A 115,343-nucleotide genomic window follows, 5' to 3' on the forward strand; every position below is an offset into this window, starting at 1 on the left:
GCTCCACTCCACGCCGGGAGGTCTTCACCTATCAAGAACATTCACTTCGTGTCGTCGCACGATCTCGACCAACGTGCCTGGTCAGTACAGCTAGCGGTGGCTGTTTTTTACTGTGGTGGTTAGTTTTTCGTGGTCGGGGCCGTAGGTGGCGCAGATGACGAGGCGGTCGTGGTCGGCCCAGAGGTATCTGTCGGGGGTCCAGTAGGAGAGGTCCAGCTCGGAGTCGTCGGGGGATTTGCCGACGTAGCTGGTGAACTCGGGGCTGCAGGCGCGGTCGGCGGCTTTGTCTACGCCGTTGTCGCCGGGGTACGGGCCCTCGGGGAGGGTGACGTCGGCGATGACTTCGCCGTCGTGGGCGACCGTGCACGGCTGGCGGACGACCTCGTCCTCTTCGCTGCCGTCGTCGAAGCATTCACCGACGGCCAGGTCGTTGACGGTGGTCGTCGGGCCGGTGGAGTACGACGAGACCGGCTCAGGCGATCCGGAATAGTCGTTGTACGACGAGCCGATCGCGATCAGGACCCCGATCAGGACGACGTACCCGATCGTCACGAGCGAACCGATCACCAGCCCGGCGATCGCCATGCCCTTGCCGGCCTGGTGGCGGCGGTTGATCTGGACGAGCGCGGCGATGCCGAGCCCGATCGCGACCGGCGCGGACAGACCGATGAAGATCCCGCCGATCCCGGTCGCCAGCGATGCGGCCGCGAGCCCGTTCGTCCCGCCCGACCCCGTGTAGCCGTACCCATATCCGTACGGCACCGGCGCCTGCCCGTACTGCGCCGGATACTGCCCCGGCCCATACCCCTGCCCGTACGCCGATTGCGGCGGCTGCGGCCCCTGAGCCGGCTGCCCATAAGCCCCCGGCTGACCGTACTGCGCCTGCCCCGGCCCAAAAGACGCCTGCCCGAAAGGGGCCTGCCCATAAGGCACCTGCCCATAAGACGGCCGCCCAGGAACCGGCTGCGGCTGCCCAGGAGCCGCCCAAGGCGACCCCGCCTGGGCCGACCCAGTCTGCTGCGCATGACCCGGCTCCGGCCGCCCGTACGTCGGAAACGCCCGCGTCGGCTCCGGCCCCGGCAGCGCCTGCGTCGGGAACCTCTGCGCCACGCCACCCTGCGCCACGCCACCCTGCGAAGGAAACGCCCGCGTCGGGTCCTGGGTTGGGAAGACCTGGGTCGGATCCTCAGCCGGGAAGGACTGGGTGGCGTCCTGGGTGGCGTCGTGCGGCCTGTCCTGCGGACGTTCTGGTTCGTACGGTGGCTGAGTCACGCTATCCCCACTGCTCCCCCGCGGGCATTACCGCTGTGATCCGCGCATCGTACCCGTCAGCTTGGTTCCCGGCATTCCGACCAGACACAGGACGTTGCCGTCAGCAACGTCACGATTTTCCAGTACGACGTAGTACATGTCCAGCTCGGACCGCTCGTACGGCTTGCCGACGAACTCGACGAAGGCCCCCGCGCACTGCTGCGTCGCCACCGTCCCGGTATCTGCGGCCGACAACCCGGCCAGCGTCGCGCTCACCTTCGCGTACGCCTCACCGGTGTGCGGCGCCGCGCAGTCCGCGATCCGCACCAGCTTCAGCGCATCGGCGTCCAGGTCTGCGTCGAAGCACCGGCCGACGGCGACCTGCGAGATCGACACCGTCCGGCCGATCCCGGCCCGGTGCTCGCCGATCAGGTTGAGCGTCACTGCCACCGCGGTCGCGATCACCCAGCACAGCGAGACCAGCAACGCGCCGTACGCGAGCCGTTTCCCGCGGCCACCGGTCCGTTTGATCCGCCGCAACGCGATCCCGGCGAGCACGACGGCGATCGGCACCATGCCGGGCAGGCTGGTCGCAAGCGCCGCGACGGCGTACCCGTCCTGCTTCTGCTGCGCCGGGGTCGGGACGCCCTCGAGCCATGACTCAGCCGACGGCAACGGCGGCCGCACAGGCTGGATGTCGGACGGCGGATGGTTCATCGGTGTCCGTTTCGGCCAAAAGGGTGCCGAGCGGTCTGCTTCACCCGGACACCCAGTCATCGGACCCGCCGGTCTCGGTGTTACACCAGCTGCCCACTTATCGGACGTGCGTCCCGGAACGTGACGAAGGCCTCAGCGCAGCACGCGGCGCGGAATCGTGAACCCGTCACTGCGGCCCTCGAACAACGAGACCGTCATCGCCTCCAGCGCGACCAGCGGCGCGACGTTCGCCTCGATCGCTTCGCGGCACATGCCGATCGCGTCGATGCGCCGCACCGTCTGCTCCGGTGTCGTGCGTGCCGCGAGCTGCTCGATGTTCCGGTGCAACTCTGCGTTGATCAGCTCGCTACCCGATCGCGTCTGAACGACGAGCACATCCCGGTACAGCGCCATCAGATCCACGAGTGAGCGGTCGAGCACATCGCGTTCCCAGCGTTTGGCGCGCGCCTTCTGCTGGTCCTCGAGCTCCTTCAGGGCGGCGTTCGCCTCGCGCGGTTTGGCGCCCTTCGTCCCAACGCCGAGTGCCTGCTCGAGCGCGGCCCGCTCCTTCTCGTCGACCTTCTCGGCGCTGGCCTTCGCCTCGACCTTGGCCGCGTCGAGCAGTTGCTGCGCCGCCTTCAAGCAGGCTCCGAGGTCACGCAACGCGAATGGCACCTCGAGCACCTTGTTCCGCCGCTCGCGGACCTCTTCGTCACGCGCCAACGCCCGCGCCCGACCGATGTGCCCCTGCGCAGCCCGCGCGGCGAACCAGGCCAGATCCTGATCGACGTCGAGCTTCCGCCTCAGCATCTCCGCGACCGCGGCGACCGGCGGCGTCCGCAGCACCAGTAGCCGGCAGCGCGAACGAATCGTCGGTACGACGTCCTCGACCGTCGGCGCGCACAGCACCCAGACGGTCCGCGGTGACGGCTCCTCGATGCTCTTCAGCAACGCGTCCGCGGCCTGCTCGGTCAGGCGATCCGCGTCCTCGATCACCATCACCTGCCACCGGCCCTGCGTCGGGCTCATCGCGGCCCGGCGGACCAGTTCGCGGACCTCGCTGACCCGGATCGACAACAGCTCGGTCCGGATCAACGACACGTCGGGGTGCGCGCCGCTCAGCGCCGTACGGCATTCGTTGCATTCGCCGCAGCCCTGGTTCGCGCACTGCAAGGCGGCCGCGAACGCTCGGCCCGCGTTCGACCGGCCCGATCCGGGCGGACCGGTGATCAGCCAGGCGTGCGTCATCCCCGCAACCGCGGCGCCCTTCTCTCCGCGTAGTACGGCGGCGGCGCCGGCGACAGCCTTTCGGAGTACCGCGACTGCCGGGTCCTGTCCGACCAGGTCGTCCCACACGCTCATAGACCCACCTTCGGGAGCATCGGCTGGAGACGGGCGCGGATCTGTTTGGCGATCTCCTCGCGGTCCTGGGACGCGTCGATGACCAGGTAGTACTGCGGCTCCGCCGCGGCCAGCTCGAGGAACGCGTGCCGCACCCGCTCGTGGAACTCGTCGGACTGGGCCTCGATCCGGTCCCGCTCCTCGAACCGGCCAAGCCCGCGCTTCGGCGGCAGATCGAGCAGGATCGTGAGGTTCGGCCTGAGGTCGTCGGTGGCCCAGCGGTTCACCCGCTCGACGTCGGACACGTCCAGATCACGCCCGGAGCCCTGGTAGGCCAGCGCAGAGTCGACGTACCGGTCGGTGATCACGACGGCCCCGGACTTGAGCGCCGGCTTGATCACCGAGTCGACGTGCTCGGCCTTGTCGGCGGCGTACAGCAGCGCCTCCGTGCGGTGCGAGATGTCGCCGGTCGCCGGGTCGAGGACGATCTGCCGCAGCGTCTTGCCGAGCTCGGTCGCGCCGGGCTCGCGAGTCAGCACGACCTGGTGCCCCTGCTCCTCGAGCCATTTCACGAGCAGCGCGGACTGTGTCGACTTCCCGGCCCCGTCGCCGCCCTCGATGGCGATGAACAGCCCCGTCGTCGGGTAGTCACCACGTGTCTTCCCGAAACTCCGCCGTACGTCGCGCCAGAACGGCACGCCCGGACGGTCGTCCATCTGCCGCCAGGCGAGCAGACCGATCACCCCGGCCACGATCGCGGCCACGAGCATCGTCATCGAAGCACCGTTGTACGTCGCCGAGTGGCCGCCGATCGTCCAGGTGTGCCGGCCGATCGCACCGGCGGCGAACGGCGCGATCGCCAGCGTGATCGCGAGCACCGTGCGGACGGCGGACTGCACGAACGCGAACGTCCGCCCGCGAACGGCATCCGGTACTTCGAGACCGAGCAGCGTGTACCCGGAAACCCACGATCCGCCGGCGCAGAACCCGAGCAGGACCGCGATCATCGTGGCGATCTCGATCTGCTGGATCAACGCCAGCCCCGCCAGGCAGATGCCCGACCCGACCAGCCCGGCCGCGAACAACCGCCGCCGGGACAGACCGGAGAAGATCCGCGGCGCGAACCCCATGCCCAGCGCGAGTCCACCGAAGACAGCGCCGAACAACACGCCGTACCCCGGGTCGCCGGCGCCGAGATCCTCGACGTACGTGCGGCCCAGTCCGACCACGACCGCGCCGGCCGCGAACGCGCCGGAGATGCCGACCACGAGGCCGCGGACCACCGGCGTACCGGTGACATAGGACCAGCCCTCGACCATGGTCCGCCACAGCGTCGGGTGGTCCTCATGATCGTGGACCGCGCGGCCGATCTCGGCGACCGACACGATCGCGAACGCGGAGACGACGAACGTCGCGGCGTTCACGTACACAGCGAGATCGATGGAGAAATCGCCCGCCCAGCGCGTGACCAGAGTGATCGCGGTGAAGATGACCGCGGCCGGAAGAGCCGTGCCGTACGTCGTGATCAGGCTGATCTGGTTGGCCGCCTCGAGCCGGTGACGTGGAATCAGGTTCGGCACCGAGGCGTCCTTGGCCGGTCCCCAGATCAGGCTGACGATCTCGATCAGCACGGTCGCGACCAGCAGCCAGGTCAGCGTGCCGACGATCGGGATCGTGACGAAGAACGCCGCCCGGATCAGGTCGCCGAGGATCATCGTCCAGCGCCGGTCCAGCCGGTCCGCGACCCAGCCGGCCACCGGACCCATCACCAGCGCGGGCAGCACGCGGAGGAACAGCACGCCGCCGATCGCGAAGTTCGCCGCCTGGTAGTTGTCGCCGGCGAACGCCTTCGCCATCGCGGTCAGCGCCAGCAAGCCGATCCAGTCGCCGAGACTGGACAGCCCGAACGCGATCCACAGCCGCCGGAACGCGCGGATCCGCAACACCGCGCGCACATCATGCGCCGGTGCAGGATCGGTCAGCGGGTCGTAAGCCTCCGGCACGCCTAAAGACTAGTGGGCCGCACGGACAGCCTCACGCAGCGCATCCAGCCCCGCCTTCAGCTCACCCGCCGCCGGGTACCCGAACCCCAGCCGGAACACCCGCGACTCATCCCCGAACCAGCCCCCGTCCGCCAGCCGCACGCCCCGCTCGGCGGCCTCCTGCTTGAATCGCACGGGGTCGACCTTCAACCGCAGCACGCACAAGGCCCCAGCATCCGGCCGGACCCACTCGACCACATCGCTGTTCTCCTTGACCCAGTTCTCGGCGATCTGAAGGTTCTCCGCCAGCCACGACCTTCGCACGCCGAGGATCTGCTCCTCCTGCTCGAGCACTCGCACCGCGAGGGCCTCGGACACCGGCGCCGCAGACACAACCGTGTTGAACTTCGCCGTAGACAGCTGCTCCACCAGCTCGGCATCCGTGCTCACGACCCAGCCGATCCGCAACCCGGCCGCCCCATGGCACTTCGACAACGACGCGACCGACACGACCTTCGGCCCGAGGTGTACGGCGGTTCCCGCGATCGCGTCATCGCCGTACGCCGCCACCCGGTACGTCTCGTCGACCATCAGATAGGCGTCCGGGCACACCTCGTCCATCGCGATCACTATGTCCTGCAGGGTTTCCAGCGAGATCGCCACCCCGGACGGGTTCTGCGGAGTCGTCAGGCTGACCAGCTTGGTCTCCGGTGTCAGCTGCGCCCGCACAGCGTCCGTGGTCACGCGGTATCCCTCGTCGAAGCTCACTGGAACGAGCCGCACGTCAGCGCCCAGCGACGCATAGATGTTGCGTGTGTTCGGAAACAGCGGATTGGTCGTCACGACCTGCCCGCCACGCTCGAGCAGCAGGTACGACAGCAGGAAGATCCCGTGCATCCCGCCGACCGTGATGACGACCTCATCGGGCCGTACGCCGTGCCGCTCGGCGATCGCGCTCCGCAGCCGAGGGTCGCCGGCCGCCGTACCGTAGCCGAGCTCGAGGTCCGTCAGCTCCGGCGTCAGCACATCGGCCAGCCGGAGGTCCGGTCCGTAGCTCTCGCCCAGATCGTGCACAGGCTGCTCGGCGGTCAGGGACATGATCTCGTTGCGCGGAAAGGTGGCCATAACGCCATCGTTCTGGGCTTGGTCTGGCGACCCCAGAGCCAATCCGGCAGAATTGGTTCGCAGATGAGACCAATCGAGGTGATCGAGCGGTTGGGCCGCTGGTCGTCCGGCCGCGGCCCGCTGTACGTGCTGCTCGCGGCCCGCCTCCGCCACCTGATCGACGACGGCGAGCTCCCTCCGGGCGTGCTCCTGCCACCGGACCGGGCACTCGCCGGTGCGCTCGCAGTCGGCCGTACGACGGTGGTCGCGGCGTACGAACTGCTCCGCGCCGAGGGCCGGATCACTCGACGACAGGGCAGCGGCACACGCGTGGCCGGCGTGCCGTCGGGAGGTCCTGTCGAGGACGCTCCGGTCGACCCGATCTTCCTGGACTCGCTCGAGGCGCGCGACGACGACGTACTGCTTGCCATCTGCGCCGCCCCCGGCGATCCGCCGCCGCAGCTTGCCGAGGCGTTCGTGGAGATCGCGCCGCAGCTCAGCCGGATCAGCGACGACATCGGCTACTACCCGTACGGTCACCCGGCGCTGCGGAAGGCGTTGGCGGCGCGCTACACGGCTCGCGGCGTACGGACGTCCTTCGAGCAGATCCTGGTCACGAACGGCGGCCAACAGGCCCTCTCGTTGCTGGCGCATGCTCTGGTGTCGCCCGGCGACCAGGTGCTCGTCGAGGCGCCGACGTACCCCGGCGCGTTGGAAGTGTTCCGCGAGGAGGGCGCAGTACTGCGTGGTCTGCCGGTCGGACTGGACGGGTTCGAGGCCGCTGTGCGGGAGCGGCGTCCTGCGCTCGCCTACGTGATCCCGACGTACCAGAACCCGACGGGCTCGGTGATGTCTGCGCTCACCCGTCAGCGGTTGGCCAGTGCCGGCATCCCGCTGATCGAGGACGAGGTTCCGGCGGACCTTGGCTTCCCTGGTGAGGTGCTGCCCGTGCCGTTGGCGGCGTACTCCGAGTCGGTCATCTCGATCGGCTCACTGAGCAAGAGCATCTGGGGTGGTCTGCGCATCGGCTGGATCCGCGCGTCCACACCCCTGATCAACCGCCTGGCCCGCCTCCGCGCCGTCCACGACCTTGGCGGCAATGTCCCCACCCAACTGGCCGCCGTACACCTGCTGCCGCTCCTGGACGGTCCTGACCTGCACGACACCCTGAAGTGCCGCCACGACCACCTGCACCAGCTCCTCACGCAGGCCTTCCCCACGTGGGACATCCCAACGGTCACCGGCGGCCAGTGCCTCTGGGTCGGCCTCCCGTACGGCGACGGCACGTCCTTCGCCCAGACCGCCCTACGCCACGGCCTAGCCATCCTTCCCGGCGCCGGCCTCGACATCACCGGCGCCAGCGACTCCCACATCCGCCTCCACTTCAGAGCCCCCGAACCCGCCCTCACCGAAGCAGTCCACCGCCTGACCACAGCCTGGTCCACCTACCACCCACCAACCACCCGCGTACGCGGCCGACCCTCGATGGCTATCTAGAGATCCGTTCAGGCCTATCCTCGCGGCATGGAGGATGCCAACATCCGTGCCGATCTGGTCCGCTGTGGTCGCCTGATCCCGGCGGACGATCCCATACCGCTAGAGCTGCCGCCAGGCGACGTGGATACTTCCACCGACTCGACGGAAGTGATCGCGGATCTCCGCGAAGACCGACTGTGACCACGCGTGGAAGTCTGGCGGCCACCTCCACCGGCCCAGCACTCGCGCGCCAGAACGCTCGTCGGAGGAGGCGGATCCCCAGGCCATCACAAAGCACGCGTTCAGCTGCGACGCACGCAGGCGACGCCCGCTGTCGCGGGATTGTGATGGCCTGGGGATCCGGTATCAGCGGGTGAAGCGGAGGGTCAGGCCGGCCGGCCCGGTCTTTAGCTTGTCGCAGTCGGGGAGGGCTGGGCCGCAGGCGGCTGTTCCTACGCCGGTTTGGGCGATGTCGAGGGTGACGTAGGTGGTGTCGCCGGGGACCAGGTCCGCGGTGTGCTTGGCCGTCTCCAACGCGTGGCTGGTCCAGTCGCGGACGGTCAGGCCGAAGAGTTCGTCGACTGCTTCGATGCGTAGACCGTCCAGCTGGGTCCAGCGGGTGTCGATGCGGTGGCCGTTTTCCTGCGGGCGGACGTACGGCGTTTGCAGTTCGGCGACCGTGGCGGAGTACTTGCCGACCGCGGCTGCTTCGCGCGTGTCGACGTACGCCTCGTTGGGGCCGGTGCCGAACCACTCGACCCGCTCCACCTTCGGCAGTTCGAACGTGATGCCGAGCCGCGGCAACACCTCCGGGAACAGACCTTCCGGTACGACGCTGAGCGCGAGCACCACCCCGTTGTCGACGGCCGTCCAGCGCCACGTACTCCGCAGACCCCACTGGAGCGCGGGCGGCGCGGTCCGGGTGACAACCTCCCAGGCACCATCACGCTCGCCTTGCGAAACGATCCGGTGCTGGACCCGATGCAGCCCTTGCTCACGCCAGGCCGCCGCAACGCCAGGAATCGCGTCGTTGTCGATCGGCGCCCGCCAAACATCCAACCGAATGTTCTGCAGACCAGCGATGTCGATGCCCTGGGCACCAGCGGTTCCTTCGGCCGGCGAACCGGCCGGAACTGCAGCAGCCGGAGCCGGCTCGTCCAGCCGGATCTGGCCCCAGGCGACGCGGTGGCCGGCATCGGCCCAGGACGCCGCGTCCTTCAGTTCGGCCGTAACGGTGAGCCAACTCTCAGAGCGCTCGCGCTGCTTCAGCACACCCGGCGGGAGCTCGATCGAGACAGTCTCACCCGGGGCGATCGCCGGGACGGGCAAGTTGCCGCCGGCGACCAGCTCACCGCCGGCCTCGACCTTGATCGTGAACGACAGGTGGCTGGTGTCCAGCACCTCGTAGCGGTTGGTGATCGACACACGGTTGCCGTCAGCAACGATACGCAACGGCTCGATCACCTTGATGTATTCATGCATGCCCGGCGACGGCGTACGGTCCGGGAACAGCAGTCCGTCGCAGACGAAGTTGCCGTCGTGGATCGTCTCGCCGAAGTCCCCGCCGTACGCGTAGACCTCGCGCCCGTCGATCGTCGTCCGCAGACCGTGGTCGATGAACTCCCAGATGAATCCGCCCTGACAGCGCGGGTACTTCTCGAACACCTCGCGGTAGTCGATCAGCCCACCCGGCCCGTTGCCCATCGCGTGCCCGTACTCGCACAGGATGAACGGCAGGTTCCGATACAGAGAGGTGTCCGCCCCGATCTCAGCGCATCCCTCCGGCGAGGTGTACATCCGCGAGTAGATGTCGACGAACTCCGCCTCGGTGTCACGCTCGTAGTGCACCGGCCGCGACGGGTCGAGCTCCTTCACCAGGTCGTACATCGCCTTGAGGTTCTCGCCCATCCCGCACTCGTTGCCGAGCGACCAGATCACGATCGACGGGTGGTTCTTGTCGCGATGCACGGTACGCCGCATCCGATCGACCAGGTCGTCGCGGAAGCGCGGATCCATCACCGGGTTCGGCAGCTTCGGCGGCTGCGGCTCGTAGCCGAAGCCGTGCGTCTCCAGATCGCACTCGTCGATCACGTACAACCCGTACTCGTCGCACAGCGACAGGAAGTGCGGGTGCGGCGGATAGTGACTCGTGCGGACCGCGTTGATCCCGGCCCGCTTCATGATCAGTACGTCGTCCAGCATGTCCTGCTCGGTGAGCGCGCGACCCCGGTCCGGGTGGACCTCGTGCCGGTTGACGCCGTTGAACAGCACACGATTGCCGTTGACCGTGAAGATCCCGTCGACGACCGCGACAGTCCGGAAGCCGATCCGCAGCCGCACCTCCCCGCCGGCGGTCCGCAGTACGGCGTCGTACAACCGCGGCACCTCGGCGCTCCACGGCTGCACGCCCTCGACGCGCACGTGCTCACCGGTCGCCACCGAGAGACCCAGCTCGGGCACCGAAACAGTGCCGGGTACGTCGGACTCGACGAGCAGCGTGCCGTTGCCGTCGGTGTGATCCCACGCGGCCTTGACGAAGACGTCGGTCGGCGCGTCCGGGCGGAGTGCGAGCAGGTTGACCTCGCGGAAGATCCCGGACAGCCACCACATGTCCTGGTCCTCGACGTAGCTGCCGAGCGACCACTGGTGCACGCGGACCGCAATCCGCGCTTCATTGCCTGGGGCAACCAACGAGGTAATGTCGAACTCCGACGGTAGCCGCGACCCCGACGACCAACCAACCTGGGAGCCGTTCACGAACACCGCGAACCGCGAGTCGACGCCCTCGAACCGCAGCACGATCCGCGCGCCGTCCCAGTCCGCCGGCACCGTCACGGTCCGGACATAGTCGCCGGTCGGGTTGTCGGTCGGCACGTACGGCGGCTCGAGCGGGAACGGGTAGTCGATGTTCGTGTACGCCGGAGCGCCGTACCCGCTCAGCTGCCAGTGACCGGGGACCGTGATCGTGTCCCAGCCGGACGTGTCGGGGTCCTTCAGATCGTCCGGCGCGTCCGCCACCGTCGGCGACAGGCGGAAACTCCAGTCCCCGTTGAGCGCCAACCGCCCGAAGTCGTCGTCCAGCCAGGCGCGCGGCGCCAGCACGTTCTCACCGGAGGCAAAGTCCTCGACATAGGTCACAGCCCCAGACCCTAAGCCAACTCTGTTCATGAATCCACACCGATGAACAGATATGGACAGCGGACCTCAGCGTCGGCAGTTCTGGCACACTCCGACGAGGGCCACCTGCTCGGGCGCGAGATGGAAGCCGAGCTCGCGGGCGAGCTTCTTCCGGGCCGATTCGAGGACGTCTCCCGGCGCGTCGTACACCGTGCCGCACTCCGAGCAACGCAGGTGCAGGTGGCGCGGGGCCAGATCGCCGGCCAGGTGGTACGTCGTACCCGCGCGTCCGAGGTGGACGTGCGTGACGAGACCGAACTCGCCGAGCGCGTCGAGCGCCCGGTACACGGTCGCGCGGTGGATCCCCGGGCGCAACTGCTCGGCCCGCTCGCCGATCTGCTCCGCGCTCAGGTGCTCCTCGGTCCCCGCCAGGACCTCGACCACCGCGAGCCGCGCGGGCGTCACCCGCTCGCCCCGCTCACGCAACCGCTGCGCGCTGACTTCCACCGCGCTCGTCATCCGCGCTCCTTTGCGATTGCGTCTCGTCCTACCTTGCGGCCACCTGACGGCACCAACCCAATGTACTTTCCGGGTACTACGTCTCACACCTGGGGGAACTGCGATGAGTGACCAGTCGAATGCCGTCGCGCGCCGGGGCGCCGCCGAGCTGAGTGGGGTCGTGCGGAACGTCCAGTTCCGCTCCGAGCTTCATGGCGAGCAGGGCTCCGTCCAGGTGCTGACCTTCCACCTGGAGCAGCACGACGCGGTCGGCAAGCAGCTGCAGCCCACGCTCGTCGAGCTGCGCGGGGTGTCGCTGGAGGGTCAGGTCGCCGACGGCGAGGAGGTGACCGTCGCCGGGAAATGGCGCCGGGGTCGCGTCGTCGCGAAGCAGGTGACCAGCCGGACCACCGGCGCCACTGTCGGCGCCAGGCGACCTTCGGTCTGGCTGATCATCCCGTTCGTGATCATGGTGCTGGTCGTGCTGGCGTTCATCGCGTTCGTCATCCACGGGATGGTCACCAGCGACTTCTAGCTCTTCTTGGCGGCTGTTTTCTTCGTCGCCGTTTTCTTCGTCGCGGTCTTCTTGGCGGCGGTCTTCTTGACCGCCGTCTTCTTCGCGGCGGTCTTCTTCGCTGTCGTCTTCTTCGTCGTGGACTTCTTCGCGGTCTTCTTCACCGGGCCGCGGGCTCGCTTGTCGGCCAGCAGCTCGGCTGCGCGGAGCAGCGAGATCGTCTCGACCGCGTCGTCCTTGCGGAGCGTCGCGTTCGTCTCCCCGTCGGTGACGTACGGGCCGAAGCGGCCCTCCTTCACCACCACGGGCTTGCCGGATTCCGGGTCCTCGCCGAGCTCCTTCAGCGGCGGTGCAGCGGCGCGGCGGCCACGCTGCTTCGGCTCGGAGTAGATCTTCAGCGCCTCTTCGAGCGTGATGTCGAACATCTGCTCCTCGGTCGCCAGCGACCGCGAGTCCGTGCCCTTCTTCAGGTACGGCCCGTAGCGCCCGTTCTGCGCCGTGATCTCGTCGCCCGACTCAGGGTCCTTGCCGACCACGCGCGGCAGCGACAGCAGCTTCATCGCGTCGTCGAGGCTGACGTTCTCCAGCGTCATCGACTTCAGCAGCGACCCAGTCCGCGGCTTGGCGCCCTTCGGCGCATCCTCCGGCAGTACTTCGGTCACGTACGGCCCGAAACGCCCCGCCTTGGCGACGACGCGCAGGCCGGTGTCCGGCGCAGTACCGAGGTCGAGCTCGACACCCGACGGCTGGGCCAGCAGCTCCTGTGCCTTGTCGACGGTCAGCTCGTCCGGCGGCAGGTCTTCCGGCACGTTCGCGCGCCGCTCGTCCTTGTCCTCGACGTACGGCCCGTACCGCCCGACGCGGACGACGATCCCGCTGTCGTCCCCGCCGACCGGGAACGTCGACATCTCGCGGGCGTCGATATCACCGAGGTCGTTGACCATCGAGTGCAGACCCTCGAGGTCGTTGTCACCGAAGTAGAACCGCTCCAGCACACCTTCGCGCTGCAGATCACCGGCCGCGACCTCGTCGAGCACGTCCTCCATCGTCGCGGTGAACGCGTAGTCCACCAGCCGGGTGAAGTGCTCCTCGAGCAACCGGACCACCGCGAACGCCAGCCAGGCCGGAACCAGTGCCTGGCCCTTCTTGTAGATGTACCCGCGGGCCTGGATCGTGCCGATGATCGAGGCGTAGGTCGACGGCCGCCCGATCTCGCGCTCTTCCAGCCCGCCGACCAGCGTGGCTTCCGTGTACCGCGCCGGCGGCTTCGTCTCGTGCCCCGACGCCAGCACCTCGACCGCGGGCAGTACGTCGCCCTCGGCCACGTCCGGCAGCCGGGTCTCCTGGTCGTCCGACCCCGTGGACGGGTCGTCCTGGCCCTCGACGTACGCCTTGAGGAACCCGTGGAACGTAATCACCCGGCCGGACGAGGTGAACTCGCACTTCTCGCCGGTGGTGGCGGTCGCGTCGATCCGGATCGACACGCTGTTCCCGGCGGCGTCCTTCATCTGGGACGCGATCGTCCGCATCCAGATCAGCTCGTACAGCCGGAACTCCGCACCGGACAGACCGGTCTGGGCCGGAGTCTGGAAGGTCTCGCCGGCCGGCCGGATCGCCTCGTGGGCCTCCTGCGCGTTCTTCACCTTGGAGGTGTAGACCCGCGGCTTGTCCGGCAGGTACGACGCGCCGTACAACTCGCGGACCTGGGCCCGGGCCGCGGTGATCGCGGTGTCCGACAGCGTGACGCTGTCGGTACGCATATAGGTGATGTTGCCGTTCTCGTAGAGCCGCTGGGCGACCTGCATCGTCTGCGAAGCGGACATGCCGAGCTTGCGGCCGGCCTCCTGTTGCAGCGTGGTCGTCCGGAACGGCGCGTACGGCCGGCGGGTGTACGGCTTGGACTCGATCGACCGGACGGTGAACTGCGAGTCGCGCAACGCACCGGCCAGCGCGGTCGCGGTCTCCTCGTTCAGATGGACGGTGTTGGCGCCCTTGAGCTCACCGGTCGAACTGAAGTCGCGGCCCTGCGCCACCCGCCTGCTGTCCACCGAGACCAGGCGGGAACCGAACTGCCGCGGCGTCCGGCTCTCACCGGCGTCAAGCGTCGCGTCGAGGTCCCAGTACGAGGCGCTGCGGAACGCGATCCGCTCGCGCTCGCGGTCGACCACCATCCGGATCGCGACCGACTGCACCCGGCCCGCCGACAGCTTCGGCATGACCTTCTTCCACAGCACCGGGGAGACCTCGTACCCGTACAACCGGTCGAGGATCCGGCGCGCCTCCTGGGCGTCGACCAGGGCCTCGTCGATGTCGCGGGCGTTGCCGACCGCGTCCTGGATCGCCTTCGGGGTGATCTCGTGGAACACCATCCGGCGGACCGGGACCTTCGGCTTCAGCTCCTCGAGCAGGTGCCAGGCGATCGCCTCGCCCTCGCGGTCCTCATCTGTCGCGAGGAAGAGCTCGTCGGCGCCCTTGAGCAGGTCCTTCAGCTTGCGGATCTGCGCCCGCTTGTCGGCCGGTACGACGTACAGCGGGTCGAAGTGGTCCTCGACGTTGACGCCGAGGCGTGCCCAGGGCAGGCCCTTGTACTTCGCCGGGATCTCGTCCGCCCCGCTCGGGAGGTCGCGGATGTGGCCGAAGCTGGACTCCACCACGTACCCGGACCCCAGGAAGCCGGCGATCATCCGCGCCTTCTTCGGCGACTCGACGATCACCAAACGGGTCCCTGCCGTTGTCTTCGTCCCTGCTGCTGCCCCTGCCACTGCGCTCCCTACTCTCGCGACTCTCGTCCTGCGACCAACGCCCCAATCCCAACGGCACCGGCTTCGGGTCTGTTCCCCCGGACACGGACCGACCCTGCCCGAGGACAGAGTACGGCCGACGGCAACGCATTTCTCAACGCACCGTAACCGCTACCACCCCCGGTCCGCCTCCCAGGATTTCAGAAAGTGGCGAACACCCCACCAGTCACCGCGCGTCGCGACGCCGCCACGGTGGGCGTGGCGAATCTCTGTCGAGGGTACGCCGTCTCAGCGGACGAAACGCACTTCCGGGAACTTCGGGGAGTCACCGCGGAGCAGAAGTGACGGCCGGCGACGCAGCGTCTGGTCGAAGAACGCAGCGATGTACTCGCGCTGCGCCAGCACGCTCCGGGCCGGTTTCGCGCTGCCGACGAGGGCCTTCATCACCGAGGTGATGATCGGATCCTCGCCGTAGATGTCGTGGAAGAGCTGGGAGAAGATGAACTGGTAGTCGGTGAATGCCTTCTGCTTGGTGTTCACCAGCGTCAGGTTGAGTCTGCCGCCGCGTTGCGCTTTCCAGAAGCTCGCCCAGGACGCGTCGTAGGTGTCCCCGGCCGGATCGGTCCGCTGCGTCTCACCCGATCCGAACAGCAGGAACGGCCGGTCCAGCCCCCGCTCCGCGACGTCGCCGAGCGGTCCGTTCTTCCGGTCGTCCTGGAGTGTGCCGTCCAGGTCGATCCCGGCCGAGATCCGCTGGTCCCGCAGCATCGCGTTCGCGGCCGTGTACCCGCCGAGGCCGATACCGAACATGCCGACCTTGCGCAGGTCGAGCCCGTCCGCGAGGTCATTCGGCAGATCCTTGCCATCGGCATCGACCTTGCGGCCGTCGGCCATCCGCTCGAGCTGGTCCAGCACGAATCGCGCGTCCGCCGTCCGGGTCTCGACCGCTGCCCGGATCTGGTCCGGACCGGGCGGTTCCGACTCCGGCGCACCCGGCAGGAACCGCCCGCCGGGGAACTCCACCGGCGTCTCGTGCGAGTGGTCGATCGTCACCACGACGTACCCACGGCTGGCGAGGTCCTCGACCTGTGCGGTGTTCACGAACCGGCTGTACTGAAAACCGGGCGAGAACAGTACGACGGGATGCCGCATCGGCTGCGCCGGTACGTCGACCCGCGCGTGCGTCACGGTGGCGGCGAAGTCGAACGACCCGCTCGGCAGTGCCAGCCCGTACTCACCCGTCCACGCGTCGTCGACCTCCACTGCGGTCCGCGGCGGCATGTACTTCGCGAACGGCGCCGACCCGAACATCCCCGCCGGGTACCAGAGGCTGATCATCAACTCGCGCTGCCCGCTGGGCATGGTGGGATCCGGCCGTGACCGGTCGACCAGGTGGACCGCGGTCGTCCCGAGCGCCTTCCGCCCGGTCGGCGCCGGCAGCCGGAACTTCACCGGATGGAAGTTCGGGTCGTCCTGCGCGCGGATCGGGTCCGGAGCGAGGCCGGCCGACGTGTCGGGATCGATCGGGGAGGCTTGCGCCAACCCGGGCCAGGCTGCGGCAACACCTGCCGCGAGGCCGGCGGTCAGGCCGGCGCCCAGGACGTGACGCCTGGTGAAGACGTGACTGCTGGGGCTGCTGGGACGCCGGTTGCTCATGCGACTCATCGTCATCGCCTTGTTTCACCCCGTGATGGCGACATGGTTTCAACTTCGTCACGGTGACCTGGTGACAACGGGTCTCCGGTGCGCTTCACTGTGCACATCTTGTTCATTGATGCGTGAAGTGAGGCACTCGTGAGCATCTTTGTCCGCATGAAACGTTCAGTAGTCGCCCTAGCTCTGTTCGCAGGCGCACTTGTGTACACCGCGGCTCCCGCGCAGGCCGCTGCCAACACGCTCGGTGACATCACCGGGTTCGCGGCCGGCAAGGCGACGTACACCCTCAGCGCCGGCGCGGCGAAGGTGCGGGTGGTGTTCCTGAAGGACGACGTCTTCCGGCTGTGGATGGCGCCGGACGGGAACTTCACCGACCCGGCGAACACCCCGCCCACCGATCCGGGCGCCCCGGCGTCCACCATCGTCACCAAGACGGACTACGGCACGCCGCCGACCTCCTGGCGCGACCGTGGCACCTATTACTCGCTCACGACCGGCAAGATCGAGGTCCGTGCGCAGAAGAGCCCGCTCAAGTTCTCGGTGTACCGGTCGAACGGACAGCTGGTCTGGTCCGAGGCCGCGCCGCTGTCCTGGACGGACACGTCCACCACCCAGACGCTGGCGCGGGGCGCGAACGAGCAGTTCTTCGGCGGCGGCATGCAGAACGGCCGCTTCTCGCACCGGGACCAGACGATCAAGATCTCCAAGGACTTCAACTGGGAGGACGGCGGCAACCCGAACGCGTCGCCGTACTACATGAGCACCGCGGGCTACGGCGTACTCCGGAACACCTTCGACCCGGGTAGTTACAGCTTTACTAGTCCGGTCGTAACTACTCACGACGAGAAGCGGTTCGACGCGTACTACTTCATCGGCGATCTGAAGACCTCGCTGGACCGCTACACCGAGCTCACCGGCCGGCCGTTCATGCCGCCGATCTACGGACTCGAGTACGGCGACTCCGACTGCTACAACCGCGGTCACTACGCGACGGACCCGGACCCCAGCAACGACTGGAAGGTCAACCCCGACAAGGTCACCACGCTGGACGCGGTCAAGGTCGCGCAGCGCTTCAAGGACGAGGACATGCCGGGCGGCTGGATGCTCGTCAACGACGACTACGGCTGCGGGTACTCCGCCAACACCGACTCCGAGCAGGTCGACGGCACGTGGTGGGGCAAGCGCGACATCCCGGCGCTGAAGCAGACCGGCGACGAGCTGCGGGCACGGAACATCCAGATGGGCCTGTGGACGCAGTCCAACCTGGACCGCCAGCCGGCCGAGGTCGGTGACGCCGGGGTGCGCGTACGGAAGCTGGACGTGGCGTGGGTCGGTCCGGGCTACCGCTACGCGCTGAGTGCCTGCGACACCGCGCATGACGGCATCGAGCAGTACAGCAACGCTCGCGGGTTCGCCTGGATGGTCGAGGGCTGGGCCGGCGCGCAGCGGTGCGCGGTGCAGTGGACCGGCGACCACAGTGGCTCGCTGGACGCGATCAAGTGGCAGATCCCGGCGATCACCGGCTCCGGCAACTCGGGCATCGCCTACAGCGCGGGTGACGTCGACGGCATCTTCGGTGGCAGTGCCACGTCGTACGTGCGTGATCTGCAGTGGAAGGTGTTCAACCCGGCGTTCATGAGCATGTCCGGCTGGTCGACCCCGGCGTACAAGCAGCCCTGGGCGTACGGCGACCCGTACACCTCGATCAACCGCAAGTACCTGAAGCTCCGCGAGCGTCTGCTTCCGTACTTCTATACGTACGCCGCTGAGGCGCACCGGACCGGCGCTCCGCTGAACCGGTCGCTGGTGCTGGAGTACCCGAACGACCCTCGCACGTGGGACGACACGACCAAGTACGAGTTCCTGGCGGGCAAGGAGTTCCTGGTCGCGCCGATGTACGGCGCGGACGAGGTGAAGAACGGGATCTACCTGCCGGCCGGACGCTGGGTCGACTACTGGACAGGTCGGGTGTACCAAGGCCCGACGACGGTCAACGGCTACCACGCCGCGCTCGACACGCTGCCGCTGTTCGTGAAGGCGGGTGCCGTCGTACCGATGTGGAAATCCGGAATCAACAACGCCGCCGAGCAGAAGCCGAGCGACCCGGTCACCGTCGACATCTACCCGTCGGGCAAGTCATCGTTCAACCTCTACGAGGACGACCGCGTGACCCGATCCACGAAGTCCGCCACGCAGACCTTCGCGGTCGACGCACCGACCGACGGTCGCGGCGACATCACCGTGAACATCGGCCGCAGCAACGGTTCGTACGACGGCAAGCCGGCGGCGCGCCCCTACGAACTGACCGTCCACACCGGCACCGCCCCACACAACGTCACCATCGACGGGCGCCCCGCCAAGTGGAGCTTCGCGAACGGCGTCGTCACCGTGCAGACCACGTCGATCGCCACCTCGCGGTCCGCTGTGGTCGTCCTCGCCGGCACTTCTTCGGTCGGCGGCGCGGACGTCGCCAACACCTTCGGCACTCCGGAACTCACGACACCGTCGCTCTGGAACGCTCCCGGCCAGGCGACCGAGGTGACTGCGACGTTCCGCAATGGCACCCCGGGCCCGGTCCGCAACGTCGACCTGGCCATACAGGTTCCGGCCGGCTGGACTGTCACTGGTGCCGGCCAGTTCGCGTCGGTCCGCTCCGGCCAGACCGTCACCACCAAGCTGCAGGTGACACCCGGTGCGGACGTCAAGCCGGCGAGCTTCACCCTGCAGCTGAAGGCGAGCTATGTTGCCCAAGGCAAGAGTTACTCCAATTCCGCTTCGGCGACAGCCGAGCTGCCATACGCATCGTTGTCCCAGGCAGCCAATCTGGTCGGCATCACCGACGCAAACACTTATAAACAAGGCAACTTCGACGGATCGGGCGACAGCTTCAACGGCGAAGCACTCGCGGCCGCCGGCTACTCGCCGGGCGCGAAGGTCACGGTCCAGGACGCCGAGTTCACCTGGCCGACCGGAGCGCCGGGAACGCCGAACGTGGTGAAGAACCAGTCCGCGCCGATCCTGGTCTCGGGCACCGGTTCGCACCTCGCGCTGCTCGGCTCCGGCGCCAGTCTCAACGCTCGTGGAGCCGTCACGATCATCTACACCGACGGCACCACCTCCGAAGGCACCTTCCAGTTGCCGAACTGGTGTTGCCAGGACCCGACCACCGGCGGCGCCAAGCTCGCCGTCTCGGTCAAGGGGCGCTACACACCGGCCGGTCTGGGCAATACGACGACGGACTATCGCGTCTTCTACACCGCCGTACCGCTCGATCCCGGCAAGACCGTGAAGGCGATCCAGCTACCGGGCGGCGGGCTCGGGTTCTTCGCCGCCACGATCGCCGACAAACCGTTGCCCCCGGCACCTACCGGGGAGAACTGGGTCAGTGACCTGGAGTTCCTGGACTCCACCAACGGCTGGGGCCCGGTCGAACGCGACCACAGCAACGGCGAGGACGGCGCCGGCGACGGCGGGCCGATCACGCTGGACGGCGTCACCTATGCCAAGGGCCTGGGCGCGCACGCGCCGTCGTCGGTGAGCGTCCGGCTCGGTGGTAACTGCACGACGTTCACCAGCAAGCTGGGCATCGACGACGAGATGGAGGACCGCGGCAAAGTCACCTTCAAGGTCCTCACCGACGGCACCGCGAAGTACACCTCGGATCAACTGACCGGCACGTCCCCCACCGCCAGTACGACGGTCGACGTCACCGGCGCCCAGACCCTCACCCTCCAGGTCACCGACGGAGGCGACGGCAACACCAGCGATCACGCCGACTGGGCCGACGCCAAACTCACCTGCAACCCGTAGCAAACAAGGATGCCCGGCCGGCCGCAGCTGCGGTCGGCCGGGCATCCTCCCATCGCCGTAGTTGGAAGGTGGGAGGATGTGGGGATGCAGGAGTTGACGGGGAGTGTGGTGGAGGGGTTGCGGGCGGCGTTCACGGCCGCGGGGTACACCGTGGACGGGGTTGCCGAGCGGCTCGGGGAGCAGGCGAACGCGGCCCTGGGGCGGAACGAGACGGCGCCGGCGGCTCGGCGTACGGACTCGGGGGACGCACTTGACACGATGATCCGGCTGTTCCTGTTGCAGCGGCCCGTGCCGGAACCGCTTGTGAACAAGGCATTCCCGGGCATCGATCTAGTTGCTCTAGGCATCATTGCGATGTCGGGTGGCGAGGCGAGGGCCGTGCTCGACATCCGCCCCTTCGCGGAGGACGAGCGGGAGTGGTGGGTGGTTGCCGACCCCACCCCGGGGCTCGACGGGCGCCGGGAGCAGATGCGCTCCGACTATGTGCTCGGGATCGCCCCGGCCAGTCTGAGCCTGATCCACCTCACTGTGCCGATCAAGGCAGATCGTGCGCTCGACATCGGCACGGGCTGCGGCATTCAGTCGCTCCACCTCGCCGACCGGGTCAACCAGCTCGTCGCGACCGACGTCAACCCGCGAGCGCTGCAGTTGGCCCGTTGGACGGCGGCGCTCAACCACATCGACCTCGACGTACGTGATGGCAGCCTGTACGAGCCGGTCCGCGGTGAGCGGTTCGACCTGATCGTCAGCAATCCGCCGTACGTCATCTCCCCACCCGGCGGCGACCTGACCTATCGCGAGACCGGGTACGCCGGTGACGCTGTCGTCGAGCAACTCATCAGGCAGGCGCCGGACCACCTCACCGACGGCGGCTGGTGCCAACTGCTCGCCAACTGGACCTGCGTCCGCGGCGAGGACTGGCAGGACCGCATCGCCAGCTGGACGGTAGACCGCTCCGCCTGGGCCGTCCAGCGCGAGCAGCTCGACCCGTCCGAGTACGTCGAACTCTGGCTGCGCGACGCCGGCCTGCACGGCTCACCGCAGTACACCAGCCGGTACGACGAGTGGATGCGCTACCTGGACGAACACAGCGTCGAAGCGATCGGCATGGGCTGGATCACCCTGCACAACGTCGAAGGCACGCTCGATGCCGAGTCCTGGCCGTACGAGATCGAGCGCCCTGTCGGTCCGCACGTGCTGCACCGCTTCGAACGTCTGGAGGGCCTTCCCGCCGACCTGACCGCTCTGCACCTCCGCGTCGCGGACGACGTCATCCAGGAGACCACTGGTCAACCAGGCGCCGAGGACCCAGCCACGATCGTCCTGCGGCGCCAGCGTGGCATGCGCCGTGCGGAGCAGGTCGACACCGTCCTGGCTGGCTTCGTCGGTGCGTGTGACGGTGACCTGAGCGTGGGCCAGATCCTTGCGGCCCTTGCGGACCTGATGGACCGCCCAGTGGTCGACGTCCTCTCCGACTACCTCCCGCAGATCAGAAACCTCGTCATAGAAGGCTTCCTGAACTACTGAGCAGCCCGGCGGCGTCGGCGCTTCTCGGCGTACATGCGCCGGTCTGCCTCGGTCAGCAAATCACTGACCGACGTACCGTCCGTGCTGCTCGCCTGCCCCACGCTCAGCCGCAGCATGGCGAACCATGGCGCCAGCGCGTGCGCCGCCTCTCGATCAGCTGCGGCCTTGATCCGCTCGACGAGCTCGGGCGCGCCACGCTCGTCCGGGTTGTCGAGTACCACGACGAACTCGTCCCCGCCCGCCCGCGCCACCACATCCTCCGCGCGGCACTGCTCCGTCAGCAGCTGCCCGACGCGCCGCAGTACCTCGTCACCGCAGGCATGTCCGTAGCTGTCGTTGATCACCTTGAGGTTGTCCACGTCGATCGCGATCACCGCGACCGATCGACCCGAGTCCCGCGCCACAGACATCCGCTCGTCGAGCGCGCGCCGATTGCCGACACCGGTCAGCGGGTCCTCCCGAGCGGCCCGCCACTCGGCGTCGTGCCGGATCGACAGCTCATGGTTGGCCAGCGCAGTCCGTACGGCGTACAGCCCGCGCAACCGCTCCGCCCACCACCCGCGACTGATCGCCCGCGCGTACTGCAACCCGGTCGCCGCCCCCACGTCACCGGACTCGGCCACGATCTGTACGGCGGTGTGCCGGATCAGCGCCTCGACCGGCGGATCCGACGTCGGCGGCAGCTCACTCGCCGACCGTCCCGCGGCCTCCATCGCGTCGTCGACCCGGCCGAGCCGCAGGTACGCCCTGGCCAGGTACGCGCCCGCGATCGCGGCCAGCTCGAGATCGCCGAGCTTCGCCAGCTGGTCACGGCAGTCCTTCAGGATCACCGCCGCCTCGGCCGCGTCCCCGGCGTCGTTGCTCGCCGCGAGCCACATCCGCCCGACCATCGGCCAGTACCCGAGCAGGTCGGCCGCGAGGATCGCGTCGACCGCCTCGCCCGCCCACCGATGCGCTGCCCGCCGCCGCTCCTTGATCTCCTCGTCGTACGACGGGTCGCCTAGCCGCTCGAGCTCGTGGGCCCAGCGCAGGTTCGACTCGGCCAGGTTGAGCCGGTTGATCGCCGGCGCCTCGGGCAGACCGAGCGGATCATGATCGCCCTCAGCGGCGAGCTCGAAGTGCGGGATGCACAGCTCGTACAGCCGGAGCAGGTCGTAGGCGTAGCCGAGACCGGTGTGTGCCCAGCCGGCCAGCCCGAGATCGCGGGTCCGCGACAGGGCGTTCTCCGCGGCGACGAGGTCCGCGACCGAGTCACCGCCCTCGCCGGTGCGGATCAGCGTGACGATGCGCAGCGCGATCGCGTTCGCCTCCCAGCCCGGCTCGTCGATCGCGCGGGCGACCCGGATACAGCCGTCGACGGCGTCCAGCGCCTCGACCGAGTCGGTGGCGTGATGCGCCGCGACGGCCCGCACGTACTCGGCCGCCGCCCGCTCGTGACTCGGCTCCGGATCCAGCTCGGCCAGCAGCTCGTTCAGCTCGAGCGCAGCCTCGGCCGGACTGCCCGACTGCGCCCGCGTCATCGCCGCTGCGATCCGTGCCGTCACCCCCGACGTCTCGCGCACCACACCTCCCTACCCTGACTCACCCTCTTGCAGTGCCCATCACCTATTGCGGCGCTTGTCCTCGTACAGGCGCACATCCGCCCGCGCGATCAGTTGGTCGACACCGAGTCCCTCGGCGGTCGCGGCGTACCCGAGGCTCAGCCCGAGCCGGCGCAACCACGGCTTGTCCGTCGACACCGCGATCGCATCGACGGCGGTCCGGATCCGCTCGGCCAGCTGAGCGCCGCCCTTGGCGTCGGGCTGGTCGAGGACCACGAAGAACTCGTCGCCTCCCGATCGAACCACGGCATCAGTGGCTCGCGCCTGTTCTACCAGGAGATTTGCCACAACCTGCAGCAATTCGTCCCCGCAGGCGTGCCCGAAGGTGTCGTTGACGATCTTCAGGTTGTCCACATCGATCGCCAGCAAGGTGACCGCACGCCCGGAGTCACGGGCCGCGGTCAGCCGCTCGTCCAGCGCGCGGCGATTCCCCACGCCGGTCAGCGGATCCTGCCGCGCCGCATGCCACTCGGCGTCGTGCCGGGCCGGGAGATCGTGCACAGCAAGCGCATGCCGTACGGCGTTCAGCGCGCGCTGCCGCTCTTTCCACCACCCGCGCGCGACCGAACGCGCGTACTCCAAGCCAGCGGCGGCTCCCGGAGTACCGTCGAGCGCATCGATCTCCGAACGGATCTGCAGGACCAGGACATGGGTCGATGGGTCGGCCAACGGAATCAGATCGTCGGCCGCCCTGTCCGCCGCGGCTTTGGCCGGTTCGAGCTTTCCCTGCGCCTTCAGGGCCCTGGCCAGGTACGCGCCGGCGATCGCGAGCCGCTCGGTCTCGCCGACCTTGCTCATCTCGTCGCGGATCTCGGTCAGCTCGTCGACGGCATGGTCCGGATCCTCGTCAGTTGTGGCCGCAGCAAGCCACAGACGGGCGCTCAGACGCCAGAACTCCTGGCTCTGGTCGTCGACTATCACCCGCTCGGCCTCGCGCGCCCAGTACGCCGCTGAGGCCAGGCGCTCCTCGATCTCCCTTGTATACAAAGGATCGCCGAGCCGCTCGAGCTCATGCGCCCAACGCAGGTACGTCTCGGCGAGGTTCAAACGATCGATGGCCTCGGACTCGGCCAGCTCGAACACGTCCTCGTCGAGCCCGGTGGCGAGCTCGTAATGCGGGATGCAGAGCTCGAACAGCCGGAGGACGTCGTACGCGTAGCCGAGCCCGGTGTGGGCCCAGGCGGTCAGTCCCAGGTCCTTGGTCCGGCTCAAGGCGGCTTCGGCTGCGACCAGGTCGTTAACGGTATCGCCGCCGCGGCCGCTGCGGGCGAGGTTGATGATGCGGATCGGCAGGGCGTTCGCTTCCCAGCCGGGTTCGTCGATCGCCCGGGCGACCTCGATACAGGCGTCTACGGCCCGCAGCGCCTCGTCGGCGTCGCTCGCATGGTGAGCTGACACGCCGCGCACGTACTCGACGGCGGCCAGCCGGTAGCTCGGCTCGTCACCCAGCTCGGCCCGGATCGCCTCGAGCTCGGCGGCCGCGATCACATGGCCACCCGACTGGGCGGCGGTCATCGCGGCGGCGATCCGGGCGGTCAACTCATCGCCCGTCGCCATCTCGCCAATGCCCATACCGCCGACGGCCCTTCCCCTGTTCCGTCACCCGCACTTCGGGCCGGACCGCCCATTGTGACCACCCACCCCGCATCCTGTCACGACCCGATCCGGCCAACGGCCACCTAGTGCCACAAAGACACTACTCACGAGAACCGGCAGTGCAGCAATTTGCGTTGCCACCAAGGGCAGGGTTCCAGGGTTTTGGCAGTCTGCCCGGTGAGGCCCGCGCTGTCGGCGTCAACTTCGCCGCGCGTGGACGACGTACGGACGAGGCCATCGACGTACTGCGCCGTCCCGCGCCGCCGCCCGCCGAGCCGCCCTCCGCGGCGACGGCTACTTCCCACAATCCCTCGACGACCTCGCCCAGTTCGCCCAGCACATCAACCTGCCCTGACCGGCTTCCCGTTCATACAGAACCAGGTCGAGCCGTCGCTCGCGGCGGTCAGCGCCACCTCGATGCGATCAGCCAGCAGGGGCTTCACCAACTGCCGAGTCTCCGTAGGGTCATAGAACCCGGCCGACACGATCTCGCCGTCGGGGAACCTCAACGTGTCGACCTCGGCGTCGCTCAGTACGCCGCCGTCGAAGAGGAACACAATCCCCTCCGGCCGATGCTGCTGCGTGCGCACATGATCCACGACCAGCAACCGCCCCACGGGCTGCTCCCAGCACAACTCCTCCTGCAACTCGCGGGCTGCCCCGTCCCAGGGCGACTCGTCCGCTTCGACGGACCCGCCCGGGATCTCCCAGTTCACCTTGTACGACGGCTCTACCAGAAGCACTCGCCCGTCAGCCGCCCTGAACACCACCCCGGCCACGACCCGCTTCCGCGCCAACCCAGCTACATACTCCGCATCCGTCACATCCGAAATTGACGCTCCGCCCCTCATCGAGGTTCGGCGTGGCTCTGGACACCTTGTCGGGGCTGTGAACAGGGCACGACGTGTCCGCGGCCCCCAGCGCCTGTCCAAGGTCACGCCAAGCGGCCTGCGCTGAGGCCCGCCGGCGGATACCCCACCAAACACCTCTGCCTCGCCCGAGCGAGGGCAAGGCAGAGTGCGACCACAGCTGCGGTGGTGTCAGACGGCGGCTTGGTTAGTGGACGCTGCGTGGAGATGTACGGGGAGGGATTCGACGCCGTAGACGATGGAGAAGTCGCGGAAGCGGAGTTGTTCTTCGGGTACGGCGAGGGACAGGTCCGGGAAGCGGTGCGCCAGCGCGGTGAACGCGGCGCGCAGCTCCATCCGCGCGAGCTCCGCGCCGACGCAACGGTGCATCCCGTGGCCGAAGGCGAGGTGGGCGGCGGACACCGTGCGGCGGGGGTAGAAGTCCTCGGCGTCCGCGCCGAAGATCTGCTTGTCGCGGTCCGCGCCCGACAGCGACACCGCGACCAGGTCGCCCTTCTTCACCTGCTGGCCGAACAGCTCCTGGTCGTGCCGCGCGAACCGCGGGAACGCGACCTGGACAACCGTCAAGTAACGCAGCAGCTCCTCGACGATCACGTCGACCGCACCCGGCTCATTCCGGATCATCTCGAAGTTCGCCGGGTCGCGCAGCAGCACCAGGGTGCCGAGCGCGAGCATGCTCGCCGACGTCTCGTACCCACCCAGGAACACCCCGTCGGCAAGCCCGCCCAGCTCGATGTCGTCGAGGTCGTCGCCCTGCGCGCGGATGATCGACCCGATCAGCCCGTCACCCGGGTTCGTCCGCTGCTTACGAACGATCTCGAACAGGAAGTCCCGAGACTCCGACGCCGACCCGAACACCCCGATCCCGCCACCGGAGAGGTCGAAGCGCGCCGGCCCGAGCGCGCGGAAGCGATCGCGGTCCTGCTCCTCGACGCCGAGCAGGTCGGCGATTAGCAGGAACGGCACGTTGAAGGCGAAGTCCGACACGATGTCGACGACCGGCCCCTTGGCCTCCATCTGGTCCAGCTGGTCGTTGACGATCTTCTCGATCGCCGGCTCGAGCCGGGCCAGCTTGCGCTTGGTGAACTCGGGGGTGAGCAGCTTGCGCAGCCGCGTGTGGTCCGGCGGATCGGTGAACCCGAGCCCGCCGATACCCTCCGACGGCTTGTTGGGGTCCGAGCCGACCAGCGGCCGGATGTCGTTGCTGAAGTTCGTCGTGTCGGCGAGCACGGCCTTCGCCTCGGCATGCCCGCTGACCACCCAGACATTCAGCCCGAACAGGTGGGCCAGCTTGTGCACCGGCTCGGTCTCCCGCACCTCCGCGAGCTCCGGCACCGGGTCGAGACCCTGCCGGCGCAGCGGCATCGATACCGAGCTGGGGAACATCCGCATCTTCGACAAGTCGAGACCACCCTTGCGGGTGGTCCTACTGAGAATGCGGTTGCCGACCCATCTCTTCAGGTATGTCGCAACCATGACTTCCACGCGCCCTCTCTAGAACCCGCTGCCCCCGACGGCTTTGTACCTCAAAGCTAACCTCGCCGGGGACCAGATCTGATGGTGTTGGCACTACTCGGGTAGTGGCGTTGGCACCACCATGGGAGGGGGCCATGGCCTGCCAGCAGAGACCTTGTCACGGACGAGCCCTCCACTGCCACCTGACTTCACCTGTACTCCGCCCTGGACCTCGACATGCCGTTGCTCGGGGAGGATTCAGGGAAAAACAAGACGAAAGTCGGATGCGTCGTACTCCACCAGGTAGTTGCCCCGAGCCCTGCATTACCTGAGAGCGCTCAGAGATAGTACGGCGTGACGATCCGGAACACGTCCGCCAGCTTCGTCTTGACCTGTTCGCGGTGCGGGACCGGAGTGAGCTTTTTCTCATCACCGACCCGCAGACCGTGATCGGCGAGCACGTATACAACCCGCAAAGTCCGGACGGTGTTCGTCACCTCGGGCGTGATCCCTTCCGCCGGCGGGTTCGAGAGCGCGCGGATCGCCGGGTCGAGCCAGTCGACGGCGTCGGACTCGGTCAGGTCGTCGCGCGTGAGCGTCGCGGCCAGCGCGTACCCGAGCCGATCGTCCTCCATGTCCCGCAGCACGTACGACGTGGGCGTCAGCAACCGCCCGATCCCGAGCCGGAGCATCTGCATCGGCTCGACCGCCGCGTGCAGCCCGAGCGTCCCGAGCAGGTCGGCCCCATGGGCTACCGCGTGCAGCCAGCCGAGCTTCTCGTCGTACCCGCGCAGGTCCTCCTCGGCGACGTACCAGCGCTCGAACGGTGGGACCCAGTGCGGCTCGAAGACTCCCGCGGTCACGATCGAGTCGAGGATCAACGGCACGAACGTCCGCACCTGGATCTCCGGATCGCCGAACCGTGGAACCAGCTCGTCGCCGAGCGCCCGCAACTCCTCGGCCGTCAGGACGCCGCGGTCGATCCAGGTCGCGAGGACGGAGTACCCGTACCTGTCCCGTACGACGGGATCCGGTGATCGCAGCATGCCCACCAGCTCGGCCACCAACTCGCCCGTGGAGCGGCCCTCAGGGACCGCGTAGCCCGCCTCGCGCACCTGCGCCCAATCGGTCATGCGCGGCACCGTAGACGCTCGCCGGGCCAGCCGCCAACCGTTGATCAACAGGAGAAACGGCCCGCGGTCCATCCGGTCTCCCGGATGTACCACGGGCCGTCGCGGCCAGGACCCCTCAGCCCGACCGGGCTCCCTGCCCCGGCCAGGGCCCCTCAACCTCGACCGGGGTGGCTTCTACGCGTCGCGCTTGCTCGCCGAGAACAGGGCGATCGCCATCAGCGCGGCCGCCCAGCCGGCGAAGTACAGCAGTGCCCACCACGGGCTGAGAGCGAAGTCGCTGCCCCCGGCGCCCGGGCCGGCCAGACCGAAGTCCTGGCCCTGGTTCAGGAACGAGCTGCCGTTCGCGAACGGCGCCCACTTGGCCAGGTCGTCGCCGACCTTGGGGATCAGGTTGACCAGGTTCTCGACCAGCAGCGGCCAGAGGATCAGGATCGCGATCGCACCGGCGCTCTGCCGGATCAGGATGCCGACCGCCACCGCGATCACCGCGGAGATCGCGAAGACCAGACCCTGACCGGCCAGCAGCCGCCACTCGGCCCCGGTGTTGATCGACAGGTCGGCGTTGCTCGCGAACAGGCTGCCGACGCCCCATGCGCCGAAGGACGCGATCAGGCCGATGACACCGGACAGGAACGCGACCACCGCGGTCTTGCCGAGCAGCAGCGCCGCGCGCTGCGGAACGGCCTGGAAGCTGGTCCGGATGGTGCCGAAGCGGTACTCCGTCGTGACGGCCAGCGCGGCCATCACCATCATCACCATCTGGCTGAGCTGTGCGCCCGGCTGGGTGATGAAGATCGTTGCGTGCTGCTCGTCGGCGCCCTTGAGGAAGCCGGTCGTCAGCGCCGCGAACCCGACGGTCAGCACGGCGGCGACGATCATGCACCACCACGGCGAGCGGGTGGAGAAGAGCTTGATCCGCTCGACAGTGATCACCGACATGTCAGTTGTCCTCCTTCGGACCCGCAGCGACCTCGGCGCCCGACGGCGCCTCGAGCTGGGTCACAGCAGCGATCTCGTCGTGCGCGTGGTACTCGACCGAGTCACCGGTCATCTGCATGAATGCCTGCTCCAGCGAACCGCGCTGCAGGGTCAGCTCGTGCAGCACGATGCCGTGCGCGGCCGCGGCCTCACCGATCTGGTCGGTGGTCAGGTCGCCCTCGACGAACAGGACCTTGCCCTGGTTCTCCACGTCCTCGATCCGGGTCACCATCTGCTGCTGGTGCAGTACGCCGGCCAGCTGGTCGAGCTGCGGCGTACGGACCTTGACCGTCGTACCGCTGGCGCGGTCGACGAACTCCTGCGTCGTGCTCTGCGCGATCAGCTTGCCGCGGCCGATGACGACCAGGTCCTCGGCGGTCAGCGCCATCTCGGACAGCAGGTGGCTGGAGACCAACACGGTCCGGCCCTCGTCGGCCAGCCGGTGCATGAAGGTACGGATCCAGACGATGCCCTCGGGGTCGAGGCCGTTGACCGGCTCGTCGAACAGCAGCACCTCCGGGTCGCCGAGCAGGGCGCCGGCGATACCGAGCCGCTGCGACATACCCAGCGAGAAGGCACCGGCCCGCTTGTTCGCGACGGCGGACAGGCCGACCATCTCCAGCGCCTTGTCGACGGAGTCCTTCGGCAGCTTGTTGGACGCTGCCATCCAGGTCAGGTGCGCACGCGCCGAGCGGTTCGGGTGCACCCACTTGGCGTCCAGCAGCGCGCCGACCTTGGTCAGCGGCTTGTGCAGATCCCGGTAGCGCTGCCCGTCGATCGTGACCTCGCCGGACGTCGGGGTATCGAGTCCGAGGATCATCCGCATGGTGGTCGACTTGCCGGCCCCGTTCGGGCCGAGGAAGCCGGTCACCCGCCCGGGTTTCACCTCGAAAGACAGGTTGTCAACGGCAACTGTTGCGCCGTATCGCTTGGTGAGGCCCTTTGCCTCGATCATCGCCGTACTCCTCTTTCGGTGGCGCACCTGGTAGTGGACTGTGTAGCACTCAGTATCGAGGTCTCCGGGGTCGGGATCATCGGACCCCGGGCGGATCCGGTGTGTCCACCCGTGGGTTGATTCTGCCGTCCGCCGGACTCCGCCTGCTATCGGTTAAAGCCCTGACCACGACCCCGACGATCCCCTATGCACGGGTCTCCCACATCAGCCGAAAGTCGACGGACGGCCGTACTTCGGTCGGTCGCGGGTGGGAGTGACTCCCAAACGGCTCAGACCACCGGGACGCCGTACAGCACGAGGTTGTGGCTGTAGCGATGAGCTTTGTGGTCGTACGAACCGGTGCAGGTGACCAGCACCAGTCGCGGCTTTCCGGCGCCCTGGAAGAGGTCGCGCGGCAACGCAGTCTGCAGGTAGGTGCGCCGGGCCACGATCTTGTACCGGTGTACGTGCCCATCCCCGCCTGTCACGGAGACCTTGGCACCGACCGGTACTTCGGACAGCCCCGCGAACACCGCGCGCCCGGACCGGGCCGTGTCTACATGGCCGGCGAGCAGCACAGTGCCACCGTCCGAGCCAGGCGCGGCACCGGCCGCCCACCAGCCGACAGCATTGGGCGATGTGGGCATCTGCAGCTGACCATCGCTGTCGGTCGCGACCGCTTGCACCGGTGCGTTCTCGACGCCTTGCAGCTTCAGCCGGACCGGTGGAATGGCAGCTTCCCGTTCTTCCGGGGAATTTCCGGCCTTCGGGACCTGTCCGGCATTACCTGGTTGACCTCCGAACACCATCAGGAGCCCCGCGCCGATCAATGCAAAACCAATGAGCCGCCGCTTCATCGAGATCGCCTTGCCGAGCAGCAGCAGCACTCCGATGCCGAGCAGGATCAATGCCGCGCGCGAGCGGGCCTTCTGGGCGTCGGCCACTTGGCCGCCGTCTCCGGTCGGCACTACTGGCTTGCTCGTCACCAGGTGGCAGGACGGCGTCACCATGTCCAGGTGCATCTGCACCACCGGCTTGGCGCCGTCGGCCAGTGACTCGACGGCAGGCGATGCGCTCTTCGGCACGTCGCCTTCGATCAACGCCAGGTACTCCTGGTGCAGCTTCCGCTGCAACGCGAGCCAGGCCGCGTCGTACGCCGCGGTGTCGGCCTTGGCTCCGAGCGCGTCGAGTTCCTGACGCTGTGCCGGTGAAGGCAAGGTCGCGAGCTTGATGCCGAACCGCCCGGCGAGCTCGGTCTCCTGTGCGGCGAGCCTGCGGTGATCGCGTTCCATCAACGTGCCGACGCCTCGCACGCACGAGCTCTGGCCGTCCGCATTCGCCGCGTGGGCCGCCTGGATGATCGTCAGGTTCAGCTTGTGGGCGGTGTTGAGGTAGGTGGCATCGGGCGTCGCCGCGTTCGCCGACTGCGCCGTACCCACCAGGCACGCCACGACGAGAAGCAGGAGGGCGATCGCCGAGCGACGGGGAGACATGGGTCGTGCCACCTCCCCCCAACGGACGTTTCGTCGTACTGACAGTAAAACGGCGACCGCTCCGGGTCCAGACATGCGAAACGGCCCGCCGATCGGATCGGCGGGCCGTCTCATCAGGTACTGCGTACTACGCGGCCGCGTTCACCTCGGCCGGAGTGTCGGAGATGACCGACTCCCGGCGCTTGGAGACGTAGACCGCGGCGGCCAGGATGACCACCGCGACGACCGCGATGATGATCCGGAGCGCCTTGTTCGGGTTGTCGCCGATCGCGGACATCCCGACGACGGCCGGAGCGATCAGCACCGAGACCAGGTTCATCACCTTGATCAGCGGGTTGATGGCCGGACCGGCGGTGTCCTTGAACGGGTCGCCGACGGTGTCACCGATGACGGTGGCCTCGTGAGCCGGCGAACCCTTGCCGCCCCAGTTGCCGTCCTCGACCAGCTTCTTGGCGTTGTCCCAGGCACCACCGGAGTTGGCCAGGAAGACCGCCATCAGCGTGCCGGCGCCGATCGCACCGGCCAGGTAGCCGGCCAGCGCCGCGGCGCCGAGGCCGAAGCCGACGGCGATCGGGGCGGTCAGCGCGAGCAGACCAGGCGTGGCCAGCTCCCGCAGCGAGTCGCGGGTGCAGATGTCGACGACCTTGCCGTACTCCGGCTTGCCCGTCCCCTCCATGATCCCAGGGATGTCGCGGAACTGGCGACGTACCTCGTAGACGACCGCACCGGCGGCGCGGCCGACGGCGTTGATGGCCAGACCGGAGAACATGAACACCACGGCCGCACCGAGGATGATGCCGACCAGCGTGCCCGGGTTGAAGACCAGCGCGTCGGCCTCGAACTTCGGGTAGTTGTCGGCCAGCGAGGTCCGGATCGCGTCGGTGAACGACCCGAACAGCGCGGTCGCTGCCAGTACGGCGGTCGCGATCGCGATGCCCTTGGTGATGGCCTTGGTGGTGTTGCCCACGGCGTCCAGCTCGGTCAGGATCTGGGCCGCCTCGCCGTCGACGTCACCGGACATCTCGGCGATGCCCTGCGCGTTGTCGGAGACCGGACCGAAGGTGTCCATCGCGACGATGACGCCGACGGTGGTGAGCAGACCGCAACCGGCCAGCGCGATCGCGAACAGCGCGACCACACCGGACCCGCCGACCAGGAAGGCGCCGTACACGGCCGCCGCGATCACCACGGCGGTGTAGACGGCCGACTCGAAGCCGACCGAGATACCGGACAGGATCACGGTCGCGGCGCCGGTCAGCGAGGTCTTGCCGACATCCCTGACGGGCTTGTCCTCGGTGCCGGTGTAGTAGCCGGTGAGCGCCAGGATGACGGCCGCCAGCACGATGCCGATGATCACCGAAACGGTCGCGATCAGCCGCGGGTCACCGTCGTACGCCGCGATCGTCGCGGTGGCGCCGGTGAGGTCCTTGAAGTTGCTCGGCAGGTAGACGAACGCCGCCACCGCACAGAGCACGGCGGAGATGATCGCGGAGATGTAGAAGGCCCGGTTGATCGTGCGCAGGCCGTTCTCGCCGGTCCGCGGGCGGGTCAGGAAGACACCGATGATCGCGGTGATGGCGCCGATCGTCGGAACGATCAGCGGGAAGATCAGGCCCTGCTCGCCGAACGCGGCCTTGCCCAGGATCAGCGAGGCCACCAGCATCACGGCGTACGACTCGAACAGGTCGGCCGCCATACCGGCGCAGTCACCGACGTTGTCGCCCACGTTGTCGGCGATGGTCGCCGCGTTGCGGGGGTCGTCCTCGGGGATGTTCTGCTCGACCTTGCCGACGAGGTCGGCGCCGACGTCGGCGGCCTTGGTGAAGATACCGCCGCCGACACGCATGAACATGGCGAGCATCGCGGCGCCGAAGCCGAAGCCCTCGAGCACCGTCGGGGCGTCACCCTTGAAGATCAGCACGACCAGCGCGGCGCCGAACAGGCCGAGGCCCACGGTCGCCATGCCGACGGTTCCACCGGTGCGGAACGCGACCCGCATCGCCGGGTTGCGGCCCTCGTCGCGGGCAGCCGCGGCGACCCGGACGTTGGCGCGCGTGGCGAGCCACATGCCCAGGTATCCGATCGCGGCGGAGAAGCCCGCACCGACCAGGAAGAACACGGAGCGGAAGATCTTCAGCGTGGTCTCGTTGCCGCCGTCGGTGTGCGCCGGCAGCAGGAACAGCAACAGGAACGCGACAACGGCGAAGATCGACAATGTCCGGAACTGCCGGTTCAGGTACGCGGACGCGCCTTCCTGAACCGCCGCGGCGATCGTCTTCATGTTCTCGGTGCCATCGTTCGCGGCAAGCACCTGGCCCCGGAAGACCATCGCGATGACGACCGCGAGGATCGCGATCACCCCGACGACGATCACCAGTGTGGTGTTGCTCGACGAAAGATCCACCGCTTGTGGCACAAGCCGTGCGGACATCCGTCCTCCTTGTAGGCAACCCATCCGGGCTTGACGGCCCCCGTCTGCCGCACCGAAGGGTTGGAGAAATACGACACAACGCCAAGGGACTGGCGCGGTGGGCTACTCTAACGGGTTCCCGACCAGACCTGACGACAGGGTGGTCTACGCCATACCCGGGTGTCTGAGCAAGCAGCTCACTCTTCGTAGCCCTGCGGACACCTTTTCGCTTCGAATCGCCCAGGTCAGATCGCCGAGGCGACGTCCGGGTGGATGTCGAACACCTTGGTCAGGCCGGTGATCCGGAAGATCTTCAGCAGCCGTTCCTGGGTGCAGACCAGGGACAGTGATCCGTCGTGGGTGCGCACCCGTTTGAGCCCGCCGACGAGAACGCCGAGGCCGGTGGAGTCCAGGAACTCCACGCGTTCCAGGTCGATGACCAGGTCGTAGATCCCGTCATCGACGAGCGCGGCGATCTTCTCGCGGAGCTTCGGTGCGGTGTAGACGTCGATCTCCCCCGCTACCTCGATGACGGTCCGCCCGCCCTCGGCGCGCGCGGTCAGCGACAGATCCACTTCGGCCTCCGATCCCGTGAACTGCTGCATTCAACCATGTACGGACCGTGAGTAAGACCCGCTACCGAAAACTCTTTCATCTCGCCAGACCGAAGTCGATTCCCCTCCCCAAAAAGCCGTGTGCATCCGACCGTGTGCATCCGACCGTGCACAGCGCACGTGCATTCTCAGCTCGTCCTCAGCAGATTGCTGTCCGTGCAGCGCACTAGGCTCACGGTATGCGTGCAGGTGGTGAGGCCGAGGCTGTCCTGAAACGGCTGGCCGCCGGTCGTGAGGACCGGTTGACGCATGTCGAGTCGGTGCCGGCGCGATTGGGGCAAACGTGTGATTGGCCGCGCTGGGTCCCCGACGAGGTGCTCGGCCAGCTGCGCGACGCCGGCATCACGTCTCCGTGGACCCACCAGGTCGCCACGGCCGAAGCGGCGTACGCCGGGAAGCATGTCGTCGTCGCGACCGGGACGGCATCGGGCAAGTCACTCGGCTATCTGCTGCCCGCCTTCGCAACGCTGAGCATCGCGCAGGCAGCGTCACCACATCGCCGGACGGCGTCCGTGTTGTACCTGTCGCCGACGAAGGCCTTGGCTCACGACCAGCTGCGCGCGGTCTCGTCGTACACCGTGCCTGGTCTGCGTGCGACCACGCTGGACGGCGACTCCGAGCGCAGCGAGCGCGACTGGGCTCGCGACCACGCGACGTACGTGCTGAGCAACCCGGACATGCTGCATCGGTCGGTGCTGCCGAATCACCAACGCTGGGCGCGTTTTCTGGGCTGCCTGCAGTACGTCGTGGTCGATGAGTGCCACCACTACCGCGGCGTCTTCGGTGCGCACGTCGCCGGAGTGCTGCGGCGACTGCGCCGGGTCTGCGCGCAGTACGGCGCTCATCCGATCTTCATCTGCGCATCCGCGACGGTTGCCGAGCCTTCGGTGTCAGGCGAACGCTTGACCGGTCTGCCGATGGTGGAGGTCGTCGAGGACGGCTCTCCGCGCGGCGGCATCGCCTTTGGTCTCTGGGAGCCGCCACTGACCGCGATGCGCGGCGAGAACGGCGCACCGGTACGCCGTTCCGCCACGGCAGAGGTGGCCGACCTGTTGAGCGATCTGGTCGTCACTGGTGTCCGGACGGTTGCCTTCGTCCGTTCGCGCCGTGGTGCGGAGTCGGTCGCGCTGACAGCCCGCGAGAACCTCGCCGAGGTCGACCCCACCCTCGTCGACCAGGTGTCTGCGTATCGAGCCGGCTATCTGCCGGAGGAACGTCGACGGCTCGAGGGGATGTTGCAGAGCGGCGAGCTGACAGGGGTTGCGGCAACCAATGCGCTCGAGCTGGGCATCGACATCGCCGGGCTGGACGCCGTACTCCTCTCTGGCTGGCCTGGCACGCGTGCATCGCTGTGGCAGCAGGCCGGACGGGCCGGCCGAGCCGGTGGCGATGCACTGGCGTTGCTGATCGCGCGCGACGACCCACTCGACACCTATCTGGTGCGCCATCCGCGCGCCATCTTCGGTCGACCGGTCGAGGCGACGGTGTTCAACCCGGAGAACCCTTATGTCCTCGGGCCGCAGCTGTGCGCGGCCGCGCAGGAGGTGCCGCTGACCGCAGACGACTTCGAGGTCTTCGGCAGTACGACGGAGTCCGTCATCGCCCAGCTGGTCCGGCAGGGGCTGCTCCGCGAGCGACCGCACGGCTGGTTCTGGACGCGCCGCGAGCGGGCAGTCGACGCCATCGACATCCGGTCGGCCGGCGGGAAGACCGTGCAGATCGTCGAGGACCAGACCGGTCGCCTGCTCGGCACAGTCGACGGCGGCTCGGCGCACTCCTCGGTCCATGAGGGCGCGGTCTACGTCCACGCCGGCGAGTCGTACCTGGTCCGGTCGCTCGACCTCGAGGAGCACGCCGCTGTCGTCGAGCCGGCGTCTCCGGACTACACGACGTTCGCGCGGGATACGACGGAGATCAGCATCCTGGCGACCGAGGAGACCTGCAACTGGGGGACGGCACAGCTGTCGCGCGGCTGGGTCCAGGTGAAGAGTCAGGTCATCTCGTACCAGCGCAAGCTGATCGCGACCGGCGACGTACTCGACGAACAGCCGCTGGACCTGCCCGAACGCACACTGCGGACCAAAGCGGTCTGGTGGACGATGCCAGACACCACCGTCGCCGGCCTGGGCCTGTCCGACGTACCAGGAGCGGCGCACGCGGCCGAGCACGCGTCGATCGGCCTGCTCCCACTGTTCGCCACTTGCGACCGCTGGGACATCGGCGGCGTCTCCACTGCCCGCCACGCCGACACCGGCTGCCTCACCGTCTTCGTGTACGACGGCCACCCCGGCGGGGCCGGATTCGCCGAACACGGGTACGCCGCGGCGCGCGAGTGGTTGACCGCGACACGTGAGGCGATCGCACACTGTGATTGCACGGATGGATGCCCGTCGTGCGTACAGTCGCCCAAGTGTGGGAACCAGAACAACCCACTCGATAAGAGCGGCGCGGTGGCGCTGCTCTCCGCATTGCTCAGCAGTGAGGCCTGAAGGGCCGGCTCGAAGGGCCGGCAGAAAGGCAGCTTGCCATGGCCGTCCTCGGAATTGTTCTGATCGCCCTCGCGGTGCTGTTCGGTCTGGGCGTCTCGGTGTCCTCGACCGCGTCCACCAAGCTCGAGGTCTTCGGCGTCGACTTCGGCGTCTCGGTGCCGACCGTGTTCTTCCTCGGCGCCCTGGCCGGTGCCGCGCTCATCGTCGGACTCTGGCTGCTGAAGAAGGGTCTCGGCCGCGGCTACCGCCGGCGCAAGGAGATGCGTGAGCTGCGCGCTCAGGCGACAAGTACGCCGAGTGACACGGTCGGCGGAGGGATCACAGAGGGTGACACCGCTGCGCCCGCCCTCGAGACCACCGCGGATACGCCCGCGGACGACCGTCTGGCCACCGAGCAGGAGCTCGCACCAGACCCCAGTGAGACCAAACAACCGCACTGACCACTCTGTTGCCTATGGCATCAACTGTCCCGCGGAGCTATCGCAATATCGCCGGATTGCCGTAAGATCTCGATCACCTCACAGCGGTCGCACGGCGACCCGGCAGCCCGATTTCGATGCCTTGCGCAACGAGATTCGGGTGGCAGTTAGTTGCCATTGGCATCAAGTTTCACAAGATCGCCATAACCTCCTCCGCCACACCTGTGCCTTACTTGTTGTGGCGTCAACGTCGCGCTGAGTCACTGCCGGCATACCGGCTGCGCACGGGGTCCCGACGACCTGACGCCTGCGAGATAGCACGACCTCTGGAGGTTGTCTTGATCATCCGTAAGCTGTTCAGCCGCACCGGCGTGGCAGTCCTCGCGGTCAGCGTCGCACTCGCCACCGCCGTACCGGCCCAGGCGGCGAACCCCGTCTCCGGCGGCTCGAAGACACCAGGCGTCTCGGTGGGCGTGGCACAACAGATCGCCACCCGTTCCGACACGCGCTACTGCCTGACGTTCGTCGCGGCCGACAAGGTCCCGATGGCCGTCATGATGGCGTGTGCTCCGGGCAAGGAGGGCAAGACCCAGGAGTGGATCTACACCGAGTCCGGCCAGCTGCAGGTCGCGATGAGCAAGAGCGTCGGTGGCGCCCTTGCCCAGACCGGAGCCTGCCTGGACAGCGGTGCGGACCTGGCGAAGGTTCCTGCCGCCGCGCCACTGCTGGTGCTGCCCTGCCGTGACGGCTCCGGGCAGAAGTGGAGCTACGACGAGAGCGCGGGCACATTCGTGAACGCCGCCAGCGGTCTCGCCCTGACATCGCTGCTTGGCAAGGGGAAGGCCAAGCAAGCACAACCGACCGGCAGCATGAGTGCGGCCGGCACGCCGATCCAGGCCTGGTCCGGACTCCCCGTGCCGAGCCTGGACATCCTGGGTGCCGTCCTGGCGCTCGTGAACGCGCTGCTGGCGTCGCTGGGCCTGGCCCTGCCGCTGCCGATCGCGGGCGCGGCAGCCAGTCTGCTGTCGCTGCTACGGCCGCAGCTGCCGATCCCGGCCCAGATGACGGTGCTGCCGAAGCAGATGATGCAGCTGGCCCAGAGCTGACCTGAGGAGGTTCCAGCCAGACGAACGGTCGGCCCCGACATCATGTCGGGGCCGGCCGTTTTCTCTCCTTCGAATCGACGTGAATCTTCAGTTGTGTCTGGTGAAGCGAACGACGGCCACTCGATGCTCGGGGATGACTTCGGGAATCCCCGCTGCTTGCGCGTCAGCGGGAGCCCGGCGTCGTCGTCACCGCTCGACCGTCAGGTCCGCAGCCGTCACCAGGCGGCCACGGTCACCACCAACACCAGTGATGGCAGTGATCAAGCAGGTCGTCGAGAAGGCAAGCAACTCCGTGGAGCAGTCCCATGTCTGTCACCTCCGATCCACTGAACCGGTCGGCAAGACAGTAGCTCCGCATCTCACGCTCTGTATCTAGTCAACTACCTGTTGCCACAGAACCTTGAGCATCCTTTAACTCTTCCGCAATGCGTACCGCGGAATCCCGGCTTGACAGGAAGCGCTTGGTTGCCTACAGCACCCGTCAACGTTCACCCGGGGTTGGGAAAAAGTCTTCACATAGTCGTTCGAGAGTGACAATCTTTGACCGGCATGCCACTGGCACTGTCGCCGGACCACTTTCGCTAGGAGCCTTGATGCGATCTCTCTCGCGGTTGACCACCGCCGGCGTCCTCGGCGCCGCCGCCCTTGCGCTGCTCACCGGATGCCTCGGCTCGTCCGACAAGGGCAGTAGCAGCGGCCAGGACGCGAACCGGAACGCGGACGCCAAGAAGGTCGAGCTGACCATCGGCTCGAACTCGGTCAAGGGCGGCAAGAGCAGCGCCGGGGCGACGTTCCTGTCCGACGTGCTGATCCCGAAGTTCGTCGCCGATCAGAAGGGCAAGGGCGTCGACGTCACGGTCAAGTTCCAGGGCGACGGCTCCGACGACGAAGTCTACAAGCAGAAGCTGTCGCTCGACCTGTCGAACAAGTCCGGACCGGATCTGTTCCAGATCGACGGCATCTGGGTCGGCGAGTTCGCGCAGGCCGGCTACATCAAGCCGCTCACCGACACCGTCGGCGACGCCGCCAAGGTGAACGACTGGGACGGCTGGAAGCAGATCCCCGAGTCGGTCCAGGCGCTCGGCAGCTACAACGGCCAGCGGTACGGCGTACCGGGCGGCACCGACGGCCGGGTGCTCTACTTCAACAAGAAGCTGTTCCAGCAGGCCGGACTGCCGGCCGACTGGCAGCCGAAGTCGTGGGACGACATCATCTCGGCCGGTCAGGCGCTGAAGAAGCTGCCCGGCGTGACGCCGATCCAGATCAACGCCGGTACGGCGATGGGCGAGGCGACCACCATGCAGGGCGTACTACCGCTGCTGGTCGGCACCGGCGCGACCGTCAACACCGACGGCAAGTGGCTGGGCAACACCCCGCAGCTGCGGCAGGTGCTGGACTTCTACCACCAGATCTACAGCACCGGCCTCGGCGACCCCGTGCTGCAGAAGGAGGCCAAGGGCCGGGACAAGTCGTTCGCCGAGTTCGCGGCCAACAAGATCGGCATCCTGGGCGAGAGCGACTACTTCTGGCGCAGCGTGGTCGAGCCCAAGGAGGGCGTCGCCAAGATGGCCGACCGCGACACCGCGGTGGGCTGGGCGCTGATCCCGGCGATGAAGCCCGGTGCCGGTGTGAAGGGCCAGGACTTCGTCTCGATGTCCGGTGGCGGCGCGACCGTGATCAACCCCAACACGAAGTTCCCGCAGCAGGCCTGGGAACTGCTGCAGTTCATGAACTCCGCCGACATGGTGAAGGCATCGCTCGACGGAGCCGCCAAGATCACGCAGCGGTCCGACGTGAACAGCGAAGTACTGGCGAGCGACCCGATGCTGAGCTTCATCGCCGACAAGGTCCTGCCGATCACGCAGTTCCGTCCGGGGCTCGCGGAGTACCCGAAGATCTCGGCGGCGCTGCAGCAGGCGACCGCGGACGTGGTGGCCGGCAAGAGCACAGACGCCGCGGCATCGGCGTACCAGAAGGCGGTCGAGACCGCGGCCGGCGGCAAGGACAAGGTCACCAGTAACTGATGGCTTCCGCATCTGCTCCCGTGCGGGGGCGTGCTCCCGCACGGGATGTCGCGGGGCTCGGCGTCGGCCGGGCCCTCGGCTTCATCGCGCCCGCGTTCCTGCTGATCGGGGCGTTCCTGATCTTCCCCGCGCTCTGGACGATCTACATCGGCATCACGAACTACCGGCTGACCGGCGTCGAGGCCGTGTCGCCGTCGATCGTCGGGCTGTCGAACTACACGAAGGCCTTGAACGACGCGCTGTTCCACAACGCGTTGTGGCTGACGATGGTGTTCGTCCTCGGTTCGGCGATCATCGGGCAGAACATCCTCGGCTTCACGCTGGCCTGGATCATGCGGCGTACGCGTCCCGCCGTACGCCGCACCGTCGAGGCCTTCGTCCTGCTCGCGTGGATCCTGCCGTCGACGGTGGTCGCGTACCTGTGGGTGGCGTTCTTCGACCGGGACGGCGGGACTTTGAATGGTCTGCTGGGCACACAGGGGACCGCCTGGCTGATCGACTACCCGATGGCCTGCCTCATCGTGTTCAACACGTGGCGCGGTACGGCGTTCTCGATGATGCTCTACTCGTCCGCGCTGCAGGCCGTCCCGCCGTCGCAGCTCGAGTCGGCGCGGATGGCCGGCGCCTCGGGCTGGCAGACGCTGCGGGACGTGGTGTTCCCGCACATCCGCGGACACGTGCTGACGAACACGCTGCTGATCTCGCTGTGGACGGCGAACGACTTCTCGCCGTTCCTGCTCACCAAGGGCGGGCCGAACCACGAGTCCGAGACGGTGCCGGTCTACATCTACAACGTGGCGTTGCAGGGCGGTGAGCTCGGGTACTCGTCGGCGATCTCGTTCCTGCTCCTGATCGCGAACCTGCTGGTCTCGCTGGTCTATCTGCGACTACTGCGGAGGCGCTCATGAGGCTGCCGGCGACCCCCGCCTATGTGCTGCGGCGGATCGGGTTCTACGTGCTGATCTGCGCGATCACGCTGTTCTTCGCCGTACCGATGCTGTGGATCGCGTCGGCGCCGTTCGACGCTTCGCCGGGTCTCGGCGTGCACTGGCCGGACTGGACGCTGGAGAACTTCCGGAAGACGCTCGAGCATCCGTATGCGATGCACTCGATGGTCAACTCGCTGCTGATCTGCGTGACGACCGCTGTTGCTGTGACGGCGTTTGCCGCGCTGGCGTCGTACGCCTTGTCACGCGTGCGCATCCCTGGGCGGGACGCGTTGCTCTACGGGTTGCTGCTGTTGTCGTCGGTGGTCACCGGTACGGCGGCGATGGTGCCGATCTTCGTGATGATGTTCCAGCTCGGGCTGATCGACTCACGGTTCGGGGTCGCGCTGGTGATGACCGGCGGGTTGTTGCCAGCAGCAATCTTCATCCTGAAGGACTTCGTCGACGCGGTGCCGAAATCCTACGAGGAGTCGGCGCGGGTCTTCGGCGCGTCGACCGGCCAGATCCTGCGCGACGTCGTACTCCCGGTCGCACGGCCCGGGCTCGCGACGATCATGGTCTGGGCGTTCGTCAACTCCTGGGGCAACTTCCTGGTGCCCTTCCTGCTGATCCGGTCGATCGAGAAGCAGCCCGGTGCGGTGCTGATGCAGACCCTCACCGACGAAGGCGGCAGTGTGAACCTGCAGGTGCTGCCGGTGTTCTCGCTGCTGTTCTCGATCCCGGTCGTCGTGCTGTACCTGTTGGTGAACTCGCGATACGGGTTCCGCTTCCATGGAGGGATCAAGAGCTGATGGCGGGCATCGACATCGAAGGCCTCGCAACCGTCTACCCGAACGGCGTCCGCGCCGTCGACGGGCTGGACCTGCACGTGGCCGACGGCGAGTTCTTCGCCCTCCTCGGCCCGTCCGGTTGCGGCAAGACAACGCTGCTCCGCACCATCGCCGGTCTGGAGGCGGCGACCGAGGGCACCGTCCGCATCGACTCAGCCGATGTGACGCGGCTGGAGCCGGGCAAACGTGGCGTCGCGATGGTCTTCCAGGACTACGCGCTCTTCCCCCACATGAACGTCTCCGAGAACATCACCTACCCCTTGAAGGTACGCCGGGTCGCCCCGGCCACCCGCTCTGACGTTGCTACGCGCACCGCGGGCGAGCTCTCCTTGCAGGGCTTGCTGGAGCGCAAGCCGGCGCAACTCTCCGGCGGCCAGCAGCAGCGTGTCGCGCTGGCCCGCGCTATCGCCTCCGAGGGCAAGGTGCTGCTGCTGGACGAGCCGCTGTCGAACCTCGACGCCCGGCTCCGCCTCGAGGCCCGCACCTTCCTGAAGAAGCTCCAACGCGACCTCGGCATCACCACGGTCTTCGTCACCCACGACCAGGCCGAGGCCCTAGCCCTCGCCGACCGCATCGCCGTCATGGACTCCGGCAAGCTCCGCCAACTGGGCTCGCCCCGCGAGGTCTTCGCCCGCCCCACCAACACCTTCGTAGCCAACTTCATCGGCTCCACCCCGATGAACCTCCTGCCCGGCAAAGTCGCCGCATCCTCCGGCGTCGATGCCACCACTCGCCTGACCGACATCGCCTCGAGCCAGAACGGCTCGACCGCCTCCGTCGGCATGGTCTCGGTAGCGGGCGGCTCGTTGCCTGCAGCCACCTTCTCGGCCCCGGTCGGCGCCGAGGTCACGGTCGGCATCCGCCCTGAGTACCTCACTGTCGCGTCGGGCGACGTCACCGGACCTGCTCTCCGAGGCGTTGTCGTCGTCGCCGAGAACCTGGGCACCCAATCCCTGGTCACCGTCGACTGCGACGGCACACTCGTCGGCGTCACAGTCCCCGAAGAGACCGAACCATCCCCGGGCAGCACGGTCGTCCTAACCGCCCCCGCCACGCGAGTCCTCCTCTACGACCGCGAATCCGGCGAACTACTGGCCCGCCAACCAGCCCCCGTCGCCTGATGCCCACCCAAGTCCCACCATCACTCGTCACCGGATCGTCGGAAGTCCGACTGATGGCTGTCACGTCGCACTGCCCGGCACGCGGCACACCCCAGCGCGACGAAGACTGGCCGGTGATCTAGTGCCCAGTACATCGCAACCACACCGCAGCGCGCCGAAGATGTGGGAGTGCACTTGATGGCTGTGACGTCGCGCTGCCTGGCACGCAGCACACACCCCGGCGCGTCGAAGAACCGGCCGGTGATCAGTGCCCGGCACATCGCACCCACACCGCAGCGCGCCGAAAATCCGGGAGACCATCTGATGGCCCTCACGTCACACCGACCCCGCCGACCGGACAGCCGGCAGACCAACTGATGGCCGTGACGTCGCACTGCCTGGCACGCAGCACACGCCCCGGAGCGCCGATGAACCAGCCGGTGATCAGCGCCCGGCAAATCGCACCCACACCGCAACGCGCCGAAAATCTGGGAGAGCACCTGATGGCCGTCACGTCACACCGACCCCGCCGACCGAACAGCCGGGAGATCGTCTGATGGCCGTGACGTCCTACCGTCGGCGCTGGACGTTGGACGACCGGGCTGAGTCGGTGTGGCACTCGCTCCCTGTCGACATCCCGGCAGACTGCCCCGGCCTCCTCGTCACGCTCACCATCCCGCCGGTCGAAGGCGCCGTCATCGACATCGGCTGCGAAGGCGCCGCCGGCTGGCGCGGTTGGTCCGGCGGCGCCCGCCAAACCTTCGCCATCACCCCCGAGGCCGCCACCCCCGGCTACGTCCCCGGCGAACTCGAACCAGGCACGTGGTGGGTCGTACTAGGCCTCCACCGCATCCCGCTCGAAGGCGTCGAACTCCTCGTCGAAGCCACCACCGGCCCCGTCGACAACATCCCCGGCCTGAACGAGTACGCCGACACGACCGCCGCCATCGCAGTACCGCAGCGACCACCACGCCGTACGCTCCCCGCATCCTCCGGCCTGAAATGGATCGCAGGCGACTTCCACGCGCACTCGCTCCACTCCGACGGCTCCACCCCAGTCGCCAACCTCGCCGCGTTGGGAGTGTCGGCCGGCCTTGACGTACTCGCCGTCACCGACCACAACACCGTCGCCCACCATGCCGAACTCCCCTCACTCAGCAACCGCTTCGGCATCGGCCTCATCCCCGGCCAGGAAGTCACCACCGACGCCGGCCACGCCAACGCGTTCGGCGAAATCGGCGTGATCGACTTCCGCAAACCGGCCGCCACCTGGGTCTCCGAAGTCGCCCGCCGCGGCGGTCTCCTCTCAATCAACCACCCCCTCGGCGGCGACTGCGCCTGGCGCCAGCCGCTCCCCGAACACCCACCCTTGGCCGAAATCTGGCACTCCTCCTGGCTGGACCACACCTGGGGCGGCCCCATCGCCTGGTGGCAGGCCTGGGGCCTCGAAGGCACAACCCCCATCGGTGGCAGCGACTGGCACAACCCCACCTCGTTCACACCACCAGGCACCCCGACAACCTGGATCGCCGTAGACGCCGATGCCGAAGGCCCCAACGAACTCCCCGTCGCCACCCTAGAAGCCCTATCCGCCGGCCGAACCGCCCTCTCCTGGTCCTACACCTCCCCCGTCCTACTCCGAGCCGACGACGAGTTAATCGCCCTGGATGCCGCCAACACCCTCGTAATAACCCCCGACGGCACCCGCGACCCCATCCACACCTCCCAAGCCCGCCTCCCCGCCACCCCCGGCCCCCACCTCCTCGTAACCCACACCGGCAACTTCCTCGCCGCCTGCACCTAACCCTCACCCACCAACGTCACCGCAGGCGCTGAGCACTCACCCGCTACACATACCTCGACGACGCGGCCCCCAACACGCCAACTGCTCCACAGAAACAAGCCGAGCAAGCCAACACAGAACCAGGCCCCCTCACGAGCCGGCCCACGCACGAGCGACCTGACGCAGAAGCAGTACGCCGCACGAACTCGCCCGTTCGGAGCTGCCACCGACGGACCCTCAGGCGCCCAACCACGGAGCACGCGAAGAAGCTGTACGGCGGCCTTGGGCGAACACAGGGGACCCGCAGCAGCGCCCCAGCGCCTCGACACAGAAGCAGTCCGGCGCACCAGCGACCCGACGCGGAAGCAGGCCGCCGCACGAGCTCGCCAGCACACGAACTCGCCCGTTGGGCGCTGCCACCCCGACGGACACCCAGGCGCGCGACCACGGAGTACGCGAAGAACCTGCACGGCGTGCTCGCACGGGCGAACACCGGCTGACCCGCAGCAGCGCACCCAGTGCTCAGCCCGACCAGCGTCAGCGCGCGGACGAGGCACGAGCAGCTCGGCCCGCACGAACTCGCCGACGGACACCGCGTTGATAGCGTCCACCGAGAGCAACTCAAACGGCCAACCACAGAGCAGGCGAATTACCCGTACGGCGGCCACGGGCGAACACATGCCGTCTCGGCGCGGCGCACCACAGCGCTCAGCCCGACCAGCGCCGGCGCGTGGACTGGCGTGGTTACTTCGGTAGATCGTCGAGTTGGTCGAGGAGCCAGCGTGGGCCGGTTGTCGCGGCCCCGGGTTCGACTCGCTCGCGCAGGCCGCGGTCTGCTGTAACGACTGTGACTTCAGGGCGGTCGGCCTGCCCCACAAGCTCAGCAGTCACGCGAACGATCTCGTCATCCCCAGACCCCGGCGCCAGCACGACCCGAACATCCCCGGTATCCGGCGCATCCTTCCCAGCAACCGCCCGACAAGCAACACCCTCGAGCACGACGACCAGATCGGTATCCGGCAACCGCTCCTGCAATGCAGCCAGCCGAACAAGCAACCGCCGAGCAGCCCCCACCCGATCCCGCCACCAGCCGTCAGGCCGAGACCCCACCACGTTGGCCGCATCAACGACCACCACTCGCCTCCGCCCACCATCCATCGCCCAAGTCTCCTCCTAACCCGCCCACCCCACGCGGCACCACACCACATGCAACGCAAGCCCACCGCCGTACGCAGCGACACGTACCGCACCACCTGCACGACCACCGACCCTCGGATCACCCGCGCACAGCACAGCACAAGGCGCGACACGACGACACCGGCGCGGCGCAGTACACGGCACAGGCACACGCGGCCGTACGCGGGCACCATCACGCGTCCCCCACCCCACGAGCCGCATGCCGTCATCACCTACGCGGCACCACGCCACATGCAGGACGAGTAACGGCCGCGCATCCCCCAGGTACGACGGCACCGGCACGCGACACCCCGCACCTGCGCCCGCACGCACGGGGCTGTGCCGTCCGCGCGGACGGGCTGGTCTCTTGGGGTTTGGGTACGGCGCGACTTGGGTTGGGTTAGTCGAGCAGCCAGCCGTTTTGTTCGGCTACTTCGATGGCGTCGGAGCGGGTGCGGGCTCCGGTCTTGCCTATTGCGGACCAGAGGCGTGTTCGGACTACGCGCTCGGAGACCTCGAGTTTGCGGGCCATGAGGGCTACGGAACCGCCTTCGCGGGCGGCGCGAAGAGTATCGGTCTCGTTCTGGTCGAGTGGGGTTTCGGAGTACTGGAGGGTCTCGGCGGCCAGGTTGGCGTCGACTACGCGGAGGCCAAGGTGCACGCGGCGTACTGCGTCTGCGAGTTGGGGCGCCGGGCAGTCCTTCAGCGCGAAGCCTTTCGCTCCGGCGTCCAGGCCGCGGCGGAGGTGTACTGGCCGGCCGTAGGTGGTGAGCATGACGACGCGGCATTCCGGCATCGACGTACGGAGCTTGGTGGTGACGGTGATGCTGTGGTTCCCCGGTCCGGCCGCGTCGAGCAGGGCGACGTTGGCGCGGTGCCGTTTCGCTGCGCCTACGACGTCGTCGGTTCTGTTGAGCTCGGCAACGATCTCCAGATCGCGCTCGCGCTCCAGACGGCTGCGGAGCAAGCCTCGGCTGAGGATCTGGTCGTCGACCAGCAACAGCCGAATCCGGTCGGGCAAGCGTGCCTCCGAGGTATCCGTCCGGGCGTCGGGGAAGTACGTCCGGGAAGATGAGTTGGACTCGGTTCCAGATCATGGAGCGCAGCAACGCGAGTAGTCCACATCAACGCGGCATCTCTACCAGATTGCGACCAGATCGCGACCACACCAGAACCAGGCTCAAGTTTGCCGGATGGGTTGGCGTCAGAGCGGACCGGCCCGGGCAGTCGCTGTGAGGGTTGGATGGCCGAGCGGAAGATCGAGCTTGAGCGATACCTCCACGGTTACGGCGTCGGTGGTCACGTTGCAGTTGGTGAGGTGGACCTTGTTGAGGATCGCGATGCGGGCTGCGGTTTCGCACGGCGTGGCGGGTGCGGTGGCCGTCGGGGGTTGATCGGCGGTTGACGTGTGCGGCGCGTGAAGTCGTTGCGTGGTCAGGGAAGTCGCGGTGTGCGAGGAGGACGTCCCCAGTGCAGAGCCCGGAGCGCGTACCCCGTCTGTCGGCGGTGCGGGCTCCGTTGTGAGTTCCGTTATGGCTTCCTCGCCCGCGGACGGAACTCGCTTGTGGGTCGGTGCGAGGGCCGCGGCCGGGGCGGTGGGGTTTGTGAGCTGATTGGCTGCCGTGGCGAGGGATTGGGCGGCGCTTAGAACGGTTAGGTCCGCGGCGGTGGCGAGTTTGTGGCGCGCCGTGGAGATGGTGGACCAGAGGGTTGCTCCGGCTAGGGCTGTGGTGAGGAGTAATGCGGCCAGGAGGGTGTGGATTGTGGCGCTGCCTCGTTCGGAGTGAGTCATGAGGCCGTCTCTGGTTCGGCTTGCAGGGTGACGGTTGCCGTTAGGTGGGTGGGTGTTAGGAGGGTGAGGAGTGGAGGGGTGTGGGTTGGGGTTGCTGTGACGGTTACGTGGAAGTCTGAGGACTCGCGGGTGATGGTGATCGTGCCGTTGGGGATGGTGCGGTGGCCGATTGCCTTTGCTTGATCCTGCGCTTCGCCGCGGGCAACTGCGCGGGCTACGTCTCGGGCTGCGTCGATGCATCGGATGTTGAGTACGACTAGGCCGATGGACCAGATGCCTAGTAGGAGCAGGGAAAACAGGATGGGAAGTGCGATGGCCAGCTCGGCCGTCACCGCGCCCCGGTCGGTGCGGTGGCACTCGTCGGTGCGGTGAGAGCTGGCGGTGGAGTGGCACTCGCTGGTGCGGTGAGAGCTGGTGGTGGGGTGAGGGTCGCTGGTGGGGTGAACGTCGGTAGTGGGCCGTGAGCCGGTGGCGGGGTGAACGTCGCTAGCGGGCCGTGAGCCGGTGGGGTGGGGGTCGCTGGTCAGGCGAGAGCAGGTGATGCGGCGAGGGTCGGTAATGGGCCGTGCGCCGGTGGTGGGCTGCGACCCGGTCGTGGGCTGGGACCCGGTCGTGGGCTGAGGGTCGGTTGTAGGCCCTGGGCCGGCGGGGCGAGGGTCGGCGGTGGGATGAGCGCCAGTGGTGGGCTGGGAGCCGGTCGTGGGCTGAGGGTCGGTCGTGGGCCCTGGGCCGGCGGGGCGAGGGTCGGCGGTGGGATGAGCGCCAGTGGTGGGCTGGGAGCCGGTCGTGGGGTGAAGGTCGGTAGTGGGCCGTGCGGCGGTGAGGGGGTGAGGGCCCGCAGTGTGGCGGGAGACCGCAGCGTGGTTGGAGAGGGCAGTGGGGCGGGAGAACGTGGGTCGGATTTTGGGGTTGGGGTGAGGGGCGGGGAGGTGGGGCATTGGGGCTCCCTTGGGGGCGACCGGTCGGGGAGGGGTGGGCCGACCGGTCGCCTGATTGTGGGGATGGGTTAGAGGTGGACGCCTTCTACGCCGGCGATTTTCAGGGCGTAGTTGATGAGGGCTTTGAGCGCGTTCTGCATCAGGGGAGATTTGAGGAGGGCTACCAAGATGCCGCCTAGGCCGCAGGCGGCGACGATCGTGACGGCGTACTCGGCGGTTGCGGCGCCGCGTTCTGTGCGGGTGCGGAGGCCCCGGAGGGTGCGTGAGCGGACGCGTCGGAGTGTGTGGGCGCGGCGATGCTCGGGGGTGTGGGGCAGCAGGTGCTCAGAGGGTTGGGGCACGAGGTGCTCGGGGATGTGAGTCGGGAGCTGCTCTGAGATGGACGAGTAGAAGGGCTCGGGGGTGTGAGTCGGGAGCTGCACTGAGACGGAGGAGTCGAAAGGCTCGGGGGTGGGAGTCGGGAACTGCGCTGAGATGGACGAGTAGAAGAGCTCGGGGGTGTGGGTGGGAGCGACTTTGGGATCGCCGGGGGTGGGGGTGTCGAGCGGGCGGGCCTGGGTGGGGTCGAGATGGTTGCTGGGGGCCACTACTGGGGTGGACATTTGTTGTCTCCTGAGGATTTGGTCGGATGCTTCGTTGAGAACATGCCGTTGTTGGGTGGGGTTTTTGGCGGGGAGTTTGGGGTTGTGGATTGCTGGGGTTAGGGGTTTAGGACGTACGGGATTAGGGAGTCCGCGACGGTGGGGACTATGGAGAGGAGGACGAAGGCTGGGAGGAAGCAGAGGCCTAGGGGGAGGGCGGCTCGGGATTCGGTGGCTCTTGCTTGTTGGTCGGCGGCGTGGTGGTGGGAGCGACGGGTTTCGTCGGCTAGGTGTTCGAGGGTTTTGGAGAGTGGGGCGCCGGAGCGGAGGGAGCGGGTGATGGCTCGGGCCACGGGGGCGCAGGTGGGTTCGGCTCGTAGGTGAGCCCAGGCGGTGGTTGGGTCTGCGCCGAGGGCCAGGTGGTGGGCGATCTTTGTGAAGAGGTCGGCCAGGGGGCCGGGAAGGGCCTCGGCTACGAGGGTTAGTGCGTGTTGGGGTGGGCGGCCGGCTCGGAGGCAGGCGGTCAGTAGGTCGATGGCTAGGGGGAGGTCGCGGGCTAGCTGGGTGTTGCGTTGTTTGGTGGCGGCTGGTTCTAAGCGGGAGAGGGCTCGCGGGACGGCGTACAGGGCTATGGCGGCTGGGATCGCGCCCCAGGGGAGGCCGATGAGGAGTAGGGCGCCTAGGGCTGTGGTGGCTGCGGCTAGGCGGTGGTGGGGTGGGGTTCGCGGGCTGGTGCGGGGTTGGGGCCGGGTTAGGCGGCGGATGTTGGGGTGCGGGGGGACTGCGAGATAGATGCCTAGGGCAACTGCTGTTGCGGCGGTGAAGGCTTCAGACATGGGGAGCTCGTATGGGGGCTTCGGTTTGGGAGAGGCGGGTGGTCCAGTGGAGGCCTGTGGTGGTGAGGGCTAGGCCTGCTGCTAGGCAGAGCCAGCCGGGTGGGGTGGCGGTGAGGAAGGTGAGGGGGTGGGCGCCTAGTGCGTAGCCGAGGGCTATGCCGAAGGCGGGGAGGATGGCGAGGATTCGGGCGGTGGAGCGGGCGCCGGCGAGGCTGGACTCGGTTTGGCGGTGGATGGCTTCATCGGCTCGAAGAGAGTTGGCCAATCGTTCGGTAAGGGCGGCGAAGGCGGCGCCGGATTCCTCGGTGACTCGCCAGGCGGCGGCTAGAGCTCGGAGGCTGGTGGCGCCTGGCTTGTTTGATGCTCGGATCAGGGCGGTGGGGACGTCGGCGCCGAGTTTGGCGGCGGCGTGGGCTACTTCCAGGTCTGGGCTGATGGAGGCTGCGCCTTCGAGGGCAGCGATGGGTGGGCGGCCGGCCGAGAGATCGGCGGCTAGTACGTCGAGGGCTTCGATGATGTTGGCGCGGCGGGCGGCGGTGGATTTCTGCTGCTGGTGTTGGGCTCGCTGGTTGGCGACCAGGGTTAGCACTGCAGCGATTGCGAGGGTTGAGACGAGGGCCTGAGAGCCGAGGATCGCGGTGGCCAAGGCGGTTGGAGGGGCCAGGAGAGCCGCCCGGGCTAGTCGGGTTCGCAGCGGGCCGCGGGTTCGCAGCAGGCCGGCGGTTGGCTGCAGGCTGGCGGTTGGCTGCAGGCCGGAGGCTGCCAGCGGGTCGCGGGTTGGCTGTTGGTGGGTGAGGTTTGGTTGGGATCGCAGGCGGTGGAGGGCTGCGGCTGGCGGTAAAGGCGCGAGCGCGCAGGTCAGGAGTGTCAGGGCGGCGGCGAGGAAGGCTGGGGTCATGCTGCGTTCACCGCAGTTGTGGGGAGGTTGGTGAAGAGGTGGGCGGGTGGGTGGAGGGTGAGGGTGTTGTCGGGGTGGAAGGTGACGGCGGGGTGGGTGGTTGGGGCGCCGTTGGGGTGAGGGGTGAAGGTGTGGATCTCGGCGATTCGGCGGCGGCCGGTGGGGGTTCGGGTCAGGTGAATCACGGCATGGAGAGCTGAGGCGATCTGGCTGTGGATGGCTTCTCGGGTGACACCGGCCAGGGCACCTAGGGCTTCTAGGCGAGCGGGTACGTCGGCGGCCGAATTGGCGTGGATGGTGCCGCAGCCGCCTTCGTGGCCTGTGTTCAACGCGATCAGGAGGTCCACGACTTCGGGACCGCGAACCTCGCCTACTACCAAACGATCCGGGCGCATCCGGAGGGCTTGGCGGACCAGGTCTCGAAGGGAGATTTCGCCGGTGCCTTCCACGTTGGGCGGGCGGGCTTCGAGGCGGACTACGTGTGGGTGGTTGGGGCGTAGTTCGCTCGCGTCTTCCACCAGCACCAGGCGTTCGGACGGGTCTGCCAGGGACAGCAGGGAGTTGAGGAGGGTGGTCTTGCCGGTGCCGGTGCCGCCGCTGATGAGGAACGCCAGGCGGGAGTCGAGTAGGTCGCGGAGGATTGTCACGCCGGCTTGCGGCAAAGCGCCCGCGGCTACGAGGTCGTCGAGGGTGAAGACCTTGCGAGACGGGACGCGGAGGGACAGGCACGTCCCTGGCGCGGCTATCGGGGCGAGTACGGCGTGGAAGCGGGTGCCGTCGGCCAGGCGGACGTCGACGTACGGCGTGGAGTCGTCGAGGCGACGGCCGGCTGCGGCGGCGAGTCTGGTGGCTAGGCGGCGGATGGCGGGTTCGTCGCCGGTGCGGATGGCTACGAACTCGAGGCCGCGGCCGCGGTCGATGTAGACCTCGTCGGGGCCGTTCACCAGGATGTCGGTCACGCCCGGCTCGGCCAGGAGGCTGTCGAGTGGGCCGGCACCCAAGGCTTCGCGGCGGAGGGCTGTGACGACGGCGAGGACCATGGCGTCGCCGCAGATGGTGCCGTCGGCGCGGAGGGCCGCCGCAACGTGGACGGGAGTGGGCTCGGCGCCGGTGACCGCCAGCGTGCCGCGGACGCGGTCGAGCAGGTCGGCGGGGACAACTGCGGTGGTCACAGAATCACCAACTCGGATAGGTAGGACAGGGACGGTCATGCCGCGGCTGGGTCGGCCAGGTCGAAGAGGTTCAGGAGGGTGGTCGCGGCTCGGGTCAGAGGGCTTCGGGGACCGGGGGTGAAGTGGCCCTGATCCATGGCAGTGGGGAGGGTGCGGTCGAGGCCGAGTTTTGTTGCCAATGGCAATGAGAGATGAGTGGACACGTCAGCGGGTGACAGAGCGGGACGGGTGCTGCGGGCCACTACGCGGAGGTCACCGGCGACGGAGCGGAGAGGCCCGGAGAGGCGTTTGGCGGCCGCGACAGAGCGGACGTCGCAAGGGACGACCAGGAGGGTCGCGTTGGCGCGGATGAAGCCTTCCTCGACGGTCGGGTCAGCGCGGCGAGGTAGGTCCAGCACGACGAGGTCGTTGCTGCGTTGGGCAGCGCCGATGACCGAGCTCATGGTGTCCGGCGGCAGCACGGTGACATCGGACTGATCCCAGGAGAGGACGGCGAGTCCGTCGACGGACGGCAGCGCAGACCGCAGGGCCGCCGCGCTGACGCGACCCGAAGCATTGAGGAGCTTGGGCCAGCGGTCGCCGGGATCTCGTTCGATGCCTAGGGCAAGCTCTATGCCCCCGCCGAGTGGATCGCCGTCGATGAGCATCGTCCGGAATCCGCGCCGATTGCCGAGGACCGCGACCGCAGCGGCGAGCGTGGTGGCTCCCGCTCCCCCGCAGCCGCCGACGAAGGCGAGCGTGACGGCCTTGCGATTCACGCCGTCCAGGGCGTCGGCCAGTTTTCCGGCGAGCAAGGACTCGTCGTCGGGTAGACGACAGACGACATCAGCGCCTACGTCGAAGGCGCAGCGGTAGACATCGTCGCCGTCACGCGCCGATCCGACCACGACGACTCCCGGTCGTTGGGCGGGCTGGAGGCGGGCCAGCGGCTCGGCCAGGTCGCGGCCGATCACAACCAGCGAGCAGGTCTGCCAGTTGCGCCGGAGGCCGTGCAGGTCCGGCTCGACCAGCGGTGTCACGGAAGCGGCCGCGGCCAGCCGCAGGAGATCGTCGAGCAGAGCGTCGTTGGTAGTTGCCATGAGCACCGAGGTGGATGGTGAGTTGTCCATGCCAAGAAGATGCCGTCGTCAGGCCTGCTCCGGGCACGCGAGCGGAATCCCTGTGGACAAAGCGTTGTCGGGTTTCCGTCAGCAGCGGGAACCCGCCACGACGAGCCGGCGACCAACCCGCCGGGAACAGTTACGGTTCCTTTCGAAGCGTCTTTAACTAAATTTCACCGGACCGCTTCCGTCCCATCGCTCCGGAGGATCTCTGATGAGTCGATTACGCATGCTCGCCGCCACCTCAGCCGTCGCGGCCACCGCCCTGCTCACCGCCGCCGGCGTCTCGCTCGCCGGCCAGGACGCCACCACCGCCAACGCTGCGACCACGGCGCAGGCGTCCAGCGGCGGCGTCAAGACGGCGTACTTCACCCAGTGGGGTATTTACGCCAACGCCTTCTACCCGAAGAACCTGATCACCACCGGCGCAGCCGCCAAGCTGAACTTCCTGAACTACGCGTTCGCCAACATCGATCCGACCAACCACACCTGCTTCATGGCCAACAAGGCCGCTTCGCAGGACGAGAACAACCCGAGCGCCGGCGACGGAGCAGGTGATGCGTTCGCGGACTACGGCAAGTCGTACGGCGCGGACATCAGCGTCGACGGAGTCGGCGACGTGTGGAACCAGCCGATCCAGGGGAACTTCAACCAGCTCAAGAAGCTCAAGGCGAAGTACCCGAATCTGAAGATCCTGATCTCGATCGGCGGCTGGACGTACTCGAAGTACTTCTCCGACGCCGCCTCCACCGACGCCAAGCGCAAGGCGTTCGTGAGCTCCTGCGTGAACATGTTCCTCAAGGGCAACCTGCCGGTCATCGACGGGTTCGGCGGCGCTGGTTCGGCAGCAGGCATCTTCGACGGCGTCGACATCGACTGGGAGTACCCCGGCTCGCCGAACGGTCACGTCGGCAACCACTACAGCGCCGCGGACAAGCAGAACTTCACGTCGTTGCTGGCCGAGTTCCGCAGCCAGCTCGATGCGTACGGCAGCCAGACCGGCAAGCGGTATTACCTGACCGCCGCCACTCCGGCCGGCCAGGACAAGATCGCCACGATCGAGACCAACAAGATCGGGCAGTACCTCGACTACAACAACGTGATGACGTACGACATGCACGGCGGCTGGGAAGCCACCGGGCCGACCAACTTCCAGGACCCGCTCTACACAGCGCCGAACGACCCGAGCAACCCGATCCCACCGGGCCAGGGCAAGTACTCCGTCGACGCCGCGGTGAAGGCGTGGACGACCGGCGACCCGGCGTACGGCATCCCCGGCGGGTTCCCGGCGAACAAGCTGAGCATCGGATACCCCTTCTATTACAGGGGATGGAAGGGCGTGCCGGCCACAGCCAACGGCAAGTACCAGAGCGCGACCGGACCGGCCGACGGACACGCCCTGAGCGGCAACGTGCCAGGAGTCTCCTTCTACAAGGAGCTCACCGGCTTCGTCGACAACCCGTCATCGACGTTCTTCGACGACGCGACGAAGTCCTCCTGGTTCTACAGCAACGGCACGTTCTGGTCCGGTGACAACGCCCAGTCCATCAAGGCCAAGGCCGACTACCAGCACTGCAACGGTCTGGCCGGCGCGATGATGTACTCCCTCGAGGCGCTCGACCCCGGCGTGACCCTCTTCAACAACGTGGTCGACTCGGTCAACGCCGACACCGCCGGCTGCAGCGGCCCTCCGACGACGCCGCCCACCACACCTCCCACAACACCGCCGACCACTCCGCCCACAACGCCGCCCACGACTCCCCCGACCACGCCTCCCACCACGCCGCCGACGACGCCGCCAACCTCGGCCACTCCGTGGGCGCCGAACACGACGTACGCAACCGGTGCGCTGGTGACCTACAACGGCGTCACCTACAAGTGCATCCAGGGGCACACTTCCCTGACCGGCTGGGAGCCACCGAACGTCCCCGCACTCTGGGGCCGGGTCTGATCACGTACCGCCCACTGATCGGAGCATCATGAAACGACGTATCACTCTGGCGATAGCGGCCATCTCGGCCGTAATCATCGCTCTACTGACCGCACAAGCGGCCAGCGCCGCAGGAGTCTCTGCCACCTTCACCAAAGTGTCCGACTGGGGTAGCGGCTTCGAGGGCAAGGTGACTGTCACGAACGGCACCACCAGCTCGCTCAGCACCTGGTCGGTCGCCCTGGACTTCCCGTCCGGCTACACCGTCACCAGCACCTGGGACGCCAACCACACCAGCAGCGGACAGACCCACACATTCACCCCACCGAGCTGGGCCGGACCGCTCGCGCCCGGCGCAAGCGTCAGCTTCGGCTTCAACGGCAGCCCTGGCAACTTCGCCGGCATCGCCGCCTGCCGGTTGAACGGCGGATCCTGCTCGGGCGGCGGTGGCGGCACCGTCCCCGGCGCACCCACAGGCCTCTCCGGTACGGCGTCAGGCACATCCGTGAACCTGTCCTGGTCCGCTGCCTCCGGCGCCACGAGCTACAACGTCTACCGCAACGGCTCGAAGGTCGGCTCGCCCAGCGGCACGTCCTACACGGACTCCGGCCTCAGCGCGAACACGTCGTACTCGTACCAGGTGAGCGCATCGAACAGCGTCGGTGAAGGACCGAAGAGCAACACCGTCTCGGTGACCACAGGCACCGGTGGCGGCAACACCGGCACCAAGCAGGCCGCGCCGTACCTGTACATGGGCTGGGGCAACCCGCCGAGCCCGTCGACCGTCATGAACGCCACGGGGATCAAGTGGTTCACGATGGCGTTCGTCCTGTCGGGCGGCGGCTGCAGTCCGGCCTGGGACAGCACTCGGCCACTCCAAGGCGGTGCCGACGCGAGCGCGATCGCGGCGATCCGGGCCGGCGGCGGTGACGTCGTACCGTCGTTCGGGGGCTGGAGCGGCAACAAGCTCGGCCCGAACTGCAGCACCCCCGAGGCGTTGGCCGGTGCGTACCAGCAGGTGATCAGCGCCTACAACCTGAAGGCGATCGACATCGACATCGAGAACTCCGACGAGTTCGAGAACGAGGCCGTGCAGGACCGCATCCTGACCGCGCTGAAGATCGTCAAGCAGAACAACCCGGGTATCCGGACCATCGTCACGTTCGGTACGTCGACGACCGGTCCGACGTACTACGGCAACCGGCTGATCGACCAGTCGAAGGCACTCGGCGCGAACATCGACATCTTCACGCTGATGCCGTTCGACTTCGGCAGCTCGAACATCTACAACGACACGGTCGGCGCGTCCCAGGGATTGAACAACAAGCTGAAGGCCACCTTCGGCTGGTCCACCGCGGAGGCGTATGCACACCAGGGCATCTCCGGTATGAACGGTCTGTCCGACCAGCAGGAGATGACGACGACCGCGACCTGGCAGAACATCACCAACTGGGCCAAGAGCAACGGGCTCGGCCGGCTGGCGTTCTGGTCGGTCAACCGTGACCGCGGTTGCGCCGGCGGTGGCGTGGTCTCGAACTGCAGCGGCATCGCCCAGGGCGACTGGGACTTCACCCGCATCACCGCAGGATTCTGACCCAGAGGTACGGCGGGATGCGCATCCGGCATCCCGCCGTACTCCGGAAGACTCAGCCGGCCTTGATCGCTTCGATGATCAGGCCGTTGCGGGCGTTCCGCCCGAGCGGGATCGACGGGTGCAGGCCGTCGCGGAGATAGCGGGCCAGCCGGTTCGGGCTGGACGCCAGGTGCTCGGCCCAGTGAATGATCCGCAGGTTGTCGTAGCGGCGCGCGGCCTCGGCGAGCTGCAGGTTGATCCAGGCGCTGTTGCGCTGGTCGGCGACCTTGATCTCCGGGATGAACGCGGTGCGGGCAGCCTGCACGTTGACCCAGTAGACGGTCCGCTCCGGGCCGACGATCTGCATGGTCCGATCGACCTGCGCGGCGACCGCGGGCGGCGTGAAGATGTCGTTGGAACCGACCGACATCAGGATCCGGTGCGGCAGGCCGTAGTCCTGGGCCCAGGTGTCCAGCGCGTCGACGGCCGGGGTCACCGGGCGCCCGGCCCAGTTGTGGACGGCGGTCAGGATGCCGAGCTGGGCCAGCTGCCGGGCCAGCGCCGGTCCGTCCTGGACGCCGATGCTGTCGCCGAACATGAAGACGCCGTCGTTCTCACGCGTCCGACGGATCTGCGCCTCGTTCGAGATCGCGCGGGCCTGACGCTCCCAGGCGCCGAGTACACCGGAGCCGTAGTTGCCCAGATAGGCCAGACCGGTCGTGCCATCGGTCGCCGACTGCGGGGAGACCGGAGCCGCCTCGGCCGCGGACGCCGCCGCAACCGTCGACGCAGCCGCCGCCGTCCCGGCCGCGAACAGCAGCCGGCGACTCGGCCGGAAAGAACCCAGGCGCTTCCTCACGCAGGAAAGAGTGCGGTGGAAAGGCCTCTCACTGCAAGTCGACACCTGGAAAATTGGACGAACGCTACGGAAGTCGTTGTCATCGCAGTCAGCTGGACGTGGCCGGCCGGGACCGGACGAACGTCCGGAACCGCTCCGCTGCCGGCGTCAGCGGCGTACTCAGTCGCCACGACATCCCGATCTCCCGACGGGCCTGTACGCCGGCCAGCGGGATCGACACCGCGCCACTGTCGTTCCCGCGAACCGCACCGGCAGGCAGGATCGCCACACCGAGGCCCGCACCGACCAGACTGTCGATCGTGGCGAGGTCGGTCGCCTGGAACGCGAATCGCGGAGTGAAGCCCGCAGCCTGGCACAACCGGTCCGTCACCCGCTGGAAGCCGAAGCCGGGCTGCAGAGCGACGAACGGCTCGTCCCGGACCTCCTCCAGCTCGACCCGATGCCGAGAAGCCAGAGCGTGCCCGGGCGGCACGTGCAGGCACAGCCGCTGCCGCTCCAGCAGATGCCAGCCGAAGTGCGCGGGGTCCGGCCGCGGCGCGATGATCGCGATCTCGGCCTCGCCGGTCTCGAGGTCCTGGACGATGTCGTGCGCCGGTTCCTGCCGCAGCTCGAAGCCGATACTCGGCGCGTCCGCGCGGAACGCCTTCAGCAGGTCCGGCATCAGGCTCGTCGCGACCGAGTGCAGGAACGCCAGCCGCACAGTGCCGGACTCCGGGTCGACCAGCGCGTCGATCCGGCGTTTGGCCGTGTCGACCGCGGCCGTCCCGGCCCGCGCGGCCTCGAGCACGAGCCGACCGTACGGATTCAGTCGCACACCGCGGCGTTCCCGCTCGAACAACGCCACCCCGAACGCTCGCTCGACCCGCTGCAGCGAGCGGGACAGATTCGGCTGGCTGGTCCCCAGCGCGGCGGCCGCATCGGTCAGGTGTTCGGTCTCCGCGAGTACGGCGAACCACCGCAGATCCTCGACATGCATACTGAAAGCGTATCGATTTCTGCTGAGATGGACATTTTACGTATCACTCCAGGCGTGCGACCGTCGAAGACATGCACCAGTCCGTTGCTCGCCAGACCGGGTACCTGCCCGGAGACCCGGAGTACCGCAAGCTCTCCGTCGCGCTGTTCGCGGCCGGACTGGCCACGTTCGCTCTGCTCTACAGCACGCAACCGCTGCTGCCGCAGCTCGTCGACGCCTTCCACGTCTCCCCCAGCCAGAGCGCGTTCAGCGTGTCGTTCGCCACGTTCGGACTCGGTCTCGCGCTGCTGGTCGCAGGTCCGGCGTCAGAGGTTCTCGGCCGGACCAATCTGATGCGCTGGTCGGTCGCTGCGACCGCCGGGTTCGCACTGCTCAGCGCGTTCGCTCCGACGTGGCACACGTTGCTGGCCCTGCGAGGTCTGCAGGGAATCGCGATGGCCGGTCTGCCCGCGGTCGCGATGGCCTATCTGCGCGAGGAGGTGCACCAGGACAGCCACGCGCGGGCCAGCGGCCTCTACATCGCCGGTACTGCGGTCGGCGGCATGGCTGGACGCTTGATCGCGGGAGGTTTGGCGGACCTCGGCGGTTGGCGGTTCGCGACCGGTGGAATCGCCGCGGTCGGCGTACTGTGCGCCGCTGTCGTCTGGCTGCTCCTTCCCGCGTCACGCAACTTCCGACCAAACCCGGCCCGTCGCCGACGCGACCTGTTCTCGGTCCAGGTGCTGAAAGATCCAGCCCTACTAGCCCTCTACGGGATCGCCGCGACAGCAGTCGGTGCGTTCGTGGCCGTCTACAACGGAGCGGTCTTCCGACTGTCCAGCTCGCCGTACCAACTGAGCGCTGGAGCAGCAGGGCTGGTCTTCGGTGTCTACCTGCTCGGCTCGGCCGGCTCCGCGACAGCTGGATCCCTCGCCGACCGCTACGGACGACGGGCAGTCGTGCCGATCGGGTGTCTGGTCACCCTGGCCGGAGTGGCCATCACGCTCGCCGCTCCCCTGCCGCTGATCGTGCTGGGCCTGGCCGTGATGACTGCCGGGTTCTTCGCAGTGCACGGAGTAGCCAGCGGCTGGGTGCCGGCTCGAGCGCACGCGAGCGGAGTCGGGACCGGGCAGGCGTCCAGCATGTACCTCTTCTCCTTCTACCTCGGATCCTCGGTCTTCGGAGGCCTCGCAGGTACGGCGTGGAGCCGCGCGGAGTGGACCGGGGTGGCCGCGGAGGCAGGGGCACTGTTCGTCGTGACGTTCATCCTGGCCGTCCTGCTCAAGAACGTTCCGAGCAAGGTGCAAAACTAGCCAGGTGACGAAGGCGACGGATGCGGCTGACCAGTTGGGCCTTTCCTACGAGGTGACCAGGCACGGCCGGGTGAAATCGTTGGAGGAGGCCGCGGCGGCGCGGGGTATCGAGCCGGCCCGGTTGATCAAGACGATCGTCGTCCGGCTGGCGGACGACGACTACCGGTTCGTCCTGGTGCCAGGTGACCGCGAGATCGCGTGGCCGAAGCTGCGGTCGTTGCTCGGCGTCAATCGGATCTCGATGCCCGACAAGGACACTGCGTTCGACGTCACCGGCTACGTCCGCGGGACGATCACGCCGCTCGGTAGCACGCACGCCTGGCCGGTGATCGCGGACGAGCGGATCACCGGCACTATCTCCATCGGCGGTGGGGACCACGGTGTTGGCATCACCGTGGACGCCCAGGCGCTCAACAAGGCTCTGAACGCAACAGTGGCTGACGTCACCGACTAGACGAGCAGCCCGCGCTGCCCGGCGCGAAGTCCGGCCTGGAAGCGAGTCGTGGCGTCCAGTGCCTTGAGAATGCGTTGCATTCGCCGTTCTACGGTTCGTTGAGCCACTCCTAGGCGGCGGGCTATGGCCTGGTCTGTCAGGCCTGCTGCAGCCAGCGACAGGAGCTGCTGGTCGTCTGGCGTCAGCGGACCTTCGGAGACCGCCGGCGTCAATGGACTCGCCTGCTGCCACAAGAGGTCGAAGAGGCGGAGCAGAGCGTCCAGGAGGCTGGACGGACCTAGCTCGACGACCACATCGGATGCCGTCGGCAGCAGAGCAGTCCGGCGGTCGATGACGATCAGCTTGAGTGGTACGTCGCGCAGCATCCGGCAGCAGCCCGAGGATCGGGCCGCGATCAGATCTCCAGGCTCCGACAACGACGCCATGTCGTAGATCGTCCGGTACCTCACACCGTGCGCCCGACGCGGCTCCACGGCGTACGGCATGCGGTCCAGCACCAGTACTTCGTCCTGCGCGCACTGCTGCGCTTGGTAGAACCGCTGCGCGATCGCCTCGGCGCCCCGGATCACTGTGAACGCGTCCGGCTGCCGGAACTCGGCAGTCAGCACCGAAGCACCCAGCCTGGCCTCCACGATCGCAGCCTGCTTCCGCAGTGCGAGTAGCTCGACGGCAGCCTCCGGTACTGCGGGCACGTAGCGGGCCGGACGGCCTGGCGTACGGGACGCCAGGCCGAGCGACAGCAGGGACCGTAGATGCCGCCCGACCCGGTTGGCGGGCCAGTCGACGAACGTGGTCAGGTCAGTTGCCGTGGACTCCGGCCGGGCCAGAAGTGCCCGGTAGAGCTGCTCGTCCTCCGAGCAGACACCGAGCGCCTCCAGCACCGGAGCCGGTCGATAACTGTGCATGATCAGGGCAGCGCGTGCACGTGGCTGCCGACCTGGTTCGCGAACTGATTGCCGTTCGACGCGTCCCAGTTGGTCGACCAGGTCATCGCTCCACGCAGCGAGGGCCACGGGGAGCTCGGCCTGTAGTTGCCGCAGCCGGTGCCCTTGGTCAGGCAGTCCAGAGCGTTGTTGACGACGGTGGGCGAGACGTACCCGCTGCCCGCCGCCCGCGACGACGCCGGCAGGCCGAGGCCGACCTGGTCGGGACGCAGGCCGCCCTGCAGCATGATGCAGGCCTGGGCGGTGATGAAGTCGACCGAGCCCTGCGAGTAGACCTGTCCGTCGCAGCCGTTCATCGAGCCGGAGTTGTAATACTGCACGTTGACGATGGTCAGGATGTCCTTGATCGCCAGCGCCAGCTTGAAGTACTCGAACGATGTGCTCTGCATGTCGATCGTCTGCGGCGCCATGGTGATCACGAGTCCGCTACCGAATTGACTCTGCAGGCTGCGCAGCGCCTGACCCATGTACTGCGCGTTGACCCCGTTCTCCAGGTCGATGTCGATCCCGTCGAATCCGTAGGTCCGCAGCACCGACAGCGCACTGGATGCGAAGTTGGAGGCCGCTGTGGGATCAGCAACGGAGATGGTGCCGTTCTGGCCGCCGACGGACAGGATGACCTTCTTACCGGCCGCCTGCTTTGCCGCGATGTCGGCCTTGAACTGCGCGACCGTGTAACCACCGAGCCCAGCACTGTCCAGGTTGAACGTGATGGCACCCGGCCGGGACGAGTCCGCGTCAGCGAAGGCCACTGCGATCAGGTCGTACGCCGCAGGGACGTCGGAGATCTTCTGCACCGTCGCGCCGTTGTTGAAGTTCTGCCAGTACCCGGTGAGCACATGCGCGGGCAGATTGCCGGCGGGCGGGTTGGTGCCGCCGTCCGACGTCGTGCCCGACACGGTTGCGCCGTACGGCGAGCAGTTGCCGCTCGGATCGCAGGCCCGCACCTTGAAGGAGTACGTCGTACTAGCGGCAAGGCCCGTGGCGGTCCAGCTGGTGACGTTGCCGACGCTCTGGGCGGCGCCGGTCCCGCGGACCACGTCGTAGTGGTCGATCCCGTTCGCGTCGGAGGCAGCGGACCAGTTGAGCTTCAGCGAGTTCGAGGTCGGGCTGCCGACCGTCAGACCACCTGGCGTCGACGGCGGCGTGGTGTCCTGCGTACCACCAGGACCATCCAGTACGACGTCGTCGGCCTGGTACGCCGGGAGCGCGTACCAGCTGTGGACGTAGATCGTCACCGAGGTCGCCGAGGCGCCCGTGGTGAACGGAACCGTCAACTGGCTCCAGGTGGACGACGTTGTCCACGTACTGGCACCACCGTCCACGCCCAGGTAGACATTCGATCCCTTGACCCACGCCGAGAGCGTGTACGCCGTATTGGGCTGTACCGCTATGGACTGCGAGCACCGGGCGATGTCGCTGCCGCTCGGTGTCGCCTGGAGGGCGTACGAGCCGGAGTGCGGAGCGGTCGTGGTGACGCCGCCGGCGGGACACGACCAGCCGGAGAGCGTGCCGGACTCGAAGCCGGCGTTCGTGACGAGATTGGTAGCCGCGGAGGCGGAACCGGGGGCCAGGAAGGCCATGAGTACGGCGAGCAGGCTGATGACGACCGCTGCCTGGGGGCGGTACGCAGGCGGTTTCATGTTCTACAACCTGTGACCAAGCAATTACATTGTCAAGACCCTACATAAAGTGGGAACGCTCTCACACACGGAAAAGCGAGAATCTTTACGCTTACTTGGCTGAAGGGAGAAAGGCGACGGCCCCCGGCGGGGGGGGTGACCGGGGGCCGTCTTCGGCCACGGGCTCGGGGGGAGGAGCCGGGGGCCGTTCAGGAGGCGACAGTCTGCCACTGTCAGGAGGTATGTACCCCCCGAGACCGGGCTTCACACATCTCAGTTCAATTTCGACTGAACGTCTGTTGCCCGAGCGCTGGTCGCGCCCGAACGGGCGCTTCCGGCCAGTGTCACTGTCACACTGCCCACCAGTCTAACGGGATACCGGCCCACACAAAAGCCCGGGTCCCTCGGCGTTTCGCTCAGCTGCCTATGCTCGGTCCCATGGCGCACCCCGGGACGGCTCGATCGGCGGCCTTCTTCGATCTGGACAAGACCATTCTGGCGCGCTCGAGCACGCTCGCGTTCTCCCGGCCGTTCTACGCCGGTGGACTGATCAACCGCCGGACCGTGCTGCGCAGTGCGTACGCCCAGTTCGTCTACCTGCTCGGCGGCGCCGACCACGACCAGATGGAGCGGATGCGCGAGTACATCTCCGCGATGTGCACCGGCTGGGACGTCGCGACGGTCAAGGCGATCGTCGCCGACACCCTGGACCACATCGTCCGGCCGATGATCCACACCGAGGCCGTCGAGCTGATCGCGCAGCACCACGCGGCCGGCCGGGACGTGGTGATCGTGTCGTCGTCCGGCGCCGAGGTGGTCGAACCGATCGGTGCGATGCTCGGCGCCGACAAGGTGATCGCGACCCGGATGGTGGTTGCCGATGGCAAGTACACCGGCGAGATCGCCGACTATGCGTACGGTCCGAACAAGGTGACCGCGATCGAGGCCCTGGCCGCTGCCGAGGGTTACGACCTCGCAACCTCCTACGGTTACTCGGATTCGATCACCGACGAGCCGCTGCTGGCCGCGGTCGGGCACCCGTTCGCGGTCAACCCGGACAAGGCGTTGCGCCGCGTCGCGGTCCAGCGCGGGTGGCCGGTGCTGGAGTTCGCCGAGCCCGCCGAACGCGTGGGTTTCCCCGGCGTACGGCGGCCTGCCGTAGCCGCCGGCGTGGTCGCGGCCGTTGCCGCGGGGGCGCTGTTGCTGGCCTCCCGACGGCGTTCGCGGAGTGCTTGAAAGCTGAAGAGAGCTTCATTGTTCTCAACTCCATGAAGGCACCGCATCCCCTTCCCAGAAAGGGGTTTCAGGAGTACAAAGGAAGCACAAAGGACTTTCGGGTCCGGTAGAGATTGCACGGCAACCAGGCACCCACGCGGCGACCAGCCCATCCCAAACGGGCAGCGCGACCCAGGCCAGTCCTGTGGCGGCAAACCGGTGCACGCATGGTAACCAGGGTGTTGTGCCAGCGACGGCGTTCTCAATGCGAGAACGCCGTCCGCATGTGCGCTCAGGACACGAGCGGGGACAGCTCGGCACCTTTTGTCACGACTTCGCAGGACCGCAGCAACCAATCACGAACTCCGGTCAATCCTTGCACTGCGTAGTCGGTCAGCCCGCTCGCATACGATGCCTGCAACACATAGTGACCACCTTCGGGGACCGTGACCGCGACCGGGTCGATGCCTCGGGCAACCAATAGGCAGTGTTCGGCGGCCCGGGCAACCAGTCCGTTCGCGCTCGGGAACGGGCGGAGGACGGCGAGCTCGGCGTGCACGATCGCGGCCACGACCAGCCCGGGCGCCTTGGTCGGGCGGGTCAGGTTCTGCGCGAGAGCGCTCAACCGCTCCCACATCTCGTCCGCTCCCGGTGCCGGCGGCAGCCCGGGGATGTCGTCGGGCAACGGCTCCCGACTGGTCCGGAGATGGCCCAACTGGTCCTCGTCGCTCAGATCGGCCGCGGCCAACTGGTGCAGTCTGGTCCAGACCTGCACTGGCGCCTTGTCCAGCTGCGGCGCGAGCGCCATCAGTTCACCGGTCAGCCGGACCGCGCCGGAGGCCAGTCCGTCGGCAGCGCCCCGGCGTACCTCGTCCGGTGTCGACGTACTGCCGGCGAGGGCGGCGGACGCATGGGCGCCGCGCAGCAAAGCCTCGGCTGTCATGTCCGAACCGACCCGGCGCAGCCCCCGGTCCCGGAGCAGCACGTCGACCGCATCCCGGGCCGCAGCCGCCGCCGACCCGACCCCCTCCAGCCCGCCCAACGGCTCGAACACGTCAGTACTCATGCGTGCAGCCTAGGATGACGTCGTATGGCGCTCGGCACCGTCCCCAGGTTCAGCATTGTGGTCCCCTGCCATGGCTCGCGGGCGTGGTTGCGGCCGTGCTTGGACTCTGTGTTGAGCCAGTCGTTCACCGACTTCGAGGTGATCGGGGTCGACGACGCGGACCCGGACGGCTCGGGCCGGATCCTGGATGAGTATGCCGCTGCGGACCCGCGGGTCCGGGCGCTGCATCTGGACGAGAACATCGGGCTCGGGCTGACGCGGAACGCCGGGCTGAAGGAGTGCCGCGGCGAGTATGTGCTGTTCCTGGACGCGGATGACACCTACACGCCGGGCTCGCTGGACGCGATCGCCGCCCGGATCGACAACACGAACCAGCCGGACATCGTGATGTTCGGCTACGAGCGGATCTTCTGGGACGGCCGGGTCGTCGCGAGCCAGCGCCAGGAGGCGTTCGCGAGGGAGGGGGCCGGGGTGTTCACCGCGGCCGAGCGGCCGATCTTCCTGACCTTCCTCGAGGTGGTCTGGAACAAGGCGTACCGGCGGGAGTTCCTCACCCGGCACAGCTTCGCGTTCACCTCCGGGTTCTACGAGGACGCGCCCTGGACGTACTCGACGATGCTGACCGCCGAGCGGATCGCCACCCTGGACCGGGTCGTCGTGCATTACCGGCAGCACCGGACCGGCGGCAACATCCACGCCACCGGCGGACGCCGCCAGTGGGACATCTTCGACCAGTACGACCGCGTGCACGCGTTCATCCAGTCCGACCCGGAGCTGGCCGGCTGGCGACGGTTCGCGTTCGACCGGTCGCTGGACCACATCGTCGCCGTACTCGCGAAGCCGGAGCGGATCGCCCCCGACGACCGGGCCGAGTTCTTCCACGCCGCCCACGCGTTCGCCAAGCGCTGGAAGCCCGAGGGCTACACCACGGATCGGACGGCGCGTGGATTCAAGCGCTGGTTGCTGATCCACGACGACTACGCGACCTACTCGACGCTCAAGCTCAGCTCGAGGATGCTGCACGGCCCGAGCCCGCGAAAGACAGTCCGCAAGATGCTGCGCCGGAGCAAGCTCGACCCGAACCTGGCCGCGTACACGGCGTACTGGTTCAAGCAGTACGCCTGCAACCCGCGGGCGATCTACGAGAAGGCAGCCGAGCTCGCGCCGCACATCCGCGGGGTCTGGGTGGTCGACAACGATCACCTGAGCGCGATCCCGGAGGGCATCGAGTACGTCGTCGCGGGCTCCCCGGCGTACGAGAAGCTGCTCGGCAAGGCGACGTACTTCGTCAGCAACATGAACTGGCCGAAGGAGCTCGAGAAGCGCGAAGGCCAGATCCACCTGCAGACCCAGCACGGTACGCCGCTGAAGACGATGGGCACCGATCTGCGCAACTTCCCGCAGGCGGCGAAGGGCCTCGACCTCGAGGAGCTGATGCGCCAGGTCGACCGCTGGGACTTCAACATCTCCTCGAACCGGTACTCCTCGGAGATCTGGGAGCGCACCTACCCGTCGTACTTCGAGGAGCTCGAGTACGGCTACCCGCGCAACGACCGGCTGCTCACCGCGACCCTCGACGACGTCCGGCGGATCCGGGCCGAGCTGGGCTTCGACGACTCACACCTGGTCATCCTCTACGCGCCGACCTTCCGCGACGGGGTCGACTCGGTCCGCCTGCCGACCGGGTTGAAGGATCTCGGCGGCACCGGCCTCCAGCTCGACCCGGGCCAGCTGGCCGAGGCGGCCGGCGACCACGGACGGGTGCTGGTACGGACGCACTATTCGTTGTCCACGGCACCGGAATCGCACGACGGCAAGGTGCTCGACGTCTCCCGCCATCCGCGGGTCGAGGACCTCATGCTGGCGGCCGACGTACTGATCTCGGACTACTCGTCGATCACCTTCGACTACGCGAACCTCGACCGGCCGATCATGCTGCACGTCGAGGACCTGGGGTTCTACAACAGCCGGCGCGGGACGTACTTCGACGTCGCCGACTTCCCGCCCGGGGTGGTGGCGCGGTCGTCCGACGAACTGTTCGCCGCGTTGCGGAACGGCACGTTCGCGACGCCGGAGGCGGCCAAGCATCGGCACCTCTACCGGGAGAAGTTCTGCGAGTTCGACGACGGCAAAGCGGCCGAGCGCGTCGTACGACGGGTCTTCCTGGCCGAGACCGACGTCCCGGCGATCGTGCCGTTGGCCGACCGGTCACCGGCGCCCTCGGCGTACTTCGTGCATAATGGCTGACATGTCGATCAGCCTGAAGCCGTCCCACGCCCTGCGCGTGAGCTTCAGCCTGCGACGACGACGCACTGTCTGAACACCCCAGCCTGTTCCAGTCGCGTCTCTTCGAAGGACCCTGTCATGTCCGCAGTTCTGCCTGTCCTGGCCACCAGACTGTCCGCTGCCGCCGAGGCCGCCTTCGGCACGCCCTACGACCCGGAGTTGCGGGCGGCCACCAAGCCCGAGTTCGGCCACTACCAGAGCAATCTGGCCCTGCGGATCGGCAATGCGCTGAAACAGCCGCCGCGCGAGGTCGCGGCACGCCTGCTGCAAGAGCTGAGCCTCGACGACCTCTGCGAGCAGCCAACCATCGCCGGGCCGGGATTCATCAACCTGACGCTGCTGCCGTCCACCCTGGCCAAGGCCGTCAACGCGCCGGAATCCTTTACCAGCAACGGTCAACGGGTCGTCGTCGACTATTCGCAGCCGAACGTCGCGAAGCAGATGCACGTCGGCCATCTCCGGTCCACGGTCATCGGCGACGCACTGTGCAACGTGCTGACGTACGTCGGGTACGAGGTGATCCGGCAGAACCACGTCGGCGACTGGGGAACGCAGTACGGCATGATGATCGAGCAGCTCCTCGAGGAGGGCGGGACCGCAGAATCCCTTGATCTGGAGGGATTGCAGCACCTGTACGAGCGGAGCCGGAAGCATTTCGATGCCGATGGCAACTTCGCCGACAAGGCCAGACTGCGGGTCGTCAAGCTCCAGTCCGGCGATCCGGAGACCCTCGCCAGCTGGCAACACATGGTGGACGTCTCCCTCGACGACTTCGAGAAGGTCTACGCCCTACTCGGCTCGAACCTCACAAGAGAAGACGTCGTCGGCGAAAGCGCCTACAACGACGACCTCCCACAGGTGGTCGCCGACCTCGAGCACCAGGCCCTCCTGACCGAATCGGACGGCGCCATGTGCGCCTTCCTCCCCGGATTCCTCGGGCGCGACGGCAGTCCGCTCCCCGTGATCGTCCGGAAGTCCGACGGCGGATTCGGCTACAGCGCGACAGACCTGGCCGCGATCAGACACCGGATCAACACCCTCCGCGCCGACCGGATCGTGTACGTCGTGGACCACCGGCAGGCGCTGCACTTCGACATGATCTTCACGCTGGCCCGGACGGCCGGCTGGCTACCGAAGACCGTGCCGGCCGAGCACGTGGAGTTCGGCACCGTCCTCGGACCGAACGGAAAGCCCTTCAAAACCAGAGCCGGCGGCACGGTCAAGCTGGTCGAACTACTGGACAGCGCAGTCGCCAGGGCCGACTCTCTGCTGGAAGGCAGGGACGGAGTCGACCGGGCAGCGACCGCACGGGCAGTCGGTATCGGCGCCGTCAAGTACGCCGACCTGTCGAGCGACCGGGGCAACGACTACGTATTCGACCTGGACCGGATGGTCGCGATGACTGGCAATACCGGCCCGTACCTCCAGTACGCGCACGCCAGGCTCACGAGACTCTTGTCCAAGGCCGAGGCATCAACAGAGGTCACGGAACTCAAGGACCCCGCCGAGCAGCGGCTGGCCCTCCTCCTCACCGGCTTCGCCGCCACCGTCGCACAGGTCGCCGAGACGCTCCAGCCGCACAGACTCTGCACGTATCTGTACGACGTAGCGTCCGCCCTCTCCACCTTCTACGAGCAGTGCCCGGTTCTCGGCAGCGAAGGCACGACCAAAGCAAGCCGGATCGCCCTCTGCACCGCGACCCGCGCCGTGTTGCAGGATGGACTCGGCCTGCTCGGTATCGAGGCCCCTGACGCGATGTGACTCACTGGAGGTACCGATGCTGCCGTGGTCGGCCGAGCTCAACGGACGCTTGGAACAACTGACGTTCACCAGCGAACTGCTGCGCGGGAACCCGCTCGGCGATCCGCACGAGCGCCCGGTGCTGGTCTACCTGCCGCCGGGGTACGACGAGTCGGAGGACCGCTACCCGTCCATCTACGTGACGATGGGCTACACCGGTCACGTCGGGATGTGGTTCAACCGGACTCCGTTCCGCCAGCCGTATCCGGAGTTGCTGGACGCGATGTTCGCGGACGAGAGCGTGCCCCGGGCAGTAGTGGTGTTCGTCGACTCCTGGACGAAGTACGGCGGCAGCCAGTGCCTCGACTCGCCGGGCACCGGGCAGTACCAGTCGTACCTGTGCGACGAGATCGTGCCGTGGATCGATTCGACGTACCGGACCGTGGCCGACCGCGACCACCGCGCCGTGACGGGTAAGTCCAGTGGTGGTTACACCGCGATGGTGACGCCGTTGCTGCGGCCGGACGTGTTCGGGGCACTCGCCACCCACGCCGGTGACGCGCTCTTCGACGTCTGCTACCGGCCGGAGTTCCCGGAGCGTGCGCGGACGCTGCGGGACAAGTACGGCGGCAGCTACGAGAAGTACTTCGAGGTGCTCGCGACCCGGACCGGCCGTACGACGAACGAGGACCTGCACCTGCTGGAGATGTACGGCTACGCGTCGGCGTACTCCGCTGAGCCCGACGGCACCGTACTACTGCCGTTCGACGACCTCGGGTCGATCGTCCCGGACGTCTGGGCGCGCTGGCTGTCGCGGGACCCGGTGGAGATGGTCAAGGAGCCGCAGTACGCCGATGCACTGCGTTCGCTGCGCGCGGTGTGGATCGACGCGGGCAAGCAGGACGAGTACTACCTCGACCTGGGCGCGACCGCGTTCCACCGAGCCGCGCAGCAGGCCGGTCTGCCGGACGAACGGATGCACTTCGAGCTGTTCGAGGGCACGCACGGCGGGATCGAGTACCGCTACCCGATGGCGGTGCGGTGGCTCGCCGAGCAGCTAGGGGGTGTTTGACACCCCCTCGGTTAATTGACGTGCCTCGACCCTTCGGACGCCGTACCTTCGTGCCATGAGGTGGCCGGAGGGGATCGAGGCGCGCCCGATCGACAAGGGTGATGTCGAGGCGTGGGCGGAGCTCGTCGCCGCCAAGGAAGAGGTGGACCAGGACGGCGAGAACTACAGCGCCGACGACCTGGCCGAGCATCTGGAGCAACCGCACCTCGACCTGGCCCACGACACGATCAGCCTGTGGTCCGGCGAGCGGATGATCGGCTACGGCATCGCGCACGTGAAGTCCGCCGTGGTGGACGTGGACCGGGTCAACGTCGAGGGCACCATCCACCCGGAGTGGCGCCGGCAGGGCCTCGGCACGACGCTGATGCGCTGGCTGATCCAGCGCGCCGGCGAACTGCACACCGCCAAGCACCCAGACGCCCCCGGTCAGGTCGGCGTCGGCGCGAGCAGCACCAATGCCGGCGCGGACCGGATGCTGCGCAACCTCGGCTTCGAGGAGGAGCGGTACTTCTTCGACATGCGCCGGCCGCTCGACCAGCCGGTCCCGGACGCGCCGGTGCCCGACGGACTCAGGCTGAGGTCGTACGACACGTCGTACGAGGAAGCGTTGCGGCTGGCCCACTACGAGGCCTTCTCCGACCACTGGGGCTGGACGCCGCCCACCACGGAGGGCTGGCGAGCCAGGAATGTCGGATCACGCGCCTTCCGCGGCCAGCAGTCGTACTACGTCCTGGACGACGACGTCGTGGCGGCGTACGCCAACGCCTACGAGTGGGACGCCGACACCGAGGTGACCGGAGTCCGGGAGCTGTACATCGGCCAGGTCGGCACCCGGCGGGCGTACCGCGGACGCGGACTGGCCCGTGCGGCCCTGGCGAAGGTGCTCGCCAAGGCCGCAGAGGCCGGGTACCAGCGGGCCGCGCTCGGCGTCGACGCCGACAACCCGACCGGAGCCCTCGGTCTGTACGAGGGCCTCGGCTTCGTCACTCATCAGAAGTTCATCAGCTACCAGCTGCCGCTGGGTTGATGTTCTGGTTCCGGCGGAACACGTTGTCCGGGTCGTACTTCCGCTTCAGCTCCACCAGCCGTTCGTACTTGTCGCCGTACGACGCCCGGATCCGCGCCTCCTCGGGCTCGGCCATACCGTTGACGTAGCTGCCGATGCTGATCGCATGCGGCTGGATGGCGTCCCAGAACGACCGTGCCCAGGCCCGCTCCGGTTCCAGCGCTTCGAGGACGGGCGTGGTCGCGATCACGAACATCGCGTAGCGCTCGGCCCGCTGTCCGCTGAACGCCGTGGCGTCGTCCGGCGTCTCGAGGTAGCCCTGGTCGAGGTGGTAGAACATCGTCGCCGACATCGGCGACGTCTTCCGGGGGACCTGGTCGGTGATCACATCGATCGCCGCGTCGGTCAGCGCTTCGAGGTACGTGCCCTTCTCGTAGTGGTACGCACCCCACGCGTTCGGTTCGTCGAGCAGTTGCTGCACGGCGGCGTACGGCATCGGGGTGGCGAACTCGAACAGCGGCGGCACCAGCCCACGGAGCTGCGCCATCGCCTCGGCGTGCTGTTCGGGTGACCCGAAGCCCACGACCACGACGGCATACCCGAGCTTGAAGTGGTGCTCCGGTGGGACGAACGGGGCAGGTGGCGCGTTCAGACAGGCGATCACCACGTTGACCTCGCGCGGCAGCGCCGGGATCACGTCGCGCGCGGCACGCAGCAGCTCGGCGCCCTGCTCCTGGCCCCAGAACGCGATGCCGTACTGCACGATCGGCCCGACCTGGTGCAACCGGAACTCGAACTCGGTGACGACCCCGAAATTGCCGCCGCCACCGCGGACGGCCCAGAACAGGTCGGCATTCTCGTCCTCGGCGGCACGCAGGATGCTGCCGTCGGCGGTGACGACCTGGACCGACTCCAGGTTGTCGATGCTGAGTCCGTGCATCCGGGTCAGCAGACCCATACCGCCGCCGAGCGTGAGCCCACCGACGCCGGTGTGGCTGACGATGCCCGCCGGTACGGCGAGACCGTGCTCCTGCGTAGCGCCGTCGAGGTCCCGCAGCAGCGCTCCGCCTCCGACGCGGGCGCGCCGCGCCTCGGGATCGACACTGACCTGGTTGAGCCGGCTCAGGTCGATCATCAGACCACCGTCCACCGACGACAGCCCTGCCATGTTGTGGCCGCCGCCGCGGACGGCAATCTCCAGTCCCTCCGCCACCGCGTACCGAACGGCGGCCTGGACATCCTCGGCCGAATGCACCTGGGCGATCACGGCCGGCTCCCGGACGTGCTCGGCATTCCACAGCCGCCGAGCCTCGTCGTACCCTGCGTCCTGCGGTGCGAACACGGTCCCGCTCAATGCCGTGCGCAGTTCCCCCACCGTCAACGTCATTCCAGTCCCCTCCCCGATGTGTTGCCGCCAGGCTAGGTGCCCGGCTCCGCTTCGTCAGCGTCCTTTCGGGCAGCCTGCAGACTCGCGGGGGTTATCCACAAGGGAACGCGTTCCCGTTTGGGCAGGAACTTCGCCGAGTGTCAGACTCGACGGCGTGAGTGACGAGGAAATCCTGCGATTGTTACCGATCACGGCTGCCGTCGTGGCGGTGCGCGACGATCGCGCCGACGAACACCTGGCCCGCCTGGGCGCGTACGACGAGCGTGACCAGGCGCAGGTGGACCGTTGTGTGCAGGCGTTCCTCACCGGTCTGCTCCGCACCACCTGGGAGCGCGGCTGGGCGCCGGCCGACGTCGTCCAGCACGGCCGCCGCAGTCTGGATCCCGGCGTCGAGCCGCTGCTGCTGGCCGCGATCGCTGCCGAACACGTGGGCTACAAGGCCGCGACGATCGACTCTCGTTGGCTTGAGCAACTGAGTGACCTCGGCGTGCCGCAGCCCTTCACCGAGCTGAGCCTGACCGCGTGGGCCGCTGGTGCTCGCGTCGGCCGCTACCTCACCTTGCACCACGCGCTGTCCCTGGCCGGTTTCCTCCAAACGCTCCCGGTCCTCGCGCGGATCTTTCCCCTGCCCGGCACGGCGGTCCGCCAGGCGCACCATGTCGTGCCGGCGAACGGGAAGATGCTGGCGCGGATCCGTGCGCTGCTCGCCAAGGCGGAGGCGACCGAGTTTCCGGATGAGGCCGAGGCGCTGTCGGGGAAGGCGCAGGAGTTGATGGCCAAGTTCTCGCTGGACAGTGCGCTGGTCGAGGCGGACGTGGAGCTCCCGGACGACTCCGCTGCGCGGCGGCTGTGGGTCGAGACGCCGTACGTGTCGGCCAAGGCTCAGCTGGTCGGCGCGGTCGCGTCGGCGAACCGGTGCCGGACGGTCGTGATCGACGACCTGGCCGTGGTCACGATCGTCGGCGCAGAGGTTGATCTGCAGCACACCGAGATCCTCAGCACCTCGCTGCTCGTGCAGGCGAACCGGGCGATGATTGCTGCCGGCAAGCATATTGGCCATCGCGGCGAGTCGAGGACGCGCTCGTTCCGGCAGTCGTTCCTGATGGCGTACGCGTTGCGGATCGGCGAGCGGCTGGAGCAGACCGCGGCCGCGACCCAGGCCGCCGTACCGGAAGCGGATGCGGGTCGGCTGCTGCCGGTGCTGGCCAAGCGGGAGGAGCAGGTGGACGCGCTGTTCACGCAACTGTTCCCGAACACGACGACCCGGCGGACGCGGATCACCAACGGCGCCGGATGGCACGCGGGCCTGACGGCCGCCGACCAGGCCCAGCTCGACGCCCGCCGGCAGGTGCGGAGGTGAAGATCGAGGAGACCACCATCCCCGGAGTACTGCGGATCGAGCTCGAGGTGAAGCCCAACGACGACGGGTGGTTCAAGGAGAACTTCCACCGCGAGAAGCTGGCCGAGCTCGGGATGGACGTCGTGCAGCACAACGTGGCGTACTTCGCCGAAGCCGGAATCGTCCGTGGCATTCATGCCGAGCCGTGGGACAAGTACATGTCGCCCTCGTCGGGCCGGGTGTTCGCGGCGATCGTCGACCTGCGGGACAACGAGACCTTCGGCCGGGTGGAGACGTTCGAGCTCGGTCCGGAGCAGGCGTTGTATGTGCCGCGTGAGGTCGGGAACTCGTTCTGCACGGTGACGCCGCACACGACGTACAACTTCTTGGTGAACGAGCACTGGTCGCCGGAGCGGGTGGCCGTGGATCTGTTCGACCCGGAGCTGGCGATCGAGTGGCCGGTCCAGGAGCTCAACTACACCGAGCGGGACGCTGCTAACCCTTCGCTGGAGAGGCTGCGGCAGCAGCGGGCCTGAGCCCGCACAACACGATGTCGAGCAGGCGGTTGGCCTGCTCGGGCTCGATGTCGCGACCCATGTTGATGCCGCCGACCAGCCGCATCACATCGGCCAGGTCGAGCTCCGCCCGCACCTCGCCGGCCGCTTTCGCCTTGTTCAACAGGAGATTCCCGGCCTCCTGCACGTTCACCTTGCAGGCCTTGAAGAACGGCGAATCTTTGCCTAGGGCAACCGTAAGCTCGCTGGCCAGCGTGCCCTTGGACAGGCCGTACCCGAGGAAGCTGCGCAGCCACGCGGCCAGTGCATCGAACGGCTCCAACTCACGGTCGAAGTCGTACGCCCGGTCGCAGACCGACTGGATCTCCTCGACGTAGACGGCCTCGAGCAGCGCGGTCCGGCTCGGGAATCGCCGGTACAGCGTGCCGATGCCGACGCCGGCGCGGCGGGCGATCTCCTCCAGCGAACTGTCGGTGCCGTGCTCGGCGAAGGTCTCCCGGGCGGCCGTCACCAGGCGGTCGTAGTTCCGGGCCGCGTCCGCACGGGTCGGCCGCGTGCACGGCAGCGGTTGCGGCGCCATCCAACCTCCTCGCACGGGTTTCTTCAGAATATCGCTTGCAAAGCGGAGGATGCCTCCGTATCGTATCCGGAGGAGCGCTCCGCTTTCTCTCACAACTGTAACCCCTCCGGGGTAAGGAGCAACATGTCGGCAACAGCCGCGGCGCCGGCCGGCGCCAGATCCGGCACGCCCGCTCGGCGGCCGGGGGTAGTACTCGCAGTCATCCTGGTCACCCAGCTGATGGTGATCCTCGACGGCACCGTGGTGAACATCGCGATGCCGCATATCCAGCAGGCCCTGCATTTCAGCCCGTCCAGCCTGTCGTGGGTACAGAACGCCTACGCCCTCGCGTTCGGCGGTCTCCTGCTGCTCGGCGCCCGCGCCGGTGACCTGCTCGGCCGCCGCCGGGTGTTCATCACCGGTATCAGTGTCTTCACGCTCGCCTCGCTGCTCGGCGGTCTCGCGCCGAACGCGGAGCTGCTGCTCGCCGCCCGGGTCCTGCAGGGCATCGGTGGCGCCATCGCGGCTCCGGCCGCGCTGACGCTGCTCATGCTCACGTACCGCGAAGGTCCCGAGCGGATGAAGGCGCTCGGCTACTACAGCCTCGTCTCGTCCGGCGGCGGCAGCGTCGGCCTGGTCCTCGGAGGCATGCTGACCGAGTGGGCGTCCTGGCGCTGGGGCCTGTTCGTGAACGTCCCGATCGGCATCGCGCTGGTCTTCGCCGCGCGACGCGTGCTGACCGAGACCGAGCCTGAGACCGGTCGGTTCGACGTGGCCGGTGCGCTCACGTCGACGCTCGGCATCACGTCACTCGTCTACGGCTTCATCCGGGTCGCCGAAGCCGGCTGGACGTCGGCCGAAGTACTCGCAGCCTTCGCGGTCGGGGTGGTGCTGCTGGTCTCGTTCGTACTGATCGAGCGCCGGGTCAGCCACCCGATCGTGCCGCTGCGGCTGTTCAAGTCCGCCGCGCGGTCGACGTCGTACCTGACCATGCTGCTCGTCGTCGGGACGATGTTCGGGATGTTCTTCTTCCTGACCCAGTACCTGCAGGGCGTGCTCGCACTCAGCCCGCTGTCTGCCGGCCTGGCCTTCCTGCCGATGACCGGTCTGCTGTTCACCGCGTCGCGCGTCGTACCGCGGCTGGTCGCCCGGATCGACGGCGCGAAGCTGATGCTGGCCGGATCGACGCTGGTCGTACTGGGCACGGTGTGGCTGACGCGACTGGACGCGCACAGCACCTACCTGCACGACGTGGTCGGTCCGCTGCTGCTGTTCGGCGGCGGTGCCGGGATGATCTTCATCCCGCTGGTCGGCCGGGCCATCTCCGGTGTCGCACCGCAGGACTCGGGCGCCGCGTCCGGCATGCTGAACGTGGTCCAGCAGGTCGGCGGCGCACTGGGCCTAGGCATCCTGGTCACGATCTTCGGCACGGCGAGCCGCAACTCGACCTCCGTCGTACCGCGCGAGGTCCTGGTCGACGGGGTTCACGCAGCCTTCATCGGCGCGCTGGTGTACGCCGGACTCAGCCTGACCATGATCGTGATCAGCGTCCGCCCGTGGAACTGGTTCCGCACCGAACCGGAGCTGGTCGAGGGCCTGACTCAGATCGAGGCGGCGCCGTCCACGACCAGCACCTGACCGTTCATGTTCGTGTTCTCCAGCAGGAGCATGCGGACGACCGGCAGCACGTCCTCCGGCTCGGTCAGGTGACCGGTCGGAGTACGGCGGACGATCTGGTCGAGCTGGGTCTGGCCTAGGACCGCGGACATCTCCGAGGCGAAGAAGCCCGGCGCGACCGAGTTGGCGAGGATGCGGCCACCGAGCTCACGAGCGAGTGAGCGGGTGGCCGCGTCCATGCCGCCCTTGGTCGCCGAGTACGCCACGAGGCCGGGGTAGCCGCGTTGCGCGCAGATCGAGGTGATGTTGACGATCCGGCCCTTCAGGCCCTTGGCGAGCATCCGGCGTAGGACGAAACGGGTCAGGATCAACGGCGACGTCAGGTTGGTCTGGATGATCTCGGCCAGGTGATCGGCGGACGTGTGGACATGCAGCGAGTCCTGGCCGATCGCGGCATTGTTGACCAAGGCATCGATCGGCCCGAGGACCTCCTCGACCTGTTTCACGAAGGCCTGACCGGCTTTGGTGTCGTTGACGTCGACCGAGCCGTAGTGCAGGTGGTCCGGGTACTTCTCGCCGAGCGCTGTCAGCTCGGGCGTGACGGTCCGGGCGAAGGCGGCGACCTTCAGGCCGACCGCGAGCAGGTCGGTGACGATCGCCAGGCCGAGACCGCGCGAACCGCCCGACACCAGCACGACCGTGGCCGGTGGGACAAGACTGACTTCAGACATCACTCTTCAGGGTTTCCTTCTGCGGGATCTCGTCGAGGAACTTGATCCTCCGGGGTACGCCGTAGTCGGGCAGCCGGGTCGAGCACCACTGCACGAGGTCGGCGTCCGTGATCGGGCCGAGCGCGCGGTTCGGCACGACCTCGGCCGCGACCATCCGGCCGACCAGCGGTGCCTTGCGCGCGAACACCCGCGCCCACGAGACACCCGGATGAGCCATCAGCACGTTGCGGACCACACCCGCCGAGACCTTCGATCCGCCGACATTGATCTCGTCGGTGTCCAGGCGTCCGGTGATCAGCACGCGGTCGCCGTCGTACTCGATCCGGTCGCCGGTGTGTACGGCGCCGACCAGGCCCGCGCCGTGATGCGGCGAGCGGATCACCAGCTCGTCGCCCTCGACACTCAGCATCGGACGCTCCGGGTCGGGCTCGCGGTCCAGCCAGGACTTGGGGAATCCGGCCTTGCCGTCGTGCACCACGATCGACGCGCCGACCTCGGAGGACGCGTAGATCCAGGAGATCCGGGCCTTCGGGAAGATCTCGCGCAACTGGTCGAGGATCGCTTGGTCGACCGGCTCGCCGCCGAGCGTGATCTGCTCCAGCGGTACCGCGGCGAGTGCGTCGGCGTCCCGGTAGATGGCCTGCCGCCAGAAGGTCGGCGTACCCGAGGCTGCAGTGATGCCGTGCTCGGCTGCGATCGCCGGCCACTCCTCGAGCTCGCTGGGCTCGATCACGACCAGGCCCTGGTCTGCCTGGGTCAGAGAGAGCGTGACGAGCTGCCACCAGGCGTACGTCCCAGGTGAGTACGGCAGCAGCCAGGTGCGCGGCGGTTGGTCGCCGGTGACCGTGGTCAGGGATTCGAGGGTGTGGCCGATGCGCTTCGGGCGACCGGTCGAGCCGGACGTGAGCAGCCACGCGCGGCCGGACTCCTCGACGCGCTTCAGCTTGGCCGGGGTCACTTTCCCATCGGGCAGGACGATGGCGAACCCGGACTCGCCCAACTCCTCGCGCATCCGCAGATCCACCCGGGACTGGGTCGCGACCAGCAGCTCGGTGCCGTGGACGGCGTGGTGCCGAACGGCAGCGAGCGCGTCGGCACCGCTGTCGACCAGAACGGCTGCGGGCGAGGGCAGTTGCGGCAGCTTGTGCAGCGTCCGCCAGGTCAGGCGCTTCCCGGCGACGACGACAGTGTTGTCGTCACCGATCAGGGCGGTGGTCCGGCGGCGGCTGGTCACGGCGGCCGTCACGCGGACTGGAGCTGCTCGATGAAGTCCAGTACGTCGCCGACCGTCGCGATCCGGCGCAGCCCAGGGGCATCGAAGTTCAGCTCGTCGCCGAGCTCGTCCTCCACCCGGAGGGCCAGCTCGGAGAAGTCCAGCGATCGGAAGCCTATCTCGCGGAGGTCCGCTGTGTCGTCGGCCGGCAATGATCGGCCCTGGGCCGTCATTACCTCACCCATCATCTCCCTGACCCGACCCCGCGCCACCGAACTCATAGTCCCGAAGCCTAGCGGGTCACCGTCGGGCATCCGGGCTGTCAACCGTTTGACCATCGGGACCTCCCGGCGACTGAGCGGTCTGGGAGGTTACTGAGTGTAAACGCGATCTTCACCGTGGTAAACGGCTCACCGGCCACGAACGCGACTCGTCGGACTCATACACTTGCGCGATGATCAGAGCGGGCAGGCGCCGTGCTGCGGGACGCGGCAAGCCGATCGCGGGACGGGGCAAGCGGATCGCGGCCTTCGCGAGCCTGCCCGTCCTGCCGCTGGCCTGGTTCGTGGCGTTGCAGGAGCATCCGCCCTGGATGCCCGCGGCGTACATTGCTTATCTCCTGATCGTGATCGTCGTACCGGGCACGATGTTCTGGCGCCGGCTGACCGGCGGTGTCGGGTGGTTCTCGGCCGATATCGTCCTGGGTACCGCGTTCGGCCTGGCCGTCGAGGCGCTGGTCTACCCGATCGGGATGCTGTTCAAGATGCCGTTCGCGGCGTTGCTGATGCCGGCGCTGGCGCTCGGGGTGTGGCGAGCATTACCGCGACGCAAGCTGCCCGAGCGGCCGACACCGTGGTGGGCGATCGCCGGTGCGATGGTCGCGGTCGGGGTCGCGGCAGCATGGTTCGTACGTGTCGGCTCGCGGCTCATTCCGCTCAATGGACCGCAGGCGCTGCGGCCCGACTCGGACGCACCGCACAGCCTCGCGCTGGCGGGTGAAGTGACGCACCACTTCCCGCCGCGCGTCCCGTACGCCGATGGCAACTGGCTGACGAGCCACTGGACGGCGTACGACCACATCGCGTCCGCCCACTGGATCACGAGTGTTCCGCTCGACGTACTCACGCATCGGATGGTCCCGTTCGCTTGGATCCTGCTGACGGTGCTGGGTGCGGCCGCGGTCGGGATGATGCTGACTGGTCGTGCTGTGGCCGCACCGATCGCTGCAGGGCTCGTGGTGGCCGCTGGCGATCTGGTTGCCTGGCCGTGGGCGGTGTCGGACCGGGTGTTCGCGGACGGGCCGTTTTCCCTCGGACAGCTGACCAATCCGCCGCAGGCGTTCTCCACGGTGTTGCTGCTGCCGCTGATCGCGGTCACCGCAGTGCTCCTGCGGCGTCAGACGGCCAAAACGCGCGGTGAGTTGTTTCGGCTCTTCGTTGCGGCCGGTGTGCTCATTGCTGCGCTGGCCTTGACGAAAGCGACCGCACTGCCGGTCTATGCGACCGGTCTGGCCGTTGCGTGGATCTATCTAACGGTCCGAGCCGGTCGGCTCAACTTGCGTGCCCTCGTGCTCGGCGTGGGCGTCGCTACGGCGTACGCCTTGACGTTCTTCTTCGTACTGCGTGGCGCCGCCTCGAGCGTGCGGTTCGATCCGGGCGCGACGTTCGAGAGTCTGGCGGATCGAATGGGCGGCGGCTCCGCTGTCCCGGTGATCGCCGCGATCGTTGTTGTCGGCTGGGTCATGCCGGTGGTCGGTGCGCTGCTGATCAAGCGGCGGTTGGCGCACGACCCGATGCTGGTCTTCCTGGTGGGCGGATTCGTCGCGGCGGTGCTGGGTGCGTCGTTGCTGGCGGATCGCGGTGACACGCAACTGTTCTTCATTCGGACCGGGTTCATGTTCGGCGTACTGCTTGCGACGTGGGGGCTCGGGTCGCTGGAGCGGCGGCAGTACTGGATTGCTGCGGTTGCGTTGGCGATCGGCGTTGCAGCCATCTACTGGGGTCGTTATCGCTCGGACAAGTCGTGCACGTCGGGGAGCTGCTTCGGACAAGGCCTCGTCGTCGCACTGGTGATCGCTGCGATCGGCATCGGCGTATTCGGACTGGTACTGCGCGGCTCTCGGCGTACCTGGGCTGTCATCGCGGTGGCAGTGCTGGTGGGTACGACGGTGTCGCCGACGGTGGCGTCCGTACGGAAGTTCGCCAGCCCGCCGTTGACGTCGTACGAGTCGATCGCTCCGGGCGGGATCGAGGCGGCACGGTTCATCCGGCGCAACTCCGGGTCGGACGACCGGATCGCCACCAACGTGCACTGCCACCAGGCGAGGGCGTCACATTGCCGGACCGGGTCGTACTGGATCGCCGGGTACGCCGAGCGGCGCGTGCTGGTGGAGGGGTGGGCGTACCAGACCCGTGTCGACGACACGTATCCCGCCAGCGTCCAGGGGCCCTATGCGGACCAGGAGCGGCTGCAGCTGAACGACGAGGTGTTCAGCAACCCCACTCGCCAGGTGATCGAGACGCTGCGCACGAAGTACGACGTGCAGTGGCTGCTGCTCGACGACCGCGTCAGCGCACCGCCGAAGAACCTGGACAAGCTGACCGAGCTCAGGTTCCAGCTGGGCAGTGTCCGCGTCTACCAGGTGTTTCCGCCACCACCGGAGACGCCGTTCCCGCCGCGAACGCCCACTCCCACCGGCAGCCCCACGCAGACCCCCACCTCCCCGGCCAACCCGACCAACCCGACCAACACGTCCAGCTTCCCGACCAACAGCCAGTCACCAGGTCAAACCCAGCCGACCCAGCCCTTCCCAACCGGCAGCCTGCCAACGGGAAGCGTCCCGACCGTCAGCCTGCCCATCGGCAGCCTGCCGACCTCGCCAACCTTCCCCACAGGCTCGGCCCCGACGAAACAACCAACCTCGCCGGGACCCACGAGCCCGTAGGAATCAGCGGAGTGAGACGGCGGGGATGCCGGTGCTTTGGTTGGAGAGGCGGTCGAGGGTGGTGACTGTGTAGATGTAGGCCTTGCCCGGTGTTGCGGTCGGGTCGACGTACGACTGGGTGGCGCCGGTAGAGCGCAGGGTCGCGATCAGGTTGCGGGCGTCGTTGTCCGGGCAGTGGTCGTTGCCGAGGAGCTCACGACGGTAGATCGCGTACGACGTGGTGTCGTTCGACGTACGGGACCACTTGAGCTGTACGCCGTCCGCAGTACGCGACGCGTGGACCGCGTGGGCGGGGAGCGGCGGGCGGGAGTCGAGGGCGGGCATCGCGGGGATCAGCGCCGGCTTGGTGTACCAGGTGTTGTTGAGGAGCGTGGTCGCACCGAGGCGGTCGGCGCGGACGTCCTTCGCGGAGAAGTAGATGTTGCCCTTCACCTCGGGGATCGTGCTGTCGAACGCCAGGTGGTCGCTCAGCTCCTGCGGGTCCGACCAGTCCGGCGACTGCGTCGACGTACCGACCTTGTACGTCGCCTCGCCGATGTAGAGGTGGACGTGCGTACCGCGGACCTGGTCCGCCCACCACGGAACGATCTTGTTGTAGTCGGCGGGCGCGAATCCGCCGGCCCAGTAGACCTGCGGGACGATGTAGTCGATCCACTCCTCGCGGACCCACTTGCGCGTGTCCGCCGCCAGGTCGTCGTACGTCTGCACACCGGCCGTGGTGTCGGTGCCCTCCGGGTCGGTCGCCTTGTTCCGCCAGACCGCGAACGGCGAGATGCCGAACTTGATCCACGGCTTGATCGCGTGCATCTTCTGGGTCAGCTCGTGGATCAGCAGGTCGATGTTGTGCCGGCGCCAGTCCTGCAGGTTGGTGTAACCGTCGGGGTACTGCGCGAAGGTCGCGGCATCGTCGAACGTCTGGCCGGCCACCGGGTACGGGTAGAAGTAGTCGTCGAAGTGCACGCCGTCGATGTCGTACCGCGAGACCGCGTCCATGATCGCGTCCTCGACGAGCTTGCGAGCCGCCGGGATGCCGGGGTTGTAGTAGAGCTTCCCGCCGTACGAGACGACCCAGTCGGGGTGCAGCCGCGCCGGGTGCGTCGGGATGAGCGCGTTGATGTCGGTGCCCATCGAGAGCCGGTACGGGTTGAACCACGCGTGCAGCTCGAGATTGCGCTTGTGGGCCTCGCTGACCGCGAACGCCAGCGGGTCGTAGCCGGGGTCGCCGCCCTGGTGACCGGTCAGGTACTGCGACCAGGGCTCGACCTTCGACGGCCAGAACGCGTCCGCGGTCGGGCGCACCTGCAGGATGACCGCGTTGTGGTGCTGCCGGACCGCGTCGTCGAGCCAGCCGATCAGCTCGGCCTGCTGCTGCGCCGCGCTCAGACCGGTCTTCGACGGCCAGTCGATGTTCACCACCGACGAGATCCAGCTCGCCCGGAACTGCCGCAGCGGAGTGGTCGCGCTGGGCGCACACTTCTGCTGGTCCGCGGGCGCCTGCGCGGCCGACGCCGTACCTGACAGACCGCCGACCACCAGGCCCGCCGCCACACCGAGAACACCCATCGCTCGCCAGACTCTCATGTCACTCTCCGACCGTCATTCAACGTGAAGTCGAAAGATGTTTACACACCCAAGGCCATCTAGAACAGTGCTTGCTGACATGGCGCTAGGTTAGGTACATGCTGCGCACCGCGACTGAAGCTGATGTCGACACCATCCGGCGGCTGCGGAACCAGCAGGCCAATCGTGATGTCAGCATCACCTCCCACGAGATCTCCGCGGATGAACACGCTGCGTGGTGGGCGAAGACGTCGAACGACCCGAGCCGCCGCGTTCTGATCTACGAACGGGACGGTGCGACCGCCGGCGTCGTGAACTTCTTCGACCTCGAAGGCACGTCCGGCGCGTGGGGGTTCTTCCTCGACGCCGACGGGCTCGCCGAGCGCGGGGAGACGCTGCCCGCGTGGATCGAGGTGATGCGCGAGGCGGCGGCGTACGCGTTCGACGAGCTGGGCCTCGACGTACTCACCGGCGAGGTGCTCGAACACAACGCGGTGGTCCGGCAGATGAACCGGCGCTTTCGGTTCGTCGAAGGGACGCCGGAGCTCCGGTACGCCGACGGCCGCGAGCTCACCGTGATACCGATCAGCCTGCGCAAGCAGGATCGACGCAAGGGGCACAGCAAATGAAGGACGTGGCATGAGCTTCATCGAGATCGGCGGCGTGAAGGTCGGGCCCGACCACCAGCCGTTCGTCATCGCCGAGATGTCCGGGAACCACAACGGGGACCTGGCGCGGGCGCTCGACATCGTCCGGGCGGTCGCGGAGTCCGGCGCGCAGGCGCTGAAGCTGCAGACGTACACCGCGGACACGATGACGCTCGACCTCGACCTGCCGGCGTTCCGGCTGCCCGTGGAACACGAGCTGTGGAGCGAGGCGCGGCTGTACGACCTGTACGAGGAGGCACACACCCCGTGGGCCTGGCACGAGCCGATCTTCGAGCTGGCGACGTCGCTCGGGCTCGTTGCGTTCTCGTCCGCGTTCGACCAGACCGCGATCGACTTCCTCGAGAAGCTCAACGTCCCGGCGTACAAGGTCGCGTCGAACGAGATCGGTGACCTGCCGCTGGTCCGCGGGATGGCGGAGACCGGGAAGCCGATCATCATCTCCACCGGCTCCGCGACGCTGACGGATATCGATGCCGCGGTCCGGGCCGCGCGCTCGACCGGCAACGAGCAGATCATCGTCCTGTCGTGTACGGCGAGTTACCCCGCCCCGCCGGAGCAGTCGAACCTGCGCGGCATCCCGGTCCTGCGCGACGCTCTCGGCGTCCAGGTCGGCCTGTCGGACCACACGATGGGCATCGGCGCGGCGGTGGCTGCCGTTGCCCTCGGCGCGACGGTGATCGAGAAGCACGTGACGCTGAAGCGGGTGGACGGCGGTGTCGACTCCGCGTTCTCGCTCGAACCGTGGGAGTTGGAGCTGCTCGTCGAGAGCACCCGCGTCGCCCAACTCTCGCTGGGCAAACCGGTCATCGGCCCCAAACAGGCCGAAGAGAACGTCCTCCGCTTCCGCCGCTCCCTCTACGTCACCCGTGACGTCCAAGCAGGCGACCCCATCACCCCCGAAAACGTCCGCTCCATCCGCCCCGCCGGCGGCCTAGCCCCCGACCTGTTCACCCAGGTCGCAGGCCGCCCCTTCCGCACCGCCGCAAAGGCCGGCACACCGCTGACGTGGGACCTGCTCTAACCAGCCTTCAAGTTCGCCTGCACGAGGTCGCGGACCTGCCGCGCGAACGCTTGGAACCCGGCGTCGGATCCACCGGAACCGGACTGCCGGATATCCATCAGGTACGTCGGGGTGCGATAGAGCAGGATCCGCTCCGTCCATCGCCCACCCGCGAGCGGGTAACTACGAGTCAGATAGCGGGACCGCGTCCCGAACCCCGGCAACGGCCGTTCAACGACAGCAGCACGCTCGGAGCCGTCGACCAAGATGTGCGCACACTCGGCCGGCGGCGCGGGATACCGGTCGAGATACCGGTCCGCGGCCGCTCCTGGGAGGTCGGCGATCATGGCGCCCGCGTACGGGTATTGGCCCTCGACCGGAACTGTCATTCCGGTCTGTGCCGCGGCCCCGGGAGTATCCGACGGCACCTCTGCCGTGAGGCTTGCAGTGAGCCCGCCCGTGCGAATCACCGTTCGGCAAGTCTCCGGCTCGACCGAATGCCCGGCCAACGGGTCCGGCCTCGGCGTCCACGGCGACTGAGGCACCGGCCAGATCGTTTCCAACCACTCGAGCGCGGATCGTCCGTACCGCACCGGAGGCAGAGCCTGGAAGTCGAAGACGCTGTACTGGTAGGACGGCTGCACGGATGCCGTCGGCTCCGACGGTGTATGGGTGCTCGACGGCGCTCGGGATGGTGTGGGCTGAGTCGGTGTCGCACTGGTGGAGCTGGTACAGGCAGAGAGTGCCAGCAGCAAGCTGACTGCGAGAGCTGACTGGTACTTCAGGCTCGGCATCCCGAGGCCCCTCCTCCTGGGATCATGTGGTGTCGAGGCATCGTAGCGGGGAAGGGTGCGGCGTGACCGAATACCTGTTGTTTCCTGGGCGGCATCATGTTTTGACCCGTTTTCAGGCCAGGTTTCTGGGTCAATTCACCGACCGGACTGTGGTTTGGGCGGTGACGTCGGCTAATCATCAGACGACCAAGCGGAATCCGGTGGGGTTCGATCGGCGGGAGGCTGCGATCGAGCGGTTCAGTGTGGCGACGGGGATTCGGTCGTTGGTGGTGGGGGTGGTGGATACGCCGCCGACGGATGACTTCGCCGAGGTGACGGTGAAGGCGATCGAGGCGGGGACCGATGATCTCGTGCGGTTGACGCCGGAGAATACGGTCGTTGCCTGTTCTACGCCGGCCGTGAGCAAGTTGTACGAGCGGCTCGGGTTCAGCGTGATCGGGGTCGAGCCGGACGGGGTCGCCCGCCCCTGGGACGTCCTGCTGATGATTGCTGAGGGCAATGATCAGTGGAAGGAGCTGGCGCACCCGGCGACCGTGGACGTGTTCGAACGGTACGCCCTGGACGCGCACGTCGCGCGGTGCGTGAACGACCCGGTGGTCGGCGACGACGGCGGCCTCACCACGACCCGCGACTACAAGACGTACGCCGACGCGTTCGAAACCGCCGCGGACCGGAAATGGCAGCAGATCAAGGGCTTCGTCCGCCCCGGACGCATTCTCGACATCGGCTGCGCGACCGGCGCGACCCTGCAACTGATCGATGCGGACCCGCGCTTTCACGAGTCGGATCTGATCGGCGTCGAGGTCGCCCGGCATTTGTACGCCGAATGCGTGCACAAGAAAGAGCAAGGCCTCTTCACGAACCCGAACGTCTATTTCTACCAACGCAACATGCTCGGCTCGGCCGTCTTCCCGCCGCGGTCGATCGACACCACGCTGACGCTCGCGCTCACCCACGAGATCTGGTCGTACGCCGACGGTTCGCGCCCTGGCACCGTCCAGCGCTTTGCCGACGCGCTCTTCGCACACACGGCACCGCACGGCGTCTGGATCAACTCCGATGTCTGCGGCCCCGATGAGCCGGACCGCCCGGTCGTGCTGCAACTCGACGACAGCGACGGGAAGAACCCGGCCAAGGTCACCGAGCTCGAAGTACTCGACGACCCGGCGGCGTACGTCACCGAACTCTCCACCCGCGCACGGTTCTTCCAGTTCGCCCACGACTTCCGGCGCAACGCGAAAGTCCCGTTCGAGTTCGATCTCACCGGCGACAGAATCACGCTCCGACTGGCCGACGCGATGGACTTCCTGACCCGCAAGGACTACGTCGACAACTGGCTGAGCGAGACGCACGAACAGTTCTGCGGCCTGAATTTCGCCGGCTGGTCCGCGGTCGCCGAACGCGCCGGCTTCACGATCGACCCGGCCTCGAAGGCGTGGCGAAACGATTGGGTCATCGACAACCGCATCGCCCCAGTCGCCTCCATCGCCACCCCCGACGGCGACCCCGTCGGCTGGCCGGTCACCCACCAACTGCTGGTGGCGAGGCGCTAGCTCACCTCGAGATGCAAGGTGCCGGCGAGCGGACGTACGGCGAAGGCGTGCCGCCCGCGCGTGATCATGAGCGGCAACCGGCTGGACAAGAACGGCTCACACTGCACCGCATGCGACGTACCGTCCGGCGCCGTCGCGAAGAGGATCCAGTCGGCCGGCTCCAGCGTCGCCATCTCGACGACTGCCGCCCAGCCGTCGTCCGACACGGTACGACGGCACACAACATCCACGTAGTCGTCGGAATCAGGCAGGTACCGTCGCCAGCTGAAGTCGACGTCACCCCAGTCAGGACCCCGCACAACCAACATGTTGCCAGCAGCAACTGCTGCGGTGGCGGTCATCCGGATCGGGGATTCGTGCAGGTTCACGTAGCCGCCGGTCGACCGGGTCAACATCACCACGCGGCCGCCCTCGGCGTGGGAGACCAGCCGGTCGCCCGCGGTCCACAACAGCACCTGCTCCCGGCCTTCCGGACCACGCATCCGGAGCGCCCGCGTCGTGCGCTGGCTGAACGGATCGTCCGGGTTGATCTCCTCGAGCATCGGCCGGATCGGCAACCGCGCGGTGAAGTCGCGACCGTGGACCTCGAGCGGCAGCTCCTCCTCGCCGCCCGACAACGGCCGGCTGACGAACAACGACGGCTCGTCGAACGCCGACCGCCCGTGCAGCACGAGCGCATCGGGCGTCTGCTCGACAGACGTCAGTCGGCACGGATCCGCCAACCGCCGTACGGCGAAGGCGCCTTCCTTACCCGGACCCGGCTGAATCCAGCTGGTCCCGTCGATCCACATCCCCGGCGGCCATCCCGGGCTGCCGGCCTTCTGGCCGCGCAGCAGGTCCCGGCGGCGGATCCCACCGACACGCATCCGTACGTCGAAGTGCGACGGGCCTGCCGGGCACTTGGCGAGCAGTTCCTGGCTGACCCGGACCTCGAACCCGACGAGGCTCTCGTCGCCGCGAAGGTCGGTCGCCGGCAACCGCCGTACCGGAAGCCGATAGTTCCGGCCCGCGATGACGAGACCGATCCGGAGGCTCGACGGCTTGGACTGCAGGTGGCGGATCTCGGCGGTGCCCCGCACGGACAGCTCACCGTCGATCCAGCTCACCTCCTGGATGCTCGTCGCGAGCGTGAAGTCGGTCTTGGACAGCGGCAGGTGTTCCTTCGCCGCGTCCGGGTCCAGGGCGACCAGGCGCAGCAGCTCGACGTCGCCCGCACGGACAGCGGCGAACTGGAGCTGGGCGACCCGCGGCGCCGACTCGAGTACGGCGTCGTCCAGCCGGCCGAGGAGTTCGCTCGTCAGCTCGACGAGATGCTGCTCCTCCTCCGGCGGAACCGTGCCGAACGCGGACAGGATCGAGTGCAGGTCGATCTGACGGAAGTGCGCGTGCACGCGGTGCCGGATCTCCGGCAGCGCGTCTTCGATCTCGTCCAGCACGAGGCCCGCGGAGACGACGCGGTCGCGGATGTTCGCGAGCTGGAACTTCTGCTGGGTGATCGAGTCACCCGACTCGCGCTCGCGCCAGAAGTACACCGGCGCCGCGATCGTGTCGACGGTGACCGCGTCGAGGTGCGCCTTGAGGGTGACCGGGTAGTCCTCGTACCGGATCGCGGGGAAGCGGTACCCGTACTCGTCCCAGAACGACCGCCGGTAGACCTTGTTCCACACCATCCGGTCGAGCACGAGCTGCGGCGTCTCGGAGATGTGCGTGGCGAACCGGTCCTCGGTGAACGTCTGCCCGTGCAGCCATGACGGCCGTACGCCGTAGCTGTTGTTGAACCGTCGCGCATTGCCGCCGGCGAAGTCCGAACCGGTCCGGTCGAGCGCCTTGATCAGCAGCCCGAAGCCGTGGCGGGTGACCAGATCGTCGCTGTCGACGAACGTGAGGTACTCCCCCGTCGCGTGCTCGATCCCGGTGTTGCGCGCCGGACCGAGCCCGGCGTTGTCCTGCTCGACGATCCGGAACCGCGAGTCGCGGGCGCACAGCTCCTTCGCGATGACGGCGCTGTCGTCCGGCGAACCGTCGTCGACCAGGATCGCCTCGAAGTCGCCCCAGGTCTGTCGTGCGATCGAGTCGAGGCAGTCCCCGATGTATGCACCGACGTTGTAGAACGGCACCACCACACTGAGCCGCGGAGAAGCAGGGCGCGGACTGCTCATCGCTTCCGGATCCGGCGGGCGACCTTGCGGGCAACGGTCTTGGGCTTGCGGACCTGTGCGGCGTGGAAGATCACCCGCGAAACGGCGTACGTCCGGGAACCGCGGATGCGCTCGTGGGCGGTGGTGAGCCGCTGCAGCTGGCCGCGGAGCTCGCGGATGCGGTTCTCGCGCGTCTTCATCGCCTTGTTGCGGAAGCCGAGCGTCCGCTCGAGTCCGTAGACGTGACCCTTGAGCTCGAACAGCTCCTTCTTGGCTTCCTCGGCCTCCGCCAGCGCCGTGCGTACGTCGACCGTGTCCTTGCGGGTCTCGAGGACCACGTCCAGCGCCGCCGCCAGCTCCTTGCCTCGAGCAACTTGTTGGGCGGCTGCCGGCGGGGTATCAGGTGAGGTCGCCGGGAGCTGTTCCGGCGGCTCGATCCCGGACATCCCGAGCCACGCGGACACCAGGTCATCCCCGACCATCCACGGCGGCCACGGGTGCCGCCGGTGCTGCCCCAGCAGGCGATCCTGGAACCGCACCCAGGCAGCCGCCAGCAGATCGTCCTTCTCGACACACTCCGGGGCCACCCACGGCGAGACGCCGTACGCGAAGGATTCGCCGTCGACGATGACGTCGTCCCACCGCACGATCACGCGAGAGGCTGTCACCCAGTCGCCAAGGTCGGCAGCCAACTTGCGGAAGGCGGGCACGTCCTCGGCCGCGGCGAGGCGGAACAGCACGGTCTCCACCGAGACACCCGAGGGAACGGTGGTCGGGACGACGGACGGGTCGAAGGACAGCGCCTCCGCGGCACGCGCATGGTCGTCGGACTCGGCGACGCCTGGACCGATGGTCGTGGTGATGTCCCAGCCGGTGAGGTTCTGGTCGGCGGTCAGGACAGCTTGAGCCGTCTGCGCATACAGATCGTGCGACGGCTGGGCCCCGCAGATCGCCAGCCAGCCGGTGGGCACCGATGCCAGCAGGCCTGCCCGCGCGGCTGTGTCGACACCCTCGTGCGGCGGGGAAAGGAGCGGTACGTCGATGGCCTCGAGCGCGCCGATCGCCAGCCGGGTGGGCAGCTCGCCGGGGCGGGCGCCCGCGGCTAGGTCGGCGCGAACGAAGGTGCGTGACGCGAAGTCGGCGTACACCTCGGCTCGCCACGGCAGCGCGGCCTTCAGCTGGTCGACGGAGACCGGGCGGGTGGGGTCGTCGTGGAGCGGGCGCCACTCGTCGTCGCCGTGACGCTCGTGCGCGGGCCGACTGTCCAGCAGATTCAGGAGCGAGAACTCGTTCTCCAGCGCGAGCACGACGACTGCGTCCGGCGTCGCGAGCCGGGACAACGCCGCGAGCCGCTCCCTCCACGACAGGTCGGTGCTGTCGTAGCCGAGCACCCGGTCAAGCCCGTCGGTCGCGATGATGACGTCGTACGGCTCGCCCTCCAGGCCATCCAGCGCGCCCGCGATCACCTGCAGACACGGCCCGAAGTCCTCGCCGAGCTGCTGCGCGTCGGCGACCGAACGGACCAGGATCGTCACGTCGGCGGAGTGCGCCAGGACCGACTCGATCTGCTGTGGCGCGTGCGGCCCGAGGATCAGCGTCCGGCGGTTGGCCGGGACGACGTCGGTCAGCAGCGCCGCGAGCGCCGGACGCGGCGTCGTGTGATCGGTCCACGGCTGCATCTCTCCGCGAACCACCTGGACCTCAGACACGCTCTCTCCAATCGAACAGACTCCGCAGTTCTGCGGGCGGCATCATCCAGGGCTTCCCGAGCTCGAGTTCGGTGGTGGCACGCGCGGCCTCCAGGTCGATCGACTTGCCGAGCATCTCCGGCCACAACCGCTCGATCCGGCTCTGCCCGCCGAACAACGGGTTCTCGCCTTCCATCTCCATCGGATCGCCGTACACCGCCGGTTCGCAGCCGGCCGCGATGCCGTAGAGGATCGCGGTCGACAGCCGGTTGGCCGCCACCCGCTTGTGTTTGCGCAGCTCGGCGAGCTGCTTGAACAGGAAGCGCCGATCGGTTCCCTCGTAGGAGAACCCGCGCCGCCCGAACGACACCACGCGGAACCCGGCGTCCTCGTAGAACCCGCGCACCTCGGGCCGGTCGTACTCCGTGTAGTACAGGCTGAAGGTCACCGGGCCGGGCTCGGTCTCGCGGATCTCGTCGATCAGCCGCCGGTGGTCGCCGTGAATCTTGCCGCCTTCCCACCCGTGGAACAGGAACCACAAAGTGCCCTCACGCTCGACCGGTTCGTCCTTCTCCGGCTCGAGCTCCATCAGGTACAGGAACGGCGCACCGATGCTGTGGTAGTTCCGCCGGCCGAGCGCGTGCCCGCGACGCCGCGGCGCATCGCTCCAGGTGAACCGCCAGGCGCCGTCGTAGAACTCGTGCACCGGGTTCCAGCCGCAGCCGATGTTCCAGCCGTGCTGCAGGTATCCCCGGAGCCGGGGCGGGTGGTCGAAGTCGAACCCGGCGTACCGCGACAGGATGTGCGTCTGGCCGTAGTAGTGGTTGTGATGATGCATCAGCGCACCTCGACGTGCAGAGTGCCGGCATGGGGTCGGACGGCCAGCGCGTGCGTCCCGTGCGGGCCATGTGTGATTGCCAACGGCAACCGGCTGCAGAGGAAGGGCTCGCACTGTACGGCGTGGGCCGCACCGTCGGGGGAGGTTGCGAAGAGGATCCAGTCGGCCAACGCGGCCAGGGGGTCGACCGACACCTTCACGGCCGTCACCGGGATCAGCGCGTCGACGTCGACCGCGGCCGACCATCCGTCGGCGGACACGGTACGACGGCATTCGACGTCCAGGTGATCGTCGGAGTCGGCCAGGTACCGCCGCCAGCTGAAGGTGACGTCGCAGCCCTCGGAACCGCGCACGACCAGCTGATTGCCCTCAGCCACAGCATGGGCCGCGGTCGTCCGGATCGGCGACTCGTGCAGGTTCACGTACCCGCCGGTCGACCGCGTCAGCGTGACGACCCGATCGTCGACAACGCGCGAAACGGCCGAGTCGCCGGCAGTCCACAGCAGCACACGCTGCTGCCCATCCGGACCGTGAACCCGGAACGACCGCGTCGTCCGCTGGCCGAAGGGATCGTCGTGGTTCGCCGCCGCGAGGATGTCCCGGATCGGCAGCCGGGCGGTGAAGTCACGCCCGTAGATCTCCAGCGGAATCTCTTCCTCACCGCCGACGACCGGCCGGCTGAGGTGCAACTCCGGCTCGTCGAACGACGCCCGCCCGTGCAGCACGAACTCGTCGTCGGTCTGCTCGACCGCGATCAACCGGCACGGGTCCGTCAGTCGCCGCAGCGAGAACCAGCCGTGCTTGCCCGGCCCGGGCTGGATCCAGTTGGTCTCGTCGATCCACGCACCCGGCGCCCAACCGGGGCTGCCCGGTCCTTGGCCGCCGAGCATGCCCTTCCGGTCCCGCCGCCCCGATCGCATCCGCACCTCGAAGTGCGCGGGCGAGCCCGTGCACCGAGCGAGCAGTTCGGGATCCAGCAGTACTTCGAATCCCACGAGCGACTTGTCGCCGTGCAGGTCCAGCGCGGCGTACCGGCGTACCTCCAGGGGGTGTGACGCGTCGTCGACGACCAGCGCGATCTGCAGGCTCGACGAGCGATCGGTCTCCAGGTGGCGGATCTCGGCGGTGCCCTTGACGGACAACCTGCCGTCGACCCAGACGACCTCACGCACGCTCGTCGCGAGGGTCAGGTCCTGCTCGCGCACGCCGTACAGCCGCCGCGGTACGACGGTCTCGCCCCGCCCGGGGTAGTTGTAGTCGAGCTGCCGCGAACGCTTGGCGCGCGGAACGGCCCGAGCGCCGCCGCGAAGGCCGCCGGAGTTGCGGAAGACAGCCAGCCGACGAAGCAGGTCGACATCGCCGGCCCGAAGAGCAGCGTGCTGGATCCGGTCGTACCGATGCGTGGCAGCCAGTACGTCGGTGTCGATCCGGTCGAGCAGCTCGCGCGACAGGTCGACCAGGTGCTGCTCCTCCTCGACGGGCACGGTGCCGAACGCGGACATCAGCGTCAGCACGTCGATCTGCGCCAGGTGGGCGTGCGTACGCCGGCGGACCACCGGTGGGGCATCCTCGACCAGGTCGATCACCATGCCGGCCGACGTGACTCGGTCGCGGATGTTGCCGAGCTGGAACTTCTGCTGGGTGATCGACTCGCCGGACTCCCGCTCGCGCCAGTAGTAGACGGCCTGCGTGATCGTGTCGACGGTGACTGCGTCCAGGTGCGCCTTGAGCGCGACCGGGTAGTCCTCGTACCGGATCGGGGGGAAGGTGTAGCCGTACTCGGTCCAGAACGACCGGCGGTAGACCTTGTTCCACAGCATCCGGTCCAGGACCAGGTCGGGGAACTCCGTCACGTGCGTGGCGTGCCGGACCCTGGCGAACGGCTGCTTGTGCAGCCACGACGGCCGGACGCCGAAGCTGTTGTTGAACCGCCGCGCGTTGCCGCCGGCGAAGTCCGAACCCGTTCGGTCCAAGGTCCGGACCAGGGCCGCGAACCCGTACCGCGAGACCAGGTCGTCGCCGTCGACGAACGCGAGATACTCACCGGTCGCCTCGCTGATGCCTCGGTCGCGGGCAGGGCCGGGACCGGCGTTGAGCTGCTGGATCAGCCGGAACCTCGGGTCCCGGTCGCAGAACTCCTTGGCGACGACGGCGCTGTCGTCGGGCGAACCGTCGTCGACGAGAATCGCCTCGAAGTCGGTCCAGGCCTGCCGGGCAATCGACTCCAGGCAGTCTCCGAGGTACTCACCGACGCCGTAGAAGGGCACCACCACGCTCAGCCGCGGCGTCACTCCGGTGTTTCCTCCCTCGACAGCGGTACGCGGGCCCCCAGGGGACTACGTAGCGGCAACGAGGTGAACGGTCAGGAGGTTATGCACCGGTTCGAACCCGTAACGTGCCCAGATCCGCTGGATGCCGGTCTGGTGGCCCTGCGTCGAGACCACCAGCCGCCGGGAGGTGCACGCATCCTCGATCGCGGCGAGCAGGTGGCCGTAGCGTCCGCGGCCCTGCTCGGCCGGTACGACGCCGGCCAGCTGGATCTCGGTCCAGGAGCGCTGCTGGTCGATCGCCGCCAGCGCGAGCACCCGGCGGTCGGGCCCCCGCAGTACGACGGCGCCTGCCTCGGCGATGCGCCGCCGGGCCCAGTCCTGCCGACCGGCCAGCGCGAGGGTCCGGTCGAAGATCGGGTTCGAGCAGTAGTGGTTGCCGGAGTCGCCGAAGACGTCCGCGACCAGGTCGTCGACCAGGTCATCGTCGGCCGTGGGCTCGAGCCGGGTGCTGAACCCGGCCAGCGGCGCGGGACGCCGGCCCTTGCCGGTCGGCAGCGACCAGTAGACGACGGTGTCGGCGAGCAGCGCCTGCCGCGGTCCAGCCGCCAGCGCGGCGAACCAGGTGGTCTCGCGCGCCGGGTAGCGCAGCACGATCACGTCCGCGGTCGACCGCTCGACCGCGCCCAGCACCTCGGCGAGCGGCGTACCGGCGGAGGCCGAGACCGACATCCGGTCGATCGAGACCCCGAACCGCTTGGCCGCGTCAACGGACGGCCGGACGGTCAGTTCACCGGCCTCGAGCGCGTCGTACCAACTCATAGGGCGTCGAGCTTAAGGCATCATGGTGACCTCGAGGTGACCACCCGTGAATCGCCGGGCACGCTCTGCGGCGAGTTTCACATTAGTGTTACGGCATGCGCGCGAGAGCGAGGCGGCGGGGGCCGCGTACTGCGGGGCCTTCCCTTTCCGGTCTGGTCGCCGGGCTGGCCGTCGTGGTGCTGGCGCTCGTCCTGCTCGCCCTGCACGCGACGTTCTTCGAGCTCGTCCGGTTCGTGCTGTTCACCGGGGTCGCGGTCATGCTCCCCGGGTTCGCGCTGTGGCGGCTGATCGGCGGGTACGGACGCAACCTGGTCGAGGACCTGTCCGCGGGGTTCGCAGTCGGGACAGCCGGGCAGGTGCTGGTCTACCTGGCCAGTGCGTCGATCGGTCTGCAGGCGTGGTCGTGGGTCTGGGCTCCGGTCGTGCTGGTGGTCGCGTTCGTCGACAGTGACGCCCGGGCGCGGGTCTGGCGGCGGGTCGAGCAGCCGCTGCGGCCGCTGCAGGCGTGGCTGCTCGCGACGTCGACCGCGGTGGTGCTGCTGATCGTCTATCGGCGCGGTCCGGGGCAGTTCCTCCCGGCGTACACGGATCCGCTGCGCGCCTACCCGGATCTGGCCTTCCAGCAGGCGCTGGCCGCGAGTGCGAAGTACGACGTACCGATCTCGACGCTGTGGCTCGGCGGAGAGCCGATGAAGTACCACACGTTCTTCCACCAGGCGACGGCGGCGACGCAGTGGGCTACGCGGATCGATCTGACTGATCTGATCCATTCGCTGAGCTGGCTGCCGCTGTTCCTCGCTGGGTGCGGGCTGGTGTTCGCGCTGACCACTCGGCTCGCTCCGACGTCGGAGTCGGGCGCCACCTGGGCCGGGCCGCTCGCTGTGTTCGTCGCCGGCCTCGGTGGGGCCATGCAGCCGTTCGCCGGAGCTGGACTGGGCGGGGTGTCCACTGCGGTCGCGGCGTACCTGAGTCCTACGCAGAACCTCGGAGTACTGATCGCACTGGCCGTGTGCATCGTGACAGTGGACCTGTTGCGGTCCGACGGCAAGCCGCGCAGCCGATGGGTGTTACTGGTGCTGCTCGCGCTGGTCGCGGCCGGGGCGAAGTCGACGATCCTGCCGCTGGTGGGAGTCGGGTTCGCATTCGCGTTCCTGCAGCTGGGGCTGGCGCGACGGAGTACTCGACCTGCGTTCTTCGGTGGGTTGTTGTCGCTCGCGGTGTTCGTGGCCGCGCTGATCACGATCTTCGGCGGGAGCACCTGGGGTACGGAGATCAAGCCGTTCGAGACGTTCGTCCAGCTGGCGCCGTACTCGCTGCTGATGCCGAACCCGCACGCGCAGTTGTTGTCTGGGGCAACGACTTTGCTGAGTTGGGCGCTGGCGGCCTCCGGATTGTTCTTCCTCGGGCGGAGGTGGCGGGACACCGGCGCGGTTTTCCTGGCCGGCTTCGTGGTCGCGGGGTTGCTGGGCACGCTGCTGACGACACAGTCCGGCGTCAGCCAGCTCTACTTCCTCCGTACTGCGTTCCCAGTCGTCGCGGTACTCGCGTCTGCCGGGCTGGCAAACCTGGTCGGGCGGCTCCGCGATCGACGAGCCGTAGTGCTTGTCGGGGCGGCTGGACTCCTCGGTCTGGTCGCGCTGGCGATCGCTCGATGGCAGTCCGCTGATCTGCCCGGCATCAAGGCGCCCTGGCTGTGGACGCTGGCCGCCGTCCTGGCGGTTGCTGTGCTGGTGGCCGTCGTCTGGAAGCTGGCGCGGAGACCGGGCAACTTCTTCGTGGCGTTGCTCGGTGCTGCGGTGGCAGCGTGCATGATCGGCGCAGCGCTGGTGCCTCTGCAGGCGTTCGTGTCGGACAAGGCGTCGAATCTGGTCTTCGCGCATCCGTTCCGCGGCGGTGCGACGGCTGCCGAAGCGGGCGCTGCTCGGTGGCTCCAGCGAAACAGCGCACCGGGCGATCTGGTCGCGACCAACGCCCACTGCATCATCCAGCGCGACGGCCTCTGCGACAGCCGGCACTTCTGGCTCGCTGCGTTGTCGGAGCGCCCAGTGCTCATCGAAGGCTGGTCGTACTCCAATCAGGCGAACCGGATCGCCCTCACCACCGGCGGCAACCCGAGCCTCATCCCGTACTGGGACAGCAGCGAGCTGGCCGCCAACGACATCGCCTTCAAGTCACCCACACCGGCGTCGATCGACCGACTACGCCAGGCCGGAGTGCGCTGGCTGTACGCCGACAACCGGGCCGGCGGAGTGTCACCCGCGCTCCGCAACTACGTCCGCCTGCGCCACGCCACTCTGGACGCGACGATCTACGAACTCAGATGAGCTGCAGAAGGGCGTCAGCCACCCGCTCCCGCCCTCGGCCGTCGACCAGCTCCCAGCCGGCGCTCGCCAACCGGCCACGCTCTGCCGGGTCGGTCAGCAATCGCTTGAGAGTTGTGACCGCGGACGACGCGTCTGTCTCCAGTGCTCTCAACAGACCCAGCCCAGCCGCCGCGCCGGTGCCGACAGCGCGCTCGTAGCCCATCACCTGGTTGTCGACCACACAGACCAGCCCGGTCGTTGCACCGAGGCACAGCAGCTCCCAGGTCGACGTACCCGACGCACTGATGGTCAGATCGGCCTCACGAACCCGCGCGGCCAGCTGATTGGTCGGGCCGATGGTCTGGAGGCGCTGATGCGGCTGCAGGTCGACCGCAGCGATCCGTGCGGCCAGATCGGGGCTGGGTGCGACGACGGTGGCCTCGAACGGCAGACCGGTCGCCGCGAGCGCGCGGACGACGTACGGGCCGGCGCCGAAGGCGTCTGTGCCACCGAAGAACGCGAACACTTTCGGTACCTCGGTCTGCCGGGCCGTCGGCGGCTCCGCGGGACGGTGGTCGAGGACCTCGTCGCGGATCATCACGTACGGCAGACCGGCCAGCCGGACCGAGTCCCGCGGCAGCGCGGGGTGGTCGAGCTCGGCGGCGAGGTTCTGGTCGACCAGCACGTCCGCCTCGGCGCCACGGAAGTCGCCGTCGACGATCGCCAGCGTGGGAAGCACCCGGACCGCTGCGTAGACGGACGAGTCCAGGTCGTAGGAGTCGAAGACCGCCGCGTCGAGCCCCAGCCGTCCGAAGAGCTCCACGTGCTCGGCAGGCGTCCAAACAGCGGGATGTACGTCGATACCGCGCGCCGCGATCTGGTCCGCGGCCCATGGCACGGTGTGCGCATCGCAGATGAAGACCAGTTCGACGTCGCGCCGGCGTACCTCCTCGGCGAGCGCCAGGCAGCGCATCACATGGCCGATGCCCCGGTCCGGCCCCACATCACATCGCACTCCGACGCGTTTCACGGCCGCCAGTGTCCCGCAAGCGGTGTGGCTTGAGTGATAGCGGTGTCCAGGTGCGTGCATCGGGGTGCTTGGTCAGTGGCCTCGATGCGGAGCATCGTGGGCGCTGGCCAAGTGCACCGAGGTGCGTGCCTGGGCGCCGATAGCGCCAAGCCACACCGCTTGCGGGACACTAACGTACGTTTGATCACCCGGGGCTGAGACAGTGGATTGAAGGACTGGTTCACGGGGCAGCTATTGTTTCGAGGTCCGTACCGCGTGTGTGCGGTTCGGAACTGTCCGTCAGAAGGGTCCGCTCGCGTGTCAATTCTCACCGGCTCAGACATCCTGGTCACGGGCGGCACCGGGTCGTTCGGCCGGAGCTTCGTACGGCACGCGCTGAACCAGTTGGACCCGCGCCGCATCATCGTCTTCAGCCGCGACGAGCTGAAGCAATGGGAGGTCCGGCAGCTGTTCGGTGACGACCCGCGGCTGCGGTTCTTCCTCGGCGACGTCCGCGACCGTTCCCGCTTGCTGCGGGCGATGCACCGGGTCGACTACGTCGTCCACGCCGCGGCGCTGAAGCAGGTGGACAGCGGTGAGTACAACCCGTGGGAGTTCGTCCAGACCAACGTGATCGGCTCGCAGAACGTCATCGAGGCGGCGATCGACTGCGGCGTGAAGCGGGTCGTGGCGCTGTCCACGGACAAGGCGTCGAGCCCGATCAACCTGTACGGCGCGACCAAGCTGACCGCGGACAAGCTGTTCATCAACGGCAACCACTACGCGGCGGCGTACGACACCCGCTTCAGCGTCGTGCGATACGGCAATGTGATGGGCAGCCGGGGCTCGATCATCCCGAAGTTCCGCGCGCTGCACGCGGCCGGCCAGTCGCTGCCGATCACCGACCTGCGCTGCACCCGGTTCCTGATCACGCTGCCGGAGGCGGTCGAGTTCGTGGTCGACTCGTTCGACCTGATGACCGGCGGCGAGCTGTACGTGCCGCGGATCCCGTCGATGAAGGTGACCGACCTGGCCGAGGCGATCGCGCCCGGCGCGAGCATGCACGACGTCGGGCTGCGCCCCGGCGAGAAGCTGCACGAGGAGATGATCAGCCCGGAGGAAGGCCGCCGCGCGCTGTCCCTCGGCAATCGCTTCGTGCTGCAGCCGGACCTGGCCACCTGGGGCTACCAACCGCCAGTCGACGGCCGGCCTGTCGCGGGCGACTTCCACTACGCGTCGGATACCAACGACCAGTGGTACACGATCGAGGAGATCCGCAAGATCCTCGAGAGCGACGTCTGACCGTGCTGCCGTACGGACGCCAGTCGATCTCCGAGGAGGACATCGCGGCGGTCACCGCCGTACTGCGGGGCGACTGGCTGACGACCGGGCCGGCAGTCACCGCCTTCGAGCAGGCGGTGTCGGAGCTCTCCGGCGGACATCGAGCCGTCAGCTGCACGTCGGGCACCGCGGCACTGCACATCGCGTACGCCGCCCTCGGTGTCGGACCGGGCGACGAGGTCATCACCACCCCCATGACCTTCGTAGCCACCGCGTCCTGTGCAGCCATCCTCGGCGCAAAGGTGACCTTCGCCGACGTGGACTACGACACAGGCCTCATCGACCCCGCCGCTGTGGAAGCTGCTCTCACCGAGCAGTCGAGGGTCATCGCCGCGGTCGACTATGCCGGCCAAGCCGCCGACTACACCGCACTGCAACCGCTGGCAGATCGGGTCGGCGCCCAGACGCTGGCCGACGCCGCCCACTCCGTCGGTGGCTCTGCTGATGGCCGCCCGGTCGGCGACCTGGCCGATGTCACCACCATGTCGTTCTTCCCGACGAAGAACCTCACCACGGGCGAAGGCGGCGCGGTCATCTGCAAGGACCCGGCCGTCGCCCAGCGCGCCCACGAGTTCCACTTCATCGGCCTCGTCCGCGACCCTTCGCGCTTCGAGCTCACCGACGAGGGCCCGTGGCACCAAGAGGTCCACGAGTACGGCGTGAACTACCGCCTGACGGATCTCGGCGCAGCGCTCGGCCTCTCACAGCTCGCCCGGCTCGCCGAGTTCAAGCGCCGTCGTACGGAGATCACCGCGCGCTACAACGAGGCCTTTGCGGGCGTGGACGGTCTGCGTACGCCGGTCCAGCGGGACGGCGTCGACCCGATGTGGCATCTCTACCCGATCCGCGTCCTCGGCGGGCGACGGCGCGAGGTGTTCGAGCAGATGCGCGCGGCGGGGATCGGCGTACAGGTCAACTACATTCCGGTGTACTGGCATCCGGTGTTCGCGCGGCAGGGCTACCAGCGTGGGTTGTGCCCGAATGCGGAGCGGTACTACGCCGAGGAACTGTCCCTTCCTCTCTTCCCGGCCCTCACCGACGGTGACGTGGACCGGGTGATCGAGACCTTGCTCAGACTGGTTGGCTAACGTGACAGATGTGACCCGATCGAACCTGATCGGCGGAGAGATGCTGAATTGGTCGGATCTGCACCCGGGCGACGCCCGCCCGGCAGCCGCCGGATCCGCAGCCACAGCACTCCTGGCCGCCGTGCTGCAGCCGGAGGACTCCGTCCTGATCGCAGGACCTCACGCCGCCGACCTCGTCACCGCTGTTGCTGGGCAGGTGACGTCGGTGGATCTGCTCGTCCGCTCCGCGCCGGACGCCGAGGAGCTGGCCGAACTCCTCTCCACCACCAAGGGCGAGGTCGTCTGCGGCTCTCTCGACCGCTTCCCGATCGACCACAAGAGCGGCGGGTACGACGTGGTCGTTGCGTTGGACGGGTTGGAGCGCCTCGTCGGGCCCGACACGGCGAAGTTCTCCTGGGGTGAGGCGCTTGCGCGGCTTCAGGGGCAGCTTGCACCGGGTGGACGGTTGTTGCTCGGGGCGGAGAACTCGTTCGGGTTCCAGCGGTTGGTGCAGCCGGATATCGCGGCGGCTCTGCCGCGGGACGAGGACTGGGGGCGGGACCTCTCCGACCGCGCGCCAGCTGGCCTCAAACCTCTCACCGCCGCACTCGCTGCCCACACAGGTGGCGTGCAAACTTATGCGGTGTTTCCGTCGCTGACCCAGGCGGAGGTTGCGCTGAGTGCGGTTGACGGGTTCGCCGGCGTTGTCGCGGCCCGGCATGTTGCTTCACGCAACGATGGGCCGGTGTTGATGGATCCGTATCGGGTGGTGCTCGATGCGGCTGCGGCTGGGCTCGGCCTGGAGTTGGCGCCGGCTTGGTACTTCGTGGTTGGGGCGGATGCTCCGGGTGTGTTGCCTGCGGGGGTTGTGCCTGAGGGCGAAGGTGTCTTGTTGGAGGAGCACCTTTTGCTGGCCCTGCGCTGTGATGATCAGGCCGAGCTTCGGCGAGTGATTCCTGGCTACGTGGCTTGGCTGGCGGCAGGGGGCGCAGGCTCGCCGGACAACGTGATCCTGGACGGGTCGTCGTACCGGCTGTTCGGGGAACCGCAGGAACTCGACGTCGTGGAGCACCTGGAGCGGTTCGCGAAGCGCGCGCTGGAAAGTGGCTCTCGGCAACCATGGCCGGCAGCAGCTGATCCGCACGCCTTGACCGCGCGGTTGGCCGCGATGGCTGGGATCACCGTGCCCGAGCGCGAGTTCAGCCCGGACGAAGTGATCCGCCCGCGCGGCAGCGCCGAGCAGCTCGCGACAGTCGCCCGGCTCGCTGACGAACTCGCTCATGCGAGCGCCCGCGCGATCCTCTTCGAAGGGACCGTGAGCGGCATCCGTCGTTCGCTCCCGTATCGCGTCGGCCATGCCGTCCTCAACCCGGCGCGCGTCATCCGCCGCCGCCTCAAGCGGGTGCTGCGGAAGGTGCGGCGCTGATGCACCACGCCAACCACTTCTATGGCCATGCCAACATCATGGCGGCGTACGCCGGGCTCTCGAAGCCACCGCGCATCTGGGGCTACCTGCAGCACGGCTGGAACATCCTTGACGGGTTCGCGCACGGCACGAACTTCGCGCCGGGGATGCCGAAGTTCGTCTGGTCCGACAGCGTCCGCCGCCGCGGGCACGCGCTGGGGCTGCGCAACTACTCGGTGATCGGCTCGGTCTGGCTGTACCTGCTCAAGGTGCACCCGGAGCTCGCCACACCCTCGAAACGTGCCAAGGGCACCATTTTCTACCCGTTCCACGGCTGGGAAGGTCAGCACGTGCTCGGCGACCACGGCCGGATCGTTGCCTCGATCAACGAGCACGAGACCGGCCCGGTCACGGTCTGCCTGTACTGGAACGAGTACGACAAGCCCGCGATCCGCAACGTCTACAAGGACGCCGGATTCCGGGTCATCACGCACGGCTACCGCGGCCTGCACTGGCGCCGTACCAACGCCAAGTTCCTGGTCAACCAGCTCCGTGAGCTCCGCAAGCACGAGCGCGTCGCGTCCAACCGCCTCAGCTCGGCGGTTCTGTACGGCGCCTCGCTCGGACTGCAGCCCGGGGTCTACGGTGATCCTATGGTGCTGGAGAACGAGCACCCGTCGTTCGGCGGCCAGGCGCGGATCAAACGGTTGTGGCCGGAGCTCGACCAGCCGTTCGTCCCGCCGGCGGTCGCGCGTGAGTTCACCGATACCGAGCTGGGCGTCGACCATGTCGCCGGTCCGGCCGAGATCCGGGAGATGTTCCGATGGAACTCCTGAAAATAGGCATCATCACGCAGGTGCGGGTGACCAGCACCCGGCTGCCGGCCAAGGTGCTGCTGAGCGTCGCGGGCCGTTCGTACCTCGAACACCACCTCGACCGGCTGAGCCGGACCGGCCTGCAGGTGATCGTTGCCACCACCACCAATGTCCACGACGACCTGGTGGTGGAGGTGTGTCATGAGGACGGCATCCCGGTCTTCCGCGGCAGCGAGGACGACGTTCTGAGCCGGTTCGCCGGCGCCGCCCGCGAGCACGAGCTGGACGCGGTCGTCCGGGTGACGTCCGACTGCCCGCTGATCGACCCGGAGATCGTTGCCGCGGGCGTCGATCGGTGGCGGGCCGAGAACGACCTCGACCTCTACATCTCGAACTGCCTCGAGCGGACCTACCCGCGCGGCATGGACTTCGAGATCTTCTCCACCGCCCGGTTGTACGACGCGGAGGCGAAGGCCACGCTCAAGGCCGACCGCGAGCACGTCACGCCGTACCTGCATCAGAACCGGTCCGGCGAGATGCGGTTGCTGAATCTGCCCTGGTCGGGCGGCTCCAGGAACGCGGCGCAGTACCGGCTCACGCTCGACACCGCGGACGACTGGAAGTTGCTCGACGCCCTGATCGAGGACTTCGACGCGCCCCGGCTCAGCTGCGCCGAACTGGTCGCGATCCTCGACGCCCACCCGGAGCTGGCCGCGCTCAACGCGCACATCGAGCAGAAGAAGCTCGGCGAGTGACGACACGCAGGCCGTCCACTACGGCATGATTTACGGTGATGACCACCGATGATCCAGCCGGGGACTCCGCGGACAGCCCCGCCAACGGCGCGCACGCGGCGCGGGCGACGTCGTTCGGCGCCGTCGCGGCCGCGTACGACGTGGGCCGGCCGACGTTCCCGGTCGAGTCGCTGGCCTGGATCCTGGGCCCGGGCCGCGGGCTGCAGGTCCTCGATCTGGGAGCCGGCACCGGCAAGCTCGCCGCAGTCGCCGCCGAGCTCGGCCACGACGTGATCGCGGTCGACCCGTCGCAGGAGATGCTCGAGGTCTGCCGCCGGCGGTCCGGTATCGACACGATGGTCGGCGCCGCGGAGTCGATCCCGCTCGCGCACGCCTCGGTCGACGCGGTCATCGTCGGGCAGGCGTTCCACTGGTTCGACCACGCCCGCGCGCTGCCGGAGATCGCCCGCGTGCTGCGGCCGAACGGCGTACTGGGCCTGCTCTGGAACAACGCGGACACCGTGGTGCCGTGGGTCCGGCGGATCTTCCAGGTCATCCAGGGCGACGGCGCCGGGGGCAGCGACCGGTTCGATCCGGTGCCGATCCTCGACCAGTCGAACCTGTTCACCCCGCCGGAGTTCCTCCGGTTCCGGCACTGGCACGACCTCAACCGCGAGGGGCTGCGGCAACTGGCCCAGTCGCACTCGCGGGTCGCCGTACTCAAGGACACCCGGCGCGACCAGGTCCTGGACCAGATCGAGCTGATCTACGAGCACACCGCCCGGCCGCCGGAGGCGCTGCGGATGCCGTACTTCACCGATTGTTTCCGGGCGCACCCCAGCGAGTTCGCCAATTACCGCCGTACCGTCGACGGGCCGGTCGCACCCCATCTCTAGAAACGTTTTGGTTGCGGTAGGTCACAAATCGGGGACTTGCGGCTAACGTGCACCTGTTCGAGTCCGGGCAAAAGGGGAACTGATGGACGACCAGGCGGTGCGCGAGCGGGATGCCCGCGCCTACGAGGCTGTTTACGAGGCAGCCGATTTCACCGAGCTGAAACGGCGCTACAAGAACTTCGTGGTGCCGTGGACCATCACCTTCATGGCCTGGTACCTGGCCTACGTCGCGTGCAACAACTGGGCCCGCGGCTTCATGAGCCACCGGATCGGCGGCAGCCACATCAACGTCGCGCTGATCTTCGGCCTGCTGCAGTTCGTGTCGACGTTCGTGATCGCGGCCCTGTACGGCCGGTTCGCCAACCGCAAGCTCGATCCGCTGGCCCACGGCCTGAACGCCAAGTACAAGAGGGAGCGCCGCCGGTGAACTCGCTTCTCATCCCGCTGGCAACCGAGCCGGGCAACCGGGCGCTGACGATCTCGCTGTTCAGCGCGGTCGTTGCCGTGACGCTGTACATCACCTGGTGGGCGTCCCGGCAGAACAAGACCGCCGCCGACTACTACGCCGGCGGCCGTTCGTTCAGCGGCGCGCAGAACGGCCTGGCGGTCGCGGGTGACTACATGTCCGCGGCGTCGTTCCTCGGCATCTCCGGCCAGATCGCCCTCTACGGGTACGACGGCTTCCTGTACTCGATCGGGTTCCTGGTCGCCTGGCTGGTCGCGCTGCTGCTGATCGCCGAACTGCTGCGGAACTCGGGCCGCTTCACGATGGCCGACCAGCTCGCGTTCCGGATGAAGCAGCGACCGGTCCGGACGGCGGCCGCGACCTCGACGATCGTGGTGTCGATCTTCTACCTGCTCGCCCAGATGGTCGGCGCGGGCGCGCTGGTCGGGCTGCTGCTCGGCGTGAAGAGCGAGGGTCTGAAGGCGGCCGTGATCATCCTGGTCGGCGCGCTGATGATCATCTACGTGACGGTCGGCGGCATGAAGGGGACCACCTGGGTGCAAATCGTGAAGGCCGTGCTGCTGATGGCCGGCACCGTCGTGATCACGTTCCTCGTCCTGCTGAAATTCCACTTCAACCTCTCCGACCTGCTCGGTTCGGCCGCGGCGAAGTCCGGTCATGGCGAGTCGTTCCTGCAGCCCGGTCTGCTGTACGGCAAGGACCTCACCGGCCAGATCGACTTCCTGTCGCTCGGCCTCGCCCTGGTCCTCGGTACGGCGGGTCTGCCGCACATCCTGATCCGCTTCTACACCGTGCCGGACTCGCGCTCCGCGCGGCGCTCGGTGCAGTGGGCGATCGGTCTGATCGGCGTGTTCTACCTGATGACGCTGGCCCTCGGGTTCGGCGCGGCGGCGCTGCTCGACACCGGCAAGGGTTCGGCGGTGGCCGAGTCCAAGGGCAACGTCGCGTCGCCGCTGCTGGCGGAGTCCGTGGGTGGTGGCGCCGGTTCGATCGGCGGCGCGATCCTGCTGGCGCTGATCGCGGCGGTCGCGTTCGCGACGATCCTCGCGGTGGTCGCCGGACTCACGCTGACGTCGGCGTCGTCGTTCGCCCACGACCTGTACGCGAACGTGATCGCGAAGGAGAAGCCGTCCGAGAAGGCCGAGCTGCGGGTGGCGCGGTTCGCGGCGGTCGGGATCGGTGCGGTGGCGATCGCGCTGGCGATCCCGGCGCAGAAGCTCAACATCGCGTTCCTGGTCGCACTGGCCTTCGCGGTCGCGGCCTCGGCGAACCTGCCGGCTCTGCTGTTCAACCTGTTCTGGAAGCGGTTCAACACCGCGGGCGCGACCTGGAGCATCTACGGCGGCCTGATCTCCGCCGTTGTCCTGGTCGTCTTCTCGCCGGTGGTGTCGGGCAAGCCGACGTCGATGATCACCGGCACCGACTTCCACTGGTTCCCGCTGTCGAACCCGGGCATCGTGTCGATCCCGCTGGGCTTCCTGTTCGGCGTCCTCGGCACGTACCTCGGCCGGGACAGGGCGAGCGAACTGCGCTACAAGGAGCTCTCGGTCCGCGCATTCACCGGCGCCGGCGCGGAGGGTCCTGCCAAGCACTGACCCAAGCACTGACCCAAGCTGACACTGTTCCCCCGAGGGCCCGGCTCGCTCGATGCGAGCCGGGCCCTCGTCGTTCCCGAACCGTTGACGCCTGCGTGATGGTGCCGTAACAATGAGCCATCGTCGCGCAAGAAATGAGCAAGCTAGCGAAAGTTTTGAACTCCCGCGCGACAGCTCTTCCCTGACCCGCCCACCAGGAGAGGCCCATGCGTATTCCGAGATGGCGGTTGCTGACCGCCTTGCTGGCTGCGAGTCTCGCGGCGGCACCCCTCGTCCGGCCGGCGCCGGCCGCACAGGCTGCCGTACTCGCCGGACCGAACCTCGCGGCCGGCAAGGCCGCCTCGGCCAGTAGCAGCACCCAGAACTACGTCGCGTCGAACGTGACCGACGGCAACCAGAGCAGCTACTGGGAGAGCGCCAACAACGCGTTCCCGCAGTGGGTCCAGGTCGACCTCGGCTCGTCGGTCGCGACCAACCAGGTCGTGCTCAAGCTGCCGACCGCGAACTGGGGCGCCCGCGACGAGACCCTCGCGGTCCAGGGCAGCGTCGACGGGCAGAACTTCACCGACCTGTCGGCGTCGGCGGCGCGCACGTTCAGCCCGCCGGGCAACACCGTGACGGTCGACTACGGTACGGCGACCACGCGGTACGTCCGGATCCGGATCACCGCGAACACCGGCTGGCCGGCCGGGCAACTGTCCGAGCTCGAGGTCTACGGACCGGCGACCGGTGACACCCAGGCTCCCACCGCCCCGGGCGGCCTGGCCTTCACCGAGCCCGGCGCCGGCCAGATCCGCCTCACCTGGAACGCGTCGACCGACAACGTCGGGGTCATCGGGTACGACGTCTACGCCAACGGTCAACTGCGCACGAGCGTGGCCGGCAACGTGCTCACGTACACCGACAACCAGCCGGCCAACGTCTCGGTCTCGTACTTCGTTCGCGCGAAGGATGCTGCTGGCAACCAATCGGCGAACAGCAACACGGTCACGCGCAACGGCAGCGGCGGTCCGGGCAGCAATCTTGCGCTGCACAAGCCGATCACCGCGTCCGGATACACGTTCACCTACGTCCCCGCGAACGCGAACGACGACAACGTGACGACGTACTGGGAGGGCAATGCCAACCCGGCGACGCTGACCACGCAGCTCGGTGCGAACGCGGATCTCAGCTCGATCGTGGTCCGGCTCAACCCGGACCCGGCGTGGGGTCCTCGCACTCAGACCTTCTCGATCCTCGGTCGCGAGCAGAGCTCGTCAACCTTCACCACGATCGCTGCGTCCGCGTCGTACAACTTCAACCCGTCGAGCGGCAACAGCGTCACGATCCCGGTCAGCGCGCGGGTCGCCGACGTACGGCTGAACTTCACCGGGAACACCGGCGCACCGGCCGGGCAGGTTGCGGAGTTGCAGGTGCTCGGCGTACCGGCACCGAACCCAGACCTCACCTTGTCGGGCATCAGCTGGACGCCGACGTCGCCGGTCGAGACCGACGCGATCACGGTCCGCGCGACGGTCAACAACGGCGGTACGGCGGGCTCAGCGGCGACCGACGTGAACTTCTACCTCGGGAACACCAAGGTCGGCACGGCGGCGGTCGGCGCGCTCGCGGCCGGGGCGTCGACGACGGTCAGCGCATCGATCGGAACGCGCGACGCGGGGTCGTACTCGTTGAGCGCCAAGGTCGACGAGGCCAACACGGTGATCGAGCAGAACGACGGGAACAACACCGCCAATGCATCCGGGCCTCTGGTGGTGACTCCGGTTGCGAGCTCCGACCTCGTCGCGTCGGCAGTCAACTGGACGCCCGGCAACCCGTCGGCCGGCAACTCCGTCGCCTTCTCTGTTGCTCTGCGCAACCAAGGCAGTGTCGCCTCTGCGTCTGGTGCGCACGGGATCACGCTGACGGTGCTGAACGGGTCGTCGGTGGTGACGACGTTGACCGGGTCCTACAACGGTGCGATCGCGGCCGGCGCGACCACGCCAGCTGTTGCTCTTGGCAACTGGACCGCGGCGAACGGGCGTTACACCGTCCGCGTGGTGATTGCGGACGACGCCAACGAGCTGCCGGTGAAGCGGACGAACAACACGAGCGATCGGCCGCTGTTCGTCGGTCGTGGTGCGAACATGCCGTACGACCACCTGGAGGCCGAGGACGCCTCGGTCGGCGGCGGCGCGACCGTCATCGGCCCGAACCGGGCGATCGGCGATCTGGCCGGCGAGGCGTCCGGTCGGCGTGCGGTGACGCTCAACTCGAACGGTTCGTACGTCGAGTTCACCACGCGGGCGTCGACGAACACGCTGGTCACGCGGTTCTCGATGCCGGACTCCGCCGGTGGCGGCGGGCAGAGCTCGTCGATCAGCGTGTACATCAACGGCAGCTTCGCGAAAACGTTGCCGCTGACCTCGAAGTACGCCTGGCTGTACGGCGCAGAGGCGTCGCCGAACAACTCGCCCGGCTCGGGGTCGGCCCGGCACATCTACGACGAAGCCAACATCATGCTCGACCAGACCTATCCGCAAGGCACGAAGATCCGCCTGCAGAAGGACCCGTCGAACGGCTCGACGTACTCGATCGACTTCATCGACACCGAGGCTGTCTCGGCTGTCCCGAATCCGGGCGCCGGGTACGTGACGCCGGCCGGCTTCACGCAGCAGGACGTGCAGAACGCGCTCGACCGGGTGCGGCAGGACACCACGCTGCAGGGCGTGTACCTACCGGCCGGTGAGTACCAGACGTCGTCGAAGTTCAACGTCTACGGCCGTGCGATCCGCGTCGTCGGCGCGGGGCCGTGGTTCACCCGGTTCGTGGCACCGCAGAACCAGTCGAACACCGATGTCGGGTTCGACGCGCAGTCCTCGGCGAACGGGTCGACATTCAGCGGATTCTCGTACTTCGGGAACTACGACAGCCGCAACGACGGCCCGGGGAAGGTCTTCAACTTCGCGGGTACGTCGAACATGACCATCGACAACATCTGGGTCGAGCACCAGATGTGCCTGTACTGGGGCGCGAACACCGACAACTCGGTGATCAAGAACTCGCGCATCCGGGACACGTTCGCCGACGGCATCAACATGACGAACGGGTCGGCCGGGAACACCGTCAGCAACAACGACGCACGCTCGACCGGCGACGACAGTTTCGCGCTCTTCAACGCCACCGACAACGGCGGCGGCGAGGTCCGGGACAACGTCTTCGAGAACCTGTCCGCGTCGCTGACATGGCGGGCGGCGGGCTTCGCGGTGTACGGCGGCACCAACAACATCTTCCGGAATTTGTACGCGGCGGACATGCTCACGTATCCCGGGATCACGATCAGTTCGCTCGACTTCGGCATTCCGATGAACGGTTTCGGCGCGACGCCGCCGACGGTTTTCGAGAATGCTTCGGTGGTGCGGTCCGGTGGGCACTTCTGGGGCAATCAGGCCTTCCCCGGGGTGTGGATCTTCTCGGCATCGAAGATCTTCCAGGGGATTCGCGTCAATGATCTGGACGTCGTCGATCCGACGTACAGCGGAATCATGTTCCAGACCAACTACGTCGGCGGGCAACCGCAGTTCCCGGTCGCGGACACCGTCTTCACCAACACCACCATCTCCGGAGCCCGCAAATCCGGCGATGCCTTCGACAGCAAGTCCGGCTTCGGAATCTGGGCCAACGAACTCCCCGAACCCGGCCAAGGCCCAGCCGTAGGCTCCGCCACCTTCAACAACCTGACCCTCACCAACAACGCGGTAGACATCCAGAACACAACCACCACGTTCACCCTCAACCGCAACTAACGCCCACGGAGCCGCCGGAGGACTCACCTCCGGCGGCTCCATCTCCATCTGCCCCAGGCTGCCCCGAGATGCCCCGGTGTCACATCCAACGACGCCACGCCCCACGTGTGATCGTCATACCTTGCACTCACCAGGGCGGGGAAATGCCAATCCACGTGTTCGTCGACGAAACCAAGTCCGGTGGCCTCCTCATGGCCGCCGCACGATGCCAAGCAGAAGACGTAGCAGTAAACCGCAAAGCGCTGAGAACGCTCCTACTGCCCGGACAGGAACGCCTGCACTTCAACCACGAGAAGGCCGCACGACGGAAGCAAATCCTCGACGTCATCGCAGGCTTCCATCTCCTGGTAGACCTCTACCCGGCGCCTCGAGATTCGCTTCAGGATCGGCGCAAGTGTCTCGACGCGATCGTCCGGGACTGTGGCCCGGCGGCTGAACGCCTTGTGGTCGAGATGGAGGAGTCGACCTACGAGCGCGACCGCCGCTGGCTCCGAGAGGCTGCAAGGCGGTACGGCTACCACGAGACGCTGCGGTGGGATGTCCTGGTCGCCAAGGCGGATCCGCTTCTCTGGGTGCCTGATGCTGTCGCGTGGTGCTGGATGCGAGGTGGCGCATGGCGGAGGGCGGTGGCACCGTTCTGTCAGCTCAGGAACCTCTGAACAGCGCGAAACCCGGCTCGTCCACCGTCCGGTGAGCTGCCGGGTTCACTTCCGGGGGACTCGTGTCCCTCGGCAACATCAACTGTAGCGGGAATTCGGCGCTGCGGGAGCGGATTTTCCCATCTGCCCCTGGATGCCCTGGGATGCCCCGGTTAGAGGTCCTTGGCCATGCGAGACAAGGCTTCGCCGGCCTTGAGGACCAGCGCTTGGTCTTCCTCGGGGAGGCGGTTGAGGAGGTGCGAGAGTTCGTCGGCGGCCTGTTGGCCGGAGGCCTGGACTGTGGCGGCACCGGCTTCGGTGAGGACCACGGCGGTTGCGCGGCCGTCGACCGGGTCCGGCTCGCGGCGGACCAGGCCTGCCTCTTCCAGCGCGGCGACCGTCGTGGTCGCGGTGGGTTGCGAACAGGGGACCCGGTTGGCGATCTCGCCGATCCGGATCGGTTGCTCGTCGGCGATCAGCATCAGCGCCAGGAACTGCGTCGGGTGCATGACCGTGGTGGTCCTGCTCCGGCGCAGGTGTCTGACGATCCGGTGCATGCTCACCAGGAGTAGCAGAGTCTCCGCCGCCGCCATGTCGATCACCTCCGAGGGGAAGCGCCATCCTGGCACAGCCTGCCAAACAACTCCTACAGCGAGAGCCTGATGTCGGGGTGATAGAGGTCGATCCAGGTCGCCAGCGACAGCGTCTGCTCCAGCTGCCGCCGTGCCGCCCCCTCCGCGGACCGCGCCGCCTGATCGACGTTCTCGCGATCCACCAGCTCGAACACCGGATGGCGATCGGCCACCAGCTCGCGGACCTGGCCCGCCAGCGCCTCGACGTACGCCGGATCCTGCGTCTGCGGGTACGGCGACTTGCGCCGGTCCACCACCGACTGAGGGAGTACGTCGCTGGTCGCCGCCCGCAGCAGGCTCTTCTCGTGCCCGTCGAACGTCTTCATCGACCACGGCGTGTTGTAGACGTACTCGACCAGCCGGTGATCGCAGAACGGCACCCGCACCTCGAGCCCGACCGCCATGCTCATCCGGTCCTTGCGGTCGAGCAGGATCCGCACCATCCGGGTGAGGTGCAGGTAGCAGACCTTCCGCATCGCCCACTCGTCGTCAGACTCGCCGTCGAGCCGCTCGACCTCGCGCACGGCCTCGGCGTACCGCTCCCGTAGATGACCGCCGAGATCGAGCTGCCTCAGCACGTCCTTCCGGAGCGCGTGGACCTGCCCGGGCTGCCGTCGCGACAGCGTGTAGGCGATCCACGGGAACATCGGCCGGTTCCGCACCTCGGGGTCGTGGAACCACAGGTAGCCGCCGAACACCTCGTCGGCCGACTCGCCCGACAGCGCGACCGTCGACTGCTCCCGGATCGCCGCGAACAGCAGGTACAGCGAGTTGAAAATGTCGCCGCCGAGCGGCGCATCGTTCGCCCGGACCACCTTCCGCCGAATCTCCGGGTCCGTCAGCACGGCGTTGTCCAGCACGATGTCCGAGTGCTGCGAATGCACCAGATCCGCGACGTCATGGACGTACGGCGTGTCCGGCGTACCGCGGAGCTCCGTCGGCTGGAAGTTCTCCTCCTGGCCGACGAAATCGACCGCGAAGCTGCGGACCTTCTTTCCCTCCTCGGCCAGCTGACCGGCCGCGAGTGCCGTGATCGCACTGGAGTCGAGCCCGCCCGACAGCAGCACACACCGCGGCACGTCGGCCACGAGCTGCCGCCGCGTGATGTCGTCGAGCAGCTCCCGGATGTGCGCGACCGAGGTGTCCTGGTCGTCGGTGTGCTGCCGGGTCTCCAGGCGCCAGTACGTGCTGCGGTGGATGCCGGCGTGGTCGACCGTGACCACCGTGCCCGGCTCGACCTCGAACATCCCCGCCCACAGCGACTTGCCGGGCGTCTTCGACACCGTCAGCAGCTCGCGCAGACCCTCGGCCTCGACGACGGCCGGTACGGCGGGATTGGCCAGGATCGCCTTCGGCTCGGAACCGAACAGCACCCCGTCCGCGGTCGGGTAGTAGAAGAACGGCTTGATGCCCATCCGGTCGCGGACCATCACCAGGGTCTCGGTCCGCGGGTCCCAGATGGCCAGCGCGTACATCCCGTTCAGCCGCTCGGCGAACGCAGTACCCCACTCGACGTACGCACGAAGGACGACCTCGGTGTCGGAGTCGGTCGTGAACGTGTGCCCGCGGCGGCGGAGCTCGTCGCGCAGCTCGGTGTAGTTGTAGACCTCACCGCTGTAGACCATCCCGAGCGTGATCGTGCGTCCTTCGTGGACGACCTCGGTGGTCATCGGCTGCTCGCCGCCGGGGAGGTCGATGACCGCGAGTCTGCGATGCCCGAGCGCGACGTGCCGCGCGTACCAGGTGCCTCTCGCGTCCGGCCCGCGGCACGACATCGTCTCGGTCATCGCGTCGACGACCTTCCGCTCCGCGCCGAGGTCCTGCCGGTACGCCACCCACCCGGTGATGCCACACATCTGGTCGCTCCTCTGCCTCGCGAGATGCATTCCTGTCCAATGTATTTCTCGCGATGAGTGACACAAGCGATCGTTTCTGTGACCAAACTCTCAGAGGTGTACTGCGACCACACCCAGCGCGAACGCCACTCCGGCCAGCCCCAGCATCGTCGTCGCGAGGACGATCAGCCGGCGCTGAAGGGCGGGCAGCTCGGCCGCGGTAGCGAATACCCGCTGCGGCCAGTGGCGCCACGAGACGTACCAGAAGATCCCGGTCGCGATGAGCAGCAGCAGGCCCTTGACCGCGTGGATCCACCAGTCGTGGTGGTCGATCAGCAGCATGGCGATCCCGGTGAGCGCGATCGCGCCGATCAGCCCGACCACCTTCCACCGGTTGCCCGAAGCAATCACCGCGGTGAGCTGCTCCCGCCCGTCGCTGTCCTTCCCGAAGTACCTCTTCACCTTCGGCTGCACCACGAACAACGAGTACGCCATCCCCCCGACCCACGCAGCCGCCAACCCCGCATGAACAACCGCAAGCACCGCCATCACCCCCCGACGGTAATCCCCACCCGGGGTCCATCCCGTGAAGCCGTCTTCAGCGGCCCCGTCGAAGGCTGGTGGTACGTCGACCTCGTAGAGATCGACCACACCGACAACGGCCTGATCGTCCACGACCTGTACGTCGACCTACTGATCCCACCCGCCGCAAACCGCTACCAACTCCTCGACCTCGACGAATTCGCCAACGCCCTCCGCACCGGCCAGATAACCCCCACCCAATGCGCCACCGTCCTCACCCAAACCCAACACTTCATCAACCACTACCTCCGCGGCGAGGAGGAGGGCCCGATCGGCGAGTCACGAGCTTTCCCACCCCCGGAGGTAGTCGCCCTCGAACAACTTCCGTCTCTCTTGCAAGAACCCGCGTGAACGGCAGCAGGCCCCCGGCGAACCGGAGGCCTGCTGAGTTGCCGAAGTGCTCAGTCTTCGTCGGATTTGCCGGCGGCGAGGTTGGATTTGATCAGGTCCATGACGGTGGAGTCGGCGAGGGTGGTTACGTCGCCTACCTCGCGGTTTTCGGCTACGTCGCGGAGGAGGCGGCGCATGATCTTGCCGGAGCGGGTCTTGGGGAGTTCGGAGACGACCATGATCTGGCGGGGCTTG

Annotated in this window: 89 protein-coding genes (1 of these 89 running past the window's edge); 41 read left to right on the forward strand and 48 right to left on the reverse strand. The window is 67.9% G+C overall.

Features of this window, described 5'->3' with window-relative positions; all coding sequences use genetic code 11:
• Nucleotides 1–90: 90 nt before the first annotated feature.
• The 5 genes from AB0J62_RS39045 to AB0J62_RS39065 form a co-directional block, all read right to left on the reverse strand.
• A complete protein-coding gene (locus AB0J62_RS39045) occupies nucleotides 91–1,272 on the reverse strand; it encodes a DUF4190 domain-containing protein (RefSeq protein ID WP_363882432.1) in 1,182 nt (393 codons plus the stop codon).
• Nucleotides 1,273–1,299: 27 nt separating this feature from the next.
• Entirely contained in the window at nucleotides 1,300–1,968 is a 669-nt protein-coding gene (locus AB0J62_RS39050; RefSeq protein WP_363882435.1) for a DUF4190 domain-containing protein, read from the reverse strand.
• Between the two features lie 132 nt (nucleotides 1,969–2,100).
• The gene (locus AB0J62_RS39055; protein ID WP_363882438.1) at nucleotides 2,101–3,309 is read right to left on the reverse strand and encodes a DNA polymerase III subunit delta'; all 1,209 of its coding nucleotides are present in this window, start codon (nucleotides 3,307–3,309) and stop codon (nucleotides 2,101–2,103) included.
• Nucleotides 3,306–5,291, reverse strand: coding sequence for a dTMP kinase (tmk, locus tag AB0J62_RS39060; RefSeq protein ID WP_363882441.1), 1,986 nt, complete (start codon nucleotides 5,289–5,291; stop codon nucleotides 3,306–3,308). Before tmk ends, AB0J62_RS39055 begins: the two co-directional genes overlap by 4 nt.
• A 9-nt stretch (nucleotides 5,292–5,300) precedes the next feature.
• The gene (locus AB0J62_RS39065) at nucleotides 5,301–6,395 is read right to left on the reverse strand and encodes a pyridoxal phosphate-dependent aminotransferase (RefSeq protein ID WP_363882444.1); all 1,095 of its coding nucleotides are present in this window, start codon (nucleotides 6,393–6,395) and stop codon (nucleotides 5,301–5,303) included.
• A 63-nt stretch (nucleotides 6,396–6,458) separates the two neighbouring features.
• Between AB0J62_RS39065 and AB0J62_RS39070 the strand changes: the two genes are divergently transcribed.
• Nucleotides 6,459–7,871, forward strand: a complete 1,413-nt coding sequence (locus AB0J62_RS39070) for a PLP-dependent aminotransferase family protein (RefSeq protein WP_363882447.1) — start codon at nucleotides 6,459–6,461, stop codon at nucleotides 7,869–7,871.
• A 27-nt stretch (nucleotides 7,872–7,898) separates the two neighbouring features.
• Complete coding sequence (locus AB0J62_RS39075) at nucleotides 7,899–8,051, forward strand: hypothetical protein (protein WP_363882450.1); 153 nt, start codon at nucleotides 7,899–7,901, stop codon at nucleotides 8,049–8,051.
• A 165-nt stretch (nucleotides 8,052–8,216) separates the two neighbouring features.
• Here AB0J62_RS39075 and AB0J62_RS39080 read toward each other — a convergent pair whose 3' ends face one another.
• Nucleotides 8,217–10,988, reverse strand: coding sequence for a glycoside hydrolase family 2 TIM barrel-domain containing protein (locus tag AB0J62_RS39080; RefSeq protein ID WP_363882453.1), 2,772 nt, complete (start codon nucleotides 10,986–10,988; stop codon nucleotides 8,217–8,219).
• Between the two features lie 66 nt (nucleotides 10,989–11,054).
• On the reverse strand, nucleotides 11,055–11,486 hold the full coding sequence (locus AB0J62_RS39085) for a Fur family transcriptional regulator (RefSeq protein ID WP_363882456.1): 432 nt from the start codon (nucleotides 11,484–11,486) through the stop codon (nucleotides 11,055–11,057).
• A 103-nt stretch (nucleotides 11,487–11,589) separates the two neighbouring features.
• On the opposite strand from AB0J62_RS39085, the gene AB0J62_RS39090 reads away from it, so the two are divergent.
• On the forward strand, nucleotides 11,590–12,000 hold the full coding sequence (locus AB0J62_RS39090) for a hypothetical protein (protein ID WP_363882458.1): 411 nt from the start codon (nucleotides 11,590–11,592) through the stop codon (nucleotides 11,998–12,000).
• On the opposite strand, the gene topA is transcribed toward AB0J62_RS39090, so the two are convergent.
• Nucleotides 11,997–14,693, reverse strand: a complete 2,697-nt coding sequence (gene topA / locus AB0J62_RS39095; protein ID WP_363882460.1) for a type I DNA topoisomerase — start codon at nucleotides 14,691–14,693, stop codon at nucleotides 11,997–11,999. The genes AB0J62_RS39090 and topA overlap by 4 nt on opposite strands.
• 315 nt (nucleotides 14,694–15,008) lie before the next feature.
• On the reverse strand, nucleotides 15,009–16,376 hold the full coding sequence (locus tag AB0J62_RS39100; protein ID WP_363882462.1) for an alpha/beta hydrolase: 1,368 nt from the start codon (nucleotides 16,374–16,376) through the stop codon (nucleotides 15,009–15,011).
• A 156-nt stretch (nucleotides 16,377–16,532) separates the two neighbouring features.
• Here AB0J62_RS39100 and AB0J62_RS39105 point away from each other — a divergent pair, with 156 nt between their 5' ends.
• Nucleotides 16,533–20,186 (forward strand): NPCBM/NEW2 domain-containing protein, encoded by a 3,654-nt coding sequence (locus AB0J62_RS39105; RefSeq protein WP_363882465.1) that lies wholly within the window; start codon nucleotides 16,533–16,535, stop codon nucleotides 20,184–20,186.
• A gap of 84 nt (nucleotides 20,187–20,270) precedes the next feature.
• Nucleotides 20,271–21,713, forward strand: a complete 1,443-nt coding sequence (locus tag AB0J62_RS39110) for a methyltransferase (RefSeq protein ID WP_363882469.1) — start codon at nucleotides 20,271–20,273, stop codon at nucleotides 21,711–21,713.
• Here the strand turns inward: AB0J62_RS39110 and AB0J62_RS39115 are convergent.
• The 10 genes from AB0J62_RS39115 to AB0J62_RS39160 form a co-directional block, all read right to left on the reverse strand.
• The gene (locus tag AB0J62_RS39115; protein WP_363882472.1) at nucleotides 21,707–23,275 is read right to left on the reverse strand and encodes a GGDEF domain-containing protein; all 1,569 of its coding nucleotides are present in this window, start codon (nucleotides 23,273–23,275) and stop codon (nucleotides 21,707–21,709) included. The two genes, AB0J62_RS39110 and AB0J62_RS39115, sit on opposite strands and share 7 nt — an antisense overlap.
• Before the next feature lie 39 nt (nucleotides 23,276–23,314).
• Nucleotides 23,315–24,871, reverse strand: coding sequence for a GGDEF domain-containing protein (locus AB0J62_RS39120; protein ID WP_363882474.1), 1,557 nt, complete (start codon nucleotides 24,869–24,871; stop codon nucleotides 23,315–23,317).
• 380 nt (nucleotides 24,872–25,251) lie between these two features.
• Nucleotides 25,252–25,734, reverse strand: a complete 483-nt coding sequence (locus tag AB0J62_RS39125) for an NUDIX hydrolase (protein WP_363882477.1) — start codon at nucleotides 25,732–25,734, stop codon at nucleotides 25,252–25,254.
• A gap of 216 nt (nucleotides 25,735–25,950) precedes the next feature.
• The gene (locus tag AB0J62_RS39130; RefSeq protein ID WP_363882880.1) at nucleotides 25,951–27,255 is read right to left on the reverse strand and encodes a cytochrome P450; all 1,305 of its coding nucleotides are present in this window, start codon (nucleotides 27,253–27,255) and stop codon (nucleotides 25,951–25,953) included.
• 317 nt (nucleotides 27,256–27,572) lie between these two features.
• Nucleotides 27,573–28,367 (reverse strand): DUF2785 domain-containing protein, encoded by a 795-nt coding sequence (locus AB0J62_RS39135; RefSeq protein WP_363882479.1) that lies wholly within the window; start codon nucleotides 28,365–28,367, stop codon nucleotides 27,573–27,575.
• 174 nt (nucleotides 28,368–28,541) lie between these two features.
• Nucleotides 28,542–29,306 (reverse strand): hypothetical protein, encoded by a 765-nt coding sequence (locus tag AB0J62_RS39140; protein WP_363882482.1) that lies wholly within the window; start codon nucleotides 29,304–29,306, stop codon nucleotides 28,542–28,544.
• A 1-nt stretch (nucleotide 29,307) separates the two neighbouring features.
• Nucleotides 29,308–30,300, reverse strand: a complete 993-nt coding sequence (locus AB0J62_RS39145; protein WP_363882484.1) for an ABC transporter ATP-binding protein — start codon at nucleotides 30,298–30,300, stop codon at nucleotides 29,308–29,310.
• Between the two features lie 269 nt (nucleotides 30,301–30,569).
• Complete coding sequence (locus tag AB0J62_RS39150) at nucleotides 30,570–31,772, reverse strand: DUF4142 domain-containing protein (RefSeq protein WP_363882487.1); 1,203 nt, start codon at nucleotides 31,770–31,772, stop codon at nucleotides 30,570–30,572.
• A gap of 127 nt (nucleotides 31,773–31,899) precedes the next feature.
• Entirely contained in the window at nucleotides 31,900–34,203 is a 2,304-nt protein-coding gene (locus tag AB0J62_RS39155) for a sodium-translocating pyrophosphatase (RefSeq protein WP_363882490.1), read from the reverse strand.
• Nucleotides 34,204–34,427: 224 nt separating this feature from the next.
• The gene (locus AB0J62_RS39160) at nucleotides 34,428–34,757 is read right to left on the reverse strand and encodes an STAS domain-containing protein (RefSeq protein ID WP_363882883.1); all 330 of its coding nucleotides are present in this window, start codon (nucleotides 34,755–34,757) and stop codon (nucleotides 34,428–34,430) included.
• 218 nt (nucleotides 34,758–34,975) lie between these two features.
• Between AB0J62_RS39160 and AB0J62_RS39165 the strand changes: the two genes are divergently transcribed.
• The 8 genes from AB0J62_RS39165 (at nucleotide 34,976) to AB0J62_RS39200 (ending at nucleotide 45,515) form a co-directional block, all read left to right on the forward strand.
• Nucleotides 34,976–37,285, forward strand: coding sequence for a DEAD/DEAH box helicase (locus AB0J62_RS39165; protein ID WP_363882493.1), 2,310 nt, complete (start codon nucleotides 34,976–34,978; stop codon nucleotides 37,283–37,285).
• Nucleotides 37,286–37,323: 38 nt separating this feature from the next.
• The gene (locus AB0J62_RS39170; RefSeq protein ID WP_363882496.1) at nucleotides 37,324–37,725 is read left to right on the forward strand and encodes a hypothetical protein; all 402 of its coding nucleotides are present in this window, start codon (nucleotides 37,324–37,326) and stop codon (nucleotides 37,723–37,725) included.
• Nucleotides 37,726–38,042: 317 nt separating this feature from the next.
• Nucleotides 38,043–38,810 (forward strand): hypothetical protein, encoded by a 768-nt coding sequence (locus tag AB0J62_RS39175; protein ID WP_363882499.1) that lies wholly within the window; start codon nucleotides 38,043–38,045, stop codon nucleotides 38,808–38,810.
• Between the two features lie 593 nt (nucleotides 38,811–39,403).
• Nucleotides 39,404–40,834: an extracellular solute-binding protein gene (locus AB0J62_RS39180; RefSeq protein WP_363882502.1), complete on the forward strand. Its 1,431-nt coding sequence runs from the start codon at nucleotides 39,404–39,406 to the stop codon at nucleotides 40,832–40,834.
• Complete coding sequence (locus tag AB0J62_RS39185; RefSeq protein ID WP_363882505.1) at nucleotides 40,834–41,742, forward strand: sugar ABC transporter permease; 909 nt, start codon at nucleotides 40,834–40,836, stop codon at nucleotides 41,740–41,742. The genes AB0J62_RS39180 and AB0J62_RS39185 overlap by 1 nt, the downstream gene beginning before the upstream one ends.
• Nucleotides 41,739–42,572, forward strand: a complete 834-nt coding sequence (locus tag AB0J62_RS39190; RefSeq protein WP_363882508.1) for a carbohydrate ABC transporter permease — start codon at nucleotides 41,739–41,741, stop codon at nucleotides 42,570–42,572. The genes AB0J62_RS39185 and AB0J62_RS39190 overlap by 4 nt, the downstream gene beginning before the upstream one ends.
• Nucleotides 42,572–43,732, forward strand: a complete 1,161-nt coding sequence (locus tag AB0J62_RS39195; protein WP_363882511.1) for an ABC transporter ATP-binding protein — start codon at nucleotides 42,572–42,574, stop codon at nucleotides 43,730–43,732. The genes AB0J62_RS39190 and AB0J62_RS39195 overlap by 1 nt, the downstream gene beginning before the upstream one ends.
• Before the next feature lie 535 nt (nucleotides 43,733–44,267).
• A complete protein-coding gene (locus AB0J62_RS39200; protein WP_363882514.1) occupies nucleotides 44,268–45,515 on the forward strand; it encodes a CehA/McbA family metallohydrolase in 1,248 nt (415 codons plus the stop codon).
• A 1,555-nt stretch (nucleotides 45,516–47,070) separates the two neighbouring features.
• Here the strand turns inward: AB0J62_RS39200 and AB0J62_RS39205 are convergent.
• From AB0J62_RS39205 to ssd, 7 genes are all read right to left on the reverse strand, one after another.
• Complete coding sequence (locus tag AB0J62_RS39205; RefSeq protein ID WP_363882517.1) at nucleotides 47,071–47,691, reverse strand: response regulator transcription factor; 621 nt, start codon at nucleotides 47,689–47,691, stop codon at nucleotides 47,071–47,073.
• 767 nt (nucleotides 47,692–48,458) lie between these two features.
• Nucleotides 48,459–49,400, reverse strand: a complete 942-nt coding sequence (locus AB0J62_RS39210) for a TadE family type IV pilus minor pilin (protein WP_363882520.1) — start codon at nucleotides 49,398–49,400, stop codon at nucleotides 48,459–48,461.
• Between the two features lie 68 nt (nucleotides 49,401–49,468).
• Nucleotides 49,469–50,002 carry a DUF4244 domain-containing protein gene (locus AB0J62_RS39215; protein ID WP_363882523.1) on the reverse strand — a complete coding sequence of 178 codons (534 nt, stop codon included), beginning with the start codon at nucleotides 50,000–50,002 and terminating at the stop codon, nucleotides 49,469–49,471.
• A gap of 98 nt (nucleotides 50,003–50,100) precedes the next feature.
• Nucleotides 50,101–50,817 carry a type II secretion system F family protein gene (locus AB0J62_RS39220; RefSeq protein WP_363882526.1) on the reverse strand — a complete coding sequence of 239 codons (717 nt, stop codon included), beginning with the start codon at nucleotides 50,815–50,817 and terminating at the stop codon, nucleotides 50,101–50,103.
• The gene (locus AB0J62_RS39225; RefSeq protein ID WP_363882529.1) at nucleotides 50,810–51,406 is read right to left on the reverse strand and encodes a type II secretion system F family protein; all 597 of its coding nucleotides are present in this window, start codon (nucleotides 51,404–51,406) and stop codon (nucleotides 50,810–50,812) included. The genes AB0J62_RS39220 and AB0J62_RS39225 overlap by 8 nt, the downstream gene beginning before the upstream one ends.
• A gap of 305 nt (nucleotides 51,407–51,711) precedes the next feature.
• Entirely contained in the window at nucleotides 51,712–52,887 is a 1,176-nt protein-coding gene (locus tag AB0J62_RS39230) for a TadA family conjugal transfer-associated ATPase (RefSeq protein ID WP_363882532.1), read from the reverse strand.
• A gap of 35 nt (nucleotides 52,888–52,922) precedes the next feature.
• Nucleotides 52,923–53,996, reverse strand: a complete 1,074-nt coding sequence (ssd, locus tag AB0J62_RS39235; RefSeq protein WP_363882535.1) for a septum site-determining protein Ssd — start codon at nucleotides 53,994–53,996, stop codon at nucleotides 52,923–52,925.
• A 205-nt stretch (nucleotides 53,997–54,201) separates the two neighbouring features.
• Between ssd and AB0J62_RS39240 the strand changes: the two genes are divergently transcribed.
• Nucleotides 54,202–55,938: a glycosyl hydrolase family 18 protein gene (locus AB0J62_RS39240; RefSeq protein ID WP_363882538.1), complete on the forward strand. Its 1,737-nt coding sequence runs from the start codon at nucleotides 54,202–54,204 to the stop codon at nucleotides 55,936–55,938.
• Nucleotides 55,939–55,966: 28 nt separating this feature from the next.
• The gene (locus AB0J62_RS39245; RefSeq protein WP_363882541.1) at nucleotides 55,967–57,511 is read left to right on the forward strand and encodes a cellulose binding domain-containing protein; all 1,545 of its coding nucleotides are present in this window, start codon (nucleotides 55,967–55,969) and stop codon (nucleotides 57,509–57,511) included.
• Nucleotides 57,512–57,563: 52 nt separating this feature from the next.
• Here AB0J62_RS39245 and AB0J62_RS39250 read toward each other — a convergent pair whose 3' ends face one another.
• The gene (locus AB0J62_RS39250) at nucleotides 57,564–58,349 is read right to left on the reverse strand and encodes a hypothetical protein (protein WP_363882544.1); all 786 of its coding nucleotides are present in this window, start codon (nucleotides 58,347–58,349) and stop codon (nucleotides 57,564–57,566) included.
• An 88-nt stretch (nucleotides 58,350–58,437) separates the two neighbouring features.
• Complete coding sequence (locus AB0J62_RS39255; RefSeq protein ID WP_363882547.1) at nucleotides 58,438–59,325, reverse strand: LysR family transcriptional regulator; 888 nt, start codon at nucleotides 59,323–59,325, stop codon at nucleotides 58,438–58,440.
• A gap of 71 nt (nucleotides 59,326–59,396) precedes the next feature.
• Here AB0J62_RS39255 and AB0J62_RS39260 point away from each other — a divergent pair, with 71 nt between their 5' ends.
• Nucleotides 59,397–60,617, forward strand: coding sequence for an MFS transporter (locus AB0J62_RS39260; RefSeq protein ID WP_363882550.1), 1,221 nt, complete (start codon nucleotides 59,397–59,399; stop codon nucleotides 60,615–60,617).
• 4 nt (nucleotides 60,618–60,621) lie between these two features.
• On the forward strand, nucleotides 60,622–61,071 hold the full coding sequence (locus AB0J62_RS39265; protein WP_363882553.1) for a YbaK/EbsC family protein: 450 nt from the start codon (nucleotides 60,622–60,624) through the stop codon (nucleotides 61,069–61,071).
• Here AB0J62_RS39265 and AB0J62_RS39270 read toward each other — a convergent pair.
• Nucleotides 61,068–61,976, reverse strand: coding sequence for a helix-turn-helix transcriptional regulator (locus AB0J62_RS39270; RefSeq protein WP_363882556.1), 909 nt, complete (start codon nucleotides 61,974–61,976; stop codon nucleotides 61,068–61,070). The genes AB0J62_RS39265 and AB0J62_RS39270 overlap by 4 nt on opposite strands.
• Nucleotides 61,977–61,978: 2 nt before the next feature.
• Nucleotides 61,979–63,658, reverse strand: coding sequence for a glycoside hydrolase family 18 protein (locus AB0J62_RS39275; RefSeq protein ID WP_363882559.1), 1,680 nt, complete (start codon nucleotides 63,656–63,658; stop codon nucleotides 61,979–61,981).
• A gap of 417 nt (nucleotides 63,659–64,075) precedes the next feature.
• Between AB0J62_RS39275 and AB0J62_RS39280 the strand changes: the two genes are divergently transcribed.
• On the forward strand, nucleotides 64,076–64,873 hold the full coding sequence (locus AB0J62_RS39280) for an HAD family hydrolase (protein ID WP_363882562.1): 798 nt from the start codon (nucleotides 64,076–64,078) through the stop codon (nucleotides 64,871–64,873).
• A gap of 271 nt (nucleotides 64,874–65,144) precedes the next feature.
• Here AB0J62_RS39280 and AB0J62_RS39285 read toward each other — a convergent pair whose 3' ends face one another.
• Nucleotides 65,145–65,918: a Fic family protein gene (locus tag AB0J62_RS39285; RefSeq protein ID WP_363882565.1), complete on the reverse strand. Its 774-nt coding sequence runs from the start codon at nucleotides 65,916–65,918 to the stop codon at nucleotides 65,145–65,147.
• Nucleotides 65,919–65,942: 24 nt separating this feature from the next.
• On the opposite strand from AB0J62_RS39285, the gene AB0J62_RS39290 reads away from it, so the two are divergent.
• The 4 genes from AB0J62_RS39290 (at nucleotide 65,943) to AB0J62_RS39305 (ending at nucleotide 72,043) form a co-directional block, all read left to right on the forward strand.
• Nucleotides 65,943–68,165 (forward strand): CDP-glycerol glycerophosphotransferase family protein, encoded by a 2,223-nt coding sequence (locus AB0J62_RS39290; protein WP_363882568.1) that lies wholly within the window; start codon nucleotides 65,943–65,945, stop codon nucleotides 68,163–68,165.
• 129 nt (nucleotides 68,166–68,294) lie between these two features.
• Nucleotides 68,295–69,965 (forward strand): arginine--tRNA ligase, encoded by a 1,671-nt coding sequence (gene argS / locus AB0J62_RS39295; RefSeq protein ID WP_363882886.1) that lies wholly within the window; start codon nucleotides 68,295–68,297, stop codon nucleotides 69,963–69,965.
• A gap of 16 nt (nucleotides 69,966–69,981) precedes the next feature.
• Complete coding sequence (locus AB0J62_RS39300; protein ID WP_363882570.1) at nucleotides 69,982–71,016, forward strand: alpha/beta hydrolase-fold protein; 1,035 nt, start codon at nucleotides 69,982–69,984, stop codon at nucleotides 71,014–71,016.
• A gap of 55 nt (nucleotides 71,017–71,071) precedes the next feature.
• On the forward strand, nucleotides 71,072–72,043 hold the full coding sequence (locus AB0J62_RS39305) for a GNAT family N-acetyltransferase (protein ID WP_363882573.1): 972 nt from the start codon (nucleotides 71,072–71,074) through the stop codon (nucleotides 72,041–72,043).
• Here the strand turns inward: AB0J62_RS39305 and AB0J62_RS39310 are convergent.
• On the reverse strand, nucleotides 72,018–73,409 hold the full coding sequence (locus AB0J62_RS39310) for an FAD-binding oxidoreductase (protein ID WP_363882576.1): 1,392 nt from the start codon (nucleotides 73,407–73,409) through the stop codon (nucleotides 72,018–72,020). The genes AB0J62_RS39305 and AB0J62_RS39310 overlap by 26 nt on opposite strands.
• Before the next feature lie 154 nt (nucleotides 73,410–73,563).
• Here AB0J62_RS39310 and AB0J62_RS39315 point away from each other — a divergent pair, with 154 nt between their 5' ends.
• Together AB0J62_RS39315 and AB0J62_RS39320 are read left to right on the forward strand one after the other, a co-directional pair.
• The gene (locus AB0J62_RS39315) at nucleotides 73,564–74,769 is read left to right on the forward strand and encodes a DUF2786 domain-containing protein (protein ID WP_363882579.1); all 1,206 of its coding nucleotides are present in this window, start codon (nucleotides 73,564–73,566) and stop codon (nucleotides 74,767–74,769) included.
• Nucleotides 74,766–75,284, forward strand: a complete 519-nt coding sequence (locus tag AB0J62_RS39320) for a dTDP-4-dehydrorhamnose 3,5-epimerase family protein (protein WP_363882582.1) — start codon at nucleotides 74,766–74,768, stop codon at nucleotides 75,282–75,284. The genes AB0J62_RS39315 and AB0J62_RS39320 overlap by 4 nt, the downstream gene beginning before the upstream one ends.
• Here AB0J62_RS39320 and AB0J62_RS39325 read toward each other — a convergent pair.
• Nucleotides 75,244–75,843 (reverse strand): helix-turn-helix domain-containing protein, encoded by a 600-nt coding sequence (locus AB0J62_RS39325; protein WP_363882585.1) that lies wholly within the window; start codon nucleotides 75,841–75,843, stop codon nucleotides 75,244–75,246. The two genes, AB0J62_RS39320 and AB0J62_RS39325, sit on opposite strands and share 41 nt — an antisense overlap.
• 123 nt (nucleotides 75,844–75,966) lie before the next feature.
• Here AB0J62_RS39325 and AB0J62_RS39330 point away from each other — a divergent pair, with 123 nt between their 5' ends.
• Entirely contained in the window at nucleotides 75,967–77,460 is a 1,494-nt protein-coding gene (locus AB0J62_RS39330; protein WP_363882588.1) for an MFS transporter, read from the forward strand.
• Here AB0J62_RS39330 and AB0J62_RS39335 read toward each other — a convergent pair.
• The 3 genes from AB0J62_RS39335 to AB0J62_RS39345 are packed head-to-tail and all read right to left on the reverse strand — an operon-like array spanning nucleotide 77,424 to nucleotide 79,616.
• Nucleotides 77,424–78,170, reverse strand: coding sequence for an SDR family NAD(P)-dependent oxidoreductase (locus AB0J62_RS39335; protein ID WP_363882591.1), 747 nt, complete (start codon nucleotides 78,168–78,170; stop codon nucleotides 77,424–77,426). The two genes, AB0J62_RS39330 and AB0J62_RS39335, sit on opposite strands and share 37 nt — an antisense overlap.
• A complete protein-coding gene (locus AB0J62_RS39340; RefSeq protein WP_363882594.1) occupies nucleotides 78,163–79,416 on the reverse strand; it encodes an AMP-binding protein in 1,254 nt (417 codons plus the stop codon). Before AB0J62_RS39340 ends, AB0J62_RS39335 begins: the two co-directional genes overlap by 8 nt.
• The gene (locus tag AB0J62_RS39345; RefSeq protein WP_363882597.1) at nucleotides 79,413–79,616 is read right to left on the reverse strand and encodes an acyl carrier protein; all 204 of its coding nucleotides are present in this window, start codon (nucleotides 79,614–79,616) and stop codon (nucleotides 79,413–79,415) included. Before AB0J62_RS39345 ends, AB0J62_RS39340 begins: the two co-directional genes overlap by 4 nt.
• A 221-nt stretch (nucleotides 79,617–79,837) precedes the next feature.
• Between AB0J62_RS39345 and AB0J62_RS39350 the strand changes: the two genes are divergently transcribed.
• Complete coding sequence (locus AB0J62_RS39350; protein ID WP_363882599.1) at nucleotides 79,838–82,327, forward strand: hypothetical protein; 2,490 nt, start codon at nucleotides 79,838–79,840, stop codon at nucleotides 82,325–82,327.
• A 3-nt stretch (nucleotides 82,328–82,330) separates the two neighbouring features.
• On the opposite strand, the gene AB0J62_RS39355 is transcribed toward AB0J62_RS39350, so the two are convergent.
• Nucleotides 82,331–83,908: a family 10 glycosylhydrolase gene (locus AB0J62_RS39355; RefSeq protein ID WP_363882601.1), complete on the reverse strand. Its 1,578-nt coding sequence runs from the start codon at nucleotides 83,906–83,908 to the stop codon at nucleotides 82,331–82,333.
• Nucleotides 83,909–84,006: 98 nt separating this feature from the next.
• Here AB0J62_RS39355 and AB0J62_RS39360 point away from each other — a divergent pair, with 98 nt between their 5' ends.
• On the forward strand, nucleotides 84,007–84,516 hold the full coding sequence (locus AB0J62_RS39360; RefSeq protein ID WP_363882604.1) for a GNAT family N-acetyltransferase: 510 nt from the start codon (nucleotides 84,007–84,009) through the stop codon (nucleotides 84,514–84,516).
• A 10-nt stretch (nucleotides 84,517–84,526) separates the two neighbouring features.
• Nucleotides 84,527–85,576 (forward strand): pseudaminic acid synthase, encoded by a 1,050-nt coding sequence (gene pseI, locus AB0J62_RS39365; RefSeq protein WP_363882607.1) that lies wholly within the window; start codon nucleotides 84,527–84,529, stop codon nucleotides 85,574–85,576.
• Here pseI and AB0J62_RS39370 read toward each other — a convergent pair.
• Nucleotides 85,573–85,944 carry a hypothetical protein gene (locus AB0J62_RS39370; protein ID WP_363882610.1) on the reverse strand — a complete coding sequence of 124 codons (372 nt, stop codon included), beginning with the start codon at nucleotides 85,942–85,944 and terminating at the stop codon, nucleotides 85,573–85,575. The two genes, pseI and AB0J62_RS39370, sit on opposite strands and share 4 nt — an antisense overlap.
• 566 nt (nucleotides 85,945–86,510) lie before the next feature.
• On the opposite strand from AB0J62_RS39370, the gene AB0J62_RS39375 reads away from it, so the two are divergent.
• The gene (locus AB0J62_RS39375; protein WP_363882613.1) at nucleotides 86,511–87,902 is read left to right on the forward strand and encodes a class I SAM-dependent methyltransferase; all 1,392 of its coding nucleotides are present in this window, start codon (nucleotides 86,511–86,513) and stop codon (nucleotides 87,900–87,902) included.
• Here AB0J62_RS39375 and AB0J62_RS39380 read toward each other — a convergent pair.
• Genes AB0J62_RS39380 through AB0J62_RS39400 form a run of 5 tightly spaced genes read right to left on the reverse strand, consistent with a single transcriptional unit; the run spans nucleotide 87,899 to nucleotide 95,655 of the window.
• Nucleotides 87,899–90,061 carry a glycosyltransferase family 2 protein gene (locus tag AB0J62_RS39380; RefSeq protein WP_363882616.1) on the reverse strand — a complete coding sequence of 721 codons (2,163 nt, stop codon included), beginning with the start codon at nucleotides 90,059–90,061 and terminating at the stop codon, nucleotides 87,899–87,901. The genes AB0J62_RS39375 and AB0J62_RS39380 overlap by 4 nt on opposite strands.
• Entirely contained in the window at nucleotides 90,058–91,749 is a 1,692-nt protein-coding gene (locus AB0J62_RS39385; RefSeq protein WP_363882618.1) for a hypothetical protein, read from the reverse strand. Before AB0J62_RS39385 ends, AB0J62_RS39380 begins: the two co-directional genes overlap by 4 nt.
• The gene (locus AB0J62_RS39390; protein ID WP_363882621.1) at nucleotides 91,742–92,566 is read right to left on the reverse strand and encodes a hypothetical protein; all 825 of its coding nucleotides are present in this window, start codon (nucleotides 92,564–92,566) and stop codon (nucleotides 91,742–91,744) included. The genes AB0J62_RS39385 and AB0J62_RS39390 overlap by 8 nt, the downstream gene beginning before the upstream one ends.
• The gene (locus tag AB0J62_RS39395) at nucleotides 92,566–94,857 is read right to left on the reverse strand and encodes a glycosyltransferase (protein WP_363882624.1); all 2,292 of its coding nucleotides are present in this window, start codon (nucleotides 94,855–94,857) and stop codon (nucleotides 92,566–92,568) included. Before AB0J62_RS39395 ends, AB0J62_RS39390 begins: the two co-directional genes overlap by 1 nt.
• 45 nt (nucleotides 94,858–94,902) lie before the next feature.
• The gene (locus AB0J62_RS39400) at nucleotides 94,903–95,655 is read right to left on the reverse strand and encodes an N-acetyltransferase (RefSeq protein WP_363882627.1); all 753 of its coding nucleotides are present in this window, start codon (nucleotides 95,653–95,655) and stop codon (nucleotides 94,903–94,905) included.
• A gap of 95 nt (nucleotides 95,656–95,750) precedes the next feature.
• Here AB0J62_RS39400 and AB0J62_RS39405 point away from each other — a divergent pair, with 95 nt between their 5' ends.
• Entirely contained in the window at nucleotides 95,751–97,979 is a 2,229-nt protein-coding gene (locus AB0J62_RS39405; RefSeq protein WP_363882630.1) for a hypothetical protein, read from the forward strand.
• On the opposite strand, the gene AB0J62_RS39410 is transcribed toward AB0J62_RS39405, so the two are convergent.
• Entirely contained in the window at nucleotides 97,972–98,988 is a 1,017-nt protein-coding gene (locus tag AB0J62_RS39410; RefSeq protein WP_363882633.1) for a spore coat protein, read from the reverse strand. The two genes, AB0J62_RS39405 and AB0J62_RS39410, sit on opposite strands and share 8 nt — an antisense overlap.
• A gap of 297 nt (nucleotides 98,989–99,285) precedes the next feature.
• Here AB0J62_RS39410 and pseB point away from each other — a divergent pair, with 297 nt between their 5' ends.
• From pseB to AB0J62_RS39460, 10 genes are all read left to right on the forward strand, one after another.
• Complete coding sequence (pseB, locus tag AB0J62_RS39415) at nucleotides 99,286–100,269, forward strand: UDP-N-acetylglucosamine 4,6-dehydratase (inverting) (RefSeq protein ID WP_363882636.1); 984 nt, start codon at nucleotides 99,286–99,288, stop codon at nucleotides 100,267–100,269.
• A 2-nt stretch (nucleotides 100,270–100,271) separates the two neighbouring features.
• Entirely contained in the window at nucleotides 100,272–101,396 is a 1,125-nt protein-coding gene (gene pseC, locus AB0J62_RS39420; protein ID WP_363882639.1) for a UDP-4-amino-4,6-dideoxy-N-acetyl-beta-L-altrosamine transaminase, read from the forward strand.
• A 10-nt stretch (nucleotides 101,397–101,406) separates the two neighbouring features.
• Nucleotides 101,407–102,801 (forward strand): hypothetical protein, encoded by a 1,395-nt coding sequence (locus AB0J62_RS39425; protein ID WP_363882642.1) that lies wholly within the window; start codon nucleotides 101,407–101,409, stop codon nucleotides 102,799–102,801.
• Nucleotides 102,801–103,616 carry a hypothetical protein gene (locus AB0J62_RS39430; RefSeq protein ID WP_363882644.1) on the forward strand — a complete coding sequence of 272 codons (816 nt, stop codon included), beginning with the start codon at nucleotides 102,801–102,803 and terminating at the stop codon, nucleotides 103,614–103,616. Before AB0J62_RS39425 ends, AB0J62_RS39430 begins: the two co-directional genes overlap by 1 nt.
• Complete coding sequence (locus AB0J62_RS39435) at nucleotides 103,604–104,350, forward strand: glycosyltransferase family protein (protein WP_363882646.1); 747 nt, start codon at nucleotides 103,604–103,606, stop codon at nucleotides 104,348–104,350. Before AB0J62_RS39430 ends, AB0J62_RS39435 begins: the two co-directional genes overlap by 13 nt.
• A 38-nt stretch (nucleotides 104,351–104,388) precedes the next feature.
• Complete coding sequence (locus AB0J62_RS39440; protein WP_134105982.1) at nucleotides 104,389–105,225, forward strand: class I SAM-dependent methyltransferase; 837 nt, start codon at nucleotides 104,389–104,391, stop codon at nucleotides 105,223–105,225.
• Nucleotides 105,226–105,307: 82 nt separating this feature from the next.
• The gene (locus AB0J62_RS39445; RefSeq protein ID WP_137252138.1) at nucleotides 105,308–105,652 is read left to right on the forward strand and encodes a DUF485 domain-containing protein; all 345 of its coding nucleotides are present in this window, start codon (nucleotides 105,308–105,310) and stop codon (nucleotides 105,650–105,652) included.
• On the forward strand, nucleotides 105,649–107,286 hold the full coding sequence (locus AB0J62_RS39450; protein WP_363882651.1) for a cation acetate symporter: 1,638 nt from the start codon (nucleotides 105,649–105,651) through the stop codon (nucleotides 107,284–107,286). Before AB0J62_RS39445 ends, AB0J62_RS39450 begins: the two co-directional genes overlap by 4 nt.
• A gap of 206 nt (nucleotides 107,287–107,492) precedes the next feature.
• Entirely contained in the window at nucleotides 107,493–111,071 is a 3,579-nt protein-coding gene (locus tag AB0J62_RS39455; RefSeq protein WP_363882654.1) for a discoidin domain-containing protein, read from the forward strand.
• A 143-nt stretch (nucleotides 111,072–111,214) separates the two neighbouring features.
• On the forward strand, nucleotides 111,215–111,730 hold the full coding sequence (locus tag AB0J62_RS39460; RefSeq protein ID WP_363882657.1) for a hypothetical protein: 516 nt from the start codon (nucleotides 111,215–111,217) through the stop codon (nucleotides 111,728–111,730).
• Nucleotides 111,731–111,882: 152 nt separating this feature from the next.
• Here AB0J62_RS39460 and AB0J62_RS39465 read toward each other — a convergent pair whose 3' ends face one another.
• From AB0J62_RS39465 to AB0J62_RS39475, 3 genes are all read right to left on the reverse strand, one after another.
• Complete coding sequence (locus tag AB0J62_RS39465) at nucleotides 111,883–112,302, reverse strand: MarR family transcriptional regulator (RefSeq protein ID WP_363882660.1); 420 nt, start codon at nucleotides 112,300–112,302, stop codon at nucleotides 111,883–111,885.
• A gap of 53 nt (nucleotides 112,303–112,355) precedes the next feature.
• Entirely contained in the window at nucleotides 112,356–114,197 is a 1,842-nt protein-coding gene (asnB, locus tag AB0J62_RS39470) for an asparagine synthase (glutamine-hydrolyzing) (protein ID WP_363882663.1), read from the reverse strand.
• A gap of 90 nt (nucleotides 114,198–114,287) precedes the next feature.
• Nucleotides 114,288–114,671: a hypothetical protein gene (locus tag AB0J62_RS39475; RefSeq protein ID WP_363882666.1), complete on the reverse strand. Its 384-nt coding sequence runs from the start codon at nucleotides 114,669–114,671 to the stop codon at nucleotides 114,288–114,290.
• 30 nt (nucleotides 114,672–114,701) lie between these two features.
• On the opposite strand from AB0J62_RS39475, the gene AB0J62_RS39480 reads away from it, so the two are divergent.
• Complete coding sequence (locus tag AB0J62_RS39480; protein ID WP_363882669.1) at nucleotides 114,702–115,109, forward strand: DUF402 domain-containing protein; 408 nt, start codon at nucleotides 114,702–114,704, stop codon at nucleotides 115,107–115,109.
• Between the two features lie 50 nt (nucleotides 115,110–115,159).
• Here the strand turns inward: AB0J62_RS39480 and acs are convergent, their stop codons facing one another.
• Nucleotides 115,160–115,343, reverse strand: partial view of an acetate--CoA ligase gene (gene acs, locus AB0J62_RS39485; RefSeq protein ID WP_363882889.1) — the 3' end only. The gene runs 1,751 nt beyond the window's last position; only the last 184 of its 1,935 coding nucleotides appear in the window; its start codon lies beyond the right edge, outside the window; it ends in the stop codon at nucleotides 115,160–115,162.

The sequence above is a fragment of the Kribbella sp. NPDC049584 genome, from assembly GCF_040675555.1.
GTDB lineage: Bacteria > Actinomycetota > Actinomycetes > Propionibacteriales > Kribbellaceae > Kribbella.

Excerpts from the sequence above, each read along its gene's own strand:
- AB0J62_RS39305 (WP_363882573.1), top strand. The coding sequence starts at position 71,072 with ATGAGGTGGCCGGAGGGGATCGAGGCGCGCCCGATCGACAAGGGTGAT.
- AB0J62_RS39330 (WP_363882588.1), top strand. The coding sequence starts at position 75,967 with ATGTCGGCAACAGCCGCGGCGCCGGCCGGCGCCAGATCCGGCACGCCC.
- AB0J62_RS39435 (WP_363882646.1), top strand. The coding sequence starts at position 103,604 with ATGGAACTCCTGAAAATAGGCATCATCACGCAGGTGCGGGTGACCAGC.
- AB0J62_RS39290 (WP_363882568.1), top strand. The coding sequence starts at position 65,943 with ATGGCGCTCGGCACCGTCCCCAGGTTCAGCATTGTGGTCCCCTGCCAT.
- AB0J62_RS39260 (WP_363882550.1), top strand. The coding sequence starts at position 59,397 with ATGCACCAGTCCGTTGCTCGCCAGACCGGGTACCTGCCCGGAGACCCG.
- AB0J62_RS39185 (WP_363882505.1), top strand. The coding sequence starts at position 40,834 with ATGGCTTCCGCATCTGCTCCCGTGCGGGGGCGTGCTCCCGCACGGGAT.
- AB0J62_RS39140 (WP_363882482.1), bottom strand. The coding sequence starts at position 29,306 with ATGTCGGTGATCACTGTCGAGCGGATCAAGCTCTTCTCCACCCGCTCG.
- AB0J62_RS39215 (WP_363882523.1), bottom strand. The coding sequence starts at position 50,002 with ATGTCCACCCCAGTAGTGGCCCCCAGCAACCATCTCGACCCCACCCAG.
- AB0J62_RS39105 (WP_363882465.1), top strand. The coding sequence starts at position 16,533 with ATGAAACGTTCAGTAGTCGCCCTAGCTCTGTTCGCAGGCGCACTTGTG.
- AB0J62_RS39405 (WP_363882630.1), top strand. The coding sequence starts at position 95,751 with ATGCGCGCGAGAGCGAGGCGGCGGGGGCCGCGTACTGCGGGGCCTTCC.
- AB0J62_RS39155 (WP_363882490.1), bottom strand. The coding sequence starts at position 34,203 with ATGTCCGCACGGCTTGTGCCACAAGCGGTGGATCTTTCGTCGAGCAAC.
- AB0J62_RS39360 (WP_363882604.1), top strand. The coding sequence starts at position 84,007 with ATGCTGCGCACCGCGACTGAAGCTGATGTCGACACCATCCGGCGGCTG.
- AB0J62_RS39475 (WP_363882666.1), bottom strand. The coding sequence starts at position 114,671 with ATGGCGTACTCGTTGTTCGTGGTGCAGCCGAAGGTGAAGAGGTACTTC.
- ssd (WP_363882535.1), bottom strand. The coding sequence starts at position 53,996 with ATGGACAACTCACCATCCACCTCGGTGCTCATGGCAACTACCAACGAC.
- AB0J62_RS39220 (WP_363882526.1), bottom strand. The coding sequence starts at position 50,817 with ATGTCTGAAGCCTTCACCGCCGCAACAGCAGTTGCCCTAGGCATCTAT.
- AB0J62_RS39120 (WP_363882474.1), bottom strand. The coding sequence starts at position 24,871 with ATGGCGACGGGCGATGAGTTGACCGCCCGGATCGCCGCCGCGATGACC.
- AB0J62_RS39350 (WP_363882599.1), top strand. The coding sequence starts at position 79,838 with ATGATCAGAGCGGGCAGGCGCCGTGCTGCGGGACGCGGCAAGCCGATC.
- AB0J62_RS39245 (WP_363882541.1), top strand. The coding sequence starts at position 55,967 with ATGAAACGACGTATCACTCTGGCGATAGCGGCCATCTCGGCCGTAATC.
- AB0J62_RS39075 (WP_363882450.1), top strand. The coding sequence starts at position 7,899 with ATGGAGGATGCCAACATCCGTGCCGATCTGGTCCGCTGTGGTCGCCTG.
- AB0J62_RS39200 (WP_363882514.1), top strand. The coding sequence starts at position 44,268 with ATGGCCGTGACGTCCTACCGTCGGCGCTGGACGTTGGACGACCGGGCT.
- AB0J62_RS39335 (WP_363882591.1), bottom strand. The coding sequence starts at position 78,170 with ATGTCTGAAGTCAGTCTTGTCCCACCGGCCACGGTCGTGCTGGTGTCG.
- AB0J62_RS39310 (WP_363882576.1), bottom strand. The coding sequence starts at position 73,409 with ATGACGTTGACGGTGGGGGAACTGCGCACGGCATTGAGCGGGACCGTG.
- AB0J62_RS39380 (WP_363882616.1), bottom strand. The coding sequence starts at position 90,061 with ATGAGCAGTCCGCGCCCTGCTTCTCCGCGGCTCAGTGTGGTGGTGCCG.
- AB0J62_RS39055 (WP_363882438.1), bottom strand. The coding sequence starts at position 3,309 with ATGAGCGTGTGGGACGACCTGGTCGGACAGGACCCGGCAGTCGCGGTA.
- AB0J62_RS39085 (WP_363882456.1), bottom strand. The coding sequence starts at position 11,486 with ATGACGAGCGCGGTGGAAGTCAGCGCGCAGCGGTTGCGTGAGCGGGGC.
- AB0J62_RS39455 (WP_363882654.1), top strand. The coding sequence starts at position 107,493 with ATGCGTATTCCGAGATGGCGGTTGCTGACCGCCTTGCTGGCTGCGAGT.
- AB0J62_RS39460 (WP_363882657.1), top strand. The coding sequence starts at position 111,215 with ATGCCAATCCACGTGTTCGTCGACGAAACCAAGTCCGGTGGCCTCCTC.
- AB0J62_RS39345 (WP_363882597.1), bottom strand. The coding sequence starts at position 79,616 with ATGACGGCCCAGGGCCGATCATTGCCGGCCGACGACACAGCGGACCTC.
- AB0J62_RS39275 (WP_363882559.1), bottom strand. The coding sequence starts at position 63,658 with ATGAAACCGCCTGCGTACCGCCCCCAGGCAGCGGTCGTCATCAGCCTG.
- AB0J62_RS39190 (WP_363882508.1), top strand. The coding sequence starts at position 41,739 with ATGAGGCTGCCGGCGACCCCCGCCTATGTGCTGCGGCGGATCGGGTTC.
- AB0J62_RS39100 (WP_363882462.1), bottom strand. The coding sequence starts at position 16,376 with ATGAGCAACCGGCGTCCCAGCAGCCCCAGCAGTCACGTCTTCACCAGG.
- AB0J62_RS39130 (WP_363882880.1), bottom strand. The coding sequence starts at position 27,255 with ATGGTTGCGACATACCTGAAGAGATGGGTCGGCAACCGCATTCTCAGT.
- AB0J62_RS39440 (WP_134105982.1), top strand. The coding sequence starts at position 104,389 with ATGACCACCGATGATCCAGCCGGGGACTCCGCGGACAGCCCCGCCAAC.
- AB0J62_RS39465 (WP_363882660.1), bottom strand. The coding sequence starts at position 112,302 with ATGGCGGCGGCGGAGACTCTGCTACTCCTGGTGAGCATGCACCGGATC.
- AB0J62_RS39135 (WP_363882479.1), bottom strand. The coding sequence starts at position 28,367 with ATGACCGATTGGGCGCAGGTGCGCGAGGCGGGCTACGCGGTCCCTGAG.
- AB0J62_RS39240 (WP_363882538.1), top strand. The coding sequence starts at position 54,202 with ATGAGTCGATTACGCATGCTCGCCGCCACCTCAGCCGTCGCGGCCACC.
- AB0J62_RS39255 (WP_363882547.1), bottom strand. The coding sequence starts at position 59,325 with ATGCATGTCGAGGATCTGCGGTGGTTCGCCGTACTCGCGGAGACCGAA.
- AB0J62_RS39195 (WP_363882511.1), top strand. The coding sequence starts at position 42,572 with ATGGCGGGCATCGACATCGAAGGCCTCGCAACCGTCTACCCGAACGGC.
- AB0J62_RS39065 (WP_363882444.1), bottom strand. The coding sequence starts at position 6,395 with ATGGCCACCTTTCCGCGCAACGAGATCATGTCCCTGACCGCCGAGCAG.
- AB0J62_RS39300 (WP_363882570.1), top strand. The coding sequence starts at position 69,982 with ATGCTGCCGTGGTCGGCCGAGCTCAACGGACGCTTGGAACAACTGACG.
- AB0J62_RS39445 (WP_137252138.1), top strand. The coding sequence starts at position 105,308 with ATGGACGACCAGGCGGTGCGCGAGCGGGATGCCCGCGCCTACGAGGCT.
- AB0J62_RS39270 (WP_363882556.1), bottom strand. The coding sequence starts at position 61,976 with ATGCACAGTTATCGACCGGCTCCGGTGCTGGAGGCGCTCGGTGTCTGC.
- asnB (WP_363882663.1), bottom strand. The coding sequence starts at position 114,197 with ATGTGTGGCATCACCGGGTGGGTGGCGTACCGGCAGGACCTCGGCGCG.
- AB0J62_RS39355 (WP_363882601.1), bottom strand. The coding sequence starts at position 83,908 with ATGAGAGTCTGGCGAGCGATGGGTGTTCTCGGTGTGGCGGCGGGCCTG.
- AB0J62_RS39370 (WP_363882610.1), bottom strand. The coding sequence starts at position 85,944 with ATGACAGTTCCGGTCGAGGGCCAATACCCGTACGCGGGCGCCATGATC.
- AB0J62_RS39090 (WP_363882458.1), top strand. The coding sequence starts at position 11,590 with ATGAGTGACCAGTCGAATGCCGTCGCGCGCCGGGGCGCCGCCGAGCTG.
- pseI (WP_363882607.1), top strand. The coding sequence starts at position 84,527 with ATGAGCTTCATCGAGATCGGCGGCGTGAAGGTCGGGCCCGACCACCAG.
- AB0J62_RS39325 (WP_363882585.1), bottom strand. The coding sequence starts at position 75,843 with ATGGCGCCGCAACCGCTGCCGTGCACGCGGCCGACCCGTGCGGACGCG.
- AB0J62_RS39050 (WP_363882435.1), bottom strand. The coding sequence starts at position 1,968 with ATGAACCATCCGCCGTCCGACATCCAGCCTGTGCGGCCGCCGTTGCCG.
- AB0J62_RS39280 (WP_363882562.1), top strand. The coding sequence starts at position 64,076 with ATGGCGCACCCCGGGACGGCTCGATCGGCGGCCTTCTTCGATCTGGAC.
- AB0J62_RS39480 (WP_363882669.1), top strand. The coding sequence starts at position 114,702 with ATGAACAACCGCAAGCACCGCCATCACCCCCCGACGGTAATCCCCACC.
- AB0J62_RS39210 (WP_363882520.1), bottom strand. The coding sequence starts at position 49,400 with ATGCCCCACCTCCCCGCCCCTCACCCCAACCCCAAAATCCGACCCACG.
- AB0J62_RS39180 (WP_363882502.1), top strand. The coding sequence starts at position 39,404 with ATGCGATCTCTCTCGCGGTTGACCACCGCCGGCGTCCTCGGCGCCGCC.
- AB0J62_RS39430 (WP_363882644.1), top strand. The coding sequence starts at position 102,801 with ATGCACCACGCCAACCACTTCTATGGCCATGCCAACATCATGGCGGCG.
- AB0J62_RS39390 (WP_363882621.1), bottom strand. The coding sequence starts at position 92,566 with ATGCATCATCACAACCACTACTACGGCCAGACGCACATCCTGTCGCGG.
- AB0J62_RS39150 (WP_363882487.1), bottom strand. The coding sequence starts at position 31,772 with ATGTCTCCCCGTCGCTCGGCGATCGCCCTCCTGCTTCTCGTCGTGGCG.
- AB0J62_RS39285 (WP_363882565.1), bottom strand. The coding sequence starts at position 65,918 with ATGAGTACTGACGTGTTCGAGCCGTTGGGCGGGCTGGAGGGGGTCGGG.
- AB0J62_RS39165 (WP_363882493.1), top strand. The coding sequence starts at position 34,976 with ATGCGTGCAGGTGGTGAGGCCGAGGCTGTCCTGAAACGGCTGGCCGCC.
- AB0J62_RS39110 (WP_363882469.1), top strand. The coding sequence starts at position 20,271 with ATGCAGGAGTTGACGGGGAGTGTGGTGGAGGGGTTGCGGGCGGCGTTC.
- AB0J62_RS39145 (WP_363882484.1), bottom strand. The coding sequence starts at position 30,300 with ATGATCGAGGCAAAGGGCCTCACCAAGCGATACGGCGCAACAGTTGCC.
- AB0J62_RS39400 (WP_363882627.1), bottom strand. The coding sequence starts at position 95,655 with ATGAGTTGGTACGACGCGCTCGAGGCCGGTGAACTGACCGTCCGGCCG.
- AB0J62_RS39070 (WP_363882447.1), top strand. The coding sequence starts at position 6,459 with ATGAGACCAATCGAGGTGATCGAGCGGTTGGGCCGCTGGTCGTCCGGC.
- AB0J62_RS39170 (WP_363882496.1), top strand. The coding sequence starts at position 37,324 with ATGGCCGTCCTCGGAATTGTTCTGATCGCCCTCGCGGTGCTGTTCGGT.